The organism is Paraburkholderia sp. SARCC-3016, from assembly GCF_031119615.1.
Classification (GTDB): domain Bacteria; phylum Pseudomonadota; class Gammaproteobacteria; order Burkholderiales; family Burkholderiaceae; genus Paraburkholderia.
The window spans coordinates 1-109,084 of the sequence record NZ_JAVHZD010000030.1; the positions used below are offsets into that span (position 1 = coordinate 1).

Genomic DNA, 109,084 nt, shown 5'->3' on the forward strand with positions numbered 1-109,084 from the left:
TAGCCATGTCGTTCTGTGAGCCAAGGAGTTGGTAGAATGTTTTGTCTTCCTAAGACCGCTTGGCCTCCGACTTGATCAGATCGAACGCCTTGACGACGGCACCGGCCGGCAACACCTCGATCTTCAGGTCGCCGCCGGTCATCGTATTGACCTTGCCGGCGAAGTCGACGGCGTACTCGTGGAAGATGTCTTTTTGCGGCCACGTGCTCTGCCAGCGCATCACGGTCGGGCCTTGTGCTTTCACGATTGCCGGAAAGCCCAGCGATACCGCCCCTGTGGCGCCGGCCGCCGCCCCAGCGGACGCGCGCCGAAGAAATTTCCGGCGCGCCGGTTCACTCTTTCTTTTCCTGTCGGACGTGGCCACGGCTGTCTCCCCAGAACCTGTTTCGCTGCACGATGCCGCCGGACAGCGAGGTATCTATCGCCCGCGACCCGATCGTCCGTTCAGCTGCCACTGCATTCTAGGTAGGCTGCTTTGTAACGCCAATGAAAGGTTAACCATTACGATACCCGGCGCACATGGCGGGTATCGGCATCATTTCCTGACGCTGCCGTCGGCCTCGTCGTTTGCGGTTCCGGCCGGCATCGCCGTCGCGCCGCTCATCACGATCCCGAGCGCCGGCGCATGCATGAAGTCGTCGCCGGACTGCCCGCGCAGCGTCTCGCGTGCAACATCGAGCCACGCGCGCGCGGCGTGCGACAGGTAGCCGTTGCGCCGCCAGCCGATCGCGATTTCCCACAGAATTTCCGGCTCGACGACGGGCCGGCACGTGAACTCCGCCGCATCGAGCCGGCGGCAGTACGGCGCCGGCAGCAACGCGATGCCGACGCCCGCCAGCACCAGCGCAACCATGAAGTCCCAATGCTCGCTGTGGCTCACGATGCCCGGTACAAAGCCGGCGACGCGGCACGCGTGCAGCACGACGTCGTTGAGCGCGAGACTTTCGCCGTAGAACACGAACGGCTCGGCGGCGAGATCGGCGAGCGGCACCTGTTTCATCGCGTCCCAGCGGGAGCCTTTGCGCGCGACGAGCCACAGGCGCTGACGCGTCATCGGCAGCGCGTCGATCCTGTCGGGATCGACCGGCAGCAGCACGCCGCCCAGTTCGAGTTCGCCGTCGATCAGCGCCGCCTCGACGGCGCGCGAGCCTTCCTCGATCAGCTTCAGCTCGACCTTCGGATAGCGCTGGCGGAATGCGGCGATGGCCGGCGTGAAGAGTGCACCGCCCATCGGCGGAATGCCGATGGTCAGCGTGCCGCGGCCGAGCGTGCCGAGGTCGTCGAGTTCTTTCTGTAGCTGCGCCTGCGCGGCGAGTACGTCCTGACCGCGTTGGTAGACGATCCGGCCGGCATCGGTCAGCACCATCTGGCGGCCGTCGCGCAACAGCAGCGGCGAGCCGATTTCGTCTTCGAGCGCCTTCACCATCTTGCTGATGGTCGGCTGCGTCACGTACATCTGCCCGGCAGCGACGGTGAAGCTTTGTTGCCGGACGACCTCGATGAAATAGCGAAGCGCGCGCAGTTCCACGATAAGGCTCCCGTTGTAAATGCCGCCCCGACGCGGCGCCGGTCCGGGCTGATGCGGCACCGTGTCAGTTCAATTCCGCTCAGCGCAGCAGGATTCCATTATGGAATGATTTCAATGTGTGTAAGTCATTATATTTATATCAGGGATAACCCTATACTCGCCTGACCATAAGCGATTTCAGGGAGTGGCCATGAGCGTTTCAGTCACGAAGTTCGCCGCGGGCGCGCGCTCGGCCGCCCTCGAGCCGGTCGTGCGTATTGCACGGATCGTCGCGCAATGCCTCGCGCTCGCGGGCGTCTGGTTCGTCGCCGACTTTGCGGTGAAGCGCATCGGGTTGCCGGTGCCGGGCGGCGTGATCGGCCTGCTCGCGCTGCTCGCCGCGTTGCTGTGCGGCGGCATCGCGCCGCGCTGGGTGAAAGCGGGCGCGGACTGGTTGCTGTCGGAACTGCTGCTGTTCTTCATTCCAGCCGCCGTCGCGGCGGTCCAGTACGGCGGGCTGTTTCGCGAGGACGGCTGGCGGCTTGCGCTCGTGGTCGCGGGCGGCACGCTGATGGTGATGGTCGCGGTGGCGTTCGCGGTCGAGCAGGCATCGCGTTTCGAGCGCCGGCTTGCGCTGCGTCGCGTGCCGGTTGTCGCGGGCCGCGCCGGTCGCGGCTGAAGGTCGCTTCGCGCGTCGAGTTAAACGCTAACGATACGGCCTCGCCATGACCGCATTCTTCACGTCCCCGCTTTTCACGTTCCTTCGCGCCGACGATGCGTCGCGCGCGATTGCTGCCGGGTGTCTCGTGCTGACAGTCGCGCTCTACTTCATGTCGAAGATGCTCTACGCGCGCGTGAAGACGATGTGGTTCACGCCGCTTGTCGCCGTGCCGATCGTGCTCGTGGCGATCGTCGCGCTCGCGCATATTCCGTATCGCGTTTACTTCCAGGACACGCGCTGGCTCATGTGGCTGCTCGGCCCCGCAACCGTCGCGTTCGCCGTGCCGATCTACGAGTATCGCGACTTGATGAAGCGGCACTGGATCTCGCTCGCGGTGGGAGTGGTGGTCGGCATCGTCGTCGCGGTGGGCGGCTCGCTTGCGCTCGCGAAACTGCTGCACCTGTCGCCCGAATTGCAGCGCAGCCTCATGACGCGTTCCATCTCGACACCGTTCGCGCTCGCGGTCAGCGACAAGATTCACGCGCCGAAAGACCTGACCGCGCTGTTCGTGATCGCGACGGGCGTGTGCGGCATGATCTTCGGCGAGCTCGTGCTCGCGCTGCTGCCGCTGCGCTCGCGCCTCGCGCGCGGCGCACTGTTCGGTGCGGCCGCGCACGGCGTCGGCACCGCGAAGGCGCGCGAGCTCGGCAGCGAGGAAGGTGTCGTCGCGAGTCTCACGATGATGATCGCCGGCGTCGTGATGGTGCTGCTTGCGCCATTGCTCGGCATGCTGCCTGTTTAAGGGCGATGCATGCGAGTGATGCATGAGCGGTAACGCGTGAGGCAGCGCGCGGCGCGAACGCTTCGAACATGCGGCCGCGAGGCGCGTTACAGCGCGCGTTCATCGGGCCCCATCACGGTAAATGCGGGTCGCACGCGCCATCCTGATTTGCTACAATCTGCGCTCGCCTTCGAGGAGCGTTGCGACGGGTTCCCGCCCGCCAGGCTCGAAGGTGGTCAATTCGAAGAGTAACTGCATCAAGCGCTTGCTCTTCGTATCGAACGGCGCTCACGTCAATCTTCTAATTTTCTTAGAAAGGAGGGCGTGATGAACGCCGCAGTTTACGATTCCAAAGACTCGAAAGATTTCGTCGTCGCAGACCTCGCGCTCGCAGGCTGGGGCCGCAAGGAACTGAACATCGCCGAAACGGAGATGCCGGGCCTCGTGCAGATCCGCGACGAGTACAAGACGCAGCAACCGTTGAAGGGCGCGCGCATCGCGGGCTCGCTGCACATGACGATCCAGACCGGCGTGCTGATCGAGACGCTGAAGGCGCTCGGCGCCGACGTGCGCTGGGCATCGTGCAACATCTTCTCGACGCAGGACCACGCCGCTGCCGCGATCGCCGAAAGCGGCACGCCGGTGTTCGCATTCAAGGGCGAATCGCTCGACGAATACTGGCAATTCACGCACCGCATCTTCGAATGGCCGAACGGTCAGTTCGCGAACATGATCCTCGATGACGGCGGCGATGCAACGCTGCTGCTCATTCTCGGCTCGAAGGCCGAGAAGGATCGCTCGGTGATCGCCAAGCCGACCAACGAAGAAGAAACCGCGCTGTTCAAGTCGATCGCGCAGCATCTCGACGTGGACGCGACCTGGTATTCGAAGCGCCTCGCGCACATCAAGGGCGTGACCGAAGAAACCACGACCGGCGTGCATCGTCTGTACCAGATGGAGAAGGAAGGCCGTCTGCCGTTCCCCGCGATCAACGTGAACGACTCGGTGACGAAGTCGAAATTCGACAACCTGTACGGCTGCCGCGAGTCGCTCGTGGACGGCATCAAGCGCGCCACCGACGTGATGATCGCGGGCAAGATCGCCGTGGTTGCCGGTTACGGCGACGTGGGCAAGGGTTGCGCGCAATCGCTGCGCGGCCTCGGCGCGACCGTGTGGGTGACCGAAATCGATCCGATCTGCGCGTTGCAGGCGGCGATGGAAGGCTACCGCGTCGTGACGATGGAATACGCGGCCGACAAGGCCGACATTTTCGTGACGGCCACCGGCAACTACCATGTGATCAACCACGATCACATGAAGGCGATGCGCCACAACGCGATCGTCTGCAACATCGGCCACTTCGATTCGGAAATCGATGTCGCTTCGACGCGCCAGTACCAGTGGGAAAACATCAAGCCGCAAGTCGACCACATCATTTTCCCGGACGGCAAGCGCGTGATCCTGCTGGCCGAAGGCCGCCTCGTCAACCTCGGCTGCGCCACGGGCCACCCGTCGTTCGTGATGTCGAACTCGTTCACGAACCAGACGCTCGCGCAGATCGAACTGTTCACGCAAGGCAACAAGTACGAGAACAAGGTCTACGTGCTGCCGAAGCAGCTCGACGAGAAGGTCGCGCGCCTGCACCTCGCGCGTATCGGTGCGAACCTGACCGTGCTGTCGACGGATCAGGCGAGCTATATCGGCGTCGACAGGAACGGTCCGTTCAAGCCGAACCACTACCGTTACTAGGCACGTTGCCGATTGCGCGCGGTGCGCCAGATGCATGGCATGCACCGCGCGCATTCGTGTTCAATGCGGACCGTGAGCACAATGTGAACATAAGGAGCCTTCGATGACCGTGCTGTTGACCTGGCTGATCAATGCGCTCGCATTGTTGATCATCACGTACCTCGTGCCGTCGATCCACATCCGCAGCTTCGGCACGGCGCTGATCGTCGCGCTCGTGCTCGGGCTCATCAACACGGTGTTGCGGCCGGTGCTGATCCTGCTGACGTTGCCGGTCACGATACTCACGCTCGGACTCTTCATTCTCGTCGTCAACGCACTGTGTTTCTGGCTGTGCGCGTCGCTGCTGAAGGGCTTCGAAGTGTCGGGTTTCTGGTCGGCGTTCTTCGGCTCGATTCTGTACAGCATCGTTTCGTGGCTGCTGTCCGCGCTTATTTTCGGCAATCGCAGTTTCGGCTAGCCGTCGCCGCGCGAGGCGCAACTTGCGGCGCGCGGCGGGCATGCTGCCATTGCCTATCGGATTCTGATCCGGACCATGAACCCTATGGAACTTTCATTCGAATTCTTCCCGCCTAAAACGCAGGAAGGCGTCGAGAAGCTGCGCGCGACACGCGAGCAACTGCTTGCGCTCAAGCCGAAGTTTGTGTCGGTCACATTCGGCGCGGGCGGCTCGACGCAGCAAGGCACGCTCGATACCGTCCTCGACATGTCGAAGGGCGGTCTCGAAGCGGCGCCGCATCTGTCGTGCATCGGCTCGTCGAAAGACGACCTGCGGCGCATTCTCGGCGAGTACCGCTCGCATGGCATTCGCCATATCGTCGCGTTGCGCGGCGACCTGCCGTCGGGCATGGGCGCGGTCGGCGAACTGCGCTATGCGTCGGAGCTCGTCAGCTTTATCCGCGCCGAGTCCGGCGACTGGTTTCATATCGAAGTCGCCGCGTATCCGGAATACCATCCGCAGTCGCGCACGCCGCGGCACGATCTCGAGAATTTCGCGCGCAAGGTGAAGGCCGGCGCGGACTCCGCGATCACGCAGTACTTCTTCAATGCGGACGCGTACTTCCAGTTCGTCGACGATGCGCGCAAGCTCGGCGTCGATGTGCCGATCGTGCCCGGCATCATGCCGATCACAAACTACTCGCAGCTGATGCGCTTTTCGGAAATGTGCGGCGCCGAAGTGCCGCGCTGGATCGCGCGGCGGCTCGAGAGTTTCGGCGACGACCGCGAAGCGATTCGCGCGTTCGGACTCGACGTCGTAACGGGGCTGTGTCAGCGGCTCGTCGATGCGGGTGTGCCGGGCCTGCATTTCTATACGCTCAACGCCGCTGCGTCGACCAGGACGATCTGCGAGCGGCTCGGTCTGTAGGCCGGATTCACGGCCAGGGCACACGGCCAGGACGCACGGCCAGGACGCACGGTCACGACTTGCGCGCCGGTTATAACCCGCCGCGCATAGCTCATGCTGCGATCGAAAACGTCTTGCGCGATCTTGCGCAAGACGTTCTGCCGCACAAGGCGGTTGATCGGGCCAATCGAGGGCGCCCGCGCCCGATTCCCATATACATGTTTGAACGTTTGCGCCACCGGATTTTGTCCGCTTGTGAGGGCCGGTAAAGCTCAGTAATATCGCGCTACGCTGGTTTTGACCGGTTACAAATCTGGAGGAAACATGAACCAAAACAGACTGTTGCGCGCGCTCCGGCTCACAATGCTAAGCGCGGCCGCAGCGGTGACGATGGCGGGCACGCAACTGGCGAATGCCGCCGACATCCCGAATAAAACCCTCGTCTACTGCTCAGAAGGCAGCCCCGCGGGTTTCGATCCAGCGCAATACACGACGGGCGTGGACTTCACCGCCAATACGTTCACCGTTTATAACCGTCTTGTCGAATTCGAACGCGGCGGCACGAAGGTCGAACCGGGCCTCGCCGAAAAGTGGGACGTGTCGCCGGACGGCAAAACGTATACGTTCCATCTGCGTCACGGCGTCAAATTCCAGACCACTTCGTTTTTCAAGCCGACGCGCGAGTTCAACGCGGACGACGTGATCTTCACGTTCCAGCGCATGCTCGATCCGAATCAGCCGTTCCGCAAGGCCTACCCGGTGCAGTTCCCGTACTTTAGCGACATGGGTCTCGACAAGCTGATCACGAAGGTCGAAAAGGTCGACCCGTACACGGTGAAATTCACGCTCGCCGAAGTGAACGCGCCGTTCATCCAGAATCTCGCAATGGAATACGCGTCGATCCTGTCGGCTGAATACGCGGACCAGCTGTTGAAGGAAGGCAAGGCCGCCGACATCAACCAGAAGCCGGTCGGCACGGGCCCGTTCATCTTCAAGAGCTACACGAAGGATGCGACGATCCGCTTCGACGGCAATCCTGATTACTGGAAGCCGAACACGGTCAAGGTCTCGAAGCTGATCTTCTCGATCACGCCCGATGCGGGCGTGCGCGTGCAGAAGCTGAAGGCCGGCGAATGTCAGGTGATGAGCTACCCGCGTCCTGCCGATATCGCGCCGCTGAAGGCCGACAACAACATCGCGATGCCGTCGCAAGCGGGCTTCAACCTTGGCTACCTTGCGTATAACGTCACGCACAAGCCGCTCGACAAGCTCGAAGTGCGCGAAGCGCTCGACATGGCGATCAACAAGAAAGCGATCGTCGATTCCGTGTATCAGGGCGCGGGCCAGCTCGCGACGAACCCGATGCCGCCGACGCAATGGTCGTACGACAAATCGCTGAAGGCAGCTTCGTACGATCCGGACAAGGCGAAGGCGTTGCTCGCGAAGGCCGGTTTCCCGAACGGCTTCGAGATCACGCTCTGGGCCATGCCGGTGCAGCGTCCGTACAACCCGAACGGCAAGCTGATGGCCGAGATGATTCAGGCCGACTGGGCGAAGATCGGCGTGAAGGCGAAGATCGTCACGTACGAGTGGGGCGAGTACATCAAGCGCGCGCACGCGGGCGAAGACGATACGATGCTGATCGGCTGGACCGGCGACAACGGCGATCCGGACAACTGGCTCGGCACGCTGCTCGGCTGCGACGCAGTGAATGGCAATAACTTCTCGAAATGGTGTTACAAGCCTTTCGACGACCTCGTGAAGAAGGGCCGCGAAACCAACGGTCAGGACGCGCGCACGAAGTTTTATGTGCAGGCGCAGCAGATCTTTGCGGAACAACTGCCGTTCTCGCCGATCGCACACTCGACTGTCTATCAGCCGATGAGCAAGAAGGTCACCGACATGCGCATCGAATCGCTCGGTTACCTGCGTTTCGACGGCGTCGGCATGCAGTAAGGCGGCACGTCGTGGCACGCGGCGGCGGGCGATATGCCTCGCGCCCCGCGGTAAGTTTTTCGCACGGTTAAGAAGACTGGTCGAAACTGTCCGGCGACGGGGTCACGAGCCCTTGTCGCCGGTTGCATTTTTCCCCATCCATACCATAGGGACGATCCATGTTCCGATTCGTTTTGCGCCGCATCGGGATGGTGATACCGACTTTCATCGGAATTACGATCCTTGCGTTCGCGCTCATCCACCTGATTCCAGGCGACCCGATCGAAGTGATGATGGGCGAGCGCGGCGTCGACCCGGCGCTGCATGCGGCGGCGCTTCACCGCCTCGGGCTCGACGAGCCGTTGCCGCTTCAATATCTGCACTACGTCGGACGCGCGCTGTCCGGCAATCTCGGTACCTCGATCATCACGAACACAAGCGTGATGGACGAGTTTCTGGCGCGCTTTCCAGCGACGGTCGAACTGTCGATCTGCGCGATGCTGTTCGCGCTCGTGGTCGGTTTGCCGGCCGGCGTGTTCGCCGCGCTCAAGCGCGGCACCGCCGTCGATCATGGCGTGATGGGCACCGCGCTGGCCGGTTACTCGATGCCGATCTTCTGGTGGGGCTTGATCCTCATCATGGTGTTTTCGTCGAAGCTCGGATGGACGCCCGTGTCGGGCCGCATCGCGGTCGAATACGACATTCCGCACGTAACGGGTTTCCTGCTGATCGACTCGCTGCTGCCGGGCACCGACGAGGGCTCGTTCCGCTCGGCGGTCAGCCATCTGATTCTGCCCGCGATCGTGCTCGGCACGATTCCGCTTGCGGTGGTCGCGCGCATGACGCGCTCGTCGATGCTCGAAGTGCTGCGCGAAGATTACATCCGTACCGCGCGCGCGAAGGGTTTATCGCCGGTGCGCGTGGTCGTCGTGCACGCATTGCGTAACGCGCTGATTCCGGTCGTCACCGTGATCGGCCTGCAGGTCGGCACGCTGCTCGCCGGCGCGGTGCTGACCGAAACGCTGTTCTCGTGGCCCGGCATCGGCAAGTGGCTGATCGATGCGATCAGCCGGCGCGACTATCCGGTCGTGCAGGGCGGGATTCTGATGATCGCCACGCTCGTTATCGTGGTGAACCTCGTCGTCGATCTGCTGTACGGCGTGTTGAATCCGCGCATTCGCCATACGAGGTAAAAGCAAGATGGCAGACCTTCAAAATGCAGTCCCGCAGGCGGTGACGCCGCCGAGCGGCCGCGCGCTCGCCGCCCGCGAATTCTGGGCCAACTTCTCGCGCAATCGCGGCGCGGTCGGCGCCGGCATCGTCGTGCTCGTGATGGTGTTCATCGCGATTTTCGCGCCGCTGATCGCTCCGCATAGTCCGATCGAGCAATACCGCGATTTTGTGAAGATTCCGCCCGCGTGGCTCGACGGCGGCAACTGGAAGTTCATTCTCGGCACCGACGAAGCGGGCCGCGACATTCTCTCGCGGCTCATGTACGGCGCGCGGCTGTCGTTCTGGATCGGTTGCGTGTCGGTCGTGCTCGCGCTGATTCCCGGCATCGTGCTCGGCCTGATCGCCGCGTTCTTCGACAAGTGGGCCGACACGCCGATCATGCGCGTGATGGACGTGCTGCTCGCGTTGCCGTCGCTGCTGCTTGCAGTTGCCGTGGTCGCGATCATCGGCCCGGGCCTGTTCAACACGATGTTCGCGATTGCGATCGTCGCGCTGCCGGGCTACGTGCGTTTGACGCGCGCCTCGGCGCTCGGCGAACTGCACAAGGAATATGTGATGGCGTCGCGCGTCGCGGGGGCCGGCACGCTGCGGCTCATGTTCTCGCAAGTGCTGCCGAACTGCACCGCGCCGCTGATCGTGCAGGCCACGCTCGGCTTTTCGTCGGCGATTCTCGATGCGGCCGCGCTCGGCTTCCTCGGTCTCGGCGTACAGCCGCCGTCGGCCGAGTGGGGCGCGATGCTCGCCTCCGCGCGCGACTATATCGACAGCGCATGGTGGATCGTCACGATGCCCGGTCTTTCGATTCTGATCTCGGTGCTCGCAATCAACCTGCTCGGCGACGGGCTGCGCGACGCGCTCGATCCCAAACTGAAACGGATGGCCTGACATGAGCGATTTATTGACCATCCGCAATCTCGCCGTCGACTTCGGCGGCCTCGCCGCGGTCGACCGCGTCAATCTCAATGTCGCGCCCGGGGAAGTGGTCGGCGTGGTCGGAGAATCGGGCTCGGGCAAGAGCGTGACGATGATGGCGCTGATGGGCCTGATCGACGCGCCGGGCAAGGTGACGGCCGACGAAATCACCTTCGACGGCAAGAACCTGCTGACCGCCCCGCCGAAAGAACGCCGCAAAATTATCGGCAAAGACATCGCGATGGTGTTTCAGGACGCGCTGACGAGCCTGAACCCGAGCTACACGGTCGGCTATCAGATCAAGGAAGTGCTGAAGCTGCACGAAGGGCTGCGCGGCGACGCGCTGAACCGCCGCGCGCTCGAACTGCTCGACCAGGTCGGCATTCCCGATGCGAAGAACCGCATCGGTTCGTTTCCGCACCAGATGTCGGGCGGCATGAACCAGCGCGTGATGATCGCGATGGCCGTCGCATGCAATCCGAAACTGCTGATCGCCGACGAACCGACTACCGCGCTCGACGTGACGATCCAGGCGCAGATCATGCAACTGCTCGTGCAGTTGCAGAAAGAGCGCGGCATGGCGCTCGTGCTGATTTCGCACGACCTGGCCGTGGTCTCGGAAGTCGCGCAACGCGTGGCCGTGATGTACGCGGGCGAGATCATCGAGACGAACCGCGTGCCCGATATCTTCGCGGCGCCTCATCATCCGTACACCGAAGCGCTGCTGGCGGCGATTCCCGAGCATAACGTCGGCGCCGTGCGGCTGGCGGCGCTGCCGGGCCTCGTGCCGGGCCGCGATGACCGGCCGAAGGGCTGCCTCTTCGCGCCGCGCTGCAAGTACGTCGTCGACGATTGCAGGAAAGCGCGGCCGCCGCTCGGCGGCTTGCCCAATCACGACAATACGGTTCGCGCGCGCTGCATCAAGCCGCTGAACCTGGCTACCGATGCGATTCGACCGGGAGGCGCACGATGAACGCAGTTCCTGAAACGGGCCATTCGGGCGCCGCGGCCGGCGGCGACCACGTGCTCGTCGCCGAGCAACTGGCAAAGCACTACGACGTGAAGCGCGGCATGTTCGGCCACGGCACGGTGAAGGCGTTGAACGGCGTGTCGTTTGCGCTGACGCGCGGGCGCACGCTCGCAGTCGTCGGCGAATCCGGCTGCGGCAAATCGACGCTCGCGCGCCAGTTGACGATGATCGAATCGCCGACTGCGGGACGCCTCCTGATCGACGGCGAAGATGTGGCCGGCGCCGATCACGCGAAGATCGCGGCGCTGCGCCGGCGCGTGCAGATGGTGTTCCAGAATCCGTTTGCGTCGCTGAACCCGCGCAAGACCGTCGAGCAGACGCTTGGCGAGCCGCTCGCGATCAACACGCCGCTTACCGCGAACGAGCGCGCCGAACGCATCGCGCACATGATGCGCATCGTCGGGCTGCGGCCCGAACACGCGAAGCGTTACCCGCATATGTTCTCGGGCGGGCAGCGTCAGCGGGTGGCGATTGCGCGGGCGATGATCCTCGATCCGCAGATCGTCGTCGCCGACGAACCGGTGTCCGCACTCGACGTCTCGATCCAGGCGCAGATTCTTAATTTGTTTATGGATCTGCAAGATGAGTTTAAGACCAGCTACGTCTTCATCTCGCACAATCTGGCCGTGGTTGAGCACATCGCCGACGACGTGATGGTGATGTATTTCGGCGGCATCGCCGAACTCGGCGACAATAAGACGATCTTCGAGAGGCCGCGTCATCCGTACACGCGGGCGCTGATGTCTGCGACGCCGTCGATCTTCGAAGCGGACCGGCGGATCCGGATCCGGCTGCAAGGCGAAATGCCGTCGCCGCTGAATCCGCCGTCGGGATGTACTTTCCATCAGCGTTGCCCGTATGCGATCGACCGGTGCCGTCAGGAGGAACCGAAGCTGCGTGAAGTGGATGGCCGTCAGGTTTCGTGTCACCGCGCCGAGGAGGTGGGGGACGCGGATGCCTGAAACGGCGGCGGCGCGCTGCGCGGTGCGCCGCTGCGTCGATGGCGTGCGGCACCGGGCGCACCTGCTGCGTGGGTTGCATGCGTTACGTTGGCTGCGCAGGGCGCCGCGCATGTTCATCGCGCTATGTTGCGGTCTGATGCTGGTGGCCGCCGCGTTTGCGGCGGTGGCCGGGTCCGCGCCGATGCCGCCGTGGCTCGCGGCGTGGGCGCCGGTCGCGTCGGCGTACGCGGCCGGCGAGGCGCCGGCGAACACGGCCGCGCAGGGGACGGCGCGGCCGACCTTGCCGCTGCCGCATCCGCCGGCCGCGCCGCCGCGCGTCGGTGCGCCGTCTACCAGTGCGTCGCCGCCGCCGGCGCCGGCGTCCTCGGGCACGACCACGGGCGGCCCGGTTCGCCCCGAGCCGGCCCGCATGCCGTTCTATGTCGCGACGCGCGGCGCGACGACCATCTATATTCTCGGCACGTTGCACGTCGGCGATCCGGTCGACTATCCGCCCGGGCAGCCGTTCCGGCGGCCGATTCTCGCCGCGCTCGCCGCCTCGCCGACGCTTGCGCTCGAACTGTCTCCGGACGATCTGCTCGTTTCACAGGACGATGTGTCGAAGTACGGCATCTGCCGGTATCCATGCCTGCCGAAGCTGTAAGTCGGAGGCCAAGCGGTCTTAGGAAGACAAAACATTCTACCAACTCCTTGGCTCACAGAACGACATGGCTACGATCCGACTTGCCGTGGCTCGCTTCGCTGCTCGTCGAGACCTACGATTCGCTGAGCGCCGGGCTGCAGACCGAGTACGGTACCGAGGCCCAGTTGCAGAATGTCTATTTGCGGCAACGCGGCCGGATCGTCGGGCTCGAGACGCTGGCCGAGCAGATGCGCGCCTTTACGAGCCTCAATCTCGCGCAGCAGCGCGAAATGCTCGCGCAGGATCTCGTGCAGACGCCGGCGGAGAACGTGAACGACGTGAAGGCGCTGCATCGGCTGTGGCGCGTCGGCGATGCCGACGCGCTTGCCGCATGGGAGGCCGCCAAGTCGGAGAAGCTCGCGCGCGACAAGCGCGTGTCGGCCTCGATCGACAACAAGATTCTTTATGAACGCAATCGCCGCTTCGTCACGCGGATGATCGCGATTTCCGCGCCGAACAGGCCCGTGTTCGTCGCCATCGGTGCGCTGCACCTCGGCGGCCGCAATGGCGTGCTGCAGTTGTTGCGGCAGCGCGGCTTCGTGGTCGAGCCGAGCTGATCATTCGCCGCGCACCAGCGCGTCGCGCATGCTTTCCACCACCGGCGCCCAGTCGCCGAGCGTCGTTTGCCGAAACAGCCGCGCAGTCGGATACCACGGCGAGTCGCTGCGGTGCTCGAGCCAGCGCCAGTCCGAGTTGGCGGGCAGCATGACCCACAGCGGCTTGCCCAGCGCGCCGGTCAGATGCGCGACGGCGGTATCGACGGTAATCACGAGATCGAGGTTGGCGATCAGTGCGGCGGTGTCCGAGAAGTCAGTCAGGTCCGCCGTGAAGTCGAGCGGGCGGATCGCTTCGGGCAGCGCGGCCAGTTGCGCGTGCGCCGCGCCTTTTTGCAGGTTGAGCCACGCCACCCCGGTCAGTTCGGTCAGCGGTGCGAGCGCCGCAAGCGGCATCGAACGATAACGGTCGTTGCCGAAGGTCGGACTGCCCGCCCAGACGAGGCCGATTTTCGGCTGCGCACCGACGGCTTCATGCAGACGCTCGCGCCAGTGCGCGATTTTCGCGGCATCGGCAAACAGGTACGGCACCGCGGCCGGGATGGTGTGCACTTCGGTGCCGACGACCGACGGCACGCTCATCAGCGAGATCCAGAAGTCGTAGTCGCCGCCCGGCGTGCCGGTCCACGCGCGGCGCACGCCGGGCACGCGTTGCGCGATGGCGAGCAACGGCGCGCGCACGCAGACGTCGACGATCGCGCCGCGTTCCGCGAGCACGCGCGCGTAACGCAAGAACTGGAACTGGTCGCCGAAACCCTGCTCGCGCACGAGCAGAATGCGCTTGCCGGCGATCGGCTCGCCGTGCCATTCGGGAATGCCTTCGACGGCGATCGCTTCATAGTCGCTTGCGCGCCAGCGTCGTGCGTATTCGGCCCAGCCGCGGCCGTAGTCGCCGCGCTTCAGATAGAGCCAGGCGAGATTCTGATGCGCGTCGGGCTGCCCGGGTTCGAGCGCGAGCGCCGCGCGATAGAACTGCTCTTCTTCGTCGTGGCGGCCCTGGGCGCCGAGCGAGGCGCCGAGACAGACAAGGTTCGTCGCGTTACCGTTCAGCGCGACGCCCTGCCGGTAGTGTTGTTCCGCGTCGCGGTATTCGCCGAGTTTGCCGAGCGCGGTGCCGAGATTCACATGTGCGTCGGCGAAATCCGGTTTCGCAGCGATTGCATGCCGGAAGTGAGCGGCGGCCGCGGCGAATTCGCCGCGCGCCTGCTGCGCGTTGCCCGCGTTGAAGTGCGCCTGCGCCGAATTCGGATCGAGCGACAGCGCGATCTGATATTGCGCGTAGGCGTCTTCATGACGGCCGAGCTTGTTCAACGACGAGCCAAGATTCACGTGGACGTCGACCAGTGTCGCGTCGATCGCGAGCGCGTGGCGATAGTGCGCGATCGCTTCTTCGAGCGCGCCTTGCGCCTGCAACGCGACCGCGAGGTTGTTATGCGCGTCGGCGAAGTCCGGCTTCAGCAGCAGCGCGTTGCGATAGCACTGCAGCGAGAACGCATGCTGGCCGCACGCCGCCGCGACGAGCCCGCGATTGCTCCAGCATTCGGCATTCGAGGCATCGAGCGCCAACGCGCGATCGAGCAGCGTGGCCGCGGCCGGATGTTCGCCAAGCTGATGTTGCAGTACGCCGTAGTAATGCAGCGCCTCGGGATGCTCAGGTATGCTTGCGAGCGTTTCGCGATAGAGCGCCTGGGCTTCGTCGAAACGGCCCCCGCGATGGGCCTCGAGCGCGAATGCGAGAGCAGTGGGGTAGGTTTGAGCAGCGGGTTGAGCAGCGGATCGGCCGACCCGATCGGGCTGAGCCGACGAAGAAGCAGACGAAGAAGACGAAGCAGACGTGCCGTCGGCACGAACAGGCGTGGCGGAATTGGACATCGCGGATCTCGGCGGAACGCCGGCGCGCGTTGCAGCGTGCACGCGCCGGACTGTGGATTTCGGATGCCCACAAGCTTAGGTCCGGGGTGCGCCAAGTTGCATCAGACGTATCCTAAATAGCGGCGACACGCCTGTTTTGCGGCTTGCACGGCGTGATCGCTTATCTCGAAAACGCGCAGAAACGAGACAGGGATACGACACGGATACGACAGGAAAGCGCGAACGGAACGCAGGCGCGTGCTTTCAGGCTCGCGCGCCCGCCGCCGCATGCACGCCGATTCCCGCGCCTTCGAGCGCGCCGCGAATGCGCCGCGCGAACGCGAGCGCATGTGGTCCGTCGCCGTGCAGGCAGATCGTCTGCGCGTTGATCGGCACCCACCGGCCATCGACAGCCTGCACGCGTCGCTCGCGCACCATCGTCAGCGTGCGTTCGAGCACGGCGTCTTCGTCGTCGAGCAGCGCGCCCGGTTCCTTGCGCGGCACGAGCGACCCGTCGGAACGGTAGCCGCGGTCGGCAAACACTTCCTCGATCGCGACGAGCCCCGCCTCGCGCGCGGCCGTGACGAGGCCGCTATTCGCGAGCCCGAATACGGCGACCGACGGATCGAAATCGTGCACGGCGCACGCGATCGCGTCGGCGATGCGCGCGTCGCGCGCCGCCTGGTTATAGAGCGCGCCATGCGGCTTCACATGCGCGATGCGTCCGCCTTCGGCCTGCGCGATCGCGGACAGCGCGCCGAGCTGATACAGCACGCCCGCGTAGATGTCGCCGGTCGGCAGGTCCATCTCCTTGCGGCCGAAATTTTCCGGATCGTTGAAGCTCGGATGCGCGCCGATCGACACGCCCTTCTGCACGGCCCAGCGCACGCAGTCGCGCATCGCATTGGCGCCGCCCGCATGCCAGCCGCACGCGATATTTGCCGAACTGACGAGATCGAGCAATGCTTCGTCGGAGCCGCAGCCTTCGCCGAGATCGGCGTTCAGATCGATTTCCATGATGTTCCTCAACTCTTCATTCACGCGATGCGCCCTGGCGACGCGCCGCGTGACTTCCTGCTGTTTGCCGCTGCTTCGCCCGCTCGGCCATCAAGGCTCAGGGACCGGCATCTCGCGCGCACGACGTTCTTCATGCAGCGCGATCGCGGCATCGATCTGCTGTAGATACTGCCGTTCTTCGAGCAGCGCAACGCGCGCTTCATGCGGCGTCGTCGGGACGAACCGCACGGCGCCGTTGAGCCGGATCTGCGCGAGCTTCCACAGATCAGCGTAGATCACCGAGCCGATCTTCGGGTAGCCGCCCGTGGTCTGCGCATCGCTCATCAGGACGATCGGCTGGCCATTCGGCGGCACCTGTATCGTGCCCGGCATGACAGCGTGGGACAGGAGATCGATCGTTTCGTTGCGCTCGAGCGCGCTGCCGGCAAGCCGATAGCCCATCCGGTTGCTGTTCGGCGTCACGCGCCATTCGTCGGACCAGAACGCGCGGTGCGCGGCGTCGCTGAAGCGGTCGTAGTCGGGCCCGGGCAGCACGCGGACCGGCATCTCCGATGCGGCGCCCGACGCGTGACGGCCGCGCCGCACCGGCTCGTCGACGAGGACGAACTTGCACCACGCCGGCGACTTCACGCCGAATGCAGGCGCATCGAGGCTCAAGCCGCGCGGACGGGTGGCCGGCGCGCCGGTTGTCTCACCGGTTGTTTCACCGGTCCTTACGCCGGTCGTTCCGTTGGCCGTTACTTCTCGTGGAGCGCCCGCGGCGACCCCGATCGGCAGCCTGTCGCCGTCGCGCAGCGCGCGGCCGCCGAGGCCGCCGAAGCACGCGCCGAGATCGGTGCTGCGCGAACCGAGCACCGGCACCACATCGATGCCGCCCGCGACGCACACATAGCAGCGCATTCCTCGCTTCGCCGCATTGAGCGCGAGCAGCTGGCCCGCCTGCACGGGCACGCTCCACCACGAATAAACGGGCGTGCCGTCGAGCGTCGCGCCGAATTCGCCGCCCGTGATCGCCACGCGCGTCGCACGCGGAAAGCGCAACACGGTCGGGCCGAATGTGATTTCGAGGCCGGCCGCATCGGGCCGGTTGCCGACGAGCCGGTTGCCGACTTCGAGCGCGAGCCGGTCGAGCGCGCCGCCCATCGCGATGCCGAGATGCCGGTAGCCGTGGCGGCCGAGGTCCTGTACCGAGGTCAAACGACCCGCGCGGATCACGTCGATCATGTCCGTCGTTCCGGCCATCCGTGTTGCTCCGCGACCGTAAAGCGCACGCGGTCGCCCGGTTGCAGCAAAGTGGGCGGCGTGCGGGCCGGGTCGAATAGCGGCACCGTCGTGCGGCCGATCAACTGCCAGCCGCCTGGCGACGCGGCCGGATAGATACCGGTCTGCGATCCGCCGATGCCGACCGAGCCCGCGGGCACTTCAACGCGCGGCTCGGCGCGGCGCGGCGTGTGCAGCGCCTGATCGAGTCCGCCGAGATACGCGAAGCCCGGCTGGAAGCCTAGAAAGAACACGACGTATTCGGCCTGCGCGTGGCGCTCCACGACCTCTTGCGCGGAAAGGCCCGTATGCGCGGCGACTGCGTCGAGATCGGGTCCGCACGTGCCGCCGTATCGAACCGGTATTTCGATTTCGCGACCGGGCGTCGACCGATCGCCGGCTGCGTCCCAGGCGGCGCGCAACTGTTCGGCGAGGCCCTTGCGATCGGCCGCGAGCGGATCGAACACGAGCGTCAGGTTGTTCATGCCGGGCACGACTTCGAGCACGTGCGGCCACGTGCGCGCGGCCTCTGCAGCGGCCCAGACGCGTTGCTGACAGTCGAGCGTGGCGGGCGGCGGCGACTCGCAGACGAGTGCCGTATCGCCGAACGCATAGATGCGGGGGTGACGGGAAGTGGGGCGCGTCGATGGGCTCATGGGTCGCGTCGAAGGGTCGATGTGCGGATACGCAATCTCCAGTCCCGACGCGTTTTTCATCGGGATCGGCTCGCGTATATTCTCATTAAATTCTCAATAACTTCTCCATAAGCGTTTTCGCCAGGCTTTCACCCCAATCCGTGCGTCGTACACTTGGGACCCTTCCTGCCGCATTCCGGGACCCTATTCATGGCGCGTCATCCCACCAAGATAGTCTCGTCGGAGCATCTCGTTTCTGACGAAAGCGCGGAACTTTCAGAACTCGAATACGCGCTGATCATGGCGAGCAACGCCTTCAACCGGTGGATGGTTCGCTGCATGTCGGCGGCGGGCGAAAAGGACATGACCGCGATCGAGGTGTCGCTGCTGCACCATGTGAGTCATCGCGAACGCCGCAAGAAACTCGCGGACATCTGCTTCGTGCTCAATATCGAAGACACGCACGTTGCGACCTACGCGCTGAAGAAACTCGTGGCGCGAGGCTATGTGCATAGCGAAAAGAGCGGCAAGGAAGTGTTCTTCTCGGCGACCGACGCCGGGCGCGAACTCTGCGTCAGGTATCGCGAGGTGCGTGAAAGCTGTCTTATTTCAACGCTGCGCGAAAGCGGTCTCACGAACCAGCAGATCGGCGAAGCCGCGCAACTGATGCGCAACGCGTCCGGCCTCTACGATACGGCCGCGCGCGCGGCCGCTTCGCTGTAGCGGGAAGCTGTACCCGCTTGGGAGCAGGGACGTTTTCAGCTGCACGCCACGGCGGGCGTCCGCCCGTCGCCATCGCGATTGTCAGTGCCGTTGTTCGTCACTGCCGTTGTCATTGCCGCGCGGGTAGCCGCGGGTAGCAAGCGGCATCGGTGATGATCGCGTCGAGCGGCAGATCGTGCGGCTCGCGCGGCAGCGCGTTCGTCTTGCACGCTTCGTACGCGATGCCGATCGCGAGCGGAGCCGCGCCGGCCACGCGCCATCCGGCGAGCGTGCGATCGTAATAGCCGCCGCCGTAGCCGAGCCGGTAACCATGCTCGTCGAAGCCAACACACGGCACGAAGACCAGATCGGGCATGACCTCGCGCACCGTGGCAGGCACGGGAATGCGATGCGCGCCGATTTCCATCGGCATAGCGGGCGTCCACGCGTGAAACGCGAGCGGCGCATCGCGTTGCATGACGACCGGAACACACGCTTCGCGCGCGGCATCGAGCGCAAGCCATGTTGCGATCGCGGCGCGCGCATCGAACTCGCTTTCGAGCGGCCAATAGAAGCCGACGCGCCGCGGCGCATGCTTCTGCAACATTTCGAGAAGGCGCCGGTTCAACGCGGCGTTCACGCCCGGGTCGCGGCTCGCATGCAGCCGAGCTTCGAACAACATGCGCCGCAGTCCCTTTTTCGATGATTTGGCGTCAGGGTTGCATGCTATCCTTTCGTTCAATTCGCGCTCCAGAAACAACGATGTCCACACGCCTTTTCCGAGTATATCGCGCGGTCGGTCTAGCACTTGCCGCGGCGGCCCTCGTCGCATGCAGCACGGCGTCCGCCGTGAAGCCCATCCCGCTTTCCCAGCTTACCAACGACGACCAGATCTTCGTCCAGTTGCGCGAAGCCGCGCGCAATAACGATCCGGTGCGCGCCGCGCAACTGGCCGCGATGATTCCGGATTATCCGGCGCCGTCGTATCTCGAGTACTTCCAGCTGAAGCCGCAACTGTTCGATTCGTCGGGACATGCGCGCATCGATGCACCCGATGCGCCGGTGCTCGCCTTCCTGCAGAAGTACGACGGCCAGGCGATTGCGGACCGCATGCGCAACGACTACCTGACGGTGCTCGGTGCCCGCCACGACTGGCGCAACTTCGACGAACAATACGCGCGCTTCGTGCTCAACGACGATACGCAGGTGAAGTGCTACGCGCTCGAATCGCGTGCGGCGCACGGCGAGAATGTCGCCGACGCGGCGCGCGCGCTGCTCGTCGAGCCGCGCTACTACGGCGACGGCTGCGTCGATCTGATCACCGCGCTCGCGATCAACCAGCAGTTCACGAGCGATGACGTCTGGCAGCAGATCCGCCTCGCGTACGAGCAGAACCAGACGAATACCGGCGCGAAGCTCGTCGATGCGCTCGGCAACCAGCGGCCCGACCCGGACCTCTTCAATCAGGCCGCCACCACGCCGCCGCTTCTGATCGCGCGCGGCGTCGGCGCCGATCCGCAGTCGCATCAGCTCGCGCTGCTCGCGATCACGCGAATGGCGCGCAACGATCCGGCCATGACGGCAGCCACGTTCACCTCGATCGCACAGTCGCTGACCACGCCGGAGCGCGCGATCGGCTGGGGCACGATCGCGTATCAGGCGGCCTTGAAGCAGATGCCGGGCGCGGTGGACTGGTACCGGCTGTCGGCGAACGCGCCGCTGTCGAATCCTGCTTACGAATGGCGCACGCGCTCGGCGCTGCTCGCCGGCGACTGGACGATGGTGCGCTGGTCGATCGAGCAGATGCCTGCCGCGCTGCGCAGCCAGCCGTCGTGGGTGTACTGGCATGCGCGCGCGCTGAAGGAGGCCGGCGACACGGCGCAGGCGAACGACGAATTCGCGCAGATCGCCTCGGGCTTCAACTTCTACGGGCAGCTCGCAAGCGAAGAACTGGGCCGCAAGATCACGGTGCCGCCGAAAACGACGGTCACGGACGCCGAAGTGCAGCAAGCGGCAAACACGCCTGGCTTTGCGCTGGCGCAACGTTTCTACCAGCTGAATCTGCGGCTCGAAGGCAACCGCGAATGGAACTGGCCGCTGCGCACGATGAGCGACGTGCAACTGCTGGCAGCGGCCGAGTACGCGCGCCGCATCGAGCTTTACGATCGCACGGTGAATACCGCGGACCGCACGAAGACCGAGCACGACTTCTCGCTGCGTTACCTGTCGCCGTTCCGCGATATCGTCGAGCGCGACGCGCAGTCGAACGGGCTCGATGTCGAGTGGGCTTACGGGCTGATTCGCCAGGAGTCGCGTTTTATCCTGAACGCACGCTCCGAAGTCGGCGCAAGCGGGCTCATGCAATTGATGCCCGGTACCGCTCAGCTGGTGGCAAGGAAGATCGGCCTCGGCCCGATTTCTCGCGAGCAGATGAACGACCTCAACACCAATATCCTGCTCGGCACGAACTATCTGTCGATGATCTACAATCAATTCGACGGGTCGGCCGTGCTCGCCACCGCCGGCTACAATGCGGGTCCCGGCCGCCCGCGCAACTGGCGTCAGTCGCTGCAGCACCCTGTCGAAGGGGCGATTTTCGCGGAAGCGATTCCCTTTCAGGAAACCCGCGACTATGTGAAGAACGTGTTGTCCAACACGGTCTACTATGCGGCGTTGTTCGAAGGCCGTCCGCAATCGCTGAAGGCGCGTTTGGGTTACATCGCACCGTAACAGCGCCGTATCCGCCGCGCCGCATGCCGTGCATGCGCACGGCGCGGCTTCAGTTTCAGCCATTGCCGCGGCTTCCCTGCTGAATGCGAGCCACCAGCTTGCAGGACAACTGGAGGTCGGAAATGCGACATCAAACCATTGCGGTGATCGGCGGTTCCGGTTTTATCGGCAGCCATCTCATCAACGCGCTCGTCGAGCTCGGCAAGACGGTGCGCCTTGCGACACGCCGACGCTATAACGCGCGACATCTAACGCTGTTGCCGATCGACGTGCTCGAAGTCGATGTGTTCGATCCCGTGCAACTCGCGCGCTTCGTCGAGAATGCCGATGCGGTGATCAATCTGGTCGGCACGCTGCACGGGCATCGCGGTCATCCGTACGGCCCGGAGTTCGCAAAGCTCCATGTCGAACTGCCGACGAAAATCGTGGCCGCCTGCGAAGGCAAGGGCGTGCACCGGCTGATTCAGATGAGCGCGCTGGGCTCCGATCCAAACGGACCGAGCATGTATATGCGTTCGAAAGGCGATGGCGAAAAAGCGGTGCGCGCGTCGTCGATGCTCGCGACGACCATCTTCCGACCGTCGGTCGTGTTCGGTCCCGAGGACGCGTTTCTAAACAAGTTTGCGTTTTTGCAGCGTGTGTTTCCGGTCATTCCGCTCGCGATGCCCGATGCGAAGTTCCAGCCGGTGTTCGTCGGCGACGTCGCGAAGGCGATCGTCAATGTGCTCGATCTCGACGCCGCCAACGGCCGCGTCTACGAACTCGGCGGACCGGCTGTCTATACGCTCGAGCAGCTCGTCGAATATTGCGGCACGGTGATCGGCAGGCAGGCGCGCATTGTCCGGCTGCCCGATGCTTTCGCGCGGCTGCAGGCGCTGACCTTCGAAATGGCGCCCGGCGAACCTGTCATTTCGCGCGACAATCTCGATTCGATGAAAGTCGACAGCGTGCTGACGGGGCCGCTCGCGCCGGAGCTCGACATCGAACCGGCGAGCATCGAGACCATTGCGCCCGTGTATCTGACAGGCGCGTCGCTGCGTTCGCGCTTCAATACGTTTCGCGCGAACGCGGGACGTTGATGGCGGTGATGATGTTCGAGGCGAGCCTGAGAAGCGCCTGAGAAGCGCCTGAGAAGCGCCAACCCATAACTTAACCGGCCTTTTTCCGGGGACAACGCATGAAACTCGTGATTGGTGACAAGAACTATTCGTCGTGGTCGATGCGCCCGTGGGTGCTGATGAAGCATTTCGGCATTCCGTTCGAAGAAGTCGCGGTCCGGCTCGGAGAGCCGGACACGCGCGCGTCGATTCTCGAACATTCGCCGTCGGGCAAAGTGCCGTGCCTCGTCATGGACAACGGCGCATCGGTATGGGAATCCGTTGCGATTCTCGAGACGCTCGCCGAGCATTTCCCCGACGTGCCGATGTGGCCGCGGGATGCGGCCGCGCGCGCGCATGCGCGCAGCGTCAGCGCGGAAATGCACGCGGGCTTCGCCGAGCTGCGCACGAACATGTGGATGAACATCCACGCGTCGTTTCCAGGCAAGGGCGCGACGCCCGGCGCGCTTGCCGACATCGCGCGCATCGAGGCGTTGTGGAGCGCGTGTCTCGACCAGTACGGCGGCCCGTTCCTGTTCGGCGAGTTCACCATTGCCGATGCGATGTATGCGCCCGTCGTGATGCGCTTCAACACATGGCGGCCGGCGTTGTCCGAAGCGGCCGCCGCCTACGCGCGGCGTCTGACCGATGCACCCGCCGTGCAGGCCTGGATTGCCGACGCGATGCGCGAGACGCACACGATCGATTACTACGAAACTCCTGCATGAAAATCTATGCAGTCGGCGGCGCGATTCGCGACAAGCTGCTCGGCCTGCCCGTGCAGGACCGCGATTATGTGGTGGTCGGCGCGACGCCCGAGCAGATGGCCGCGCAAGGCTACAGACCGGTCGGCAAGGACTTTCCGGTGTTTCTGCATCCGGTCACGCACGAGGAGTACGCGCTTGCGCGGACCGAGCGCAAGACCGCGGCCGGCTATCACGGCTTCCAGTTCTTCTATTCGCCGGACGTCACGCTCGAAGAAGACCTCGAGCGCCGCGACCTGACGGTCAACGCGATGGCACAGGAGGTGAGCCCGGACGGCGAACTGACGGGGCCGGTCGTCGATCCGTTCAACGGGCAGGCGGATCTGAAGGCGCGCGTGTTTCGCCATGTCGGTCATGCATTTGTCGAAGACCCGGTGCGCATTCTGCGCGTCGCGCGCTTCGCCGCGCGCTTCGCCGATTTCACGCTCGCGCCCGAAACGCTCGAGCTGATTCGCAAGATGGTCGAGGCCGGCGAAGTCGATGCGCTCGTGCCCGAGCGCGTCTGGCAGGAAGTCTCGCGCGGGTTGATGGAGAACAGGCCGTCGCGGATGTTCGACCTGTTGCGCACAGGCGGCGCGCTCGCGCGCGTGCTGCCCGAAATCGACGCGCTGTACGGCGTGCCGCAGCGTGCCGACTATCATCCTGAAGTCGACACCGGCGTGCACGTGATGATGGTCGTCGACTATGCGGCAAAGCGCGGGTACTCGTTGCCCGTGCGGTTCGCGGCGCTGACGCACGATCTTGGCAAGGCGACGACGCCCGACCATGTGCTGCCGCGCCATATCGGTCACGAAGGCCGCAGCGTCGATCTGTTGAAGCCGCTATGCGAACGGCTGCGCGTGCCGAACGAGTGCCGCGATCTCGCGGTGCTCGTCGCACGCGAGCACGGCAATATCCATCGTGTGATGGAGATGGGGGCGGCCGCGCTGGTGCGCCTCTTCGAGCGCAGCGACGCGTTGCGCAAGCCTGCGCGTTTTGCAGAGGCGCTGCAGGCGTGCGAGGCCGACGCGCGCGGGCGGCTCGGTTTCGAGACGCGCGATTACCCGCAGGCCGACCGGCTGCGCGAGGCGCTGGTGGCGGCGCGCGGCGTCGATGCGGGCGCGATTGCCGGTGCGCTTGGCGATATACGCGCGAATAAGCCCACGGCAATCAAGGATGCGGTGCATCGGGCGCGCGTGCGAGCGGTCGCGCAGGCGATTGGCGAGAAGGATCCGGAGAAAACCCCGGAGAAAGACGGCGACTGAAGTCCCATCGCGCGACGAAGGCGTCGCCTAAAGCCACCGCGCAATCAACGACAACAGCATCGACAGCACGAGCGTCGACATGAACGGAAACGGGTACTCGCGCCCAAAGATCCGCAACGTGACGTCGCCGGGCATGCGCCCGATGCCGATCTTGCGCAGCCACGGCCAGCATGCCGACAGCACCGCAACGGCGACGAACGTAGTGAGCAGCCAGCGGATCATCGTGTGGGTCCTTGGGTCGGAGCGTGTCAGAGCCTGTCAGAGCGTATGAGAGCGGTCGCCGCTCGCAAATGCATCGAGCGTGTCGTCGATGCCGCGCGAGAACGCGATCACCTTGAAGAGTTCGCCCATCTCAGCTTCCGATAACAGTTTCTGCACCGCGTTCGCGGCGGGCAGGAAGCGCGCGGCATCGGACGGGTCCAGTTCCGAGAGCGCTTCGGTAATGCCCGCGTTCATCAGAAAGCGCGCCTGCGACGTATAGCCGAGCAGATCGGCGCCCGTATCGGTGCCCGCTTCCGCGATGCCGCTGAATTCGACATGCGCGGTGATGTCCTGCAAGCCCGGATACAGAAACGGATCGCCATGCGCGCGATGCCGATAGTGGCACATCAGCGTGCCCTGTGCGCGCTGCGCATGGTAGTACTCGTGGCGCGGAAAACCGTAGTCGATAAAGAACGCGGCGCCGCGCGCGAGCATCCGGCAGATCGTGCGCGTGAACGCGCAGGCCGCTTCGTGCGTTTCGGTCACATAGTCGCCGTCGGCTTCGATTTCGTCGAGGAAGGCGGCATCGTGGGTGGACTGCAGCGCGCGGTCTTCGAAGGCGAATGTGTGGTCGCGGCAGACCACGCCGCGTTCGCGCCACTGGCCGTTTGCGTGCGCGAAAAGGCGCACCGGCATCGCGTCGAGCACTTCGTTGCCGATCACGACGCCGGCAAATTCATCGGGCAATGCGTCGAGCCACCGCACGCGCGCGGCAAGCGCGGGCGCCTGTGCTTCGAGCATCGTCTGCTGGCGCTCGCGCAATTCGCCGGACAGATCGACGATCGAGTAGGTATCGGGCGGCGCGCCGAGCGCGTCGAGCGCATTGAGCAGACCGGCCGCGAGCCGCCCCGTGCCCGCGCCGAATTCGATCACGTCGCGCGTGCCGCTTGCTTCGAGCGCCTCGGCGACGGGCCGCGCGAGCGTCGCCGCAAACAGCGGCGACAACTCGGGCGCGGTGACGAAGTCGCTGCCGTCTTCGGCGCGCCGGCCGAATTTGATTGCGCCGCCGCTGTAGTAGCCGAGACGCGGCGCATAAAGCGCGCGGTCCATGTAGCGGTCGAACGGCAGCCAGCCGCCGGCCGCGTCGATGTCGGCGCGAATCAGCTCGACGAGCGCGGTCGATTGGGCGAGCGCTGCGGCGTCGGGAGCGGGTAAACTATCGGGTTCGTGAGGCTTCGGATTCATTCCCGCATTGTAAATGAGCGACCGTTCCGTCCATTCGTCAGCCGGGGAAGCCGGCAGCGGCGAGGCTGGCCCTCGCCACGCGGCGCCGCCGGCGCGTGTCGTGCTGATCACCGGCGCCGCGCGGCGCATCGGGCGCGCGCTGGCGCTGGGCTTCGCCGCGCACGGTTGGGATGTGGCCGTGCACTACGGCGCATCGCGTGCGGAAGCCGGTGAACTGGTCGCCGAAATCGAAGCGCTGGGCCGCCGCACGATCGCCTTGCATGCGGATCTGGCGAACGAACCGGAAGTCGCGCGCCTGATCCCCGATTGCACGGCGGCGCTCGGACGTCCCGTATGCATCGTCAACAACGCCTCGCGCTTCGACGAAGACACGGCACGCGACGTCGCGTACGACAAGCTGCTGCATATGATGTCGATCAACGTCGGCGCGCCGCTCGTGCTCGCGCGCATGCTGCACGACGCGACGCCCGAGATCGCGCGGGAAGACGAAACGCAGCGCAGTGTGGTGATCAATCTGCTCGACCAGAAGCTGCAGAACATGAATCCGGACTACCTGTCGTACACGCTGTCGAAAGCGGCGCTCGAAGCCGCGACCGTCGCGCTCGCGCAGGCGCTCGCGCCGAAGCTGAGGGTCGTCGGGCTCTCGCCGGGCCTGACGCTGCAGTCCGCGGAGCAGACGCCGGCGAGCTTCGCGGCCGCGCACCGGATGACGCCGCTTGGCCGCGCGTCGCGTCCGGAAGACCTCGTTGCCGCCGCGCTGTATCTGGCCGATGCCGCGGGCGTGACGGGCACGACGCTCGTCGTCGACGGCGGCCAGCATCTCGTTCCGCTGCCGCGCGACGTGATGTTCCTGGCCGGCAGCTAACGAGCCCAGCGCCCTGTGCGGCGCTTATCCAGCGTGCTTGCCGCACGCTTACCCATCAGATCGGGGACGACCATGCACGCCTTCTTTCATCCGAATCTCGCCGATTGCCGCCGGCTTTTCCTGCGCAACTACGAGGTCTTTATCAACATCGGTGTGCACGATTTCGAAAAGCGTGGCGAGCAACGCGTCGTGATCAACGTCGATCTGTTCGTGCCGCTCGCGCTGTCGACGCCGCTCGAAGACAAACTGCGCGAAGTGGTCGACTACGATTTCATGCGCGCGACGATTGCACGCCGCGTCGAGCAGGGGCACATCCATCTGCAGGAAACGCTGTGCGACGACCTCGTGAAGATCATGCTCGCGCATCCGCACGTGCGTGCGGCGCGCGTGTCGACGGAAAAGCCCGATGTCTATCCGGACTGCGACGCGGTCGGCGTCGAGGTATTCCGCATCAAGGACGCGTGACGGCGGCTTCGGCTTGCGCATGAGCGCTCGCGGTTCTGCGCGCGGGCAGACTGGCGCGCGACGGCTGCGCGCCGTTGTCGAGGGCTTTCCTGACGGCGGCGTGCGCGCGCACGAGGCGCCGCTCGAGTTCGTCGGTCGTGAGGCCCCAGGCCCACGCCGCCTCGCCCGGCGTCAGGCGCTCCGCTTCGATCAGGATGATCGCAATGCGCTGTTCGTCGGGCAGCATCGCGACGACCTGCAGCAGGCGGCGGTTCGTTTCCGAATTCGCCTCGATGCGTGGCACGGCGCGCGCCGCGCAGGCTTCCGGGCGGCGCGCTTTCTGTTGCCAGCGCCGCAGCATCGTCGACATCAGGTTGACGCGCAACGACATATAGGGCGCGCAGTCGCACGTGCCGTCGTGTACGCCGCGACACACGTTGTCGAGCAGTTTCTCCGCGTCTTCCGGTGTCGAGGCAAGACGCAATGCGAATTTCCATAACTCGGGCAGTAATGCCTGCAATGCCGTAATCGTTCGGCCGCTTCCCATGTTGCAAATCCTTTGACGCTATCGAGCGACTAGAAGCGGCGCGACCTGATCAGGGTAAGAGCGTTCGCGCCGGTATATGCTCGCGTCAAGGTTGCCCGGGTGGGGCAGAGAAGGCCTGGCTATTCGATGGTGGACTGAAAGCAGTCAGGACGGCGCGAGTGCATCGCCTGTTACTGTATTCAGTGAATACAGCAAAGTGAACCGATTTTTTTCAATGCCGCCGATCAACAATAACAATGGTTCCATCAGGCGCAAGCCAAACCCGCGAAATGCGTCGTAGGGTCATGCCGCGGACCAGCAAAGTACGAATGGCTGTTCAAAATTTGCATGCGATGCAAGGAACAGCTGCGCGAAGAGACAGACGATTACGCGAGGACGGGTGGGCCGGAAATCTGTCATCGAGATGACACAAGTTGAATATAGGCGGACGCGGTTCGTATCCGTGACCGGAACGAACACGCCTCGCATGCGCACCACAGGCGCTTTCAAGCAGATTGAAAGAAGTTTAAAAGCCGCTTGAAAGCAGCAATCAGGCGCCGGTTCGAATGCCGGGTCAGGCGCTTGCCGCGCGCTCCGACGGACGGACGAACTCGATGCGGTTTTCGCTCGAATGCGAGAAGACGAGTGCCGCCTGCGTGTAGGACGAATCGCCGAACAGCGACTCCTCGTCGACCTTCGCGAGACCCGTGGCTAGCCCGCGGAAGTCGAACAGGTTCGTGTCCATCAGATGCGAGGGCACGACATCCGAGAGCGCGCGGAACACGTTGTCGACGCGGCCCGGCGTTTCGCGCTCCCACTGGCGCAGCATGTCCTTCACCTTCTTGCGCTGCAGGTTTTCCTGCGAACCGCACAGGTCGCACGGGATGATCGGGTATTCCATGTCGCGCGCGTAGCTCGCGATATCGCTTTCCTTGCAGTACGCGAGCGGCCGGATCACGACGTGCGCGCCGTCGTCGGTGGCGAGCTTCGGCGGCATCGCTTTCATCTTGCCGCCGAAGAACAGGTTCAGGAAAAACGTTTCGACAATGTCGTCGCGGTGGTGGCCGAGCGCGATCTTGTTCGCGCCCAGTTCCTTCGCGGTGCGATAGATGACGCCGCGGCGCAGCCGTGAACACAGCGAACACGTGGTCTTGCCCTCGGGCACCTTCTCCTTGACGATCGAATGCGTGTCCGCTTCGACGATGCGGTAGTCGACGCCGACCGATTCGAGGTAGCGCGGCAGCACTTCTTCAGGGAAACCGGGGTGCTTCTGGTCGAGATTCATCGCGATGATCTCGAACTTGACCGGGGCGCGCTTTTGCAGCGCCATCAGCACGGAAAGCATCGTGTACGAATCTTTTCCGCCGCTCATGCATGCGAGGATTCTGTCGCCCTCCTCGATCATGTTGAAGTCGTGAATAGCCTTGCCGACTTGCGACTGCAGACGGGTTTCGAGGCGGAAAAAGTTGTTTGACGCTTTCATGGCGGGGCTGATACGGAAATCGAATGGCGCGCCGCCTGCGGTAAGAAAGGCAAATTGCGCGGCGGTTCGTGGGATCAAGGCACGATGATACAACCAAACGCGCGGCGGCCCGGCGCCACGGGCGTCGCGCAAAACCGCGCCGGCCGCGTGCCGGACGGCGCCGGTGGGCGCCTGCGGCACGCCGTGCGACGGCGACGCTGTGCCGCGCTCGCCGCTCAACGCTCAGCGCTTGCGCGCCTTCATCCGGAACATGACGGGCCGGTCGGGCAGCGTCGTCGCGCGGCCGATCGGCCGCACCGGCTCGCCGCTTGCGAGCTGCGCGTCGAATGCCTGCACGAGACGCGCGAGCGCGAGCGTCGTTTCCGCGAGCGTGAACTGCGCGCCGACGCACACGCGCGGCCCGGTGCCGAACGGCAGATACGTGAAGCGCTGCGGAGCCGGCGCACCCGGTAGAAAGCGCGTCGGATCGAATGTGTCGGGGTTCTGCCAGAAGCCGCGATGGTGATGAAGCACCCACGGGCTGATCATCATCTGCGTGCCGCGTGTGACGGTTAGGCCTTCGAACGCATCGGGCGCGACGCAGTGGCGCAGGATCACCCATGCGGGTGGATAGATGCGCAAAGTCTCGTCGATCACCGCGCGCGTGTAAGGCAGCGCTTTGAGCACGTCGCCGGCACGCTCGGGGCTCAGATCGACGTCGCGTACCTCGTCGGCGAGCGCGGCCTGCGCGTCGGGCGCGTTCGCCAGCAGATACAGCGCCCAGAGCAGCGTGAGACCGCTCGGCTCGTGGCCCGCGACGATCATCGTGCCGACCTGGTCGGCGAGTTCGACGCGGCTGAAGGCGGCGCCCGTCTCCGGATCGCGCGCGGCCAGCAGCGCATCGAACAGATCGCGCGGGCCGTCGGCGGCGGGCTGGCGTTCGCGTGCGTCGATGATGCGCTCGACGAGCGCGTGCCAGCGCCGCCGAAAGCCGTTGCGCGGAATGTCGCGCGGCGTCGGCACCCAGTACGGCAGCACGAGTTCGGCGAGGCTCGCACGCGTGTGACGCAGCATGAACTCCTGCACGGCGGCGCGCACGGCCGGCCCGAATTCGTGGATTTCGAGCGAGAACATCGAACGCGCGGCAATCTTCAGCGCAAGCACGCGCATGACCGGCAGCAGATCGACGGGCGCGCCGTCGAGCGCGGCCAGCGCGTGCACCTCGTCTTCGGTGCACGCGGCGACATGGCGCGCCAGCACGGGCAGCATCTTCGGCGCGAGCGTCGGCGTAATCGTGCGGCGCTGATGCTTCCATTGCTCGCCGGTCGCGAGCATGACGCTATAGCGTCCGATCGGGCGAATCAATCGAACCGCATAGTCGGTGCGTGGGTAATTGCCGTGGTTTTCCACCAGCACGCGATGAATCATTTCGGGCTTGTTGAGGAGCACGCGCTTCTGATGGAACAGGCGTTCTTCGACGTAATCGGCCTCGTAGGCATCGCGGGTCCAGAGCCGAAGGCCGTCGTTGCGCATTGCATGAACGAAGCCCGCGGCCGATACCGGTTTGGCCGGCAACTGAGGCATCGGCGGGTTGAATAATGGGGCGGGGCGCGAGACGGAGCGGGTCGGGAAAGTGAGCGTGCTATGCGATGGCGCTTGCAAGGGAATCTCTCCGTCGGGGTTCGGTCAATCGGGTGGGAGGGGCGGCAGCGGGCGCGGGTACAACCCGAAAGAACGCTCGGAGCGAACGGTTATTCCCGCCTGCTCAATGGAGTTCCGCGAGAACGCGTGCATTGACGTGTTCGGCGATATGCGTGGCGATAAGCGGGATCACCTGTTTAACGTTTGCGATATCTGTTTTCGCATCGGAAAGGCGCTGACGTGTGCTTGCGAACGCATCGAAACCGCGTGTTTGCACACGTCGTTCGTGGTCGGAAGGCCCACATAAAAGCACTGTTTTGCCGTTGTCAGCCGCGCTTTTGCCGCGAGGCAGCATGTTAGAATTGCGCACCTCAAACTCGACCAACGCCCACGACATGAACATCGTGATTCTGGCGGCAGGCATGGGCAAGCGCATGCGTTCCGCGCTGCCGAAAGTGCTTCATCCACTGGCCGGTCGGCCGCTTCTCTCGCATGTCATCAGCACGGCGCGCACGCTGAATCCGACGCGACTCGTCGTCGTGATCGGTCATGGCGGCGAGTCGGTGCGCGAGGCGGTCGCGGCGCCCGACGTGCAGTTCGCCGTGCAGGAGCAGCAGCTCGGCACGGGCCATGCCGTGCAGCAGGCGCTGCCGCTGCTCGATCCGTCGGTGCCGACGCTCGTGCTGTACGGCGATGTGCCGCTCACGCGCGCAAGCACGCTGCAGCGCCTGTGCGAAGGCGCCGGGCAAAACGGCTACGGTGTCCTGACGGTTACGCTCGACGATCCGCAAGGCTACGGCCGCATGGTGCGCAACGCGGCGGGCAAGGTCGAGCGCATTGTCGAACAGAAAGACGCGACGCCCGAGCAGCAGAAAATCCGCGAGATCAACACGGGCATCGTCGTGATGCCCACCGCGCGTTTGCAAGCGTGGCTCGGCGCGCTGAAGAACGACAACTCGCAAGGCGAGTTCTATCTGACCGACGTCGTCGAACTCGCGATCGAAGCAGGCCTCGAAATCGTCACCGCGCAGCCCGACGAAGAATGGGAGACGCTCGGCGTCAACAGCAAGCAGCAACTCGCGGAGCTCGAGCGCATTCATCAGCGCAACGTGGCCGATGCGCTGCTGGTCGCGGGCGTCACGCTGACGGATCCGGCGCGCCTCGATGTGCGCGGTTCGCTCGACTGCGGGCGCGACGTGTCGATCGACGTCAACTGCGTATTCGAAGGACGGGTGACGCTGGCGGACAACGTATCGATCGGCCCGAACTGCGTGATCCGCAACGCGACGATCGGCGCGGGCACGCGTGTCGACGCGTTCACGCATATCGAAGGCGCGGAAATCGGCGCGCACGCGGTCGTAGGACCCTATGCGCGGCTGCGGCCCGGCGCGGCGCTTGCTGACGAAGTGCACATCGGCAACTTCGTCGAAGTGAAGAACGCGGCGATCGGCCGCGGTTCGAAGGCGAATCATCTGAGCTATGTCGGCGATTCCGATGTCGGCACGCGCGTCAATATCGGCGCCGGCACGATCACCTGTAATTACGATGGCGCGAACAAGCTGCGCACCGTGATCGAAGACGACGTGTTCGTCGGCTCCGATACGCAACTCGTGGCGCCGGTGCGGGTCGGCCGCGGCGCGACGATCGCGGCCGGCACGACGGTGTGGAAGGACGTCGAGGAAGGCGTTCTCGTGCTCAACGACAAGACGCAAACGGGCAAGCGCGGGTACGTGCGCCCGACCAAAAAGAAAAGCTGACCCGAAGGCGGCGTATCGAAGCGATGCGTCGCGCGAAATGCGTCGGCTGGTGCCTTTCGCTGACGGCGCAGCGTTCAGCACGCTGCGCCGCTGAACTCGGCAACCCAACTCTGCAAAAAGGATCATCGCTATGTGCGGCATTGTCGGCGCGGTTGCGCAACGAAACATCGTCCCGGTTCTGATCGAAGGGCTGCGACGGCTCGAGTACCGCGGCTACGATTCATGCGGTGTCGCCGTGCTGGCGAATGGCGAACCGCGCCGTGCGCGCAGCGTCGCGCGCGTCGCCGATCTCGACGATCAGGTGCGCGACACGAAGCTCGGCGGCGAAACGGGTATTGCGCATACGCGCTGGGCGACGCATGGCGCGCCGGTCACGGACAATGCGCACCCGATCTTCTCGCGCGACACGCTCGCGATCGTGCACAACGGCATCATCGAAAACTACGAGACGCTGCGCGAGATGCTGCGCGGCAAGGGTTACGAGTTCGTCTCGCAGACCGACACCGAAGTGATCGCGCATCTGATCCACAGCCTGTATCGCGGCGACCTGTTCGCGGCGGTTCGCGAAACGGTGCAGCAACTGCACGGCGCGTATGCGATCGCGGTGCTGCACAAGGATCAGCCGCATACGGTGGTCGGCGCACGGCAAGGTTCGCCGCTCGTCGTCGGTCTCGGCGAAGGCGAAAACTTCCTCGCGTCCGACGCGCTTGCGCTTTCGGGCAGCACCGATCGTTTCATCTTCCTCGAAGAAGGCGACGTCTGCGAGCTGCGTCTGGACGGCGTGCGCATTGCCGATCGCGACGGCCAGGCGGCGCAGCGCGAGGCGCGGCAAGTCGCGGCATATGGCGGCGCGGTCGAGCTCGGCCCGTATCGCCACTTCATGCAGAAGGAAATTTTCGAGCAGCCGCGCGCGATCAGCGACACGATTCCAGTGGCCGATTCGATCGAGGCGTCGCTGTTCGGCGAGAACGCGCCGCAGGTGTTCAAAAAGATCGACAGCCTGCTGATTCTCGCTTGCGGCACGAGCTATTACTCAGGGCTTACTGCGAAATACTGGCTCGAATCGATCGCCAAGATTCCGACGCAGGTCGAGATTGCGAGCGAGTACCGCTATCGCGACTCGGTGCCGAATCCGAACGCCCTGGTCGTGGTGATCTCGCAGTCGGGCGAAACGGCCGATACGCTTGCGGCGCTCAAGCACGCGCAGTCGCTTGGCCACCACCATACGCTTGCGATCTGCAACGTCGGCACGAGCGCGATGGTGCGACAGACCGAATTCGCGTTTCTCACGCATGCGGGGCGCGAGATCGGCGTCGCGTCGACGAAGGCGTTCACGACGCAGCTCGTCGCGCTGTTTGTGCTCGCGGTGGCGTTGGGCAAGCTGCGCGGACATCTCGATGCGTCGCAGGAAAGCAGCTATGTCAAGCAACTGCGTCACCTGCCGGCTGCGTTGAACAGCGTGCTCGCGCTCGAGCCGCAGATCATCGCGTGGTCGGAAGAGTTTTCGCGCAAGGAAAATGCGCTGTTTCTCGGCCGCGGGCTCCACTATCCGATCGCGCTCGAGGGCGCGCTGAAGCTGAAGGAAATCTCGTATATCCACGCGGAGGCTTACCCGGCTGGTGAGCTGAAGCACGGGCCGCTTGCGCTCGTGACCGAAGCGATGCCGGTCGTGACGGTTGCGCCGAACGATGCGCTGCTCGAAAAGCTCAAGTCGAACATTCAGGAAGTGCGCGCGCGCGGCGGCCAGCTTTATGTATTCGCCGATTCGGATACGCGCATCGTCAATGCCGAAGGACTGCATGTGATCCGGATGCCTGAACACTACGGCGTGCTTTCGCCGATTCTGCACGTCGTGCCGCTGCAGTTGCTTGCGTATCACACGGCGTGTGCGCGCGGGACCGATGTGGATAAGCCGAGGAATCTGGCGAAGTCGGTGACGGTGGAGTGAGGGGGGCGTGGGGGCTTGGGAGAAGAACAAAAACACGCCACTCCCTCACCCGTTCCGCAACTCCCGCCGAATCAGCTTCCCAGTCGAAGTCATCGGAAGCGACTGCCTATATTCAATAACCCGTGGATACTCATGCGCCGCGAGACGCGTGCGCACATGGTCCTGCAGTTCCCTCGTCAGCGCATCATTAGCCGAGAACCCGTCCGCAAGCACGACAAACGCTTTCACGATCTCCGTGCGTTCCGCATCCGGCACCCCGACCACAGCCACGAGTCGCACGGCCGGGTGCCCAAGCAGACAGTCCTCGATAGGCCCCGGCCCGATACGGTAGCCGGCGCTCGTAATGACGTCGTCGTTGCGGCCGACGTAGTTGATGAATCCATCCGCGTCCATGCGGCCCAGGTCCCCCGTCAGCAGGAAGTCTCCCGCGAATTTACCGGCGGTGGCCGACGGGTTGTTCCAATAGCCGAGAAACATGACCGGATCGGGCGGCCGGATCGCGATATTGCCGATCTGATCAACCGGAACCACGGCGCCGTGGTCGTCCACGATCTGCACGTCGTGGCCCGGCGCGGCGCGTCCGATCGCTCCGGGACGAGGCTCGAACCAGTTGCCGCAGGACGACACAACCATGTTGCATTCGGTCTGGCCGTAAAACTCGTTGATGGTCGCGTTGAGCGCTGTCTTCCCCCAGTTGAGCAGTTCGGCACCCAACGATTCCCCGCCGCTCGCGATCGACCGAAGCCGCAAGTCCCATCGCTCGCGCGGCGATTTCTCCACGCGCAGCATCTTGAGCGCGGTCGGCGGCAAAAACACATGCGTGACCCGGTGACGGCTCATCAAGTCGAATGCCGCCGCGGCATTGAACTTCTCGAACCGGTGTGACACAACGGTGGCCCCGTGATGAAGCGCCGGCAGCAGCAAATCCAGCAGACCGCCAATCCACGCCCAATCGGCGGGGGTCCAGAAGATGTCGCCCCGGCTCACCGTGCCGCCGTGTGACATCTCCACGCCGGGAAGATGGCCCAGCAACACGCGATGCGCATGTAACGCGCCCTTTGGCTTGCCGGTGGTGCCCGACGTATAGATGATGGTGGCCGGGTCTTCCGCGAGTGTCGCGACCGGTTCATAGAAGTCCGGCTCGGCATCGAGCGCCGAGTCGAAATCCTCGATTTCGATAATCGAGTCTTCAACTGGCTCGGTAACGAGTATCGACCGTAAATCGGGTAGCCGGTCCCGGATGGCCGCGATCTTTTTCACGCCAGCGGCATCCGTTACAAGCACGCTTGCGCCGCTGTCTTTCAGCCGATATTCGAGCGCCTCCTCTCCAAACAGCGAGAACAGCGGGACCGAGATGGCGCCGACCTTGAAAGCCGCAATGTGCGCGATGGCAGTGTGTGGAGACTGTGCAAGGAGGATCGCGACGCGGCTTCCTCTCGCCACGCCACGCGCTTTCAGGCAGTTCGCCGCCTGATTACTGCGCCGGCGCAGTTCCCCGAAAGTCACGTGCACGACGCTTGCGTCTCTGTGTTCGTGAACGAGGGCGATTCGCTGCGGCTCCACGTCGGCCCACTTGTCGCAGACGTCGACGCCTATGTTGTAGCGCTCCGGGATCTCCCAACGGAAATGACGAATCTCGTCTTCGTAGCTGGGGCTTCCGCGCAACATATTCACACTCCTAGATACTGTCGTTGCAAGTCGGCGTCGTTCATGATTCGTTCAGGCTCGCATTCGAATACGATACGCCCTTTGTCGACGAGTCGACAATGCGCGCCCATCCGCGAGACGAATTCGAGATTCTGCTCGACGACGATGACGGCAATGCCGTCCCGCCGGTTGATGTCGCGCACCGTCTCGGCTATCTGGTCGACGATCGACGGTTGTATGCCTTCGGAGGGCTCGTCGAGCAGCAGCAGCGAAGGGCGCGTGATCAGCGCCCGCGCGAGGGCGAGGATCTGTTGTTGTCCGCCGCTGAGCGAGTCGCCGCGCGCATCGGCTTTCTCGCGAAGCATGGGAAACCAGGCGAACAAGCCGTCGATGGCCTCGCGCCAGTCCGGCCGCTTCGTGCCAAAGGCCGCGGCCTTCAGGTTGTCGATAACGGACAGCGAAGGAAAGATGTCGCGGCCCTGCGGCACGTAGGCGATGCCTTTACGCGCGCGCCGATGCATCTCCATGTCTTTCAGCGAACTCCCGTCGAACGATATGTCACCCTGCTGCACTGCAATTGCACCCGCTATCGCGCGCAGGAGGGTAGTCTTGCCGACGCCGTTGCGGCCGAGAATGGAAACCATCTGTCCCGGTTCCAACTTCAGGTCCAAACCGTGCAGAACCGAAGTTTTCCCATAGCCGGCGTGGAGGTTCGATATTTCAAGCAGCATGCTCTTGTCCATGTCGACCCAGATATATGTCCAGGATTCGTTCGTCACGGCGCAATTCATCGAGCGACCCCGAAGCAAAGACCTGCCCCTGATGAAACACCGTCACGGGAACATCGAGCGCGCGCACGAATTCCATGTCGTGCTCGACCACGATGACCGAGACCGAACGCCCCAGCAGGCGCACCATCGCGGCCATGCGTGAAGTCTCTTCTCTCGTCATGCCCGCTGTCGGTTCATCGAGCAGGACAACCGACGGTTCCGTCGCGACGACCATGGCAATTTCCAGCCATTGCTTCTGACCATGCGACAGCAATCCGGCGCTGTCGTCAGCACGTTCGTTGAGTCCCAGCCAGTCGATCAGCTCCTGAGTCCGGCGGTCTGCGGACCTCGCATGCCTCAGACGTCCGAACGCTGCCAGCCAGAGGTTTTCGCGTACGGACAGGTCGTTGAAAATGCTGGCCACCTGAAGCTTGATGCCGAGCCCGCTGCGCACTCTGTCGTGCGACTTCATGTGAGTGATGGGGCGGCCTTCGAGCTCGATTGCGCCGCGACTGGGCGGAAAACGACCGACAAGCAGATTGAAGAAGGTGCTTTTGCCGGCGCCGTTTGGCCCGATCAGGCAATGAACGCCGCGCTGCCCGAACTCGATGGTCGCTTCCTGTACCGCTTTTACGCCACCGAAGCGCTTCTCGAGTCCGTTCGCGGTAAGCGCGGCGCCGCGCGATCCGCTCAGGAACGGCAATTCGCCGAGCCGCGGCTCGCGCGATTCGGCTTGCGCGGCGAGGCTCGTTTTTCGAGCAAGCTTTTTTTCATGTCTCGACGCGAAGTCATTCGCGAGGGTGGGAACGACACCCATCGGCAAAAACAGAACCACTGCGATCAGCACGGCGCCGAGCACGATCGGCGTCGCGTCTCCGGCGCCGCCGCCCAATGCGAACGATGCCGACTGCACCAGCAGCGCGCCGACGAACGCTCCCGCAAACGAAACGCGGCCGCCGACGAGCACCCAGATCACGACCTGAGCGGCAAGCGATAGTCCGAACACGCCCGGGCTGATGAACATGGCCCATGACGCGTACAGCGCGCCGGCAACGCCGGCGATTGCTCCGCCCGCGGTGAACACGATCAGCTTTCGCAGACGAACGTCGTAGGCGAGCAGCTGGGTACGCAACTCGTTCTGGCACAACGCGGTAAGAACCCGGCCAAAGGGGCGCCTCAGAAGCACGTAAAGCAGCGCGACGATCAACGCGCACACCACGACAACGAGCGCATACGACTGCACCACCGTCAGCGCCGTTCCGCCGTCGCCGAACGGCAGTGTGAGCGGAGGGACCGCCGAGATGCCGTTATAGCCTCCGAGTTGCGCTGCGCCGATGTGGTACTTGGGGTCGGCCGTGCTCGACAGCACGGTGAAGAAAACGAGCGTCATCGCCAACGTGATGATGCCGACGTAGACGTCGCCGACGTTGCCATAGAAGATGAAGTAACCGACGATAGCCGCCACGGCTGCCGCGGCCACGATGGCGACCGCCACCGCGCAGAAAGTCTCGTTCGTGACGGGCAGGAAGTTGATGGCAGCAAGGCTGTAAGCGTACGCGCCGATGCCGAAGAACGCGCCTTGCCCGAAGCTGAATATTCCGCCATGGCCCCAAACGAGTGTCAGGCTGACCGCGAGCAGGCCATAAAGCACCCAGCTTGTCGCCTGCATGACCGCGAACTCGGGCATGACCACGCCGAGAACGAGGCAAATCACCGCGACTGCGGCACACGCGACGAGCCGTAGCCTCAAATTGCCGTTCAATAGTTTCATGGGTCGGCGTCCGCTCAGAGCTTGCGTCGCAAGCGACCGGAGATGCCGGTTGGCATCACGCGTACCAGGCAAATAGCCAGGATGAGCAAAGCCGCTTGCCCGAAGAAGGGAGTCGAGAGATACGAAATGACGTTCTCGATGCCGCCCAGCAGCACCGACGCTGCCGCCGCGCCCGTGAGAACCCCGGAACCACCCACGACCACGGTCATGAAAGCGCGGGCGATGTAAGCCTCGCCCATGGTCGGCATCACGCCGACCATGGGCGCCAGCAGCGCGCCGGCGGCACCGGCGAGGCCGGCGCCGAACATGAAAGTCAATGCGTTGATACGCCGCGGGTCGATGCCGATGGCCGAAGCCATCTGTGGCCGCTGAACCGCTGCTCGCGCCATCACGCCATACTTCGTTCGCGTGAAGACCGCATAGACGATCGCAAGCAGCGCGACAGCCGCAACAACAAGCACGATCGAATAAACGGAGACCGAGTATCCGCCTACCCGGAGGCTGCCGCCGGGAGTCGGAATGCCTTGCGTCGTCGGACCGAATACGTAGACCGCGACCTGAGACATGATCAGGCTCAGACCCCACGTCGCAAGCATGCTGTCCGCGAGGCGCCCGTACAGGTGGCGGATCAGCACGCGTTCCACGACCCATCCGTACGCGGCGACGACCGCAGTCGCGAGGATCATCGCAAGCGGCAGCGGGAGACCGCTCCTGACACCTGCCAGCGTCGCAAAAGCGCCGAACATCAGGAACTCGCCGTGGGCCAGATTGATGATTCCCATCATCCCGAACAGCACGGATAGACCTAGGGAGACCAGCACGAGAATCGCGATGCTGAGTCCGACGGACACAGCCATATTGACTATCCAGCCCAAGGTTGAGGCTTCCATCTTCAGGTTCGTCCGAGGCGTTCAGTCATTTAATTCGCGCCGGCGGAAGGCGTGAACTGGCGGGCCGTGCTGGGACGGGCTTTCAGGTCGCATACGCTGCGCTCGTAGCTCGGGGCGACCGCCTGTTGCTCGCCGATTACCGTGAAGCCGTGAGTTTCGTTTGCACGGGCGATATGCACGTTCTGCACGAGATGGTGCGTGCCGGCGTCCATCGACACCTTGCCCGAAGGGCTGTCGAACGCGATGCCGCTCTCGAGCGCGCCGACGACCTTGTCGCGGTCCGTACTGCCCGCCTTTGCGACGGCCATGGCCCACAAATGCCAGCCGTTCCACACCGCGACCGCGCTGTCCGTGATGTACGGGTAGTGATCGCCGTACGCCTTCTTCCAGGTCGCGCGAAACGTGTCGTTGTCCGCGCCGCCGAGTTCCTGGAAGTACGGAAACGCGACGACGATGCCGCTCGCTTCCTTAGGGCTGAGAACGACCTGCTCGTTTCCGAGGCCGAACGTCGCGGAGACGATCTGCATGCGGCTGGGCAATCCCGCCGCTGCGAACTGTCGATAGAAGGCGATGTGATTGCCGCCCACGAGCAGCGAAAAGACGACGTCGGGCTTCGCCTCCTGAAGCTTCGAGATGACCGAACCGAACTCGCTCACGTCGAGCGGGATAAAGTCGGTTCCGATCACGGTGCCGCCGGCCTTCGTGACGTACTGCTTGACCCATTCGGCGGAGATATGACCGTAGTTGTAGTCAGCCGCCAGAACGTAGAACTTTTTCTTGCCGTTCCTGATGGCCCAGTCGACCAGCGGCGCGATCTGCTGGGAAGGCACGATGCCCGTCAGGTAAGCATTCTTGTCGCACACGCCGCCTTCATATTGCTCGTTGTAGAAGTAGAGCGTTTTGTAGCGGTCTGCAACAGGCCGGATCGCTTCCCGCGACGCGCTCGTGATGCCGCCCATGATGACCGATACCTTATCGCGAAGAACAAGCTGATTCGCGTAGGTCGTGTATTTGGCGTTATCGGACTGCGCGTCGTACATGACGAGCTTCAGGGGGCGGCCGAGCACGCCGCCCGATTCGTTGATGGACTGAATGGCAAGCTTCGTGGCGTCCGCCATCGATTTGCCATAGACGTTGAGCCCTCCCGTTTCATCGAGAATGCTTCCGACCGTGATGGGCTCCTTGTCCGCCGCTGTCGCTGGAGTTTGCGCGAGGGACAGCAGGCAAATAACTGCCAGCCAGGAAAGTATTCGACTCATGGAAGCTCCGCTGGTTTGTTGAACGGTTTGCTATCGCCGGCTTGTCAACCTCGCCCGGCGAAGTCGCATGAATGCGCAAGTGCGAGCGAAAGCGGGCACCGACGGAAGTGATGCTGCGAAATTAACAGGGCGTCGTGTAGCCCGCTTGCATATCCAAGACAACGCAATAGTCCCCATCCGCCACACCAGGGTCATTGCTGATGCCGCGCGTTGACCCTGCTGTTCCACGCGCATGGCACGCATGCACAAGCGCGGGGAATTGACGCGCGCTACGCTCGTCTCGTCGCCAATGAAGGAGAACGCAGTGTCCAATTCGAGTGTGGATCAACTGGTCAAGACAATTGCGCAAGCGTCGGATTTGCCTCTCGACGGGAGCCGGACCGCCGCCATCAGCCAGATTCTTGGTGTCTGGTTGAAGGACGCCAACGCGTTGTCGGCAAAAATGAGTGCGCCGGAGTTCGCGCATGTGACGCCGATTACGGGCATTCTGCAGACGGTCAACCACGGCGAGGTGCCACATGGCGAGTGAACTGCCGGGGTTGTCCATCGCGGCCGCCGCGAAGCTCATCCGTCGTGGCGAGGTGAGTCCAGCCGAACTTCTCGAATCGTCGCTTCAGGCAATCGGGCAGCACAACAGTACGCTGCGCGCTTTCATTTCCGTCAACGAAGAATCGGCAAAAAAGGCGGCGGCTGCCGCGGAGCTGATGTTGTCGGCCGGTTACGACCTCGGTCCGCTGCACGGCATTCCTTTGGGCATCAAGGACAACATCGGAATTCGCGGCGAGCGCACGACGGCCGGAAGCAAGATTCTTGAAAACTGGCACCCTGACAAGGACGCCACTGTCATTGCGAAGCTCAAACAGGCCGGCGCCGTATTCGTTGGCAAGACGAACATGCACGAGTTCGCCTGGGGCGGCACCTCCGCGAATCCGCACTACGGACGCGTGCGCAATCCATGGGACACAGCCAGGTTTCCGGCCGGATCGAGCGGCGGGTCGGGCGCCGCCGTTGCCGCCGGTCTTTGCTATGGCGCGCTCGGCACCGACACAGGCGGGTCGATCCGCCTTCCTTCGGCGATCAACGGCGTGGTGGGGCTGCGGCCCACGTATGGACGCGTCAGCAATTCCGGAATCGTGCCTCTTGCCTGGACGATGGATACGGCAGGGCCCATGACGCGGACCGTGGAGGATTGCGCGCTGGTTTTCAACGCGATTGCCGGTGCTGATCCGACCGACCCCGCCACGGCTTCGGTACCGGTCGACGATTACTTATCGAGAATGAGCGTGGGTGTCAGAGGGCTGCGCATCGGTATCGTCCCCCGCTATTTCTTCAGTCACATCCAGTCCGACGTGAAACGTGCGGTCGAGCAGGCGCTGAAGACATTCGAAGAACTAGGCGCTCATCTCGTTGAAGTCGACGTCAAGCACATCGAAGGCAACATCTCCGCGCAACTGACGATCGAATCGGCCGAGCCCAGCACGTATCACCAGAAGTCGCTGCGCGAAAGGCCCGGCGATTTTGGCGAGGACGTTCGCACCTTGCTCGAGGTTGGCGAGATGCTGCTTGCCACTCATTATCTGCAGGCGCAGCGGTACCGGTCCGTGCTGCGCAACGAATTCCTCGAAGCCTTCAAGCGCGTGGACGTCTTCATTTGTCCGACGCTGCCGTTTACCGCGACGGCGCTCGGTGAAACGTCGGTTGTCATCGAAAACGGCGTGGAAGAAGACATGCTTTCCGCCATCATGCAATTTACGGGCGTGGCGAGCCTGACGGGTCTACCTTCGCTCAACGTTCCGTGCGGGTTCGATTCCGGCGGGCTGCCGGTCGGCATGCAGATTATCGGCGCGCCTTTCACTGAGTCGCACCTGTTTTCAGTGGGTCACGCGTTTCAGTGCGCGACCGATTTCCACACTCGACGTCCCGACCTGCGGTGAGAGCATGGCGACGACCGCGCTGCGCATCGCATCTTCGGATGCGCGGCGCAGCGGTTGTGCTGCCGCTCGAACCACGGCTACTCGTCGTCGGTCGACACTGAAGCGGGCCTTTGCGTCCGGAACAGGACGCTTTGCGGCGTCACACCGTAGCTCTTTTTAAACGAGCGGCTGAAGTGAGAAACGTCGCAGAATCCGTAGGTCATCGCAGCTTCCGTGACGTTCTTGACCGTCCCTCCGCGCAGCGCGCAATAGCTGGCCTCCAGCCGCTTCTGCCAGATCGATTTCATCGGGGTGGTCGCCTGTCCCGCGAAAGCACGCGCTAACGTACGCGTCGACACATGCATCGAAGTCGCGATGTGGTCCACGTCGAGGCCGACGTATTCGATGTTCTCCTCGATGAATGCGATTGCCTTGTGGTACAGCGCTGCTTGAGAAGACGCGGCGGGCACGTCGCCTTGATGGATTTCGATGATTGCGCTGACGAGATCGAGGATCGCGCTCGCCACGCGCGACTCGGCATGAGCGGACTGATTCAGCTCTTTCGATTCGCACGCTTCCTTGACCATGGCGCCGAGCACGGCCCGAAAGCCGGTGCCGGGTCCAAGCGACGTAGCGACCACGTGTTCCGCGCGGGCCGTGCGACGAAGCAGGAGGTCCCGCGGAATCCGCAGGATGAAGAACGATTCCGGCGCGATCGTATAGCTGAACGGACGCGCGGCGTCGTAGAGCAAAACGTCACCCGCTTGCTGCACCACTCTTCGGCCGTTCTGTTCGAGGTAGGCGACGCCATGCTCGAGATACGAAAGCCAAAGGTTCGTTTCCGGTCCGGTTCGAATGTTGTTGAAATCCCGCACCCATTGATGCTCGGGGCCGCTCATCTTCGCGACGTGCAGCGCGCCGATCGACCGTCCGACGATGTCGGCGTCAAACTGGTTTCGATGCGGGGAGTCGCTCGCCGCCGGAATGCAATGGCTGCACACGACGTCTCGCCAGTAATCGAAACGATCGGGCGCCGCGACTGCGGAGGTAGAAAACACGTATCGCATCGCAGCTCCTGAATCAGCCCGTCGACGTCCGAGGCCCTGGTTAAACTGACGAGTAGAGTTATCTGCCTTGGACCAGCGTGACAATGAGGGTTTGCGCCGACACCCGTGATGCCGTGCAGCATTGCGTGGGAGTTGAGCGCGCGAGAGGTCCGGCGCCACCATAGACCGCCAAATTCGCCGGTGCAAGATACGGTGACGGGCGCCAGACGTGCGGCGCGGTGGCGACGGAAAGCTTCGTGAAATCAGCCTGCCGGCGATTGGGAGGGCGGGGTGGACGGCGGTGCGGTGCGCGGGTCCGTCGCCGCGTCGCTGCCTGCGTGGTCGGCTACGGCATGGGTTGGCGGCGGAAATACCAGCGTAAACCGCGTCACGCCCGCCTCGCTCCGAGCGAGCCAGCTGCCGCCATGCAATTGCATGATGCTGCGCACGATCGAAAGTCCCAGCCCGCTCGATTCCGAAGACCGCTGCCGCGATGCGTCGGCGCGATAAAACCGGTCGAAGAGCCGCTCGAGATGATGCGGTGGAATTGTCGGGCCGCGGTTCTCCACGTGTAGCGCGACGCCGTCCCCGCGTGCTTCGGCCGTCATTGAAATCGCCGAGCCGGGCTCCGCGTAGCGAACCGCGTTGGCGAGCAGATTGCCGAGCGCGCGCCGCAGCAGCAGCGGATCGGCGAACACCGTGCCGTTCCCGTGCGATTCGATGCGCACGCCGCGGTCGTCGGCAAGGTCTTCGAAGTATTCGACGATGCGCGTGAACTCTTCGGTGACCGGCAGCGCCTTGCGTTCGATTGCATGATCGGCATGTTCGGCGCGTGCGAGGAACAGCATGTTGTCGATCATCTTCGACATCCGTTGCAGTTCCTCGAAGTTCGAGCCGAGCAGCCGCTGGTAGTAGGCGATGTCGCGCGTCTGGCTCAATCCCACTTCGGTTTGCCCGAGCAGGTTGCCGATCGGCGTGCGCAGGTCGTGCGCCATATCGGCGGACACCTGCTTCAACTGCGTGAAACCGCGTTCGAGCCGGTCGAGCATTGCGTTGAACGCACCGATCAGCGCGTCGAGTTCGGGCGGCGCGTCGCGCTGTTCGATGCGTGTCGACAGATTGCCCATGCCGATCGAGGCGGTCTGAGTTGCGAGGCGCCGCAGCGGATTCATGCCGCGGCGCGCGAAGCCGTACGCGAGCAGCGCGGCCAGCAGCGCCGCGAGCGACGCGAAGAGCAGAATCTGATCGCGATAGTCGGCCAGCATTTTCGTGCGCTCGGCCATGAGCCGCCCCGAGATGATCTGCAGATCGCGCTGCCCGGCCGCGCCCTGCGCGGCGGCCGCGACATAGATGAACGGCGTGCCGTCGTCCTGCGTCGTGTGGTGCACGGCCGACAGCGACAGTGCGGCGCCGGCCGGCACCGGCTTGACATCGGGCACGGCCGCGTGACCCGGATTGACCGTGATGAGCGGCGTGCCGTCCTGCATGCGCACGACGAGCAGCGACTCGGTATTGCCGAGCATATTCGCGAAGAGCTGCGGCTTTTCGCGGATCAGATCGCGTACGTCGACGTCGTGCATCAGCGTGCGGATCTGGTCGACACGCGTGACGAGCGCGCCGTCGTCGCGCACCACGAGTTGCGCTTCGAGTTGCCGGTACAGCACGAAACCGACGATCGCCATCGCGCCGAACGCAATCAGCGCAAACAGCAGCGCGAGCCGTGTGGTCAGCGAGATGCGTTTCACGATTCGTCCTCGCAGCGATAGCCGACCCCGTGCACCGTATGAATGAGGCGCCGCTCGAACGGCTCGTCGATCTTTTGCCGAAGCCGGCGCACGGCGACGTCGACGACGTTGGTATCGCTGTCGAAGTTCATGTCCCACACGCGCGAGGCGATCAGCGCGCGCGACAGCACCTGCCCCTGGTTCTGCATGAAGAATTGCAGCAGATTGAATTCCTTGTTGGTGAGCGAGATGCGCGTGCCGTTGCGCTCGACGCGGCGCTTCGGCACATCGACGCGCAGGTCGCCGAGCGTCAGCAACTCTTCCTGCTTTTGCGGCTGCCCGCGCCGCAAGATGATGCGGATGCGCGCGAGCAGTTCGGCAAACGAAAACGGCTTGACGAGGTAATCGTCGGCGCCGAGATCGAGGCCCTTCAACCGGTCTTCGAGCGTGCCGCGCGCGCTGAGGAACAGCACCGGTGTGTCGGTGCGTGCGCCGAGCTTCTTCATGACGGTCCAGCCGTCCATCTCCGGCATCATCACGTCGAGCAGGATCAGGTCGTAGCGCATTTCCTGCGCGAGGTGCAGGCCGTCGATGCCGTTGTTCGCCACGTCGACCACATACCCGGCTTCGGTGAGCCCGTTCTGCAGATAGTCGCCGGTTTTTGCTTCGTCTTCGATGACCAGAATTCGCATTTCGTCTACCGTCGATGTTTCCGCGTGAATCTTGAGCTTGTGCCGGCGCGCGTCGTGCCGGAGATTTCAACGGTGTGCGCAGGCGCGCTGCCGCATCCATCCGCTCGAGGTCCGGGTTGATGATGTTGTCCGCCTTCGCGACCATATACCAGACCGGCGTGTTCTTCCATGCCGGATCGGGGCTCTGCGCGGTGAAAACGGCGGCCGAGGCCGGCATCTGTGCGTGCGCTTCGAACTCCGCTTGCACGCGCGGCAGGTCGGCTGCGCCGACAGCGACCGGGCTGAACGAAGGTATACGCATGGCTGGTCGCTATGCGCCGGATCACGTTACTGAAAAGGGGTGAAACGTGATGCCAGTGTAGGGAAGGGCCTCGGACCGAGCCGTTACCCGGTCATTACAAAAAAATGACAAGGCTGTTGGGGCGGGCCGGTAAACGCGGGCAAAGTCGCGGCAAAGACGCGGGCGAGAGCGGACGAGAACGACCGAGGGCGCCCATGTAAAGGCGCCCCCGTGGCCTCCGGGCCGTGTTCCGGCCCGTCAGCCTGAACCAACTTGCTTTAGTGCTTGCGCTTCTGGGAATCCTTGACGGCTTCCTTCATGTCGCCGACGTCCTTGCGGGTCTGACCGACCTCCTGTTGAACGTCGCCCTTCAACTCCCGGGCCGGATTGTCCGTCGCGCGGCCGATTGCCTCGTTGGCCTTGCCCTTTACCTTCTCAACAGTGCCCTTCACCTGATCCTTATTCATGATGAACCCTCCTTTGAGACGACAAGGCGTCGCCAGCGATAGAAGAGCATGAAGCGAGCCTGCCACGCGCCGCGCATGCGAGTACGGCATTGTGCATGGCAGCAAAAATAAACTGCCGCGTTTTTTCAATCAGGCTGTACGCGATGCCGCGCAGCGACGCATAAAAACTGTCGCGATTGGAATGGCGCTTGCTAAAATCGGAAAAGAGGACGGAGGGCAATATGGCAGACATCCTTATTGTCGATGCCGATGCGAGCGTGCTGAGTACCCTCGGCCTGCTGATCGCTGCGGAGGGCTATGTGGTCCGCACGGCAACCAACGGCAGCGACGCGCTCGATCTCGCGCGCGCGAGCCGTCCCGATGTCCTGATCTCCGATACGCGCACACCTGGACTTTCCGGTCCCGCGCTCGTGCGCGAAATGCGCAAAGACCCTGTACTTGCTTCCGTGCCGGTCATCCTCGCTTTCAACGGCGCATTGCCGCCGCGCATTCGCGTCTTCAGTTTTTTGCGCAAGCCATTACGGTATGCCAGGCTTCTGAAAGTGCTGCACCGCGCCGAGCGCGCATGCGCAAAACGCGACGCGCGCCATTCGCCGACGAACTGGAGAGTCGCCCGGCGCCATCTGAAGGGCGAGCCGAAACCGGGCTGACGGTTCGAGCGCACAGTTTGCGCTCACGCGCACTCGAGGGCACTCGCGCGCGCTCGGGGTCATTCAAGCGTACTCGATCAGTGTCGCGTGTCCGGCAACGACAGCAGCAAGGCCGGCACGCTCATATCTTCGTCGAGTTCAGGCCAGTACAACTGCTGCCGGTCCAGTGAAATCGCGAAGTGCTCGCGCTCGTCGGAAGTCGCAGCTTCCAGCACCGGAAACCAGCGCAGCGGAAACTCGATATCCCGTCCGTCCGACAGCCGCAGAAACAAGTGCGCGCTATCGAAGCTCACATCGACTGCATCGGCATACATGGCTCGCTCCTGAAGAAGACTCTCTACACGCCCTTTACACGACCTCTACACGATAGGTGGCGCGGCAGTCGCGTTCAAGTGAGCCTGGCGCCGCATCTGTGCGGATCGTTGCGTAGTCGTTGCGTGCGTCGCTGCGCGAGGCGTGCGCCGCGCATTCGTTTGCGCAATCGTTTTCCGGGCATACATGCAACATGCGCGCGTCGCATGGCGACGGTTTGCCGGATTCCGGGTCCCGTCGTGACAGTTCCCGATACAATCCCCTGACGAATCGCCAGAGCCCGCATGCGTTGCGGGTTTGCTGCTTCGACTCGTTCATGCTGTGCGCAGCTATCAAGGAAGTCGTTCGTCGCGCCGTAAACGAAAAGATCGGCGTCGCGTTTTAACCGCATCGATCGGGACGTTCGACCCACTGCAGGCAGCGGATGCAGGGACAGCGCGGTCACTTCATGCCAGCCAGGCCGTCTATGTTCAATTTTCTTCTCGATACACCGGCATCGGGCAACGGTCAGGTAACAGCGTCGATACGCGCGTCGCTGCTGTCTACGCTATTCGAGAACACGCGCCCGCTTCTGATGTCGGGACTCTCGAGCGCGTTCGTCGCCGTGGTGGCGTGCTTTCGCTTGCATCATGCGTGGGCGCCGCTGTGGCTCGCGGCCGAGATCGTGCTTCTCGCCGCGCGCATGCTCATCGCGCACCGCTATGTCGCGCGCAACCGCGTGAGTCCGCTTCATCCGGAACGGTCGGCCGCGCGCTATGCGCCGGTATCGCTGCTCGCGTGTCTGACCTTCGGTCTCGGCACGATGGCGTCGATCATCTCGGGCGACATGCAGCTCGCGTCGCTCGCGATCATGGTGACGGCCGGCATTCTCGGCGGCATCGCGTCGCGCAACGCCGCGTTGCCGCGTCTCGCGATCATGCAGATCTTCTGCGGCACGATTCCGATCGGCGTCGGCGCGCTGCTCGCGCCGCGCAGCGCGTCGTGGATTCTCGTGCCGCCGCTGTTCGCCTATCTCGTCGCGATGGTGTCGGTCGTGCGACGCCACTACGAAGGCCTCGTCGCGCTGATGACCGCCGAGCAGCGGCACGCCGAACTCGCGGCCCGCTTCGATGCGGCGCTGACGCATATGCCGCACGGACTGTGCACGATCGACGGCAACGGCCGCGTGATCGTCGCGAACCGGCGTGCGGCGGAACTGTTCGGCGCGACCGTCGAGATGCTGCGCCTTAACGTGCCGCTGCCCGAATTCATCGGGTATGTGGGCGTCGCGAAGTTCGGCGAAACCTTGCGCCAGCAACTGGTCGAGCGCTGCACCGCGTGGCTCTCGGGCGAGCGCCGGCCGCTCGATCTCGAACTCGGCGACGGGCGCCAGCTCGAAATGACGCGCAATCCGGTGCCCGACGGCAGCGCGGTGATCATCATCGAAGACGTCACGGAGCGCCGCCAGTCCGAAGCGAAAATCCTGCATCTCGCGCGGCACGATCCGTTGACCGGCCTGCCGAACCGGCGCGATCTGTACGAGCGGCTCGAAAGGATTCTCGCGAGGCAGTTGAGCGGCCGCGAGCCCGAAGTCGCGCTCATGTATCTCGATCTGGACGGCTTCAAGCAGGTCAACGACCGGCTCGGCCATCATGCCGGCGATGAAGTGCTGACGACGGTCGCCGGCCGCCTGAAGGACTTGTTGTGGACCGGCGAATTCGTCGCGCGTCTGGGCGGCGACGAATTCGCGGTCGTCGTCGAAAACAGCACGTGCGCGGCGAGCGAAGCACTCGCGCCGCGCATCATCCGCGAGATCGCCAAGCCCTACGTGCTGTCGACGGGCGAGGCGATCAGCATCGGCACGAGTATCGGCATTGCGTTCGCTGCGCACGGCGAATCGATCGAACAGCTGCTCAAGCGAGCGGACGTCGCGCTGTACGACGCGAAGGAAGCGGGCAAAGGCACATTCCGCTTCTCGGTGCCGGACGGCACGCGCAAAGAGGGCGCCGTCAGCGCGCCGCGCTGGCCGGCTTCGTAGCGGCAGCGGCGGTTGCGACCGGGGCCGTTGAGGCGAGCGCGGTGGCGGGGGCGGCGACATGCAGCGCCGCTTGCGCGGCCTGCGGCTCGATGCGGTCCGTCAATCGATAGCCGCGGCCGCGCACGGTTTCGATCACCGCATCGTGGCCGAGCGCGCGCAGCGCCTTGCGCAAGTGGAACACATGATGGTCGACGCGGCGGTCGTCGTGATGGGCGGCCTGCGCGCCGTGCAGTTCACCGATGATTTCCCTGCGGCTGTAGACGCGGTGGCCGTGAGTCAGGAAGAAGTGCAGCAACTGGCATTCGAACGGGCTCAGCGGCAATGCCGATTCGCGGCAGTCCGCGTCGCTCTCGACGCGCATCGCGGCAAGATCGAGCGTCAGGCCCTTCACCGAGATTCGCGTGGACGTTTGCGCGCGCGGTATGGGCCGCAGCAGCACGCGCAAGCGCGACAGCAGTTCGCGCGGCGAGAACGGCTTGCGCATGAAGTCGTCGGCGCCGGCGTCGAGCGCGCGAATGCAGTCGTCCACGTCGTCGCGCGCGCTCAGCATGATCGCGGGCAGCCGTTCGGTGCGCGGCTCCGCCCGCACATCGAGCAGAAACGACAACCCCGAGCGGTCGGGCAGCGACCAGTCGACGATCAGCGCAAGCGGCACGCGCGATGCGATCAGCGCGGCTGCGTCGTGTGCGGTGGGCGCGACGCAGGGCCGGTAGCCCGCGTTTTGCAACAGCGCCCACAGTATTTCGCAGACGCGCAGGTCCGCATCGACAATCACGATGTCGCTTGCGCCGCCTGGTGCGTTTTCGCCCGATGCGTGGCTGCGTGCGATCGGGTTGCTCATTGCGATGCGGCGGTGCGCGCCCTTGACGCGGCGGCGGCCGGTGGCGGGTCCGCTTGCTCACCCGCTTTTGCGCCCACCGGGCCGTCCGGCCGGTAGCCGTCGGTCAACGTATTCAAAAACGCGATCACATCGGCGATTTCCGCATCGTTCAACGCGGGCGCCTGTCCCGGTTTGCGATCGAGCGGCGCATCGACGACATCGATATTCGCGCGGTATTGCGGCGGCAGATCGTCGTACTTGTGCACCGCGCCGTAGCGCTCTGCCGGATACCACTTGCGCGGGTCCGTGTCGCGTTCGACGTACCAGTGCAGCACGTCGGTGAGCGTATGAAACACGCCGTTGTGAAAGAACACACGACGCGTCGCGACGTTGCGCAGCGTCGGCGTCTTGAAGAGGCCGCAGTAGTTCTTCTGGTTCCGGTAGTCGGCGCGCGCCGGGCCGCAAAGTCCGAGGTCGAAGTGATGCGGATCGCGATTCTGCGCGAGCGCGCGGTTGCGTGGCACGCCGAGCGCTTCGAACTGGTAGTCGGTGAACGCGGCGGGAAAGATGCCGTCGCGCGACGGCCTGTCGATATGGCACGCGGCGCAGTTGCCTTTGGCCGGGTCCTCGAACAGCTTGAGGCCATGCATTTCCTGCGCGCTCAACTGCGCCTTGCCCGCGAGATACCAGTCGTATTTGCTGTCGTACGGATGGAAAGACACGTCTTCGGCCTGATAGCGGCCGAGCGCGAACAGCGCCTCGCCGATTAACTGCCCGGGGTTGTTCATCACGTTGGGGCCGAACAGATCGATGAAGCGCTTCGCGTAACCCGCGTGGCGCAGCTTGTCCGTCACCACGTCGAGATTGCGGTTCGCCATTTCGTGCGGATCGAGAAGCGGGCCGACGGCCTGCTCCTGCAGCGAGTTTGCGCGGCCGTCCCAGTCGAAGCCGCCTTGCGGGACCGGTGCCGGCGGCGCGCCCGGGGCGGTTTGCGGCGCGCCGCTTTTCGCGATTGCCGCGACAGCGCCGCTGACTGCGGCGGGCGACACGGCGGGCGAGTCGGTGTCGGGCATGATGTTCGGCGCGCCGATCGTAAACGTCGGGTTGTGATCGAGATAGCGCAGCGACGGCACCGCACGCGCGCCTTCGAGGTTCATCGCGATGCCGCCGAATTGCGCGGGGCGGCCATCGGGCGGACCGTACGCATGGTCGGGGCTATGGCATGACGCGCACGAGATGCGGCCCGATCCGGACAGGCTTCGATCGAAGAAGATGTCCTTGCCGAGCTGCGCCATTGCCGAGAGCGGCCGATGGGGGTGAGCGGCCGGGTCGGTGATCGCGAGCGGTCTCGCGGCGGCGAGCGGCGGCGCCGGCAACGCGCGTGGGATGGCGGCACGAGGGCCGTATGTGCCGGAGCCGGACGCGCCTGAGTCTGTGCCTGAAGCTGGGCTCGAACCCGCATTGAAGTCCGCATGCAAGCCGCCGCGCGAGAGTTCGACGTCCGGCCATCGCCAGGCGCCGAAGCATTGCTTGCCATGACTGAACCATGCGAGCGCGCCAAAAGCGGCGGCCGTTACGACCGCGATCGTCGCGCATAGTCTGAAGTCGGACCTCGAACCCAATACCTTCATGTCTTTTGCCAAACAGGTTGCTCCGGCGGCATCGGCCGCGCTCGTTACTCGCAAGCAGGTGAGCGCGCGGGCGCCTGGCTTCGCGCCCGGCGCCCGCGCGCCGCAACCGCATTCAGCCGCGCTCGTCCGGCTGGCTCCGCCCTAGTTGCCCTCGAGCGCGGCCTGCGCGCCGGGCAACGCGCCGGAGTTCGGATCGAGAACCAGCGACGGCGTGTTCAGCGAGAAATTGAACAGGTTCGTGAGCGGCCCCGATAGCGCGTCGAACGAGCCCTGACCGATCCGTTGTCCGTCGAGCCAGTTGTCTTCGATGAAATGAATCAGCGACGTCTGGTCGGTCACGGTGTGATCGACGAAGTTCTGCTTCGCGAACGGCGAGATCGCGATCAGCGGCAGGCGCGGGCCATAGCCGCAGCGCCCGTTCGCGGGCAGGCCGCTGACGCCCGGCAGCGGCGTCGTCGCGCCGCCCGCGACCGTCGTCAGGCACGAGCCAGTGCCGCTCAACGCGTCGTCACCCGACGTCGACGGATTGATCACATGCGACATGTGGTCGTACCAGCCGTCCGAGTCGTCGTAGGTGATGAACACCGCGGTGTTCTTCCAGTCCGGCTGCTGTTCGAGGAAGTTCACGGTGTTGACGAGGAAGATCTGTTCGCTCAGCGGATCGGACGTTGAGGAGTGGCCGCTTTGCCACGACGGCGCCTTCAGGAAGCTGACCGACGGGAAGTTGCCTGCCGTGACGGCCGCGAAGAAGTCGCTCGTGTCGTACTGGTGATTGGCGCCGCCGTCGTTGTTCGTGCCGATCGCCATCACCGACGACGGCCGCGTGTGCTGCGGGTTGCGCGTCGACGCGTAGTACTGGAACGGATTGTGTTCGGCGTCGTAGTCGGGAATATAGCCGCCGACCACTTCCGAGAAGCTCGAGCGCAGGCAGCCGGTCGTGCCGTTCGGGTTCGTCTGCGTCAGATCGAAGCCGCCCTGGAACCAGCCCCACGTCACACCGGCCGCGTTCAGCAGGTCGCCGATGTTTTTACTCGTCATCGAGCCTGTCGTGCCGGTCGGTGAGCAGGCGTCGCCGGTCGGGAAGACGTCGCTCATCAGCGTGAAGGTGCCGGTGCCCGTGCCGTCATCCATGGCGGCGCCGGTCGATGCAGTCGTCACGACGCCGTTCGTTTGTCCGGACACGAGGTTGATCGCGCCCTGCGTCGACGATCCGAAGGTCGTGCCGTAAAAGTTGTCGCTCATCGCGAAGCTTTGCGCGTAGTTCCACAGCGCGGTCACCGTGTTTCCATCGAAGTAGCCCATCACGAGGCCGGTCGTGAAGAACGGTCCGCTGCCGGTCGAAAGCGTGACGCCCTTACCCGTGAATTTGGGAAACAGGTCCATGGCCGGCGCGAGCGGATTGGCGAGTGCATCGAATGCACTCTGCTCGTTCTTGTAGCCGTGGCTCTGGTCGGCGGTCAGCACCTGCGTGCGGTCCAGACGGAACGGATTGGTCGCGCCCGTGCCGTTTTGCGTATTGAGCGAATTCGGATTCGCCGTCAGCAACGGGCTGGTCTTGATGTTGAAGCCCGCGCCTGTTTCCAGCAGGTTATTGATGTCCGTCGGCGTATTCTTCGCGGCAAAGAACGGCAATTCGGCCGGATTGGTCGGATTGCCCGCAACCGGATAAGTGCCGAAATAGTGATCGAACGAATTGTTTTCCTGGTAAATAATGACGATATGCTTGATCGGCGTCGCGGTTGCGATTGTGTCCTGCGCGCTGGTCGTGGAGGTGGTGGGCGGCGCTGCGGGAGGCGTATTTCCCGACGCCGATGAATCGCCCGAAGAGTCGGACCCGCCGCAGCCGCATAGAAGCAGGGTCGCGCCGACGATCGCGCCGGCGAGCAGGTTGCGTGTCATTTAAACCGATCCTTTTATTTCGAATACCGAACTGGAGAGCAGCTTTGAATGCTGCAGGGGGAGGCAAGCGGCGAGAATGCCAGTCGGATATTCATTATGAATGACAGTTATTTTTTTTGAAATCCGCTCGATGCTTTCGGATATATAAAAAGATGGATTCAGTTATTTAATCGAGACAAGCCGGAAATAAAAAATTAGATCGTGGATTAGAAATTGATGAAGATGCGCTGATAGAAATGTTCGGCGCACCTGTCGAATTCATCGATCGTGTCGAATCGGCAAGACAAAAGCAAAGCGGCGGCCCCAGGGCCGCCGCTTTGCGCGACTACGTTACGCGATGCATCACCTGATGCGTCCCATCGAACGTAGCGTTCAACTACGCACTGCGTGCAATCACATCTGCGCGCCGATCATCCAGGGCACGAACTCTTCGTTGCCGATCCCGAGCGCTTCGCTCTTCGACTGCTCGCCCGAAGCGACGCGCACGATCGCGCGGAAAATCTCCTCGCCCTTCTGCTCGACGGTCGCGGTGCCGTCCATGATCTCGCCGCAGTTGATGTCCATGTCGTCGCGCATGCGGTGGTACATCTTCGAGTTAGTCGCGACCTTGATCGACGGCGCGGGCTTCGCGCCGAAGCACGAACCGCGGCCCGTCGTGAACACCACGAGGTTCGCGCCGCTCGCGATCTGGCCCGTCGCCCCCATCGGGTCGTAGCCGGGCGCATCCATAAACACGAGACCGTGCTTGTCGATCGGCTCCGCGTACTTGTAGACATCGACGAGCGGCGTCGAACCGCTTTTCGCGACGGCGCCGAGCGACTTCTCGAGAATCGTCGTCAGGCCGCCGGCCTTGTTGCCGGGCGTCGGGTTGTTGTCGATGCTGCCCTTTTCGCGCTCCGCATAGCCTTCCCACCAGCGGATCCGTTCGACCACTTTTTCGCCGACTTCACGCGAGACCGCCCGGCGCGTCAGCAGGTGTTCGGCGCCGTAGATTTCCGGCGTTTCGGTCAGGATCGCGGTGCCGCCGTGCTTGACGAGCAGGTCGACGGCCGCGCCGAGCGCCGGGTTCGCGGTAATGCCCGAGTGACCGTCGGAGCCGCCGCATTGCAGCGCGACGCACAGGTGCGAGACCGGCGCAGGCTCGCGCTTCACGTCGTTCGCAACCGGCAGCATCTTCTCGATCGCCGCAATCACGGCCTCGACGGTTTTCTGCGTGCCGCCGAGTTCCTGCATGACGAACGGCACGACCATCGGGCCCGGCGCCACGCCTTCGGCGACGAACAGCGCGCCCATCTGATTCGCTTCGCAGCCGAGACCGACCACGACGATGCCCGCGAAATTCGCGTGGCGCGCATAGCCGCCGATCGTGCGGCGCAATTGCTGGATGCCTTCGCCGTTGTGGTCGATGCAGCAGCCGAAGCTGTGCGACAGCGGCACGATGCCGTCGACGTTCGGGTACGCGTCGAGCGCGCCGGGCTGCGAGAAATGCTGCGCGGCCATTTTCGTCACGCTCGCCGAGCAGTTCACCGTGCTGACGATGCCGATGTAGTTGCGCGTCGCCACGCGGCCGTCGGCGCGCTTGATGCCCATGAAAGTCAGCGGTTCGGCCGCGTTTTGCACGGGCTTCACTTCGCTGCTGAACGCGTAGTCGCGTTCGAAATCGCCCATCGCGACGTTGTGCACGTGCACGTGTTCGCCGGGCGCGATCGGCTGCGTCGCGAAGCCGATGATCTGACCGTAGCGGCGCACGGGGCTGCCCTGCGCGACCGCGCGGATCGCTACCTTGTGTGCCTCGGGAATGTCGGCGAGCACGGTGAGCCCGTTCAGTTCGTCGAGGGTCGTACCGCTCGGAATCGCTTGCCGCGCGATCGCGACATCGTCGTCGGCGTGCAGTTTGATGACCGCAGAAGCGGCAATGACATCGGCCATGTTGATATCTCCAGATATGGGTTCGTTCGTGCACGCGTTCGCCGCGTCGTGCATCATGTGGGGTGCATGCAGTATGCGAAGCCGTTCCTGCAGCCGCAAATTGGTCGGACCACATCGCCCGAGGAGACATCAGATGGGACAGCACAGCGAGCGAAACAGCGCGCTGGGTCATGTCATCAGGCAAATTGAAAGCCGGTTGCTCGACCCGGAACTGAGGCCGGGCACGCGGCTGCCGTCCGAGCGCGCAATGGCCGAATCGTTCGGCACCTCGCGCTCGACCGTTCGCGAAGCCGTCGCAAGGCTCGTCGCGCGCGGCACGCTCGAAACGCGGCGCGGCGCCGGCGTGTTCGTCAGCGCCGCCCCGCAGGCCATGCCCGATTCGCTATGGCTGCAGCGCAGCGGCGAAGGCTCGCCGCAGCGCCGCGAGACGCTCGAATTCCGTGCGATTTTCGAATGCTGTGTTGCGCGCTTCGCGGCGGAGCGCGCCAGCGCCGACGAACGCCGGCGTCTCGCCACCGTGCTGCACGACATGACGCGCGCGGTCTCGGCCGGCGACGTCGAAGCCGAAGCGCGCGGCGACGCGAATTTTCATCTGACGCTAGCGGCGATGGCGCACAACTTCATGCTGACGCGTTTCTATACGACGGTCGTCGACCAGTTGCGCGATCACATAACGCGCAATACGTATGCGGCGATGCTCGATCTGCCGCACGCGAAAGAGCGCTCGATGGCGCGGCTTGCGCAACATGAGAGCATCTATCAGGCGATCTGCGCGCATGCGCCCGACGGCGCCGCGCAGGCGATGGCGCAGCATCTTGCGTTTGTCGGCGAGCAGTTCAATGCCGCCGCATAGGCGCGCCGCGTAAAAGCGGCGCAGCATGAACCGTTTGCGGCGGCCTTCGATCAGCCCTGGTCAGCCTTGCCGCCGCAACTGCAGCGCGTAGGTGAACCGGTTTGCCGGGAACACGCTGACCGTGACCTCGAACACGGCGCCATGCTGGTCGACATAGTGCCGCGTGATTTCAAGCGCATGACCGTCCGCTTCGACCGCAAGCGCCTTCGCAAGCCGCGCGGGCACGCCGACCGCGCGAATCTCCTGGCGCACTTCGCGCACGCTGCGCCCGAAGCGTTCTTCGACCATCGCGCAGACCAAACCCGAACTCTTGCGCAACTCGCGCCGGATGCCGGCGCCGACCGTCGGCTCGAGATAGACGTCGGTCCAGCAGATCGGCTCGTCGGGCTTCGCGGGATCGACGCGCAGCAGTTCGACGCGCAGCCACCGCGAGCCCGTTTCGACGCCTAGCTGAGCGGCGAGCGTCGGGCTCGCCGACACTTCGCCGATAGCCTGCACGTGCCGCTCGGTGACCACCGCGAACTGGGTCAGATCCTCGACGCTCGATAACGACTGCTCGTACGCGACGCGCGGCTTGCTTGCTTCGACGCGAATGCCCGCGCGCTTGCGCCGCGAGATGAGTCCGAGCTGCTGGACCCTTTCGAGCGCAGAGCGCACGGTCGCGCGGCTCACGCCGAATTGCGCGGAAAGATCGAGTTCGCTCGGCAGCGCCGCGCCGACTTCGAACGTGCCGTTGCCGATCGCCTCAATCAGTTGCTCCGCCAGTTCGGCATATCGGGGTTTCATGACAACGGTCCTTATCGGTTGAAGCCGGGTTCGCAGCACCTGCCCGGCGCGCGGGCGGGGGGCGGGGGCGCCGGGCGCGCTAATGCTAGCCCGCGTGCGGCGCGCTGCCAAGTCAGGTGGGGGGCGGCGTTTCGTGACCGCGAAGCATACAGGTAAACCCGAGGTTGACCCATCCCACATGCTGACAATATAGTCCGGACTTATTTTAAATGTACGGACTTATTTTCGACGTGATCCGCAGCAATGCGTCGTCGAGCGGTCCGGCGCGTGCGGTGGTATTGCAGGCAAACGGGCGAAGCGCGCACGCAAAAGCGCGGCAAACGCGCGGCAAACGCGTAGCAGGCAACACCACGAACGGCATGGCAAACGGAGACGACATGGCATTTCATACGGACACCGCGAATGCGCGCAGCCCCGAAGCACAAAGCGCGACAGCGCGCAGGAAGCAGCCGGTCTATGCGCGGCTCGGCGTGCAGATTGTCGTAGGCATCGTCGCCGGCATTGCGCTCGGCTTTATCGCGCCGAAGCTCGCGGTCGATATGAAGATTCTTGGCGACATCTTTCTGCGCCTGATCAAGATGATCGTCGCGCCGCTCGTGTTCCTGAACGTCGTGCTCGGCATCGCCGCGGCGGGCGACCTGAAGAACGTCGGCCGCATCGGACTGCGCGCGCTGATCTACTTCGAGATCGTCTCGACCATCGCGCTCGCGTTCAGCATGGTCGTGGCGAATCTGTCCGGCGTCGGCGCCGGCATGCATCTGACGCAGAACGCGGCCGACGCGGCGGCCGCTCACGCGCAGTACGGCAAGGCCGCGCCCGTGTCGCTCGAGCATTTCATGCTGACGCTCTTTCCCGACAACTTCGTCGGCGCATTCGCGAACGGCTCGCTGCTGCAGGTGCTCGTGATTTCGATCGGCTTCGGCGCCGCCGTGCTGATGCTCGGGCACGACACGCGCGGCAGCGTCGAACATGCATTGACGCGCATGTCCGAAGTGTTCTTCAAGTTCGTCGACGTGATCATGAAGTTCGCGCCGCTCGGCGCATTCGGCTCGATTGCATTCGCGATCGGCAGCAGCGGCATGAATGCGGTGATTTCGCTCGGCTATCTGCTGGTCGTGATGTATCTGTCGCTGGCGTTCTTCGTGGTCGTGGTGCTTGGCGTCGTGTTGCGGCTCTACGGCTTCAATGTGTTCCGCTTTCTGCGCTACTTCAAGGACGAAATCTTTCTGCTGTTCGCCACCGCGTCGTCGGAAAGCGCCTTGCCGCGTCTGTTCGAAAAGCTCGAGCGGCTTGGCTGCTCGCGGCAGTCCACGGGACTCGTGCTGCCGACCGGCTATGCGTTCAACCTCGACGGCACGGCCGTTTATATGTCGCTGTGCGTGATGTTCGTCGCGAACGCGTATGGCGTGCCGCTCAGCCTGCATCAGCAGCTCGGGCTGCTTTTGCTGATGCTCGTCACGTCGAAGGGCGCGGCAACGGTTTCCGGCGGCACGTTCATCGTGTTCGCGGCGACCGTCACCGCGTCGGGCATGCTGCCGATCGAAGCACTGCCGATTCTGTTCGGCATCAACCGCTTCACGTCGCAGGCGGTCGCGATCTGCAACTCGATAGGCAATAGCGTCGCGACGCTCGTGATTGCGAAGTCGTCGGGCGAGTTCGATCCGAATGCCGCACGCGACGAGTACCAGCGCGTGTTCGGCACGCGGCCGGGCAAGGTCATCTGATCATCGGATTCTGGTTCGTTCGTTCAAGGAAGGGTTATGCGTATCACTGCGGTCAGGGAAATCTCGGTTCCGCTCGAAGGCAATGTCGCGAATGCGCTCGTCAGTTTTGCGGAGCACGACGTGTCGCTCGTCGCGCTGCATACCGATGTGATTCGCAACGGCAAGCCGGTCATCGGCTATGCGTTCGATTCGATCGGGCGCTTCGCGCAAGGCGGCATTCTGCGCGACCGCATGATTCCCCGGCTGCTTGCCGCGCCGCCGGAAAGCCTGCTCGACGCAAGCGGCGCATGCTTCGACCCGCACAAAGTGCTGCAAACGATCCTGCGCAACGAGAAGCCCGGAGGCCATGGCGACCGCGCGGCGGCTGCAGGAGCGCTCGAGCTCGCCGTCTGGGACCTGAACGCGAAGCTCTTCGACGAACCCGCGCATGTGACGATCGCGCGCCGTTACGGGCGGCGCGGCAAGACCGAAGGCGTCGACGTGTACGCGGCGGGCGGCTATTACTACGCGCAAGACAGCACGCAGCGCCTTGCCGACGAATTCAACGCGTATCGCGAGCAGGGCTTCGACGCGTTCAAGATGAAGATCGGCGGCGCGAGCCTCGAGCAGGATCTTGCGCGCATCGAAGCGGCGCTCGGCGTGGCGGGCGCCGGTCAGCGGCTCGCCGTCGATGCGAATGGCCGCTTCGATCTCGACACGGCGCTTGCCTACGCCAACGCGATCGCACGGTACGACCTGCGCTGGTACGAGGAGATCGGCGACCCGCTCGACTTCGATCTGAACCGGCAGGTCGCCGAGGCCTACGCGGGCCGTATCGCGACCGGCGAGAACCTGTTCTCGCTGCCCGACGTGAAGAATCTGACGCGCTTCGGCGGCATGCGTGCGGGCCTCGACGTGTTCCAGATGGACGCGGGCCTCGCCTACGGGCTCACTGAATACGCCCGCATGATCGAGCTGATCGAAAGCCATGGCTTCGATCGCGCGCAGGCCTATCCGCATGGCGGACATCTGATCAACCTGCATATCGCGGTGGGCCTCGAACTCGGCGGCTGCGAAGCGTATCCGGGCGTGTTCCAGCCGTTCGGCGGCTATGCGGCCGGCTGCGGCGTCGGCGGCGGGCTCGTGCGTCCGACGCAAGCGGCGGGATTCGGACTCGAAGAAAAAGACGGGCTGCGCCCGTGGCTCGCACGTCTCGCTGCGTGATGCGAGCCGATGCGGCCTGATGAAGCCGACGCAATGAAGCCGACGCAATGAAGCCGAGGCAATGAAGCCGACGCAATGAAGCCGAGGCAATGAAGCCGAGGCAATGAAGCATTAAGGATTCAAGGAACCTGACGACAATGGCAACCACTGTTTTCGACTCCGCGCTGTTTCGCGACATGTTCGGCACGCCCGAGATGCGCGACGTGTTTTCCGACACCGCCTATCTCGCGCGCTGCGTCGACGCCGAGACCGCGCTTGCGCGCGCCCAGGCGAAGGCCGGCCTGATTCCCGGGCAGGCCGCGCGCGAAATCACCGAACGCGCCGACTTCGCGAAGCTCGATCTGGAGCAGTTGCGGCACGAAACGGAGATCGTCGGCTATCCGATCCTGCCGCTCGTCAAACAGTTGAGCGAGATGTGCGGCGAAGCGGGCCGCTATGTGCATTGGGGCGCGACGACACAGGACATCATGGATACCGCGACGATGCTGCAATGCATGCGCGGTGTCGCGATCGTCGAGCGGCAGCTCGACGAAGTGCGCGACGCGCTGCGCGGCCTCGCTGCCCAATATGCCGACACGGTCACGGCCGGCCGCACGCATCTGCAGCATGCGCTGCCGGTCACGTTCGGGTTCCGCGCGGCCGTGTGGCTGTCGTCGCTGAATCGGCATGCGGAGCGTCTGCAGCAGGCGAAGGCACGCGTGCTGATGGCGCAGTTCGGCGGCGCGGCCGGCACGCTCGCGTCGCTCGGGGACCCGGTGCGCGCGCTCGAGACGCGGCGTCTGTTCGCGCAGGAACTCGGCCTGCGTAACCCGGAGATCACATGGCATGTCGCGCGCGACGGCCTCTGCGAACTCGTGTCGTTGCTCGCGAGCATCGGCGGCTCGCTCGGCAAGGTCAGCGTCGACGTCATGATGATGGCCGCCTCGGAATTCGGCGAAGTCGCGGAGCCGTTCGTGCCGGGCCGCGGCGCAAGCTCGACGATGCCGCAGAAGCGCAATCCGATTTCGAGCGAACTGATGTTCGCCGCCGCGAAGATGCTGCGCGAGCGCGCCGCGCTGATGCTCGACGGCATGATGCACGACTTCGAACGTGCGACCGGCCCGTGGCATCTCGAATGGAGTGCGGTGCCGGAAAGCTTCTTGCTCGTATCGAGCGCGCTGCATCAGGCGAACTTCATGCTGCGCGGCCTCCATGTCGACGCGGCGAGGATGCGCAAAAACCTCGATCTGACAGGCGGTCTGATCGTCGCCGAAGCGGTGATGATGGGGCTCGCGCCTGCGCTCGGCCGTCAGCATGCGCACGACGTGGTGTATGACGCGTGCCGCGTCGCGATCGAAGAGAGCCGCACGCTCTACGACGTGCTGTCGAACAACGCATCGATCCGCGAGCGCTTCGACGATGCGCAACTGCGCACATTGACCGATCCGTCGAAATATCTCGGCGCCGCATCGTTGATGGCACGTCATGTTGCGCATGTACAGGGAGGCTCGCACTGAACCGGTCGCTAACGCTTCACTAACGGATCGCTAACTTCCTGTTACGAATGTGCGAGCGATGTAGCACCTGTGTCAAACATCGACTTCTACACTGCGAATCGGGTTCACAGTCATGCACTCCACGTGCAAGGAGTCACAAAATGAACAAGAAGGTGCTTGGCGCGATGGTTCTCGGTTTTGCGGCATTGGGCGTGTCGACGGCGGCGTCGGCGCACGTCGATGTGGCGGTCGGACTCGGCATTCCTGTGGCGCCTGTCTATGAAGCGCCGCCGCCGCCGGTGGTCGTCGCACCGGCGCCGGTCGTGGTTGGCTATGGCGGATATGGTCCCGACTGGCGTGAGCGCCGTGAGTGGCGCGAGCGCGAATGGCGTCGTCGTGAATGGCGCGAGCATGAGTGGCGCGAACATCACGATCGCGGCTGGCACTAACGCGGTATCAGGCGGCATCAGGGGATATCGCGCGGTATTAGCCGTACCCGGGGGCATTAGCCGGCGCTGCGCCGCGATGAAGCGGACCGGCCGCGCCGGGAGGGCGCGGCCGGTGTGGCTTCGGCGGGCGTGGCTGCGGCGGATTCGGGCGCGGCAGCAGCGCCCCGGTTCTTCTCGCGCGCCGTGACCCTCACCTGCACGCTCGACAGATGCTCGCGCATCCGCTGTTCGGCGAGTTCGCTGTCGCGCGCGATCATCGCGGTCACGATCGCCTGATGTTGTTCCGCGAAATGTTTTCGCGTTTCCTGATCGGCGGTTTTTTCGCGCAGCGCGGGTTTTACGCGCACGCCGTTGATCGCTTCGAGCAGCGCGATGATCGCGGGATTGCGCGTCGCCTGTGCAAGCAGCAGATGGAAGCGGTGGTCCCACTGTTGCCATTCGTAATCGTCCTTCGTCGACGCGTTTTTCCTTGCGACTTTTTCGAGTTCCGCGAGATCGGCAGGGCTTGCCTTCATCGTCGCAAGCGCAACGAGTGCGGGTTCGATCATGAGCCGCATTTCCGCGACGTCCGACGGGCTCGTGCCGACGGAGAGGCCATTCAATGTCTGCGCAAACCTGAGCGGACGCGCGCCGAGATACGTGCCGCGGCCGACGCCGCGCCAGATGCGCCCCGCCGCTTCGAGCGATGCGAGTGCGTTGCGCAATTCGCGCCGGCTGACCGATAGATCTTCGGCGAGCTTGCGTTCCGCGGGGAGCAAGTCCCCGTCGCGCAGCTCGTGCTGCGCGATATAGCTCGCGATGCGATCCAGCACCGAAATTTCAGTCATGGTTTGACCCCGAACCATTTGTTAATTGGTTCGATGTTAGCACCAGTGGAAGCGTTTTCAATGTTTTTCTTGACTCGGATATATTGGCTGTAAATCATTAGATAAAAGCAGAATGCAAGTGCCGCCGAGGAATGAATTGTTCGCCGAACCAATCGTCATTGGTTCCGCCTGCAGCCCTTGCAAAGCGCTCATCGCGAGATCGATTCAATGGCATTCACGACCCGTCCCGAGCTGATCGGCACCTTCGGCATGGCCGCGTCCACGCATTGGCTGGCCACTGCGTCCGCGATGGCAGTGCTCGAAAGGGGCGGCAACGCATTCGATGCGGCCGCGGCGGCGGGTTTCGTGCTGCAGATCGTGGAGCCGCATCTGAATGGGCCCGGCGGCGAGTTGCCCGTGGTGTTCTACAGCGCGCGCGAAAAGCGCGTCCGCGTGCTGTGCGGTCAGGGCGTGAGCCCGGCCACGATGACGATCGAGCGGATGCGTGGCATGGGCCTCGAAGTGGTGCCCGGCACCGGCTTGCTGCCGGCGGTCGTGCCCGGTGCGTTCGGCGCATGGATGACGCTGCTGCGCGATTACGGCGAGTTGCCGCTTTCCGATGTGCTCGGCTATGCGATCGGTTACGCGCAGCACGGCTATCCGGTGGTGCCGCGCATGGCGGCGTCGATTCTCGCGATTCGGGATTTCTTCACGAGCGAATGGACGACGTCGGCGCAGCAGTGGTTGCGCGATGGCGAAGCGCCGCGGCCGAACCAGTTGTTCAGCAATCCGTCGATCGCCGCGACCTATCGGCGCATTCTCGAAGAAGCAGGCAGCGGCGATCGCGCCGCGCAATGCGAACGCGCGCGGCACGCGTTCTATGCGGGCTTCGTCGCGGACGCCATCGATCGTTACTTCCGCACAACCGCCGTGCTCGATACGTCTGGCCAGCGCAATCGCGGCCTGTTGACCGGTGACGACCTCGCGCGCTGGACGCCGTCGTACGAAGATCCGGTGTCGTACGACTATGCGGGCTTCACGGTGCACAAGACCGGCCCTTGGGGTCAAGGGCCGGTGTTCCTGCAGCAGCTCGCGCTATTGAAGGGTTTCGATCTCGCGAGCCTCGACCCGCTTGGGCCCGACTTCGTGCATACGGTCATCGAATGCGCAAAGCTCGCGTTCGCGGACCGTGAAGTGTTTTATGGCGATCCTTTGCATGCCGATGTACCGCTCGATACGCTGCTGTCGGACCGCTATAACGATGCGCGCCGCAAGCTCGTCGATCCCGCGCGCGCCTCGTTCGAATTCCGGCCCGGCGAACTCGCTGACTCACACGGCAAGATTCGCGGCGACAGCCTGCTGCGCGCGCAAAAAATCATCGCGAATGCGGGGCGTCAACAGCCGGGCGGCTTCGGCCAGGGTGAGCCGACGTTCGCGCCGCTGCCGGAATTGCGCGGCGATACCGTGCACCTCGATGTCGTGGACCGCTGGGGCAACATGGTGTCGGCAACGCCGTCGGGCGGCTGGCTGCAGGCGTCGCCCGCGGTGCCGGGTCTCGGCTTCAACGTGACGACGCGCGCGCAGATGTTCTGGATGGAAGCGGGCCTGCCGTCGTCGCTCGGCCCGGGCCGCCGGCCGCGCACGACGCTATCGCCGACGCTCGTCACGCGCGACGGCGCGCCGTATGCGGCGTTCGGTTCGCCGGGCGGCGACCAGCAGGACCAGTGGTCGCTGCAACTGTTCTTGCGGCATGTGCATGCGGGCATGGACCTGCAGGCCGCGATCGATGCGCCGTCGTTTCAGACCGCGCATTTTCCGGGATCGTTCTATCCGCGCGCGATGCAGCTCGGCAAGATGTCCGCCGAAGCGCGTTTTCCGGCGCGTACGCTCGCCGAACTGCAAGCGCGGGGGCACGACCTCACCGTTGCAGACCCGTGGGCGCTGGGGCGCGTGTGCGCGGTGAGCCTGCGCGATGGCCTGATGCGCGGCGCGGCGACGCCGCGGCAGATGCAGGCATATGCGATTGGGCGCTGAGCATGCGAGCGTGGGTTTTATCGGAGGCGGCTGCGCCGGTTTTTGCGCTGGTTTTTGCACGATGGTGCGCGGATGTTGCGTGCGTCGTCATGGTCCGTCGTGACGTTCGCGGGTCACGGCGGGATGCGAGGATCGGACGCCTCGCGCGCGTCATGTGACTCAGGCGTTGCGTTTTCAGGGGGAAGTTCATGTCTACCGTTGCGGCTCGACTCGAACGCTTGCCGTTATCGGGCTTTCATCGAAAACTGTTGATGATCGGCGGGCTCGGCTATCTGTTCGACGGCCTCGACTCGTCGTCGCTGGCATTTCTGCTGCCGATCGTCGGCAAGCTCTGGCATTTGAGCAGCGCACAGACCGGGCTCGTCGCGAGCAGCACGTATATCGGCTATTTCTTCGGCGCGTTCGTGTCCGGTGTGACCGCGGACGTAATCGGACGGCGCCGCATCATGATGAGCGCGCTGTCGATCTATTGCGTCGCGTCGTTCGCCAGCGGTCTTGTCGGCGACTGGCACGCGTTCTTCGTGCTGCGGATGATCGCGGGCTTCGGCTCGGGCGCCGAGGCGGTCGTGATCGCGCCGTTTCTCGCCGAATTCGTGCCGCGCCGCTATCGCGGCGTGTTTTGCGGCGCGCTCGTCGGCTTCATGTCGTTCGGCTATCTGACGTCGTCGGTGCTCGGCTTTTCGATCGTCCGCAATTTCGCCGACGGCTGGCGCTATGTTGCGATGCTGACCGCGGTGCCGGTCGTGATGCTGCTGTGGTGGCGGCGCTCGCTGCCCGAGTCGCCGCGCTGGCTCGAAAGCTGCGGGCGCCTGCGCGAAGCCGACGAAATCGTGACGAGCGTCGAAGACCGTTTCATCAAGCGCGGAATGACGCTCGCACCGGTGCGCCGGGTCGTGCTCGACGGTCCGCCGTCGCCGCGGCGCAACGTGCGCGGCGGCGCCTGGCGCAATATCGCCGCGCTCTGGTCGACGCGGCTCGCGGGCGTGACCGCGATCAGCTGGGCGATGTGGTTCTCCGTCGCATTCGCGTACTACTCGTTCTTCGCGTGGATTCCGAGCCTGCTCGTGAAGCAGGGCTTCACGATTACGCAAAGCTTCGGCTATTCGATTGCGATCTACGCGTCGCAGATTCCCGGCTATTTCTCGGCCGCGTTTCTGAACGAGCGGATCGGGCGTAAGGCGGTGGTGTCGTCGTATATGCTGCTCGGCGCGCTCGCCGCCGTTTGCCTCGCGCTGTCGCAGGCGGAGTTCGAAATCATGGCCGCGGGCATGTGTCTGTCGTTCTTTATGAATGGCGCGTTCGCGGGCGTCTATGCATACACGCCCGAAATCTTTCCGACGGCAGTGCGCACGACGGGCGTTGGCTCGTCGTCGTCGTTCGGGCGCATCGGTTCGGTCAGCGCGCCGATTCTGGTCGGCTTCATCTATCCTGCGTTCGGCTTTGCCGGCGTGTTCGGCATGACGACCGCGGTGCTCGTGGCCGGCGCGTCGATCGTGTTCTTTCTTGGCATCGAAACGCGCAACCGCTCGCTCGAGGACATCGAAAAGCATGAACTGGCCGCGAAGCCGGACCTCGATGAATTGCGCGGCTCGCGGCGCATTCACGGTTGACCGGGCAGAGCCGGCGCAATCAGCGGAGCCGGCAACACCCATCATAGGAACCATCGGACCATCGATATGCAACCCGACTCCCGCCCGCTCGATCTGCAGGACGTTGCGCGGCTCGCGCGCGCAATGCGTACCGCGCGCCAGCCCGATGCGATGTTTCGCGAGATCTACGCGGTTGCTTGTGAAACGCTCGGTTGCAGGCTTTTCACGATCATGTCGTTCGATGCCGGGCGTTACGAGGTCGAACGGCTGTACACGAATATGCCGACCGTCTATCCGCTGGGGGGCCGCAAGAAGAAGCGCGGCAGCGCGTGGGCCGAGCACACGCTGCAAAATCTGCTGCCGTTCCGCGCGACCGATGCGGCCGGCATTCGCGCCGCATTCGACGACCATGCGGTGATCACCGGCATGGGGCTCGGCTCGATTCTGAATATTCCGGTTGCGTATGACGGGCGGTGTGTCGGAACGATGAACCTGACGCACGTCGAAGGCTGGTACACGCAGGCGCACGAGGAAGCGGGGCTCGTGATCGCATCGTTTCTTGCCGCGCCGCTCGCGCTGTATCAGTGCTGCGCGAAGCCGAAAACGGCGCAGCGGGCCAGAGCCGGCTGCGCGTGACGGAAAAGCTTGCGCGACGGCCGGTGGCGCCGCGTTGCCGACTCGAATTTCAGACGTAGATATCGACCTGCGAACCGGACGGCTTGTCCGTGCCGCCGGCCGATGTATCCGGCGACGCCGGTTGCTGCGGCTTGTGCCCGCTCGTCGCGCCCGAATGGTGCGGCACATGCGGCGTCTCGTATCCGGACGTCTGGTTCGAGGTCTGCCCGGACTGCGAGTCGGGCCAGAGCACGTCGAACAGCGACTGCTTCGTGCCTTCCTGCGTGGTGACGGTGCCATCGTCCGCGCCGCCTTTGGCCGGGTCTCGGTGCGGGTCGCGCTTCTTCTGCACATCTGCCGCGATGCGCTGCGTTTCATAAACCTGCCGGCCTGCAATTCTCATTGCTGCTCCTTTTTTGGTGCCGGCAAATCGACCGTTCGAACCTCGCCGGGCTTCCATTTCGTTTACGACTCTTTTAAAGGTTTCTTTAATCCTTTGCAAACGAGGGTGGTATGAACCCGCATGGCGGGCTGTCGTTGTGCGGTCAGCGCCAGCACGATTCGTTTCCGGCTGGCAGAATTGCGTCTTCCGCCGCGAAGCGAAGGCGCTTCGCATTGCCGCTCCCCCGCAGTCAAATCCCTACACGTCAAATGGCCGAATCGCGCAATTCCGGACGTGCGCTCGTCATTGCATCGGTCATGGCCTCGACGGCCATGATCGCGATCGAAATGACGATCGTCTCCACCGCCATGCCGCAAATCGCGACGCAGTTAGGCGGACTCGATCTCTATAGCTGGGTGTTTTCGTCGTTTCTGCTCGCGCAGACGGCAATGACCGTCGTGTTCGGCAAGCTCGCCGATCTGTTCGGGCGCAAGCCCGTGATGCTCGTCGGCATCGCGATCTTCCTCGCGGGCTCGCTGCTCGCGGGCTTCGCGTGGTCGATGCCGGCCATGATCGCGTTCCGGCTGATCCAGGGCATCGGCGCCGGGGCGATCCAGCCGGTTGCGATGACGATCGTCGGCGACCTCTATCCGGCCCACGAGCGCGGCAAGGTGCAGGGTTATCTGGCGAGCGTCTGGGCGGTCTCGGCCGTGGTCGGACCCGTGGTCGGCGGCTTCATCATCCACGCGCTGTCGTGGGCGTGGATCTTCTGGATGAACGTGCCGATCGGGCTTGCGGCGACGGCGGGCTTTATCGCGTTCCTGCACGAAAAGCCCGGGCATCAGCGGCCGTCGATCGATATTGCCGGTGCGGCGCTGTTCACGGTCGCGGTTGCGGCGCTGATGATCGCGCTCACCGATGCAGGCGCGTCCGCAGGTCGGCATGCGCTCTACGCGTGCGCCGTGTGCGCGATTGCTTCCGTGCTGTTCGTGATCCAGGAGCGGCGCGCCGCCGAGCCGATGATTTCGTTTGCATTGTGGAGTCGCCGACCTATCGCCGCGACCAATGCGTCCACGCTGCTCTCGGGCATGGTGCTGATGGGCGTGACGACGTTCCTGCCGATCTACGTGCAAGGCGTGCTGCAGCGCTCGCCGGTGGTGGCGGGCATGGCGCTGACGGTGATGATGGTCGGCTGGCCGGTCGGCGCGACGATTTCGGCGCGGCTGTTTCGCCGTTACAACCTGCGCTCGATTCTGGTGGTCGGCAGCGTGTTCATTCCGGCGGGCGGCGTGGTGTTTGCGCTGATGGGCGTCGATAGCGCGCCGCTCACGGCGGCGCTCGGCTCGCTCGTGATGGGCTTCGGCATGGGCTTGTCGGCCACGGCGGCGCTCGTGCTGATTCAGGAGCTCGTCGAGGCCAACCAGCGCGGCAGCGCGACGGCGTCGAATCTGTTTTCGCGCAATCTGGGTAGCACGCTCGGCGCGACGGTCTTTGGCGCCGTGTTCAACTTCGGGCTTTCGCATGCGAACCAGATCGGCGCGGTGACGCCCGAACAGCTGCGCGCCGCACTCGATGCATCGGCGCAGAAGCTCGGCGCCGCTGCCGATGCAGGCGTGCGGGTCGCATTGCAGCAGTCGTTGCATCTGACGTTTGCGGGCGTGCTCGGTGTCTCGATTGCGCTGTTCCTGCTTGCGATGCTCGTGCCCTCGGTGGTGATTCGCCACAAGCGCGAGGTGACGACGCCGGTCGCGCATTGAAAGGTTGATCGGAGCGCCGCGCTTTACCCATGCAGCGTATCGATGATCGCCTGCGTAATGCCCGGCCGGTCATACGACGCACGCTGAATCATCCCGACCGTGCGCAGCATCGGCGGATTGGAAATAGACAGCACGCGCAGCGAGGGATCGTTGCGCCAGTTGCCGCGATGCAGCAGCGGCAGCACGGCGACGCCGACGTTCTCCCGCACGAGCGCGACGATCGTCTCGATCGAGTTGAGTTCGAGATATTCGTTGACGGTAAGCCCCGCTTCGCGCAGCGCCTGCTCGACGACACGCCCGGTGCGCACGCGCCGGTCGAAGCGCAGAAAGCCGTGACCGCGCAGAATGCGCTGCGGGTCGGTGTCGGCTATCTGGCTGCTCGTGACCAGTACGAGCGGCTCGCTATACAGGGTGGTCCACTTCAGCGTGTCGGGCAGCGTCGCATCGGCGCGTGCCACCACGGCCGCGATATCGACGTCGCCTGCTTCGACGAGCGCCGCGAGTTCGTCGGAGCGCGCCGACAGCAGCCGCACGTCGAGCTGCGGATGCGCGGTTTTCAGACGCGCGACGACGAGCGACAGCGCGCCGATCACCGACACCACCGCGCCGATCGTCAGCGGCCCGATCATCGAATCGGCCGGGTCCGCGTCAAGCTCGTCGAGCAGATCGAGAATCTGCTCGACCTTCGGCCAGATCTGCTGCCCATCGCGCGTCAGCACGATTTGCCGTCCGCTGCGTGCGAACAGTTGCCGCCCGAGCGCCTGCTCGAGCCCACGCATCTGAAGGCTGACGGCGGCCTGCGTCAACGCGACTTTTTCCGAGGCGGCAGCGAACGATCCGGTTCGCGCGACGGCCCGAAAGGTTTTCAACATCCGCAGCGTGGGCATGCTTGATCGTCAAGAAAAATTTAAGTGTCGGCAAGAAATATTAATATTTTCTGTCGGATGCCGCACTCATAATCGTCGTTTCAAATGACGCTTGAAAGCGTCTCCGAGGACGACCAGCCCGTGGGGAGTATCACAGCATGAGCGATGGCGAGCGCCGACCGGTACTCGAGGTCAGCGGCTTTTCGTTGAAGTTTTCGCGCTCGGCCGCGATGCCGAATCTTGTCGACAACGTGTCGTTTGCGGTTGGCACCGGGGAAACGCTGTGCATCGTCGGCGAATCGGGCTGCGGCAAAAGCGTGACGTCGCTGGCGCTGATGGGGTTGCTGCCGAGCCCGCCCGCGCAACGCGTGGCCGGCACCGCGCGCTTCGACGGCCGGGACCTCTTTACGCTTTCCGAGCGCGAGTTGGCCGATATTCGCGGCAACCGGCTCTCGATGATCTTTCAGGAGCCGATGACGTCGCTGAATCCGGCGTTTACGGTCGGCGAGCAGATCGGCGAAAGCATCCGGCGGCATCGCGGTTTGAGCCGCGCCGAAGCGCGCGAAGCGGCGCTCGAGATGCTGCGGCTCGTGCGCATTCCCGCGCCGGAAACGCGCCTCGATGCGTATCCGCACCAGTTGTCGGGCGGCATGCGCCAGCGCGTGATGATCGCGATGGCGCTCGCGAACCGGCCGCGTCTGTTAATCGCCGATGAGCCGACCACCGCGCTCGACGTGACGATTCAGGCGCAGGTTCTGTCGCTGATCCGCAATCTGCAGGCTGAAACCGGTACCGCGATGGTGCTGATCACGCATGACCTCGGCGTCGTCGCGGAAGTCGCGGACCATGTCGCGGTGATGTACGCGGGCCGTATCGTCGAATACGGCACGGTCGCCGATCTGTTCGACGATCCGCAGCATCCATACACGATCGGCCTGATGGGCGCGATTCCGTCGACGGGCAAGCGCGAAGGCTCGCTCGCGACGATTCGCGGCTCGGTGCCGTCGCCGGAACAGATGCCGAACGGCTGCCGTTTTGCGCCGCGCTGCCCGTTTGCCGAGCAGCGCTGTGTCGATGCGGTGCCGCCCGACCAGTTCGTTACGGGCGTGCATCGGGTGGCGTGCTGGCTCGCGCCGGTCGAGCAGACCGCTGCTGCCGCGGGCGGACAACGTCAGGGCGCGCCGATGCGCAGGGAGCTCGCATGACGGCGCCCGCTATCCAGACCCTCGTCGCGGCTTCCGACGCCGCGGCACCCGCAGCGCACGCGCCGATCATCGAAGCGCGCGCATTGACGAAACATTTCGGCGGCGAGCGCCATCTGTTCACGCGCACGCCCGTCGTCCATGCGGTCAACGATGTGTCGTTTTCGGTCGGCGCGGGCGAGACCTTCGCGATCGTCGGCGAATCGGGATGCGGCAAGTCGACGCTCGGCCGCCTGCTGCTGCGGCTGATCGAATCGACGCAGGGCCGCGTGCTGTACCAGGGGCAAGACATCACGCATCTGCATGGCGCGCCGATGCGGCGGCTGCGGCGCGAAATGCAGCTGATCTTTCAGGATCCGTTCGCGTCGTTGAACCCGGGCATGACGGTCGGACAGATCGTCGGCGAGCCGGTCGCGTTGCATGGGCTTGCGCGCAATGGCGCCGAGCGCCGCGAGCGCGTCGCGCAGTTGCTGCGCACGGTCGGGTTGCAGCCGGCCTACGCGGACCGCTATCCGCACGAATTTTCGGGCGGCCAGCGGCAGCGTATCGGCATTGCGCGCGCGCTCGCCGGCGAACCGAAGCTGATCGTCGGCGACGAGCCCGTGTCGGCGCTCGATGTGTCCGTGCAGGCGCAGGTGATCAATCTGCTCGAAACGCTCAAGCAGGATCTCGGCCTCACGCTGATCATGGTCGCGCACGATCTCGCGGTGATCCGCCATATGAGCGACCGCGTCGCCGTGATGTATCTCGGCGAAATCGTCGAACTTGCGGACGTCGATGCGTTGTTCGACACGCCGCTGCATCCGTACACGCAGGCGCTGCTCGGTGCGATTCCGGTCAGCAGCCCGCACGAGCGTCGCGCGCGCGTCGCCTTGACCGGCGACCTGCCGAGCCCGACCGCGCCGCCGCCCGGCTGCCGTTTCCATCCGCGCTGCCCGCATGCGAAGCCGCTGTGTTCGCAGGAGCGGCCGCCAGCCGAAACCCTTGCCGACGGACGGCGCGTGGCGTGCCATTTCTGGCGCGAGATACAGAACGCGGGCGGTGGGGCGCCTCTCGCCGCGCCTGTCGGCACGAAGCTCGCCGAACGGCTTGCGATCTATCGCGAGCGGCAGGCGGCGCAAGCCGCGCAAGCCGCGCAGGCCGCGTCATAGAACAACCTGCATCACACCGCTTTATTGAACCGGGAAAAAAGAGGAAAGACCGCATGCGAAGAATCTTGATGGCCGTGGCGCTCGCGCTCAGCGCATCCGCCGCGATGGCGCAGACGAGCCAGATCCGGATCGGCCTGCAGGACGACATCGGTACGCTCGACCCTGCGCGCAGCGTGCAGTTCGTCGACCGCATCGTGTTCGCGTCGCTGTGCAATTCGCTCGTCGATATCACGCCGGACCTGAAGATCGTGCCGATGCTCGCGACGTCGTGGACCACGAGTGCCGACGGCAAGACGGTCACGTTCAAACTGCGGCAGGGCGTGAAGTTCCAGGACGCCGAGCCGTTCAACGCGGCGGCTGTGAAGGCGAATATCGAGCGCGACATGACGTTGCCGACGAGCAATCGCAAGAGCGAACTCGCGTCGATCGACCATGTCGATGCGATCGACGCCAATACGGTCGCCTTCGTGCTCAAGCAGCCGGATGCCGCGCTGCTCGCCACGCTGTCGGATCGCGCCGGCATGATGCTGTCGCCGAAGACGTTTGCGGACGCGGCCGGCGTCGCGACGCATCCGGTCTGCTCGGGTCCGTACAAGTTGGTGCAGCGCGTGCAGAACGATCGTGTCGTACTCGAAAAATTCGACGGCTACTGGGACGCTGCGAAGTATCCGATCCAGCGCATCACGTTCCTGCCGATTCCCGATGCGACCGTGCGTCTCGCGAACCTGCGCTCGGGCTCGCTCGATATGCTCGAGCGCGTCGCGCCGTCGGACGTGAATGCAGTCAAGAGCGACGCGAACCTGAAGCTCGTGACCACGCCGGGCCTTGGCTATTACTACGTCACGTTCAACATCAACAACGGCTCGCGCGGCAACCCCGTGCTGCGCGACAAGCGCGTGCGCGAGGCATTCGATCTGTCGATCGATCGCGATGCGATCAACCAGGTGATCGGCGCCGGCATCTTCGCGCCGGCGAACCAGGCGCTGCCCAAATCGAGCCCGTACTTCGACGCCGCTCTGCCCGCGCCGCATCGCGACGTCGCGAAGGCGAAGGCGCTGCTGAAGGCGGCCGGTCACGAACATGTCGACATCGAGTTCACGTATCCGAACAACACGGTGTCGAGCCAGATCGTGCAGATGCTGCAGGCGATGGTCGGCGAAGCCGGCTTCAACCTGAAGCTGCGGCCGACCGACTACGCCGCGCAACTGAGCGCAGCGCATAGCGGCGACTTCGAGGCGATGTACCTCGGCTGGTCGGGCCGCGTCGATCCGGACGGCAACCTGCATCAGTTCAATACGTGTGCGGGCAACCTCAACTACGGCAAGTACTGCAATGCGGAAGTGGACAAGCTGCTCGACGCCGCGCGCGTGAAGCTGACCGTCGCGGACCGCAAGGCGCAGTACGACGCGGCCGCGAAAGTGCTGGCCGACGAAGACCCGAACGTCTACATCTACATACAGCCGTGGCCGTACGTGCTGTCGAAGAAAGTGCAGGGCTTCACGCCGTATCCGGACGGGCTGATTCGCTTGCGCGGCGTCGGCATCAAGGGCTAGACGCCATGCTCAGGATCATCGCCAATCGCCTGCTCGTCGCGGTGCCGACACTGATTCTCGTGTCGATGCTGATCTTCGGCCTGCAGAAGCTGTTGCCCGGCGACCCGGTGATGGCGATGGCCGGCGAGGATCAGGACCCGCAGCTGATCGCGTCGCTGCGCGCCAAGTATCACCTCGACGAGCCGGTGCCGACGCAGTACGTGCTGTGGGTCAAGGACGTGCTGCACGGCAATCTCGGCGCGTCGCTGCGCACCGACGTGCCGGTCGCGTCGCTGATCGCGCAGAAGCTGCCCGTGACGATCCAGCTCGCGGTGATGGCGATGATCTTCGCGATCGGCATCGGCATTCCGGCCGGTGTGATTTCCGCGTCGAGCCGCGGCGGGCCGCTCGATTACGGCGCGAATATTCTTGCGCTGTCGGGCATGTCGATTCCGAATTTCTGGCTCGGCATCATGCTGATTTTTCTCGTGTCGGTGCGCTGGCATTTGCTGCCGTCGTCTGGCTATGTGCCGCCCGGGGAAGACTTCTGGCTCAGCATGAAAACCATGCTGATGCCCGCTTTCGTGCTCGGCGCCGCGCTCGGCGCGCAACTGATGCGGCATACGCGCAGCGCGATGCTGTCCGTGCTGCGCACCGATTACATTCGCACCGCCCGCGCGAAGGGGCTGCTGCGTATGGCCGTCGTAGTCAAGCATGGCTTTCGCAATGCGCTGATTCCGATCGTCACCGTGCTCGCGCTGCTGTTCGGCGAACTGCTCGCGGGCGCCGTGCTGACCGAGCAGGTGTTTACGATTCCTGGCTTCGGCAAGCTGATTGTCGATGCCGTGTTCAATCGCGACTATGCGGTCGTGCAGGGTGTCGTGCTCGTGACCGCGCTGTCGTTTATCGTCGTGAACCTGTTTGCCGATGTGCTTTATATCGTGCTCAATCCTCGTATGAGGCGCAGCTGATGGCTACTCCCGCGTCTCCCGTGCGTGCGCCTTCGTCCGCTGCCGCGGCCGGTGTCGCCGCCGGTGCTTCCGACACGCTGCCGCGCCGCAAGCGCCGCGGCCTCACGAAGTTCATGCGCAATCGCGCCGCCGTGTTCGGCGCGGTGCTCGTGCTGCTGGTCGTGGTCATGGCGCTGTTCGCGCCGTGGCTGTCGCATTACGACCCGGTGCAGGCGAGCTTCCTCACCGTGCGCCAGCCGCCGTCGGCCGCGCACTGGTTCGGCACCGACGAGCTCGGCCGCGATGTGTTCGCGCGGCTGCTCTATGGCGCGCGTGCGTCGTTGCTTGCCGGTGTCGTTTCGGTGTGTATCGCGGTCGTGATCGGTTTGCCGCTCGGCTTGCTGGCCGGTTACTTCGGCAAGCTTGTCGACGGCGTGATTTCGCGTGTCGCCGATGCGCTGCTGTCGATTCCGTTTCTGATTCTCGCGATCGCGCTCGCCGCGTTTCTCGGCCCGAGCCTCACGAATGCGATGGCCGCGATCGGCATATCGGCGATGCCGCGCTTCGTGCGTCTGACGCGCGGCCAGGCGCTCGCGGTGAAGGCGGAGGAATATGTCGAAGGCGCGCGCGCCATCGGTCTCGGTCACGTGCGGATCATCGTGCGCTATATCCTGCCGAATGTGCTGCCGCCGATCATCGTGCAGGCGAGCCTCACGATCGCGACCGCGATCATCGCCGAAGCGAGCCTGTCGTTTCTCGGGCTCGGGCAATTGCCGCCGGCGCCGTCGTGGGGTTCGATGCTGAACACCGCGAAGGATTTCGTGAGCCAGGCGCCGTGGATGTCCGTGTTTCCGGGCGTCGCGATTTTCCTCGCTGTGCTAGGTTTCAATCTGCTCGGCGATGGCTTGCGCGACGCGCTCGATCCACGCGAATCGTAGCGTGCACGGCGTGAGCATTTCAGTCGCTGCCCGGCTCGCTTCTTTCAACACTTCATCCGTTTGAGTTTCACATGACACGTTTCAACTGGCAAAACCCCTATCCGACGCAGCGCCTGCCTGTGTTCGCGCGCAACATCGTTTCGACGTCGCATCCGCTGGCCGCGCAGGCCGGCCTGCGAATGCTGTGGAAAGGCGGCAATGCCGTCGATGCGGCGATCGCCGCGGCCGCGATGCTGACCGCAGTCGAGCCCGTGTCGTGCGGACTCGGCGGCGATGCGTTCGCGCTCGTCTGGGACGGCAACAAGCTGCATGGCCTCAATGCATCGGGTACGGCGCCCGCCGCGTGGAATGTCGACTACTTCAAGGGTAAGTACGGCGAAGAAAACGGCATTGCGATCCAACCGAAGCGCGGCTGGGATTCGGTTACGGTGCCGGGCGTGATCGCAGGCTGGGAAGCGCTGCACAAGAAGTTCGGCAAGCTGCCGTTCGGCGATCTGATGGAACCCGCCATCGAGGTTTGCGAGCGCGGTCATGCCGTGGCGAGCGTCGTGGCGCACAAATGGGCGGCCGCGGTGCCGGAACTCAAGGACGTGCCCGGCTATGCGCAAACCTTCATGCCGCACGGCCGCGCGCCGGAAGTGAGCGAGCTGATCCGTTATCCGGGGCATGCGAAGACGCTGCGTCTGCTTGCCGAGAAAGGTCCGCGCGTCTTTTACGAAGGCGAGATCGCCGAGCGCATCGATGCATTCGCGCGCGAGCACGGCGGCGCGATGACGGCGGCCGACCTGCGCAACTACCGCGCGGACTGGGTCGAGCCGATCTCGAAGGAATATCGCGGTCATAAGGTGCACGAGATTCCGCCGAACGGGCAGGGCATCGCGGCGCTGATTGCGCTCGGTATTCTCGAGCAGTTCGACGTGAAGTCGCTGACCGTCGACAACGTCGAATCGCAGCACTTGCAGATCGAAGCGATGAAGCTTGCATTCGCCGATGTCTATCGCTATGTGGCGGACCCGCGCTCGATGGATGTGACGCCCGAGCAGATGCTCGACGACGCGTATCTGAAGTCGCGCGCGAAGCTGATCGACCCGAAGCGCGCCACGCATTTCGATTTCGGCATGCCGAAGTCGGGCGGCACGATCTATATGTCGGCGGCCGACGAAAACGGCATGATGGTCAGCTTCATCCAGTCGAACTATATGGGGTTCGGCTCGGGCATCGTCGTGCCGGGCTACGGCATCTCGATGCAGAACCGCGGCTGCGGTTTTTCGATGGACAAGAAGTCGCCGAACGTCGTGGAAGGCGGCAAGCGGCCGTTCCACACGATCATCCCGGCGTTCCTCACGCAGGAAGTGAATGGCCGCGACGAAGCGGTGATGAGCTTCGGCGTGATGGGCGGCGATATGCAGCCGCAAGGCCATCTGCAGTCGATCGTGCGTATGCTCGACTACGGCCAGCAGCCGCAGGCCGCGTGCGATGCGCCGCGCTGGAAGGTCAACCGCGACTTCACGATCGACGTCGAGTCGACGCTCGATGCGCAGTGCGTGCGCGGGCTCGAGGAACGCGGCCACCAGATCAAGTCGTTCGTCGATCCGTATATGGACTTCGGCTCGGGCCAGTACATCTGGAGGCTCGATCGCAACGATCCGGACCGCGGCTATGTCGCGGCGAGCGACAGCCGCCGCGACGGACTGGCAGCCGGATTCTGATTACACGCGGCCTCGTGCCGCGACCCATGCCTGAATGCTTCATCTGCCGGGCAGGCGCTGGATCGCCTGCCCGCGTATCTTTCCCCTCCCGTTCGTCCTGTTGCTCAGGCAACCATCGCGCAACCATTGCGCGAACATCTCGCGACCGCCACGCCGCTTCGCGTTGACGTCGATCGCTTCGTCCCGGTCCATCGCATTCCACGCGCATCCGCAGCGGCACGCCTGTGCCGGGTTTAGGCACGCCTTATGCACCAAAGGGTTAGCCAACATGCATGCATCCACTGCGCATCGGCGCTAAACTTTTTGACAATTTCATTAAGAAGAATTTACCGGAGCTATCATGCGCTGGATCGTTCTGGCATGGTTCCTTTCGAGCGCCGCATACGTATTCAACCGCGGAACGCAGCGCTTTAAATTCTGGCGGCAGTTGTCCGATCATTCGACCTTTCTCGCACCCATCAATATCTGGTGTTATCTGCTTTCGTCGATCAAGCCGGGGCCGTATATCGCCTCGTCGTCGTTTCCCGAACTCGCGCCGCTGCGCGCGAACTGGCAGCGGATTCGCGACGAGGCGCTCGCGGTCGATGCTGAGCAGAAGATCGCGGCCGCGGCCAATTACACCGATATCGGTTTCAACTCGTTCTTCAAGACCGGCTGGCGTCGTTTTTATCTGAAGTGGTACGACGCGCCGCATCCGTCGGCCGAGTCGCTGTGCCCGTACACGACCAGGCTGCTGCAGAGCATTCCGTCGGTGAAGGCCGCGATGTTCGCGCAATTGCCGCCGGGCGCGAGCCTCGTGCGGCATCGCGATCCGTACGCGGGGTCCGTGCGCTATCACCTTGGGCTCGTCACGCCGGCGGACCCGAAGTGCTATATCGACGTCGACGGCCAGCAGTACTACTGGCGCGACGGCGAGGAGGTGATCTTCGACGAAACGTATATCCACTACGCGAAGAACGATACGAATGTGTCGCGCATCGTGCTCTTCTGCGACATCGAACGGCCGATGCGTTTTCGCTGGGCGTCGGCAATCAACCGGCTCGTCTCGGATACGCTGATGCGCGCGGCCGCGTCGCCGAACGAGGTCGGCGACCGCACCGGCGTGCTGAACCGCATGTTCAAGTATGTCTATGCGATCCGTCGCGCGGGCAAGAAGATCAAGGCGTGGCATCGGCCCACTTACTATCTCGTCAAATGGACGCTGTTCGGCTCGATCATTGCCGGCATGTTTTATCTGATGTGAACGCTTTGCCGCTGTCGAGACACTTGCGGAACGGATGGAAGCCGGCGATAAAACGCGGCGCGTTAAAGTACATGCGTTAGATTAGACGCGTCAAGAGAGTCAAGACGTATGGAAAGGCAATTGTGCAGCCGCCGCTGCACCGTTGCCTTTTTTGCTTTGTGAAGTCTTCGCGGCAGCGGTGTGTTTGTGCAAAGTCGTTTTTTCGTCGCAAAGTTTTGCGTTCAGAAATTGTTATATTATAACATTTGTGGATCGGTATCCCGGCCGTGTCCGGTTAACGCACTCTTAACGCACTCTTAACGCACTCTTTGCACGAGCGATCCATGACCAAGCTTCCCGTAACCGTCTTGTCCGGCTTTCTCGGCGCCGGCAAGACCACGCTGCTCAATCACGTTCTGAACAACCGCGAGGGCAAGCGCGTTGCCGTTATCGTCAACGACATGTCCGAAGTCAATATCGACGCGCAACTCGTGCGCGACGGCAGTCAGTTGTCGCATGTCGACGAGAAGCTGGTCGAGATGAGCAACGGCTGTATCTGCTGCACCTTGCGCGAAGATCTGCTCGTCGAGATCCAGCGTCTTGCGAGGGAGCAGCGCTTCGATTACCTGCTGATCGAGTCGACAGGTATTTCGGAGCCGCTGCCGGTCGCCGAGACGTTCACGTTTCGCGATGAGGAAGGCCGCAGTCTTTCCGATATCGCGCAGCTCGACACGATGGTCACCGTCGTCGACGCATATCACTTCGCGCGCGACTACGGTTCGCATGATTTCCTTGCCGACCGCGGCGAGACGATGGGCGATGAGGATCGACGCACGGTCGTCGATCTGTTGACCGAACAGGTCGAATTCTGCGACGTGATCGTGCTGAACAAAACGGATATGGTCAGTGCAAGCGAGCTCGAGCGGCTCAAGGGGGTGCTGCGCGCGCTCAATGGTCGCGCACAGATCGTCGAAAGCAGCTTCGGGCGTGTGCCGGTCGATCGCATTCTGAACACCGGGCTCTTCGATTTCGAAGCGGCTGCGCAAGCGGCGGGCTGGCTCAAGGAAATGCGCGGAGAGCATATTCCGGAGAGCGAGCAGTATGGGATCGTGAGCTTCGTTTATCGCGCGCGTCGTCCGTTTCATCCGCAGCGGTTCTTCGACTGGATCCGGCAGGAGTGGCCGGGGGTCGTGCGCTCGAAAGGATATTTCTGGCTCGCCTCGCGTCACGATCTGGTCGGCGAATGGTCGCAGGCGGGCGCGATTTCACGTCACCATCGCGCGGGCACATGGTGGGCGGCGGTGCCGAAAGCGTCGTGGCCGCAAAGCCCCGAAGCGTTGGAAATCATTCAGCGTCGCTCGCAGCCGCCATATGGCGACCGTCAGCAGGAACTCGTGCTGATTGGCACGGGGATGAATGAGGCGACGTTACGCGCCGCATTCGATGCATGTCTGCTCGACGATGACGAGCTCGCACTCGGCGCAAAGGAATGGCTCCGGTTCGAAGATCCGTTTCCTTCGTGGGCGGTGCCGCAGTAGCGGATAGAACGCGTGCAGGCTTCGATGCGGAATCGAACGTGAAATCCGGGCGATTCCGCGCTCAAACTCGAGCAATTGGTTGCGCGGACAACCGATACCGCATCCAACGAAGCAGCAAACCCTCCCTCCACCGCCTCCTTTGACCGCATGCGCGGCAACTTCCGCCGCGCACTGCATATCCTGCGCCAGCGGCTCGGTTTCTCGTCTGAACTTGTTCAGCGGTTGCGGTCGTCAGCGCACAGACCCGCGAGGTTGGACTCGCGCACAGTGAAGGCGTGGGACACAAGATCGATTAATTGAAATTCGACTGTTGCTATTTCGTCAAAAACAATACAGCGACGCGTGATCAGGCATAAAGTTAAAGTGCTTTATCAAGTCTCTTGTGCAGTGCGGGGGTGCTATGAAACGCAGAACAACGCGACAGATGGTGAGGGTGCTTTCCGATATCCGTCGTTCAGCCAATTGCAGGGCTTTGCGCGCGGCTGCCGTAATTCGCGAGATGGAACTCGCGGAGATCGAAGCCGAAGAGGAAGAGCGCGAGAGCCGCGAAACCGCTCGCGAAGAGGCGCGCGACGAGCCGAGCTGGAGAACGTCGTGAAAGCCGCAGGTGATCGTTCGCTACGCCTGCTGGTCGAGAAGTGGCTCGCACCGCTCGCGGCGACGCCGCTGCACGTCACGCACTTCGGCCGCACGCGCAACGACGGGACGCGTTACGTGCGGGTCGAGGCGCAGTCGGTGGATGGGCCGCGTGCACTGTTCTTTTTCAGGCATGACGACGGGTGCTGGTGCGTGTTTCCGCCGACGGTCGACAGGGCGAAGCGAAGCGGCGAGCAGGTCGCTGTCGAGGCTGCGTAGCCCGAGTAACGCGGCAAGCAATGCGGCAATTAACGCGCAAGTAAGGTGGCAAGTAAGGCGGCAAGTAAGGTGGTGAGCAGCGCAGTACCGCGGTGTGTGCGACGCCTATCCCACCGACGCAGATCGCCTGCGCGCATGCCATATCGGCATCGCCTGGCAGACGATCAGCCCGATCGACATCAGCACGCAGCCGAACACCGCGCGCGCTGTCAGCGTCTCGCCGAGCACGAGCCAGCCGGCGAGCGCCGCAAACACGCCTTCCATGCTAAAGATGACGGCCGCGTGCGCGGGCGCTGCGTGTTTCTGCGCGACGACCTGAATCGTGTACGCAACGCCGACCGACAGCGCGCCGCCATACAAAATGGTCGGCGCCGCGCGCACGATGTCGGCGGCGCGAACCGGCTCGTACGCAAGCGCAATCGCGCTGCAAACCACACCGCACGCAACGAACTGCACGAGCGCGAGCACGAGCGGATCGTGCCGCCGCGCGAAGCGCCCGACGAGCACGACCTGCGCGGAAATCACGAGCGCGCCGGCGAGTTGGTACCAATCGCCGTACAGCATCGAAAAGTGCTCGTCGACGCTGAGGAAATACATGCCGGCTGCTGCGAGCGCGGCGCCAAGCCAGGTGCCGAGCGCCGTCTGATGGCGCAGCACGACGCCCATCAGCGGCACGATCACGACGTATAGCGAACTGATAAAACCGGCATTCGCGACCTTCGTGTATTGCAAACCGATTTGCTGCAGCGAAATGGCCACGGCGAGCAGCAGGCCGAGCCACGTACCGTCGCGTAGCAGCGTGAAGCGGATCAGCGGCAAGTGTGCGGGCAGTGGTAGTGGCGCTCTCGCCCGCGCGTGCAAGGGTTCCTCGATGCGCGGCTTCCCGGCGGCCGTCAATGGCCGCAGGCATGCGAGCAGCAGCACGACGCAGGCGCCAAGCAGAAAGCGCAATCCGGTAAATAGAAACGGCCCGATCGTGTCGAGGCTTAGGCGTTGCGCCACGAAGGCGGAGCCCCAGATCATCGCGGCGACCAGCATCAGCAGGTTCGCGCGCAGGTGTTGTCGAGTCGTGGTTTTCAAGCGGACGGGTTCTCACATTCAAGTCGCACATGATAACGGACCGCGCAACGGCAAAATCGCGCGCGCTCTACGTCGTCTTGCTGTGCGTCACGCTATCCATCAGCGCGCGCATCCGCTGCCAGTGGGAACCTTCCCAGAACACGCGCCGGCACACGTCGCAGGTGACGAATTGCGAATGCCGCTCGAGCACGCCGTCGGGCGCGCGGCCCACCGCTTCGTCTTTTGAAATGCGGCGCAGCGGCGCATTGCAGGTGAGGCACAGACGGAACGGTTGCGCGCTGCCGTTGAGGTCGAGGCGTCTGAAGATTTCGCGCAGCTGCGCTTCGGGCTTGAGCGCGCGCACATAGCAGCCGTGCGTGATCGTGCGACGCTTGAGCAGTTCGCGGTCGCGCGTGAGCACGGTGCGGTTTTCATCGAGCGCGAGCGCTTCGATGCGTGCGTCCTCGTAGTGGTTGTCGTAAAGCGTATCGAAACCTGCGAGACGCAGCAGTTGCGCGAGACCGCCCAGATGCGCGTCGGCGATAAAGCGCACCACACGCAGCGGCCGCTCGCGCACGCGCAATAGCGGCCGGATATCGAGTGCTTCGAATTTCGGATAGACGGCGACGCGGTCGCCATCCTTCAACGGATGATCGAAACCGACCGATTCTCCGTTCACCAGAATGAGCTCGACTTCGGTATGCGGCACGCCGAGTGCTTCGATCATGTGTTTCGCGGTCGCATCGCGTGCGCAGGCGCAGCTGAACGACTGCCGCCGCAGGGGCCGGGCCAGAAAGTCGTTGAGCTCCTCGTAGAAGCGGAAAGTCGCGGTGACCATGCGCCAGTATCGCATTTGCCCCGGCGCCGCCGTCGGCACATCGTCGAATTGCCAAACGAATCTGCACAGGTCGTTGGCTTGTGCTTTACTTCCGGTTCTGTCGAAGAGGAGCCACAGATGGACATCGGTTTTATCGGTCTCGGCGAGATGGGCGCCGCGATGGTCGAAAACATTCTGAAAGCCGGGCACCAGGTTCGTGTCTGGAACCGCTCGCCCGAGCGTGCGCAACGCCTCGCGCAAGCGGGTGCGCAAGTCGTCGGTTCGGTCGCCGAGGCCTTCACTGGCGACGCGGTGTTCTCGATGCTCGCCGACGACGCGGCCGTGCGCGAAGTGATCAACGCAGGTGTGCTCGAACAGGCGCCGCGCGGGCAGATCCACGTGAACATGGCGACGATCTCGGTCACGCTCGCCGGCGAACTCGCGCACGAGCATGCACAACGCGGCCTCAATTACGTCGCGGCGCCCGTGATGGGGCGGCCGGACGTCGCCGCAGCCGGCAAGCTGACAATCGTCGCGGCCGGCCCCGCCGAAGCGATCGATCGCGTGCAGCCGGTGCTCGACGCGGTCGGCCAGAAAACGTGGCGCATCGGTTCGCTCGCGCAGCAGGCGAATGTGATGAAGCTTGCTACGAACTTTCTGATCGGATCGGCCATCGAGTCGCTCGGCGAGGCGTCGGCGATGCTGGCCGGCCACGGCGTCGGGATGCAGGATTTTCTCGACGTGATCACGAGCAATCTGTTTCAGGGCGTCGTCTATCAGGGCTACGGCAAGATGATCGCCGAGCAGCGCTATGAGCCCGCGCTCTTCAAGGCGCGCCTCGGCATGAAAGACGTGCGGCTCGTGCTCGCCGCGGCCGAATCGGTGAATGCGCCTTTGCCGATCGCGAGCGTCGTGCGCGACAGCCTGATCGAAGCGATGGCGCATGGGGACGGCGAAAAGGATTTTGCGGTGCTCGGGCAGGTCGCTGCGCGCCGGGCGGGACGGTAGGAGGCGTCGAGGTGCGTGCGCTTTGCCGGCGGGAATCGCCGCGTATCTGCGTCATATGCGAACGAGGATTCGCGCATGACGCAGAGCACAAAAAACGCGGTGTGCGAGCAGCGTGAGGCGGGCTTTGCGACTGCTGTGGCTGATCCGCAACAGAGTAGCAATCGTTTGCATCGGTTGTTGCGTCGCACCAAAGCTTTTGCTATAGTGGTTTCTGTCTCCTCCATGTCTCCTCTGATATGGATTCAGCCCGCCACTTCGGCGGGCTTTTTTTTGCCCGCTTTTGCCATTTTCCGCAGCAAGCCGGTCCGCTGGGCTGGAAAAGCGCCGCTATGCGCGAATCTATGCGCGAACGCCAGAAAAGAAAAAGGCCGGCGATTATCGCCAGCCTTCAATTTTGCCCAAACCAGACAAGCCGATGCGCGACGCATCCGGCCTGTGCGAATCACGCGCTCAAGGTTTCAACCCGGCTCCCTCATCAGCACCGATGGCGAGGTTCATGCATTGAATCGCCGCGCCCGACGCACCCTTGCCGAGATTGTCGAGACGCGCGACCGTGACGAAACGCTCGTCGTTGCCGAACACGAACAGATCGACGCGATTCGTGTCGTTGTTCGCCTGGACGTCGAAGAACCCGCTGTCGAGGTTGGCGTCGGCGTTGAACGGCGCGACGCGCACGAACGCTTCGCCCTGGTAGTACTCGGCGAACAGCGTTTGCACGTCTTGCGGCGTCACGCGCTTCGCCAGTTGCGACGGCGAAAAGTAGCTCGTAACCGCGAGCCCCTTATAGAAGCTGCCGACGATCGGCGTGAACACCGGCGGCGATTTCAGGCCTGTATGCGCGGCCATTTCCGGCAGATGCTTATGCGTGAGACCGAGCGCGTACGGACGGGGGCTGTCGAGCTTCGCGTTACCGCCCGCTTCGTACTCGGCAATCATCTTCTTGCCGCCGCCGCTGTAGCCGGTCAGCGAATAGCTGTGCACGGCGAGATCCGGCGCGACGACGCCGGCCTCGACGAGCGGCCGCATCGCGAGTACGAAGGCCGATGCGTGGCAGCCGGGCACCGCAATGCGCTTCGCGTGACGTACGCGCTCGCGCTGCGCGCGGGTCAGTTCGGGCAGGCCGTACGCCCAGTCGGCGTGCGTGCGAAACGCGGTGCTCGCGTCGATCAGCACCGTACGGTCGTTGTCGACGAGCGACGCCGATTCGCGCGATGCGGCATCGGGCAGGCACAGAAACGTGACGTCCGACGCGTTGATGAGGCGGCGGCGCTCGTCGAGGTCCTTGCGCTTCGCTTCATCGATGCGCATTACTTCGACGTCGCCGCGTTGCGACAGATATTCGAAGATTTTCAGGCCGGTCGTGCCTTCCTGTCCGTCGACAAAAACTTTCGTGCTCATCTCGATCTCGCTTGGGTGAACCGGAGCGCCTTGAAAACTGTTGCGGTGTTGCGGCGCCGGACCGACATTTTAAGACCGGATGGCGCCGCGTGCGTGGCGCGTCGGGAAAAACGTGTAAGCAAACGTCGCGCAGGCCTGTCGCGTTCACGCGGCTGTCATCAACGGCCGTACGTGACGGTCATGCGGGCGAAACCGATCGTCGCCGTATTGATTTCGTGGTCGAACATCAGCGCGGGGCGGCCCGGTCCGAAGCGCAGGTCGGCCGTGTCGAGCGCGTAGACGGTGATCACATAGCGATGTGGCTTGCCCGGCGGCGGGCATGGTCCGCCATAGCCGTCGACGTCGAAGTCGTTGCGCGCTTCGACCGCGCCGATCTTGTTGAGGTAACCGGACGCGCTCGCGTTTTCCGGCACGCGGTCGACGTTGGCCGGAATCCCGACGACGGCCCAATGCCACCAGCCGCGGCCAGGTGCATCGATGTCAAACATCGTGATGGCGAAGCCGCGCGTGCCGGCCGGCGCATCGCGCCACGACAATTGCGGCGATCGATTGCCGCCCTTGCAATCGTCCTGGTCGAAGACTTGCGCCTGGCCGACCGCGCCGCCCGATTTGACGCTCGTGCTCGAAACGGTGAACGCGAGCGCGGGCTGTGCGGTTTGCGCGACCTGTGCCGCTTGTGCGTACGCGGCGGACGGCATGACGGTCGGCGCGAGACTCGCCGCAACGGCCATTAACAAGTCAGCAAACAAAAATGCGTGAAAGTTTGCAAAGAATCGAAACGCAGAAAGGCGAACGTTCGAGCAACGCATGCGCATGTGCCGATTCTCCTGTGCGACTGGCCCAATGGAGCGGACGGCTGCAGCGCTTACCCCGGTGCCATGTGACCACGATGATATTGTCCCTGTTTTGTACCGTGAAGCCGAATCGAGTCTAACATTACGTCTGTACGCAGCTGTTCTTTGTCGCTGTTGTTCCTGATGGAGACGGCCCGCGACCGGTGAAATCGGCTATAGTCGGACACCCGCTGCTGGCGGGTAACAGCAGGCCCGAGAAATTTAGAACTAAAGAATAGTTGCATGACGGAAGTTTCGGAGCGTGGGTTATCAGGCGAAGGGAGCGCGATGCAAAATCCAATCAAGGTCGTCGTGGCCGACGACCATCCGGTGATTTTGTTTGGCGCCGAGCAGGCGTTGCTCAAATTCCCGGGCATTCAGGTCGTGGCGCGTGCGCGTCAATCGACAGAACTCGTGAAAGTGCTGCAGACCGTTCCATGCGACGTGCTCGTGACGGATCTCGCCATGCCGGGCGGTCAATACGGCGATGGTTTGCCGCTGATCGGCTACTTGCGGCGCAATTTTCCGGACTTGCCGATCGTCGTACTAACCATGCTCGAAAATGCGGCGTTATTGAAACGCCTCTCCGAGCTCGGCGTGATCTCGGTCGTCAACAAGGCCGACGACCTCAGTCATATCGGCCTCGCGGTTCAGCACGTGGGGCGCAATATCGAATACATGAGCCCGTCCGTGAAAGCAGCATTGGAAACCTTGCGCATGAACGCGGGCGGCAAAAACGATGAAGTGATTCTGTCGAAACGCGAGCTCGAGGTCGTGCGGCTCTTTGTGTCGGGCATGACGATCAAGGAAATTTCTGAGCAGCTCAGTCGCAGCATTAAGACGATCAGCACGCAGAAGAACACGGCAATGCGCAAGCTCGGTCTCGAGCGCGACTCGGAGTTGTTCCAGTATGCGCAGAGCAACGGCTTGATGAATCTGTCGTCCTACGCCCCCGGCGAGGCGGGCGAGGCAGGCAAGCCAGGCGAGGCGGGCGCAGCGGGAGCGGCCGACGAACCATGACGGTCGTCGACGCGTGCTGCGTCGGCGACAGCGCGTTAGCAAAGCAAAAAAGCCGCACATCGTGTGACGACGATGTGCGGCTTTTCTTTGTGCGCCCAGCATGGGCGCAATCTTGTGGGTGCAAGTCCCACCATGAGTTGACCACAGCGAATGAAGCGAAGCGCAACTGCGGGAGGGCGACCGATCGTGGGGAGGAAGCGCGGAGCGAAACCGCGAGCCGATGGACAAGAACCGTATAGAAGGCGGAGCCGATCAGGGCGAGCAGGCAAAGAACTGCGAAGCTCTCGTGGTCAAGGATCAGGCGACGTAGATGCGGCGGTTGTGCGGTGATGGATTGCGTTCTTGCCTGGCGAGATCTCGCCTCATGCCTGAAAGGGCGACGGTGGTGAACCGGAGCGAGAAGTCAGCAGAGGCCATAGTAGTCACAGGACAGACCGGTGAGGTTGAGGCTGGTGATGAAGGGCTAAACGGAAAGGAGTGTCCAGCGACATGTCGATGCATAAGGCCAGGCGTCAGAAGTCCACGCAGGTGGAGCGGGCGGGAAGGATGCGCGGTGAAGCCGTGCAGGTAGCTGCCAGCGACGAAGCCGGGTGCCCGCGGCATGAGAACGGGGACACAGGGTCAGCGCTGCTGGAAGCAGCGCTGACGAGAGAGAACCTGCAACAGGCGCTCAAACGGGTGCGGGCGAACAAGGGTGCTGCGGGTGTGGATGGTCTGGATATAGACCAGAGCGTGCGTCACCTGGTGCACGCGTGGGCAGCGATACGTGAGCAACTGTTGTCGGGGAAGTACCGGCCGATGCCGGTGCGGCGGGTGACGATCCCGAAACCGGACGGAGGCGAGCGCGAGCTCGGTATCCCGACGGTAACGGACCGGCTGATCCAGCAGGCGCTGCTGCAGGTACTGCAACCGGTTCTGGACCCCACCTTCAGCGAGCACAGCTACGGCTTCCGGCCTGGGCGGCGTGCGCACGATGCGGTGTTAGCCGCGCAATCGTACGTGCAGTCGGGACGGCGGATCGTGGTGGACGTTGATCTCGAGAAATTCTTCGACCGGGTCAATCACGACATCCTCATCGAACGCCTGAAGAGACGTATCGGCGATGCCGGTGTAATCCGGCTGGTCCGGGCGTATCTGAACAGCGGGATCATGAGCGATGGCGTGGCGCTGGAGCGCAGCGAGGGCACGCCGCAAGGCGGACCGCTCTCGCCGCTGCTGGCCAACGTGCTGCTCGACGAGGTGGACCAGGAACTGGAGCGACGAGGTCATTGCTTCGTGCGCTACGCCGACGATGCGAATGTGTACGTTCGTAGCCGCCGGGCGGGCGAGCGGGTGATGGCGCTATTGCGCCGGTTGTATGGAGGGCTGCGGCTGAAGGTCAACGAGGCCAAAAGCGCGGTGGCCAGCGTGTTCGGACGCAAGTTTCTGGGCTACAGCTTCTGGGTAGCCCAGGGGGCGTGGTCAAACGCAAGGTGGCGGCAAAGCCACTGAAGACGTTCAGGCAACGTATCCGGGAACTGACGGGCCGCTCGGGCGGGCGCAGCATGCAGGACGTGGTGCAGCGGTTACGTGCGTATCTGCTGGGCTGAAGGCGTACTACCGGCTGGCGCAGACACCGCGCGTCTGGCGAGTGCTGGACGAATGGTTGCGTCACCGGTTGCGTGCCATACAGCTTAAGCAGTGGAAGCGTGGCACGACGATGTACCGCGAACCTCTCGCGTTGGGTGCGGTACCGGGCGTGGCGCAACAGGTGGCGGCCAACAGCCGCTGCTGGTGGCGTAACAGCGGCGCCCGGCATCTGAATCATGTGTTCACCATCGCATGGTTCGATCGGCTGGGTCTACCCCGCCTCTCATAACCTCAACTTCCCGAACCGCCCGGTGCGGACCCGCATGCCGGGTGGTGTGGCAGGGGTACGGCCTTATGGCCGTCCCCTATGCCGATCGCCTCGCGCGGCGATATTCGACCTAATGCGTCGGCTAATCGTGCCGACTTACTGCGGTGCCGCTGTCGCCCCGCCATGCGCGGCCGACCACTCAGCCGGCGCATGCAGAAACTTTTCGACTTCGTCGAGCGTCTTCGATTCGAAGTAGCCGGAATTTTTGGCGACGCGCAGCACATCCCACCACGTTGCGAGCGCGTGCAGATCGACGTCGATGTCTTTGAGCACCGACACGCTTTCCTTGAAGATGTTGTAGTGGAACACGACGAAGCAGTGGTTCACCGTCGCGCCCGCGGTGCGCAGCGCATTGATGAAGTTGAGCTTGCTGCGGCTATCCGTGGTCAGGTCTTCGACGAGCAGGACGCGTTGGCCTTCGGTGAGCAAGCCCTCGATCTGCGCGTTGCGGCCAAAGCCCTTCGGCTTTTTGCGCACGTATTGCATCGGCACCATCAGGCGATCCGCGATCCACGCGGCGAACGGAATACCGGCGGTTTCGCCGCCCGCCACCGCATCGATCTGCTCGTAGCCGACGTCGCGCAAAATGGTCGATTCAGCCATTTCCATCAGGCCGCGGCGCAGGCGCGGATACGAAATCAGCTTGCGGCAGTCGATGTACACCGGGCTCGCCCAGCCGGACGTGAAGATATAGGGTTTCTCAGCGTTGAAATGCACGGCCTGAACTTCGAGCAGCATTCGGGCGGTCGTGTCGGAGATCGTCTGGCGATCGAAGCCTGTCATGGGCGGTCCTTCGGTGTGGTGCACGCTACGCGTGCACGTAAATTGTGACGTAACCAAGCGGGAGGGACGGCGCGATGCTTACACGCGTCGCGATGACTGCGAAGCCTCTGCGGGCCGAACTGCGGCGAAACAGCGGCGATCCGGGCTGCTGCGCGTAGCCCGCGATTTTACCCGATTCGGACCCGGCCGACGAGACCTGCGGGCGCCTGTGGCCCTGTTGCGGCGGCCAGTGCAGACGTTTTTGTCCACGCTTGTGGCGTGCCCGCATGGCTATTACACTCACGCGGCTTTCGCGACCGGCGCACAAACACGCCTTACCCACGCCCCAATGAATCTTGCCCCTTCCGACACCGCCGGCTCCGGCTCCGGCTACCCCGCGCGAGCGCTGATCGCGTCCGCGCTCGGCTACGCGATGGACGGTTTCGACCTGCTGATCCTCGGTTTCATGTTGCCGGCCATTGCGGCCGAGTTGCATCTGTCGTCGGCGCAGGCGGGCGCGCTCGTCACGTGGACGCTGATCGGCGCGGTCGCGGGCGGCCTGATCTTCGGCGTGTTGAGCGACTACTTCGGCCGCGTGCGGATGCTCACGTGGACGATCCTGCTGTTCGCCGTATTTACCGGCTTGTGCGCGCTCGCGCAGGGGTATGCGGACCTGCTCGTGTACCGGACGATTGCCGGCATCGGACTCGGCGGCGAATTCGGCATCGGCATGACACTGGTCGCCGAAGCATGGCCCGCCGCGCAGCGTGCGCGCGTGTCGTCGTATGTCGGGCTCGGCTGGCAAACCGGCGTGCTCGCGGCTGCGTTGCTCACGCCGCTTCTGTTGCCTCTCGTCGGCTGGCGCGGCATGTTCGCCATCGGGCTGCTGCCGGCGGTCCTGTCGTTTTTCGTGCGGCGGCGTGTCGAAGAACCGGCGCTTTTCAGCGAACGGGCCGCGCGCGGCATGCGCAAGCCGCCGCTCAAGCTGCTCGTGGCCGATGCTCATGCAATACGCACGAGCATCGGTGTCGCGATTCTCTGTTCGGTGCAGAACTTCGGTTATTACGGCCTCATGATCTGGCTGCCCACCTATCTGACGAAAACGTTCGGCTATTCGTTGACGCGCTCAGGTTTGTGGACCTCGGTGACGGTGCTCGGCATGGCCGCCGGCATCTGGCTGTTCGGCGTCGCCGCGGACCGCTTCGGGCGCAGGCCGGCGTTTCTGTTCTATCAGGCGGGCGCGGTGCTGATGGTGTTCGTCTACGCGCACCTCGGCACGCCGTCTGCGCTGCTCGTCGGCGGCGCGGTGATGGGCCTGTTCGTCAACGGCATGATCGGCGGCTATGGCGCACTGATTTCGGAGCTCTATCCAACCGACGCGCGCGCGACCGCACAGAACGTGCTCTTCAATTTCGGCCGCGCGGTCGGCGGATTCGGGCCGGTCGCCGTCGGCTCGCTCGCGGCGCGTTACTCGTTCGGCGCGGCGCTTGCACTGCTGGCGTCGATCTATCTGCTCGACATCGTCGCGACCTTGCTGCTGATCCCCGAGCGCCGCGGTGCCCCGCTTGAATGACAGTGCCGGACGCGATCGGTTGCGTCCGTATCGCATTGCAGCGTGACAAGCGGCCCGATCTTTCGCGATGCTATCTGTTGTTGCTCCACCGGTTCGTGCCGGGTCTTCATTCGTAAGCGGTACACTAGCCGACCCCAAATCGCTCGCGACTGGCCGGTTCACGCTCGCACCGCCCCTCTCTTCATGCCCGCTGCCGGTTGCCTGAATCTGAGCGAACGGGTTCGAATTCCTAACGTCTCGCAGGTCAAAACATGGACGAACAACTGAAGCAAAGCGCTCTCGCATATCACCAGAATCCCCGCCCAGGCAAGATTTCGGTTACGCCGACCAAGCCGCTGTCGAACCAGCTCGATCTGTCGCTCGCATATTCGCCCGGTGTCGCGGCCGCTTGCATGGCCATTCACGGCGAGCCGCTCGATGCGCAGAAGTACACGTCGCGCGGCAATCTGGTCGGCGTCGTCACGAACGGCACCGCGGTGCTCGGTCTCGGCAATATCGGGCCGCTCGCCGCCAAGCCGGTGATGGAAGGCAAGGGGTGTCTGTTCAAGAAGTTCGCCGGCATCGACGTGTTCGATATCGAGCTCAACGAATCCGATCCCGACAAGCTCGTCGAGGCGATCGCGATGCTCGAGCCGACCCTGGGCGGCATCAACCTCGAAGACATCAAGGCGCCCGAATGCTTCTACATCGAAAAGAAGCTGCGCGAGCGCATGAAGATCCCGGTCTTCCACGACGATCAGCACGGCACGGCGATCATTGCGTCGGCGGCGATTCTCAATGGTCTGAAGGTGGTCGGCAAGGATCTCGCGAGCGTGAAGCTCGTGTGCTCGGGCGCGGGCGCCGCGGCGATCGCGTGTCTCGATCTGCTCGTGAACCTTGGGCTCGCGAAACAGAACGTTCTTGTCACCGACTCGAAGGGCGTGATCTACGAAGGCCGCGACAATCTCGATCCGTCGAAGGCGCGCTATGCCGCGCATACCGATGCGCGCACGCTCGCCGATGCGATCAAGGGCGCGGACGTGTTCCTCGGCTGCTCGAGCGCCGGCGTGCTGAAGCCGGAAATGGTGAAGGACATGGGCACGCAGCCGCTGATTCTCGCGCTCGCGAACCCGGAGCCCGAGATCCAAGTCGGAGGCCAAGCGGTCTTAGGAAGACAAAACATTCTACCAACTCCTTGGCTCACAGAACGACATGGCTACGATCCGACTTTTCCCGTTCATCTTCCGCGGTGCGCTCGACGTCGGCGCGACGACGATCACCGAGGAAATGAAGCTCGCATGCGTGCGCGCGATCGCCGAACTGGCCGAAGAAACGGACCAGGGCGACGAAGTCGCGAAGGCGTACGAAGGGCACTCGCTCGAGTTCGGTCCCGACTATCTGATTCCGAAGCCGTTCGATCCGCGTCTCATCATCAAGATCGCGCCGGCCGTCGCGCAGGCTGCGATGGAGTCGGGCGTCGCCACGCGTCCGATCAAGGATATGGACGCGTATCGCGAAGAACTCGGCGCGACCGTCTATCGCACGGGCCTCGTGATGCGACCGGTGTTTGCCGCCGCGAAGTCGCAGCCGGCGGCGCGTATCGTGTTCGCGGAAGGCGAGGACGAGCGCGTGCTGCGCGCCGCGCAGTTCGTGCTGCTCGAGAAGATCGCGCGGCCGATCATCATCGGGCGTCCGGCGGTCGTCGAAATGCGGCTCAAGAAGATGGGCTCGAAGCTGAAATGCGGCGAAGACTTCGAAATCGTCAATCCGGAAGACGACCCGCGCTACCAGAAGTGCTGGCAGGAATATCACGAGATCGGCGCGCGGGAGGGGGTGACGCCCGAAGTCGCGAAGGCCGCGATGCGCAAGTTCAATACGCTGATCGGTGCGATTCTCGTGCGCCTCGGCGATGCGGACGGGATGATCTGCGGGATGATCGACCAGTACCACACGCATCTGAAGTTTATCGACCAGGTGCTTGGCAAGGCCGAGAACGTGCGCAACTTCGCGGCAATGAACCTGCTGATGCTGCCGGGCCGCAATCTGTTTATCTGCGACACGTATGTCAATGAATGCCCGAGCGCGGAAGAGCTCGCCGACATGACGCTGCTCGCGGCAAGCGAGATCGAGAAGTTCGGCATCGCGCCGAAGGTGGCGCTGCTGTCGAGCTCGAACTTCGGCAGTTCGCCTTCGTCGTCGTCGCAGCGGATGGCGGCGGCGCGCAAGCTGATATCGGCGCGTGCGCCGGACCTCGAAATCGACGGCGAAATGCACGGCGACGCGGCGCTCTCCGAGGCGGTGCGCAAGGCGGCATTCCCCGGCACGACGCTCGCGGGCGAAGCGAACCTGCTGATCATGCCGAACGTCGAAGCGGCGAACATCACGTATAACCTGCTGAAGATGATCGGCGGCGATGGCGTGACGGTCGGGCCGTTCCTGCTTGGCGCCGAGAAGCAGGTCCATATCCTGACGCCGGCCGCCACCGTGCGGCGCATTATCAACATGACGGCGGTGGCCTCGGCGAACGTCGCGGTGCGGCAGGCGGCGGCCGCTGCGGCTGCGAAGTAGGCGGCGCGCGCGGGGGCTGCGTCGGCGATCTGCGGTAGAGCCCGCCGACGCGTGCCTCGCGAATCGAAAAGGGCGTCTCGAACGGATCGAGGCGCCCTTTTTTGTGTCGAGCGGCCGGCTTGCGGTCAGGCCGTCGCTCGAGTCGACTCAGACACCGTGACCGATGTCGAGCCTGTCTTTCGCGGTGGCGCGCTTGCCGTGCGCAGGATGTAGTTTCCCCGCCTTGCCCAAACCGAACGGCGGCATGTTGACGTAAATCGCTTCGTAGTGACCGGGCGTGACCAGATACGTCTCATGCCATATGCCGAATTCACTGCTTGTGTCGCCGGCGCGATTGAACGCTTTCCACGCCGGGATGTGTTCCGCGAACGCATTGATGGCGTAGTCGAGCAGTTTTTCCTTTGACTCCCAGTACTGGAGCAGCAGCGAACCGGGCGCCGGGCCGGGCGCGAGGCATATGATGTTCGCCGCCGTTGCAGCACGCACGGCGGCGATGCATCGGTCAGGCCACGTGCCGGGTCCAGCCTCCCGCGGGCGCACGCCATTTCGCGAGCAGCTGCGACCATTTCGACCGCACGCCTTCGAGGTTGTTTTCCTTCACGTGCCCATAGCCGCGGATGCCATCGGGCAGGTTTGCGAGTTCGATCGCGAGCGCACGCCGTTCTGCCGGGACAGCAGCCGACGCGCTCTGATTGAGCCCGGCGATCAGTTCGCGCACGAGCGCCTCGTACTCGACGATCAACGCGCGTTCGGTGCGGCGCTCTTCCGTTTTGCCGAATATATCGAGCGCCGTGCCGCGCAGAAAGCGCATCTTCGCGAGCACGCGCATTGCGCTGAGCATCCACGGACCGAACTGCTTCTTCACGAGATGACCGTGCGCGTCCTTCTTCGAAAGCGCGGGCGGAGCGAGATGAAATTTGAGCTTCCAGTCGCCTTCGAAGTTTGCCTTCAGCTTCTCGATAAACACCGGGTCTGTATAGAGGCGTGCGACCTCGTACTCGTCTTTGTATGCCATCAGCTTGTGCAGATTCTTCGCGACGGCTTCGGTCAGCGCAAGCTGCGTATCTGACGTATGCGACATATGCGACGCATCGAGCGCCGTCTCGACCGCGCGCACTTCGTCGACAAGCTTCTTGTAGCGCGCCGCATAAGCGTCGTTCTGATACGCGGCCAGATACTTGACGCGCTTGTCGATCAACGTGTCGAGCGCCTTCGGCGTATGCAGCGACACGATCTTGCTGCCGGCCGTGTCGGTGTCGGGCGTGCGGCCCTGCAATCCCGCCAGCGCGCGCACCGCGGCGAGGTCGTGCGCGGCGCGCCGGCCCCATTCGAACGCGGCAAGATTCTTGTCGACCTGCACCGCGTTCAGCTCGATCGCACGGCGCAGCGACTCGTGCGTCAGCGGCAGCCAGCCGTGCTGCCACGCGTAGCCAAGCACGAACGGGTTCGTATAGATCGCATCGCCGAGCAGCGACACCGCGAAACGGTTCGCGTCGACGGCGGACACGTTGTCGCTGCCGGCCGCCGCGCGCACATCGGCGTCGGTGCTGGCACCGGGGAAGCTCCAGTTCGGGTTCTTGATGAATGCGGCGGTCGGCGTCGGAGCGCTGTTGAGCACGACATGCGTGCGGCCGTTTTGCATCCGCGATACGCACTCGTCGCTGGCGGTCACGATCGCGTCGCAGCCGATCACGAGGTCTGCTTCGCCCATTGCAATACGCGTCGCGTGGATATCGTCGGGCCGGTTCGCGATCTGCACGTGGCTCATCACCGCGCCGCCTTTTTGCGCGAGGCCGGTCACATCGAGCACCGTTACGCCCTTGCTTTCGAGGTGCGCAGCCATACCGAGCAAGGCGCCGATCGTGACGACGCCGGTACCGCCGACACCCGTGATGAGCACGCCGTACGGCTGGGCGATGGCGGGCACGTCAGGCTCCGGAACCGGCGGCATCGTATCGGCTGCGACGCCGGTTGCGGCAGGCTTGCGCAATTGACCGCCTTCGACGGTGACGAAGCTCGGGCAGAAGCCCTTCAGGCAGGAATAGTCCTTGTTGCAGGTCGACTGGTTGATCTGCCGCTTCGTGCCGTACTCGGTCTCGAGCGGCTCGACCGACAGACAGTTCGACTGCACCGAGCAGTCGCCGCAGCCTTCGCACACGGCTTCGTTGATCACGACGCGCTTCGCCGGGTCCGGATACGCGCCGCGTTTGCGGCGGCGGCGCTTCTCGGTCGCGCAGGTCTGGTCGTAGATCAGGATCGTCGTGCCTTCGATCTCGCGCAGCTCGCGCTGCACGTCGTCGAGCTGATCGCGGTGATGCACGGTGATGCCGGGCGCGAGGCCGACCTTCGGCGTGTACTTGTCGGGCTCGTCGGTGACGATCACGATGCGCTTCGCGCCTTCGGCGGCGAGCTGATGCGTGATTTGCGGCACCGTCAGCGTGCCGTCGACAGGCTGGCCGCCCGTCATCGCCACCGCATCGTTGTACAGAATCTTGTACGTGATGTTCGCCTTCGACGCGATCGCCGCGCGAATCGCGATCAGCCCCGAGTGGAAGTAGGTGCCGTCGCCGAGATTCGCGAACACGTGCTTGTCGTTCGTGAACGGCGCCTGGCCGATCCACGCGACGCCTTCGCCGCCCATCTGGCTGAACGTGCTGGTGCTGCGGTCCATCCACACGGTCATGTAGTGACAGCCGATGCCGGCCATTGCGCGCGAACCTTCGGGCACATTCGTCGACGTGTTGTGCGGGCAGCCCGAGCAGAACCACGGCTTGCGCTCGACTTCGACGCGCGGCCGCGCGAGCGCTTTTTCCTTCGCGTCGATCACGGCGATGCGGGCCGCGATGCGCGCGCGCACATCGGACGGCAGATCGAACTTGTCGAGTCGCGTGGAAATCGCCTTCGCGATGATCGCCGGCGATAACTCGTAATGCGCGGGCAGCAGCCAGTTGCCCATCGGCACCGACCATTCGCCGCCGGCGCCGTCTTTCTCGTCGAATTTGCCGAACACGCGCGGACGCTGCGCATCGGGCCAGTTGTACAGCTCTTCCTTGATCGCGTATTCGAGAATCTGGCGCTTCTCTTCGACGACGAGAATCTCTTCGAGGCCGCGCGCGAACGCATGCGCGCCTTGCGCTTCGAGCGGCCAGACGCAGCCGACCTTATAGAGCCGGATGCCGATGCGTGCGCAGGTTTCATCGTCGAGACCGAGATCGCACAGCGCCTGGCGCACGTCGAGATACGCCTTGCCGCCGGTGATGATGCCGAAGCGCGCATGCGGCGAGTCGATCTCGATGCGATCGAGTCTGTTCGCGCGTACATAGGCAAGACCCGCGTACCACTTGTAGTCGAGCAGCCGCGCTTCCTGCACGAGCGGCGGATCGGGCCAGCGGATATTGAGTCCGCCTTCGGGCATCGCGAAGTCGGTCGGCAGAATGATCTGCGTGCGGTGCGGATCGATGTCGACCGAGGCCGACGATTCGACGACGTCGGTCACGCACTTCATCGCGACCCAGAGACCCGAATAGCGGCTCATCGCCCAGCCGTGCAGGCCGAAGTCGAGATATTCCTGCACGTTCGACGGGAACAGCACGGGCAGCCCGCAAGCCTTGAAGATGTGCTCGGACTGATGCGCGAGCGTCGACGATTTGGCCGCGTGGTCGTCGCCCGCCAGCACCAGCACGCCGCCATGGCGCGACGAGCCGGCCGAGTTGCCGTGCTTGAAGACGTCGGCCGAACGGTCGACGCCGGGACCTTTGCCGTACCACATCGAAAACACGCCGTCGTGTTTCGCGCTCGGGTACAGGTTGACCTGTTGCGAGCCCCAGACCGCCGTGGCGGCGAGGTCTTCGTTGACGCCCGGTTGAAATACGATCTGATGCGCCGCGAGGTGCTTTTTCGCCTTCCACAGCGAGAGGTCGAGGCCGCCGAGCGGCGAGCCGCGATAGCCGGAGATAAAGCCGGCCGTATCGAGCCCGGCAGCCTTGTCGCGCTCCTGCTGCAGCATCGGCAGCCGCACGAGCGCCTGGATGCCGCTCATATACGCGCGACCGCGTTCGAGCGTGTATTTGTCGTCGAGCGTGACCGACGATAACGCGGCTTCGAGCGAGGCTCGCTGACCTGCGTCCAGTGGGGCATTCATTATGTGTACTCCTCCAGCGACTTTGGGATCACCAAAAACTGCATGGCGCCTCGGCATCTCGTGAATGCGTTGGCACGGCCGTCATGGCCTGGCCGCCATCATGACGGTTTTTCACCGATGGTAGCACCCGGAAAAACCCGCCGCATTGCAACACGGGCGCTGTCACCGCGCGCTTCGAACCCCATCTTCGATGACGCACGTACGGCCTCCGGTATGACGCGCCGTGCGTTGGTGTAACAAGCTGTAAAAGCCTCCGGCGGCAGGAACCGACCGTCGAACGCTTGTCTAACACCCCACCTGCGCTTTCCGGCAACGTTCCACATCGGGTGGAGCTTCGCAGCGCGGGCAATCGGAACAGGAGCAAGCATGAACAGCAAGCACGTTCAGACCTTCCTGATGGTCTCTGCAGCATTTTTCGCAATCAACGCACCGGTGCGCGCGAATAGCGCACAATCCGCATCGAACACGGGCTCGAACGGCATCGTTCGAACGGTGCAAACCGTCACGCGCACATCAGCGGACGCACATCCCGACGGCACTTCGACCAGTATTTCACTGCGCGTACCATCAGGCGAATGACGCCGTTCGTTGCGTCATTCGCCTTGTCGTTCAGCTTTACGTCATGCCTCGTTGATTCGCCGGTTCGTCCCGCACTTCGCCCCCGCCCTCCGATTCAGGCGTTGTCTTTCACCACGCCGCGTCGGATCTGATCGAGTTCGATCGATTCGAACAACGCCTTGAAGTTGCCTTCGCCAAAACCCTGGTTTCCCTTGCGCTGGATGATCTCGAAGAAGATCGGCCCGATCTGGTTTTCCGTGAAGATCTGCAGTAGCAGGTCGTCATGCGCGCCGTCGATCAGGATCTTCCGTTTGCGTAGTTCATCGAGCGGTTCGCCGTGGTTCGGTATGCGTCGCTCGACCAGTTCGTAGTAGGTATCGACCGTGTCGAGCAGCGCAATGTTCGATGCGCGCATGCCGTCGACAGTGCGGTAAATGTCGTTGGTGCCGAGCGCGATGTGCTGGATGCCTTCGCCGTGATACGCGTCGAGATACTCCTGAATCTGGCCGGCGTTTTCCGAACCTTCCTCGTTGATCGGAATGCGGATCTTGCCGCATGGCGATGTCATCGCTTTCGACTTCACGCCGGTGACCTTGCCTTCGATATCGAAGTAGCGGATTTCGCGGAAGTTGAAGAGGCGCTCGTAGAACTCGGCCCATTCGCGCATGCGGCCGCGGTGCACGTTGTGGGTCAGGTGATCGATATAGGTGAGGCCATGGCCGGCAGGCCGGTTGGCGACGCTCGGGTCCGCGCCCGGGATCGGCTCGAAGTCGACGTCGTAGATGCCGATATCGCCGATGCTGCCCGGCTTCGCGCCGTTCTTGCCGCGCCAGCGGTCGACGAAGTAGATCAGCGAATCGCCGACGCCTTTGATGGCCGGAATGGTCAGCTCCATCGGCCCGGTCTTGTTGTCGAAACCCCATGCGCCGAGTTCGAGCGCGCGGCGATACGCATGCGCCGCATCCTGTACGCGAAACGCGATCGCGCAGATCGACGGACCGTGCAGCCGCGCGAAGCGTTGCGCGAACGAATCGGGCTCCGCGTTGATGATGAAGTTGATATCGCCCTGCCGGTACAGCGTGACGTTTTTGTGCCGGTGGCGCGCGATCGCCGCAAAGCCCATCTGCTCGAATACTCTGCCGAGCGCCTTCGGGTCCGGGGCCGCGTATTCGATGAACTCGAAACCGTCGGTGCCGACGGGGTTGTCCCACGTTTGTAGTTTCATGCAAGTCTCCATCCGGAATGCGATGCGTCTGGCCGTCCGGCGCGCGGACGCCATGAAGCGAGTCTATCGGCGTCGCGCGGGTGAAAGCTTGCGAAGTTAATCGTGACTGGCTACATTTTGGCTATTTAATGGCGCATATGCGCGCCAGGACGGCAGAAAATGGCTGCAACAGAACTCGATGCGATCGACCGGCGTATTCTCGCGATTCTTCAGGAGGACGGGAGACTGTCGAACCAGGAGATCGCGGAACGGGTCAATCTGTCGCCGAGCCCGTGTTTGCGGCGCATTCGGCGGCTCGAGGAAAGCGGCGTCATTCGCGGCTATGTCGCGCTGCTCGACGCGCAGCAGCTTGGGCTTCATCTGCTCGCGTTCGTCAACGTGCGGCTCGAAAAGCGCGGGACGCCGACGGGCGGCGGCGCGCGTGGCGACGCCACGCACGCACACGCGGGCAGCACGCATGCGGAGCTGTTTCGCGCGGCTGTGCAGACGTGGCCCGAGGTGGTGGCGTGCCATGCGATGACCGGTGAGATGGATTACCTGCTGCGCGTGCAGGTTGCGGATATGGCGCACTTCTCGCACTTCGTGCAGGACGTGCTGCTGCATCACCCGTCCGTCGTCGATGTGAAGTCGAGTTTTTCGCTCGAGACGTTCAAGGAAACGACGGCGCTGCCGATCAGGTGAAGCCGGGACCCGGGTTCGAACGAATTCAGGCGGGCTCAAGCGCGTTCAAGCGGGGTTCAAGCAGGGTTCAAGCGGAAAATCAGGCCATCAGGCCACGAGTTCCGCCGGCAACAGCGATTCGAGCAGGGTTGAAGTCTGCTGGGCCTGGCGCTTCAGCGCGTAGTCGAACGCGGCCGCCTGCTCTTCGAGCATTTCTTTCAGAATGCTGGACTGATCGGCCGGTGCGAGCGTCAGATACGCGTCGGCTTCGCCGTATGCGCGCTCGATCCGCATGCCGGCCTTCCTGGCGATATGCATCATGGTCCTGTTGCGCGACAGGCAGTGCATATAGAGCGTGGTGACGTGCGTGTTGCGGCTGCGGGTCGCCGCGCGTTCGAAAAGCTTCGTGCCGATACCCTGGCCGCGCGCGCTCTCGAGTACCGATACGCCAAGTTCGGCCGTGCGTTCGCCCGCTTCCGACGGCAGATACGCGAGGTGCGCGACACCGGCGAGCGCGAGTTCGCGGTTAAACACGCCGAATACCCTGTCGCGGTCGAAGTCGAGCGTGCGAACGTAGTTCTCGACGACGTGATCCGGCACGAGCTGGCCGAAGCGCAGCAGGCGGTCGTCTTCGTCCAGGCTCAGGAAGTGGGCGAGCAGGCGTTCGCGGTCTTTCGAACTCAGTTCACGAACCAGCACTGGCGCAAGGCCGGCCGCGCTCGACACGCGATCGGGCAGCGTGATCGGCTCTTTTGCTTGGGCAGTCGTCTTGCTCATGGCGGGTTCTCCTATTCATCTGACGGCATGATGCGCCGCAGCAGTGATTTTAACTGAAAGCTACATTCGTCACTAGGGAAAACCCGTATTTCAGACATGTCTGACTCGTTCGAAGGTTCGCCTGTCCGTATAAATCCTTGATTTTCGGGGTGTTGAGAGTTAGTGAGGGCTCGCATTGCCATCTGCTTTGCGTGGCGAAATAGCCACGTCGCATGTTGCTCTGCAAAATTATTTCATTGTGGAAAGCCCGTGATCGACCATATCGACAACCTGCTCCGCAAACTCGCGGTAGCCCATCCGGCCGCCCGGCTTCAGCCACGTGAAGGTCCAGTTGATCATGCCGAACACCATCATCGTCAGTGCGGTCTGGTTTTCGCGCGCGACGCGCTCGGGGTAGGCGCGCGCAAGCTGGCGCGCGAACGCGGCAACGACATCGCGCTGGCGGTTCAGGATCACGTCGCGTTGCGCTTCGTCGAGGTATTTCACGTCATTGAGCAGCGCGACATGCCGGCTATGCGACGTCTCGTATTCGGCGAGGAACGCGCGGATCAGCTCCGCGAACGTCTCGCGCTCGGTGAGCCCGCGCCGCTGGCTCGAGCCTTCGACCTCGGCGATGATCAGCATCAGCCGCTTCGTGTAGCGATCGAGCAGGTCGAACAGGATCGCCTCCTTGCTCTCGTAGTAATGGTAAAGGCGCGCTTTCGAGGTGCCGCTCGCGGCCGCGAGATCGGACATCGACGTGCTCGGGTAACTGGTCTGCGCGAATTTTTCGGCGGCAAGTTCGAGAATCTGATCGCGTTGCGTTTCGTGGTCGGGGGCTCGGGTGCGGGCCATGGTTCTTGTTTTCTCGAAAGCTGAAAAGGGCCGCTCGTGCGCGGGAATCGGGTGGCCGCGCGCGGGCGGCCTTAGTGTAAGCGGATCGCGACTGCGCGGAGCGGTTTTCCGCTTATCGTTCGTCGTAACTGACGACCACTTTTCCCGTCACCGGATGGCACTGGCAGGTCAGCACGAAGCCGTCGCGAATCTCATGCGCTTCGAGCGTGTAATTCCGGTCCATTTTCACTTCGCCCTCGAGCACCTTCGCGCGGCACGTGCAGCAGACGCCGCCCTTGCACGCATAGGGCAGCGCGAGTCCGGCGCGCAAGCCGACGTCGAGCAGGCTCAAGCCGTCATACGGCAGGCGCAGCTTGCGGCGCTTGCCGTCGAGCACGATCTCGAGATCGGCAGCCGGCGTGTCGTCAGTGATCTCGGCGGGCGGCACGCCTGCTTGAGGCAGCGGCGAACCGAAGCGTTCGACGTGGACTTTCTGCGACGCGAGTCCGGCCGCTTTTAACGCCGCTTCGGCGGCGTCCATCATCGGCGCCGGGCCGCAAATGAATGCTTCGTCGATGGTTGCGGCGGGCACGAGCGTCTCGAGAAACGCCGCGCATTTGCGCTCGTCGAGCACGCCGTTGAAAAGCTCGACGTCCTGCAGATCGTCCGACAGCACGTGATACAGCGCGAAGCGGTTCATGAAGCGGTTCTTCAGGTCCTCGAGCTCTTCGGCGAACATGATCGAGTCGACGCTGCGGTTGCCGTAGATCAGCGTGAACGTGCTGCGCGGCTCGATTTCGAGCGTCGTCTTGATGATCGCGAGGACCGGCGTGATACCGGAGCCGCCGGCGAACGCGACATATCGCTGGCCTTGTGCCGCGTTCAGATGGGTGAAGAAGCGGCCGTCGGGCGTCATCACGTCGACTGTGTGGCCGGCCTTCAGCGTGTCGAACGCGAAGTTCGAGAAGCGGCCGCCGCGCACGCGCTTGATGCCGATACGCAGTTCGCCGTGCCTGTCGTAGTCGGTGACGCCGACGCAGATCGAATACGAGCGGCGCGTTTCCTCGCCGTCGATATGGGCCTTCAGCGTCACGAACTGCCCCTGCGTAAAGCGGTATTGATCGCGCAGCTCCGGCGGCACCTCGAACGCGACCGAGACCGCGTCGGCGGTTTCCGGACGGACTTCGCGAATGCGCAGCGCGTGGAATTGCGGAGTGGGGCTCGCCATATCGGTCGGTTAATCGCTTTAAGCAGGTTAGTAGGGTTTGAAGTAGTCGAACGGCTCGCGGCAATCGACGCAGCGGTACAGCGCCTTGCATGCAGTCGAGCCGAATTGCGCGAGGCGTTCGGTGTGTGGGGACCCGCAGTGGGGACAGGGCGGGGTTGGTGCCGTTCGTGCGGGTGATGCGCTCGTTGCGGCTGATGCCGCGGCCTCGCGCGGCGCGAAGCGGATAACCTTTTCGTCTGCACGCGCGTGCGCGGTGGCGTTGTTGTCTCCTACAGCCGCGCTTTGGCCTATCGGCGGCGCAATGCCGTAGGCACGCAGTTTTTCTCGCGCGTCGGCGTCGATCCAGTCGGTCGTCCAGGCGGGCGCGAGCACGGTCTCGATTCGATACGGCGTGAGGCGTGCAGCGTCGAGCGTATGGCCAATGTCTTCGGCGATCTGCCACATCGCCGGGCAGCCCGAGTAGGTCGGCGTGACGACGACTTCGAGCGCGCCGTCGCACGCGCGGCGCACGGCGCGCAAAATCCCCAGTTCCCGGATCGAGACGACCGGGATCTCGGGATCCGGTACTGCCTCGAGTACTGTCCATGCGCGGGCGACGCCTTCGTCATCGTCTTTGTTGTCGTGGTGGCGCAGGGCGGGTGTCGTCGTCATCGAGGTGCTCCGTTTGGCGCGATCGGCGATTACCAGGTCGCGCCTGGATGCTGCCGCGCAACGCTCTGCATTTCCGCGAGCAGATAGCCCATGTGTTCCGAGTGCTCGCCATGCTTGCCCGCGCTCGCATTCCTGACGGGCTCGGGTAGCGTGAGCGTCGCTTCGTCGAGCGCGGCGCGTACGTCGTCGCACCACGCGGCTTCGAGATCGGCCGTCTTCGGTCCGATGCCGGCCGCCGCGATCGATTGCTCGATCGCATCGGTGCTGAAAAATTCGCGCGTGTACGGCATCAGGTAGTCGAGTGCCGCTTGCGCGCGGCGATGCGATTCGTCGGTGCCGTCGCCGAAACGGATCAGCCACTCGCGCGCGTGGTGCACGTGGTAACGCGCTTCCTTGACCGACTTCGCGGCGATTGCCGCCAGTTGCTCGTCGCACGAGCGCGTCAGCGCGCTCCACAGGTGCGCCATCAATGTCGAATGGAGAAAGTTGCGCACGATCGTTACGGCGTAGTCCCTGTCCGCGCGTGCGCTGCCGGCGAGCGGTCCGTAGTGCGGCAGTTCGGCGAGCGTGTAGTTCGCGAATTCGTGCTCGCCGCGGAAGTACGCGTAGTCGTCTTCGGTGCGGCGTTGGCCGGTGAGCATCGCATCGAGCGATGCCGCGTGCGTGTAGAGCAGGCGCGCCTGACCGATCAGATCGAGGCTCATGTTCGCCAGCGCGATGTCTTCCTCGAGCACGGGACCGTGCCCGCACCACTCGGCATTGCGTTGGCCGAGAATCAACGCGGTGTCGGCAAGGCGCAGCACGTAGGCAAGGTGATGGGGCGTGGCGGTCATATCGTCGGTCCGGCTTTGCGCTTACATGTGGTTGACTTCGTCGGGCAACGTGAAGAACGTCGGGTGGCGATAGATCTTGTCGGCCGCCGGCTCGAACAGCTCGCCCTTTTCTTCCGGCGCCGAAGCCGTGATCGCCGACGACGGCACGACCCAGATGCTCACGCCTTCCTGACGGCGCGTGTAGACGTCGCGCGCCATGCGCAGCGCCATCGACGCGTCCGCTGCGTGCAGGCTGCCGCAATGCTTGTGGTCGAGGCCCTGCTTGCTGCGCACGAAGACTTCCCAGATTGGCCATTCCTTGTTCACGGTCGATCTCCTTGCTTTGATCGGGCTGCCAGCTATGAGGCGCGGTTGGTCTGACCGCGGCGGCTCACGCGGCCTCCTGCTGTGCGCGGCGGCGCTGCTTTTCCGCATGCGCGAGCGCGGCTTCACGTACCCATGCGCCGTCGTCGTGCGCCTTCGCGCGTGTCGCGAGGCGCTCGCGATTGCACGGGCCGTCGCCATTGACGACGCGCCAGAATTCTTCCCAGTCGATCGCACCGAAGTCGTAATGGCCGCGCCCTTCGTTCCACTTCAGCTGGTCGTCCGGCAGCGTGACGCCGAGTACCTTTGCCTGCTCGACGGTCGCATCGACGAATTTCTGCCGCAGGTCGTCGTTCGTGATCCGCTTGATGCCCCATTGCGCGGACTGGTTGCTGTGTACCGAATCCTTGTCGTTCGGGCCGAACATCATCAGCACCGGCCACCACCAGCGGTCGACCGCCTGCTGCACGAGACGCCGCTGCGCGGCGGTGCCCTTCATCATCGTGAGTAGCGCATCGAAACCCTGGCGCTGATGGAACGACTCTTCCTTGCAGATGCGGATCATCGCGCGCGCATAGGGGCCGTATGTGCAGCGGCACAGCGGAATCTGGTTCATGATCGCGGCGCCGTCGACGAGCCAGCCGATCACGCCGACGTCCGCCCAATCCGGCGTCGGGTAGTTGAAAATGCTCGAGTACCTGGCCTTGCCGGCGTGCAGCGCCTCGATCAGCTGATCGCGCGAGACGCCGAGTGTTTCGCACGCACTGTAGAGATAGAGCCCGTGACCGGCTTCGTCCTGCACCTTCGCGAGCAGGATCGCCTTGCGCTTCAGGCTCGGCGCGCGCGAGATCCAGTTGCCTTCGGGCAGCATGCCGACAATCTCCGAGTGCGCATGCTGCGAAATCTGGCGCACGAGCGTCTTGCGGTACGCGTCGGGCATCCAGTCCTGCGGCTCGATTTTTCCGTCGGCGGCGATCACGGCGTCGAAGCGTTGCCGTTCCGGCGACATTGCGCCGGTGTTCTCCGGAGAATCTGGCGGTGATGCGTGGCTCTGGATGTCCAGAGATTGCGTGTACATGGCTGGCGCTCGCTGAATGCGTGGGGCGGGTTTTCTTCGACGCGCTCGGGTCAGGTCTGCGATCTGTTGCGTTGTCGTGTAGTATAAACCAACCGACCGGTCGGTTAGTAGATGTTTGGAACGAGGCTGGATCGCGTGGTGACTGTCTCGGTGGCTACGTGCGTCCTGCGCGAGGCGGGGATGCGAAACCGCTGAGCATGAGCCCATCGATCGTGCACAATGTGCGCTTCATTTTTCCGCCGATCTGATCACGATGCTCGTTCGCTCGCTAGCCGCCGCCGTTTGCAGCGCGGTACTTCTGTTTGCGGCGCCGGCCGCCCCCTTTGCAGCCGAAGCGCCTGGTCAGTGGACCACCGCATGGGCTACGGCGCCCCAGTCCATTCCGCAAGGCGCGGACTTGCCGGCGCTCTACCGCGCGCCGGACGTGGCAGGCCGCACCGTGCGGCAGATCGTTTATCCCACGCTGTCGGGCAGCGCGGTGCGCGTACGTGTCGATAACGCATACGGAAAAGCGCCGCTCGTGATCGAGGAGATGAGCGTTGCGCGGGCGGGGGCGGGAGCAAGAACGCAAGGCGATGCGGTTCGTGTGACGTTTGGCGGCAAGCGCGCGGTGACCGTACCGCCCGGCGGCGCGCTGGACAGCGACGCGGTGCACGCCGAGGTGGTGGCGGGTGCCGCGTATGCCATCAGCACCTATATGGGAGCCGGGCAGTCGATGACCGCGTGGCACCGGGTTTCGAGCCAGGTGAACTATGTGTCGTTGCCCGGCAATCACGTGCAGGAGGCCTCTGCGGACGCCTACCGGCAGCGCTTTACGCAGTACGCGTGGATCACCGGTTTGATGGTTGAAAGGTCTGCGTCGGCGACGGTTGCCGTCGCGGCGGTCGGCGATTCGATCACCGATGGGATGCGCTCGAGTCTCAATGCGAATCGTCGCTGGCCGGATGCTCTTGCCCGCAGACTGTCGCAAGCCGGCGACCGGTCGATCGCGGTGCTCAACCTCGGAGTCAGCGGGAACAGGCTGCTAAGCGATTCGCCTTGTTATGGCGATGCGCTGCAGTCACGCTTTCACCGCGATGTGCTCGAGCAACCCGGCGTGCGGACGGCGATTCTGCTGATCGGCATCAACGACATCAACTTTGCGTCAATGCCGCCGCACGCGGGGCTCGACTGCGATACGCCGCACACCCAGGTGACGGCCGCGAGCCTGATCGAAGGGTATCGGCGGGTGATTGCCGCCGCGCACGCGCGCGGTGTTCGCGTGATCGGGGCGACGCTGACGCCGGCGTCGCTGCCGTCGCAGCGGGAGAGCACGCGGCTGGCGGTGAACCAATGGATCAGAACCGGCCGCGCGTATGACGGCGTCGTCGATTTCGACGCGGCGCTGCGCGACCCGGCGTATCCGTCGCAACTGCGGCGAGCATTCGATAGCGGCGATCACATTCATCCGAACGACGCCGGTTATGCAGCGATGGCGGATGCTATTCCGCTGCAGTTGCTGACGGGCGCCACGCGGTGATTTCAAGGCGTCGGAGGGCGCCAGGGACGACGCGAGAAATATTCTGCGTCATTCACTTGTCATATGGCGTTGGGTCGCCTAATATTCGCGTCTTCGTTCACGAGTGAGGGTGTTGTCGGTGTCGTTGCGGAGGTCTGCGGCGGTAGTCGGCGGTACCGGAAGTTCAAGGCAGTTTTAAGCGTGAGCGAAATAGATGTTGACGAAGCGGGAGATAGGTTGCATAATCTCGCTTCTCTGCTGCAGCGAGCGGCGGACACGAAGAAGGGCGGTGGCGGTTCAGCGGAATGCGCCGGA

94 protein-coding genes, 5 pseudogenes and 1 riboswitch are annotated in these 109,084 nt (G+C 63.9%); of the genes and pseudogenes, 52 read left to right on the forward strand and 47 right to left on the reverse strand.

Annotated elements, in window-relative coordinates:
- Positions 1-58: 58 nt before the first annotated feature.
- A pseudogene (locus QYH69_RS26505) lies at positions 59-364 on the reverse strand (twin-arginine translocation signal domain-containing protein); the annotation flags it as partial.
- A gap of 171 nt (positions 365-535) precedes the next feature.
- Positions 536-1,528, reverse strand: a complete 993-nt coding sequence (locus QYH69_RS26510) for a LysR substrate-binding domain-containing protein (RefSeq protein ID WP_308834697.1) — start codon at positions 1,526-1,528, stop codon at positions 536-538.
- Between the two features lie 190 nt (positions 1,529-1,718).
- Here QYH69_RS26510 and QYH69_RS26515 point away from each other — a divergent pair, with 190 nt between their 5' ends.
- From QYH69_RS26515 to QYH69_RS26565, 11 genes and pseudogenes are all read left to right on the forward strand, one after another.
- Positions 1,719-2,186 (forward strand): CidA/LrgA family protein, encoded by a 468-nt coding sequence (locus QYH69_RS26515; protein WP_308834698.1) that lies wholly within the window; start codon positions 1,719-1,721, stop codon positions 2,184-2,186.
- Between the two features lie 46 nt (positions 2,187-2,232).
- A complete protein-coding gene (locus QYH69_RS26520; RefSeq protein WP_308834699.1) occupies positions 2,233-2,970 on the forward strand; it encodes an LrgB family protein in 738 nt (245 codons plus the stop codon).
- Between the two features lie 165 nt (positions 2,971-3,135).
- A riboswitch (S-adenosyl-L-homocysteine riboswitch) is annotated at positions 3,136-3,246 on the forward strand.
- 30 nt (positions 3,247-3,276) lie between these two features.
- Positions 3,277-4,698, forward strand: a complete 1,422-nt coding sequence (gene ahcY, locus QYH69_RS26525) for an adenosylhomocysteinase (RefSeq protein ID WP_308834700.1) — start codon at positions 3,277-3,279, stop codon at positions 4,696-4,698.
- A gap of 103 nt (positions 4,699-4,801) precedes the next feature.
- On the forward strand, positions 4,802-5,155 hold the full coding sequence (locus QYH69_RS26530; protein ID WP_075158443.1) for a phage holin family protein: 354 nt from the start codon (positions 4,802-4,804) through the stop codon (positions 5,153-5,155).
- A gap of 75 nt (positions 5,156-5,230) precedes the next feature.
- Complete coding sequence (gene metF / locus QYH69_RS26535; protein WP_308834701.1) at positions 5,231-6,061, forward strand: methylenetetrahydrofolate reductase [NAD(P)H]; 831 nt, start codon at positions 5,231-5,233, stop codon at positions 6,059-6,061.
- Between the two features lie 303 nt (positions 6,062-6,364).
- Complete coding sequence (locus QYH69_RS26540) at positions 6,365-7,996, forward strand: ABC transporter substrate-binding protein (protein ID WP_308834702.1); 1,632 nt, start codon at positions 6,365-6,367, stop codon at positions 7,994-7,996.
- Between the two features lie 158 nt (positions 7,997-8,154).
- Positions 8,155-9,168: an ABC transporter permease subunit gene (locus QYH69_RS26545; protein ID WP_308834703.1), complete on the forward strand. Its 1,014-nt coding sequence runs from the start codon at positions 8,155-8,157 to the stop codon at positions 9,166-9,168.
- A gap of 7 nt (positions 9,169-9,175) precedes the next feature.
- Complete coding sequence (locus QYH69_RS26550; RefSeq protein WP_308834704.1) at positions 9,176-10,093, forward strand: ABC transporter permease subunit; 918 nt, start codon at positions 9,176-9,178, stop codon at positions 10,091-10,093.
- 1 nt (position 10,094) lies between these two features.
- Positions 10,095-11,093 (forward strand): ABC transporter ATP-binding protein, encoded by a 999-nt coding sequence (locus QYH69_RS26555; RefSeq protein ID WP_308834705.1) that lies wholly within the window; start codon positions 10,095-10,097, stop codon positions 11,091-11,093.
- Positions 11,090-12,112 (forward strand): peptide ABC transporter ATP-binding protein, encoded by a 1,023-nt coding sequence (locus tag QYH69_RS26560; protein WP_308834706.1) that lies wholly within the window; start codon positions 11,090-11,092, stop codon positions 12,110-12,112. Before QYH69_RS26555 ends, QYH69_RS26560 begins: the two co-directional genes overlap by 4 nt.
- Positions 12,105-13,351, forward strand: a pseudogene (locus QYH69_RS26565) (TraB/GumN family protein). Before QYH69_RS26560 ends, QYH69_RS26565 begins: the two are co-directional and overlap by 8 nt.
- Here the strand turns inward: QYH69_RS26565 and QYH69_RS26570 are convergent.
- The 4 genes from QYH69_RS26570 to pxpB all read right to left on the reverse strand — a co-directional run bounded on the left by QYH69_RS26570 (position 13,352) and on the right by pxpB (position 18,132).
- Positions 13,352-15,220, reverse strand: a complete 1,869-nt coding sequence (locus tag QYH69_RS26570; protein WP_308834707.1) for a tetratricopeptide repeat protein — start codon at positions 15,218-15,220, stop codon at positions 13,352-13,354.
- A 243-nt stretch (positions 15,221-15,463) separates the two neighbouring features.
- Positions 15,464-16,216, reverse strand: coding sequence for a 5-oxoprolinase subunit PxpA (gene pxpA / locus QYH69_RS26575; protein WP_308834708.1), 753 nt, complete (start codon positions 16,214-16,216; stop codon positions 15,464-15,466).
- A gap of 90 nt (positions 16,217-16,306) precedes the next feature.
- A complete protein-coding gene (locus tag QYH69_RS26580; protein WP_308834778.1) occupies positions 16,307-17,440 on the reverse strand; it encodes a biotin-dependent carboxyltransferase family protein in 1,134 nt (377 codons plus the stop codon).
- Positions 17,437-18,132 (reverse strand): 5-oxoprolinase subunit PxpB, encoded by a 696-nt coding sequence (gene pxpB / locus QYH69_RS26585; protein ID WP_308834779.1) that lies wholly within the window; start codon positions 18,130-18,132, stop codon positions 17,437-17,439. The genes QYH69_RS26580 and pxpB overlap by 4 nt, the downstream gene beginning before the upstream one ends.
- 189 nt (positions 18,133-18,321) lie before the next feature.
- Here pxpB and QYH69_RS26590 point away from each other — a divergent pair, with 189 nt between their 5' ends.
- Complete coding sequence (locus QYH69_RS26590; protein WP_075158434.1) at positions 18,322-18,834, forward strand: winged helix DNA-binding protein; 513 nt, start codon at positions 18,322-18,324, stop codon at positions 18,832-18,834.
- Positions 18,835-18,943: 109 nt separating this feature from the next.
- Here QYH69_RS26590 and QYH69_RS26595 read toward each other — a convergent pair whose 3' ends face one another.
- A complete protein-coding gene (locus tag QYH69_RS26595) occupies positions 18,944-19,495 on the reverse strand; it encodes a 5-formyltetrahydrofolate cyclo-ligase (protein ID WP_308834709.1) in 552 nt (183 codons plus the stop codon).
- Between the two features lie 80 nt (positions 19,496-19,575).
- Between QYH69_RS26595 and QYH69_RS26600 the strand changes: the two genes are divergently transcribed.
- From QYH69_RS26600 to QYH69_RS26615, 4 genes are all read left to right on the forward strand, one after another.
- Positions 19,576-21,543, forward strand: coding sequence for a transglycosylase SLT domain-containing protein (locus QYH69_RS26600; RefSeq protein ID WP_308834710.1), 1,968 nt, complete (start codon positions 19,576-19,578; stop codon positions 21,541-21,543).
- A 122-nt stretch (positions 21,544-21,665) separates the two neighbouring features.
- Positions 21,666-22,622 (forward strand): complex I NDUFA9 subunit family protein, encoded by a 957-nt coding sequence (locus tag QYH69_RS26605; RefSeq protein WP_308834711.1) that lies wholly within the window; start codon positions 21,666-21,668, stop codon positions 22,620-22,622.
- Positions 22,623-22,720: 98 nt separating this feature from the next.
- Positions 22,721-23,368 (forward strand): glutathione S-transferase family protein, encoded by a 648-nt coding sequence (locus tag QYH69_RS26610; RefSeq protein WP_308834712.1) that lies wholly within the window; start codon positions 22,721-22,723, stop codon positions 23,366-23,368.
- Positions 23,365-24,648, forward strand: a complete 1,284-nt coding sequence (locus tag QYH69_RS26615; protein ID WP_308834713.1) for a multifunctional CCA addition/repair protein — start codon at positions 23,365-23,367, stop codon at positions 24,646-24,648. Before QYH69_RS26610 ends, QYH69_RS26615 begins: the two co-directional genes overlap by 4 nt.
- A 27-nt stretch (positions 24,649-24,675) precedes the next feature.
- Here the strand turns inward: QYH69_RS26615 and QYH69_RS26620 are convergent, their stop codons facing one another.
- Complete coding sequence (locus QYH69_RS26620) at positions 24,676-24,870, reverse strand: DUF2905 domain-containing protein (protein WP_075158429.1); 195 nt, start codon at positions 24,868-24,870, stop codon at positions 24,676-24,678.
- Positions 24,871-24,906: 36 nt separating this feature from the next.
- Positions 24,907-26,094: a class I SAM-dependent methyltransferase gene (locus tag QYH69_RS26625; protein ID WP_308834714.1), complete on the reverse strand. Its 1,188-nt coding sequence runs from the start codon at positions 26,092-26,094 to the stop codon at positions 24,907-24,909.
- Positions 26,095-26,107: 13 nt separating this feature from the next.
- Between QYH69_RS26625 and QYH69_RS26630 the strand changes: the two genes are divergently transcribed.
- Both QYH69_RS26630 and QYH69_RS26635 read left to right on the forward strand, forming a co-directional pair.
- Positions 26,108-26,959, forward strand: coding sequence for an SDR family oxidoreductase (locus QYH69_RS26630; protein ID WP_308834715.1), 852 nt, complete (start codon positions 26,108-26,110; stop codon positions 26,957-26,959).
- A gap of 72 nt (positions 26,960-27,031) precedes the next feature.
- Positions 27,032-27,424 carry a dihydroneopterin aldolase gene (locus tag QYH69_RS26635; RefSeq protein WP_075158427.1) on the forward strand — a complete coding sequence of 131 codons (393 nt, stop codon included), beginning with the start codon at positions 27,032-27,034 and terminating at the stop codon, positions 27,422-27,424.
- On the opposite strand, the gene QYH69_RS26640 is transcribed toward QYH69_RS26635, so the two are convergent.
- The 4 genes from QYH69_RS26640 to QYH69_RS26655 form a co-directional block, all read right to left on the reverse strand.
- Positions 27,411-27,950, reverse strand: a complete 540-nt coding sequence (locus QYH69_RS26640; protein WP_308834716.1) for a hypothetical protein — start codon at positions 27,948-27,950, stop codon at positions 27,411-27,413. The genes QYH69_RS26635 and QYH69_RS26640 overlap by 14 nt on opposite strands.
- Before the next feature lie 553 nt (positions 27,951-28,503).
- Complete coding sequence (gene ttcA / locus QYH69_RS26645; RefSeq protein WP_308834717.1) at positions 28,504-29,412, reverse strand: tRNA 2-thiocytidine(32) synthetase TtcA; 909 nt, start codon at positions 29,410-29,412, stop codon at positions 28,504-28,506.
- Between the two features lie 222 nt (positions 29,413-29,634).
- A complete protein-coding gene (locus QYH69_RS26650) occupies positions 29,635-31,053 on the reverse strand; it encodes a cytochrome P450 (RefSeq protein ID WP_308834718.1) in 1,419 nt (472 codons plus the stop codon).
- 103 nt (positions 31,054-31,156) lie between these two features.
- Positions 31,157-31,435: a hypothetical protein gene (locus QYH69_RS26655; RefSeq protein ID WP_308834719.1), complete on the reverse strand. Its 279-nt coding sequence runs from the start codon at positions 31,433-31,435 to the stop codon at positions 31,157-31,159.
- On the opposite strand from QYH69_RS26655, the gene glmU reads away from it, so the two are divergent.
- Both glmU and glmS read left to right on the forward strand, forming a co-directional pair.
- Positions 31,428-32,789 carry a bifunctional UDP-N-acetylglucosamine diphosphorylase/glucosamine-1-phosphate N-acetyltransferase GlmU gene (gene glmU, locus QYH69_RS26660; protein WP_308834720.1) on the forward strand — a complete coding sequence of 454 codons (1,362 nt, stop codon included), beginning with the start codon at positions 31,428-31,430 and terminating at the stop codon, positions 32,787-32,789. The two genes, QYH69_RS26655 and glmU, sit on opposite strands and share 8 nt — an antisense overlap.
- 130 nt (positions 32,790-32,919) lie before the next feature.
- Complete coding sequence (gene glmS / locus QYH69_RS26665; protein WP_308834721.1) at positions 32,920-34,737, forward strand: glutamine--fructose-6-phosphate transaminase (isomerizing); 1,818 nt, start codon at positions 32,920-32,922, stop codon at positions 34,735-34,737.
- 45 nt (positions 34,738-34,782) lie between these two features.
- Here glmS and QYH69_RS26670 read toward each other — a convergent pair whose 3' ends face one another.
- Genes QYH69_RS26670 through QYH69_RS26690 form a run of 5 tightly spaced genes read right to left on the reverse strand, consistent with a single transcriptional unit; the run spans position 34,783 to position 41,074 of the window.
- Positions 34,783-36,405, reverse strand: a complete 1,623-nt coding sequence (locus QYH69_RS26670; protein WP_308834722.1) for an acyl-CoA synthetase — start codon at positions 36,403-36,405, stop codon at positions 34,783-34,785.
- Between the two features lie 2 nt (positions 36,406-36,407).
- The gene (locus tag QYH69_RS26675; RefSeq protein ID WP_308834723.1) at positions 36,408-37,115 is read right to left on the reverse strand and encodes an ABC transporter ATP-binding protein; all 708 of its coding nucleotides are present in this window, start codon (positions 37,113-37,115) and stop codon (positions 36,408-36,410) included.
- Entirely contained in the window at positions 37,105-38,925 is a 1,821-nt protein-coding gene (locus QYH69_RS26680; RefSeq protein WP_308834724.1) for an ATP-binding cassette domain-containing protein, read from the reverse strand. The genes QYH69_RS26675 and QYH69_RS26680 overlap by 11 nt, the downstream gene beginning before the upstream one ends.
- Positions 38,926-38,939: 14 nt before the next feature.
- Positions 38,940-39,815: a branched-chain amino acid ABC transporter permease gene (locus tag QYH69_RS26685; protein WP_308834725.1), complete on the reverse strand. Its 876-nt coding sequence runs from the start codon at positions 39,813-39,815 to the stop codon at positions 38,940-38,942.
- A 29-nt stretch (positions 39,816-39,844) separates the two neighbouring features.
- Complete coding sequence (locus QYH69_RS26690; RefSeq protein ID WP_308834726.1) at positions 39,845-41,074, reverse strand: transporter substrate-binding protein; 1,230 nt, start codon at positions 41,072-41,074, stop codon at positions 39,845-39,847.
- Positions 41,075-41,378: 304 nt separating this feature from the next.
- On the opposite strand from QYH69_RS26690, the gene QYH69_RS26695 reads away from it, so the two are divergent.
- Entirely contained in the window at positions 41,379-41,603 is a 225-nt protein-coding gene (locus QYH69_RS26695) for a hypothetical protein (RefSeq protein ID WP_308834727.1), read from the forward strand.
- On the forward strand, positions 41,593-43,008 hold the full coding sequence (locus tag QYH69_RS26700) for an amidase (RefSeq protein WP_308834728.1): 1,416 nt from the start codon (positions 41,593-41,595) through the stop codon (positions 43,006-43,008). The genes QYH69_RS26695 and QYH69_RS26700 overlap by 11 nt, the downstream gene beginning before the upstream one ends.
- Before the next feature lie 77 nt (positions 43,009-43,085).
- Here the strand turns inward: QYH69_RS26700 and QYH69_RS26705 are convergent, their stop codons facing one another.
- The 5 genes from QYH69_RS26705 to QYH69_RS26725 all read right to left on the reverse strand — a co-directional run bounded on the left by QYH69_RS26705 (position 43,086) and on the right by QYH69_RS26725 (position 47,428).
- A complete protein-coding gene (locus QYH69_RS26705) occupies positions 43,086-44,216 on the reverse strand; it encodes a helix-turn-helix domain-containing protein (protein ID WP_308834729.1) in 1,131 nt (376 codons plus the stop codon).
- An 80-nt stretch (positions 44,217-44,296) separates the two neighbouring features.
- Positions 44,297-45,778 carry a heavy metal sensor histidine kinase gene (locus QYH69_RS26710; RefSeq protein ID WP_308834730.1) on the reverse strand — a complete coding sequence of 494 codons (1,482 nt, stop codon included), beginning with the start codon at positions 45,776-45,778 and terminating at the stop codon, positions 44,297-44,299.
- Positions 45,775-46,449: a heavy metal response regulator transcription factor gene (locus tag QYH69_RS26715; protein ID WP_308834731.1), complete on the reverse strand. Its 675-nt coding sequence runs from the start codon at positions 46,447-46,449 to the stop codon at positions 45,775-45,777. The genes QYH69_RS26710 and QYH69_RS26715 overlap by 4 nt, the downstream gene beginning before the upstream one ends.
- Before the next feature lie 558 nt (positions 46,450-47,007).
- Positions 47,008-47,196 (reverse strand): CsbD family protein, encoded by a 189-nt coding sequence (locus QYH69_RS26720; protein WP_075158409.1) that lies wholly within the window; start codon positions 47,194-47,196, stop codon positions 47,008-47,010.
- On the reverse strand, positions 47,189-47,428 hold the full coding sequence (locus tag QYH69_RS26725) for a hypothetical protein (protein ID WP_308834732.1): 240 nt from the start codon (positions 47,426-47,428) through the stop codon (positions 47,189-47,191). Before QYH69_RS26725 ends, QYH69_RS26720 begins: the two co-directional genes overlap by 8 nt.
- Between QYH69_RS26725 and QYH69_RS26730 the strand changes: the two genes are divergently transcribed.
- Complete coding sequence (locus QYH69_RS26730; RefSeq protein ID WP_075158408.1) at positions 47,418-47,846, forward strand: response regulator; 429 nt, start codon at positions 47,418-47,420, stop codon at positions 47,844-47,846. The genes QYH69_RS26725 and QYH69_RS26730 overlap by 11 nt on opposite strands.
- 77 nt (positions 47,847-47,923) lie before the next feature.
- On the opposite strand, the gene QYH69_RS26735 is transcribed toward QYH69_RS26730, so the two are convergent.
- Positions 47,924-48,160 carry a DUF2442 domain-containing protein gene (locus tag QYH69_RS26735; protein WP_075158407.1) on the reverse strand — a complete coding sequence of 79 codons (237 nt, stop codon included), beginning with the start codon at positions 48,158-48,160 and terminating at the stop codon, positions 47,924-47,926.
- Between the two features lie 446 nt (positions 48,161-48,606).
- Here QYH69_RS26735 and QYH69_RS26740 point away from each other — a divergent pair, with 446 nt between their 5' ends.
- Positions 48,607-50,175, forward strand: coding sequence for a diguanylate cyclase domain-containing protein (locus tag QYH69_RS26740; protein ID WP_374992505.1), 1,569 nt, complete (start codon positions 48,607-48,609; stop codon positions 50,173-50,175).
- Here the strand turns inward: QYH69_RS26740 and QYH69_RS26745 are convergent.
- The 4 genes from QYH69_RS26745 to QYH69_RS26760 form a co-directional block, all read right to left on the reverse strand.
- Positions 50,147-51,016 (reverse strand): response regulator, encoded by an 870-nt coding sequence (locus QYH69_RS26745; RefSeq protein WP_308834734.1) that lies wholly within the window; start codon positions 51,014-51,016, stop codon positions 50,147-50,149. The two genes, QYH69_RS26740 and QYH69_RS26745, sit on opposite strands and share 29 nt — an antisense overlap.
- Positions 51,013-52,638 carry a cytochrome c peroxidase gene (locus QYH69_RS26750; protein ID WP_308834735.1) on the reverse strand — a complete coding sequence of 542 codons (1,626 nt, stop codon included), beginning with the start codon at positions 52,636-52,638 and terminating at the stop codon, positions 51,013-51,015. Before QYH69_RS26750 ends, QYH69_RS26745 begins: the two co-directional genes overlap by 4 nt.
- Positions 52,639-52,767: 129 nt before the next feature.
- Positions 52,768-54,525, reverse strand: a complete 1,758-nt coding sequence (locus QYH69_RS26755) for an alkaline phosphatase family protein (protein ID WP_308834736.1) — start codon at positions 54,523-54,525, stop codon at positions 52,768-52,770.
- Between the two features lie 393 nt (positions 54,526-54,918).
- Entirely contained in the window at positions 54,919-56,454 is a 1,536-nt protein-coding gene (locus tag QYH69_RS26760; RefSeq protein ID WP_308834737.1) for an altronate dehydratase family protein, read from the reverse strand.
- A 133-nt stretch (positions 56,455-56,587) separates the two neighbouring features.
- Between QYH69_RS26760 and QYH69_RS26765 the strand changes: the two genes are divergently transcribed.
- Complete coding sequence (locus QYH69_RS26765) at positions 56,588-57,307, forward strand: FadR/GntR family transcriptional regulator (RefSeq protein WP_308834738.1); 720 nt, start codon at positions 56,588-56,590, stop codon at positions 57,305-57,307.
- 60 nt (positions 57,308-57,367) lie between these two features.
- Here the strand turns inward: QYH69_RS26765 and QYH69_RS26770 are convergent, their stop codons facing one another.
- Complete coding sequence (locus tag QYH69_RS26770) at positions 57,368-58,093, reverse strand: GntR family transcriptional regulator (protein ID WP_308834739.1); 726 nt, start codon at positions 58,091-58,093, stop codon at positions 57,368-57,370.
- A 209-nt stretch (positions 58,094-58,302) separates the two neighbouring features.
- Here QYH69_RS26770 and QYH69_RS26775 point away from each other — a divergent pair, with 209 nt between their 5' ends.
- From QYH69_RS26775 to QYH69_RS26790, 4 genes are all read left to right on the forward strand, one after another.
- A complete protein-coding gene (locus QYH69_RS26775) occupies positions 58,303-59,817 on the forward strand; it encodes a cation:dicarboxylate symporter family transporter (protein WP_308834740.1) in 1,515 nt (504 codons plus the stop codon).
- A gap of 36 nt (positions 59,818-59,853) precedes the next feature.
- Entirely contained in the window at positions 59,854-61,020 is a 1,167-nt protein-coding gene (locus tag QYH69_RS26780; RefSeq protein ID WP_308834741.1) for an enolase C-terminal domain-like protein, read from the forward strand.
- Positions 61,021-61,157: 137 nt separating this feature from the next.
- Entirely contained in the window at positions 61,158-62,516 is a 1,359-nt protein-coding gene (locus QYH69_RS26785) for an adenylosuccinate lyase family protein (protein ID WP_308834742.1), read from the forward strand.
- 140 nt (positions 62,517-62,656) lie between these two features.
- Complete coding sequence (locus QYH69_RS26790; protein WP_075158400.1) at positions 62,657-62,944, forward strand: hypothetical protein; 288 nt, start codon at positions 62,657-62,659, stop codon at positions 62,942-62,944.
- Between the two features lie 56 nt (positions 62,945-63,000).
- On the opposite strand, the gene QYH69_RS26795 is transcribed toward QYH69_RS26790, so the two are convergent.
- On the reverse strand, positions 63,001-63,771 hold the full coding sequence (locus QYH69_RS26795; RefSeq protein ID WP_308834743.1) for an FCD domain-containing protein: 771 nt from the start codon (positions 63,769-63,771) through the stop codon (positions 63,001-63,003).
- A 207-nt stretch (positions 63,772-63,978) separates the two neighbouring features.
- Between QYH69_RS26795 and QYH69_RS26800 the strand changes: the two genes are divergently transcribed.
- The 3 genes from QYH69_RS26800 (at position 63,979) to QYH69_RS26810 (ending at position 68,009) form a co-directional block, all read left to right on the forward strand.
- Positions 63,979-65,784 carry a gamma-glutamyltransferase family protein gene (locus QYH69_RS26800; protein WP_308834744.1) on the forward strand — a complete coding sequence of 602 codons (1,806 nt, stop codon included), beginning with the start codon at positions 63,979-63,981 and terminating at the stop codon, positions 65,782-65,784.
- A 188-nt stretch (positions 65,785-65,972) separates the two neighbouring features.
- A complete protein-coding gene (locus QYH69_RS26805) occupies positions 65,973-67,394 on the forward strand; it encodes an MFS transporter (RefSeq protein ID WP_308834745.1) in 1,422 nt (473 codons plus the stop codon).
- Between the two features lie 66 nt (positions 67,395-67,460).
- Positions 67,461-68,009 (forward strand): GAF domain-containing protein, encoded by a 549-nt coding sequence (locus QYH69_RS26810; protein ID WP_308834746.1) that lies wholly within the window; start codon positions 67,461-67,463, stop codon positions 68,007-68,009.
- A gap of 49 nt (positions 68,010-68,058) precedes the next feature.
- On the opposite strand, the gene QYH69_RS26815 is transcribed toward QYH69_RS26810, so the two are convergent.
- On the reverse strand, positions 68,059-68,391 hold the full coding sequence (locus tag QYH69_RS26815; RefSeq protein ID WP_308834747.1) for a hypothetical protein: 333 nt from the start codon (positions 68,389-68,391) through the stop codon (positions 68,059-68,061).
- Positions 68,392-68,639: 248 nt separating this feature from the next.
- Here QYH69_RS26815 and QYH69_RS26820 point away from each other — a divergent pair, with 248 nt between their 5' ends.
- Positions 68,640-70,127 (forward strand): MDR family MFS transporter, encoded by a 1,488-nt coding sequence (locus QYH69_RS26820; protein WP_308834748.1) that lies wholly within the window; start codon positions 68,640-68,642, stop codon positions 70,125-70,127.
- 23 nt (positions 70,128-70,150) lie between these two features.
- Here QYH69_RS26820 and QYH69_RS26825 read toward each other — a convergent pair whose 3' ends face one another.
- Positions 70,151-71,014, reverse strand: a complete 864-nt coding sequence (locus QYH69_RS26825; RefSeq protein WP_308834749.1) for a LysR substrate-binding domain-containing protein — start codon at positions 71,012-71,014, stop codon at positions 70,151-70,153.
- A gap of 137 nt (positions 71,015-71,151) precedes the next feature.
- On the opposite strand from QYH69_RS26825, the gene QYH69_RS26830 reads away from it, so the two are divergent.
- From QYH69_RS26830 to QYH69_RS26875, 10 genes are all read left to right on the forward strand, one after another.
- The gene (locus tag QYH69_RS26830) at positions 71,152-72,198 is read left to right on the forward strand and encodes an ABC transporter ATP-binding protein (protein WP_308834750.1); all 1,047 of its coding nucleotides are present in this window, start codon (positions 71,152-71,154) and stop codon (positions 72,196-72,198) included.
- Positions 72,195-73,346 (forward strand): oligopeptide/dipeptide ABC transporter ATP-binding protein, encoded by a 1,152-nt coding sequence (locus QYH69_RS26835; RefSeq protein WP_308834751.1) that lies wholly within the window; start codon positions 72,195-72,197, stop codon positions 73,344-73,346. Before QYH69_RS26830 ends, QYH69_RS26835 begins: the two co-directional genes overlap by 4 nt.
- Positions 73,347-73,399: 53 nt before the next feature.
- The gene (locus tag QYH69_RS26840; RefSeq protein ID WP_308834752.1) at positions 73,400-74,899 is read left to right on the forward strand and encodes an ABC transporter substrate-binding protein; all 1,500 of its coding nucleotides are present in this window, start codon (positions 73,400-73,402) and stop codon (positions 74,897-74,899) included.
- Between the two features lie 5 nt (positions 74,900-74,904).
- Positions 74,905-75,849: an ABC transporter permease gene (locus tag QYH69_RS26845; RefSeq protein WP_308834753.1), complete on the forward strand. Its 945-nt coding sequence runs from the start codon at positions 74,905-74,907 to the stop codon at positions 75,847-75,849.
- Entirely contained in the window at positions 75,849-76,766 is a 918-nt protein-coding gene (locus QYH69_RS26850) for an ABC transporter permease (protein ID WP_083615180.1), read from the forward strand. Before QYH69_RS26845 ends, QYH69_RS26850 begins: the two co-directional genes overlap by 1 nt.
- A 71-nt stretch (positions 76,767-76,837) precedes the next feature.
- Positions 76,838-78,475, forward strand: a complete 1,638-nt coding sequence (locus QYH69_RS26855) for a gamma-glutamyltransferase family protein (protein WP_308834754.1) — start codon at positions 76,838-76,840, stop codon at positions 78,473-78,475.
- Positions 78,476-78,815: 340 nt separating this feature from the next.
- On the forward strand, positions 78,816-79,718 hold the full coding sequence (locus tag QYH69_RS26860) for an aspartyl/asparaginyl beta-hydroxylase domain-containing protein (protein WP_308834755.1): 903 nt from the start codon (positions 78,816-78,818) through the stop codon (positions 79,716-79,718).
- A gap of 323 nt (positions 79,719-80,041) precedes the next feature.
- Complete coding sequence (gene zigA, locus QYH69_RS26865; RefSeq protein WP_308834756.1) at positions 80,042-81,235, forward strand: zinc metallochaperone GTPase ZigA; 1,194 nt, start codon at positions 80,042-80,044, stop codon at positions 81,233-81,235.
- Positions 81,236-81,635: 400 nt separating this feature from the next.
- Positions 81,636-81,833 (forward strand): hypothetical protein, encoded by a 198-nt coding sequence (locus tag QYH69_RS26870; protein ID WP_308834757.1) that lies wholly within the window; start codon positions 81,636-81,638, stop codon positions 81,831-81,833.
- Positions 81,830-82,090, forward strand: a complete 261-nt coding sequence (locus tag QYH69_RS26875; RefSeq protein ID WP_308834758.1) for a hypothetical protein — start codon at positions 81,830-81,832, stop codon at positions 82,088-82,090. Before QYH69_RS26870 ends, QYH69_RS26875 begins: the two co-directional genes overlap by 4 nt.
- Before the next feature lie 105 nt (positions 82,091-82,195).
- On the opposite strand, the gene QYH69_RS26880 is transcribed toward QYH69_RS26875, so the two are convergent.
- The gene (locus QYH69_RS26880; RefSeq protein ID WP_308834759.1) at positions 82,196-83,170 is read right to left on the reverse strand and encodes a DMT family transporter; all 975 of its coding nucleotides are present in this window, start codon (positions 83,168-83,170) and stop codon (positions 82,196-82,198) included.
- A 67-nt stretch (positions 83,171-83,237) separates the two neighbouring features.
- A complete protein-coding gene (locus QYH69_RS26885; protein WP_308834760.1) occupies positions 83,238-83,987 on the reverse strand; it encodes a Mut7-C RNAse domain-containing protein in 750 nt (249 codons plus the stop codon).
- Positions 83,988-84,104: 117 nt separating this feature from the next.
- Between QYH69_RS26885 and QYH69_RS26890 the strand changes: the two genes are divergently transcribed.
- Entirely contained in the window at positions 84,105-84,974 is an 870-nt protein-coding gene (locus QYH69_RS26890; RefSeq protein ID WP_308834761.1) for an NAD(P)-dependent oxidoreductase, read from the forward strand.
- Between the two features lie 450 nt (positions 84,975-85,424).
- On the opposite strand, the gene argC is transcribed toward QYH69_RS26890, so the two are convergent.
- Together argC and QYH69_RS26900 are read right to left on the reverse strand one after the other, a co-directional pair.
- On the reverse strand, positions 85,425-86,372 hold the full coding sequence (argC, locus tag QYH69_RS26895; RefSeq protein ID WP_308834762.1) for an N-acetyl-gamma-glutamyl-phosphate reductase: 948 nt from the start codon (positions 86,370-86,372) through the stop codon (positions 85,425-85,427).
- A gap of 158 nt (positions 86,373-86,530) precedes the next feature.
- Entirely contained in the window at positions 86,531-87,187 is a 657-nt protein-coding gene (locus QYH69_RS26900) for a YbhB/YbcL family Raf kinase inhibitor-like protein (RefSeq protein WP_374992506.1), read from the reverse strand.
- 306 nt (positions 87,188-87,493) lie between these two features.
- On the opposite strand from QYH69_RS26900, the gene QYH69_RS26905 reads away from it, so the two are divergent.
- Both QYH69_RS26905 and ltrA read left to right on the forward strand, forming a co-directional pair.
- Positions 87,494-88,225, forward strand: coding sequence for a response regulator (locus tag QYH69_RS26905; RefSeq protein ID WP_308834763.1), 732 nt, complete (start codon positions 87,494-87,496; stop codon positions 88,223-88,225).
- A 489-nt stretch (positions 88,226-88,714) separates the two neighbouring features.
- Positions 88,715-90,083, forward strand: a pseudogene (gene ltrA, locus QYH69_RS26910) (group II intron reverse transcriptase/maturase).
- Between the two features lie 135 nt (positions 90,084-90,218).
- Here ltrA and QYH69_RS26915 read toward each other — a convergent pair.
- The gene (locus QYH69_RS26915) at positions 90,219-90,905 is read right to left on the reverse strand and encodes an orotate phosphoribosyltransferase (RefSeq protein ID WP_308834764.1); all 687 of its coding nucleotides are present in this window, start codon (positions 90,903-90,905) and stop codon (positions 90,219-90,221) included.
- A gap of 328 nt (positions 90,906-91,233) precedes the next feature.
- On the opposite strand from QYH69_RS26915, the gene QYH69_RS26920 reads away from it, so the two are divergent.
- From QYH69_RS26920 to QYH69_RS36145, 3 genes and pseudogenes are all read left to right on the forward strand, one after another.
- The gene (locus tag QYH69_RS26920; protein ID WP_308834765.1) at positions 91,234-92,457 is read left to right on the forward strand and encodes an MFS transporter; all 1,224 of its coding nucleotides are present in this window, start codon (positions 91,234-91,236) and stop codon (positions 92,455-92,457) included.
- A 251-nt stretch (positions 92,458-92,708) separates the two neighbouring features.
- A pseudogene (locus QYH69_RS36140) lies at positions 92,709-93,585 on the forward strand (malic enzyme-like NAD(P)-binding protein); the annotation flags it as partial.
- A 78-nt stretch (positions 93,586-93,663) separates the two neighbouring features.
- A pseudogene (locus tag QYH69_RS36145) lies at positions 93,664-95,004 on the forward strand (phosphate acyltransferase); the annotation flags it as partial.
- A gap of 147 nt (positions 95,005-95,151) precedes the next feature.
- On the opposite strand, the gene QYH69_RS26930 reads toward QYH69_RS36145, so the two are convergent.
- Positions 95,152-95,490 carry a monooxygenase family protein gene (locus QYH69_RS26930; RefSeq protein ID WP_308834766.1) on the reverse strand — a complete coding sequence of 113 codons (339 nt, stop codon included), beginning with the start codon at positions 95,488-95,490 and terminating at the stop codon, positions 95,152-95,154.
- Between the two features lie 16 nt (positions 95,491-95,506).
- Positions 95,507-99,145: an indolepyruvate ferredoxin oxidoreductase family protein gene (locus QYH69_RS26935; RefSeq protein ID WP_308834767.1), complete on the reverse strand. Its 3,639-nt coding sequence runs from the start codon at positions 99,143-99,145 to the stop codon at positions 95,507-95,509.
- A 366-nt stretch (positions 99,146-99,511) separates the two neighbouring features.
- Between QYH69_RS26935 and QYH69_RS26940 the strand changes: the two genes are divergently transcribed.
- On the forward strand, positions 99,512-99,724 hold the full coding sequence (locus QYH69_RS26940; protein WP_308834768.1) for a hypothetical protein: 213 nt from the start codon (positions 99,512-99,514) through the stop codon (positions 99,722-99,724).
- Between the two features lie 94 nt (positions 99,725-99,818).
- Here the strand turns inward: QYH69_RS26940 and hppD are convergent, their stop codons facing one another.
- Positions 99,819-100,928, reverse strand: coding sequence for a 4-hydroxyphenylpyruvate dioxygenase (gene hppD, locus QYH69_RS26945; RefSeq protein WP_308834769.1), 1,110 nt, complete (start codon positions 100,926-100,928; stop codon positions 99,819-99,821).
- Positions 100,929-101,087: 159 nt separating this feature from the next.
- Here hppD and QYH69_RS26950 point away from each other — a divergent pair, with 159 nt between their 5' ends.
- Positions 101,088-101,609: an Lrp/AsnC family transcriptional regulator gene (locus QYH69_RS26950; RefSeq protein ID WP_308834770.1), complete on the forward strand. Its 522-nt coding sequence runs from the start codon at positions 101,088-101,090 to the stop codon at positions 101,607-101,609.
- An 87-nt stretch (positions 101,610-101,696) separates the two neighbouring features.
- Here QYH69_RS26950 and QYH69_RS26955 read toward each other — a convergent pair whose 3' ends face one another.
- The 7 genes from QYH69_RS26955 to paaA form a co-directional block, all read right to left on the reverse strand.
- On the reverse strand, positions 101,697-102,365 hold the full coding sequence (locus QYH69_RS26955; RefSeq protein ID WP_308834771.1) for a GNAT family protein: 669 nt from the start codon (positions 102,363-102,365) through the stop codon (positions 101,697-101,699).
- Between the two features lie 228 nt (positions 102,366-102,593).
- The gene (locus tag QYH69_RS26960; protein WP_308834772.1) at positions 102,594-103,199 is read right to left on the reverse strand and encodes a TetR/AcrR family transcriptional regulator; all 606 of its coding nucleotides are present in this window, start codon (positions 103,197-103,199) and stop codon (positions 102,594-102,596) included.
- Between the two features lie 112 nt (positions 103,200-103,311).
- Positions 103,312-104,406: a 1,2-phenylacetyl-CoA epoxidase subunit PaaE gene (paaE, locus tag QYH69_RS26965; protein ID WP_308834773.1), complete on the reverse strand. Its 1,095-nt coding sequence runs from the start codon at positions 104,404-104,406 to the stop codon at positions 103,312-103,314.
- Between the two features lie 27 nt (positions 104,407-104,433).
- Positions 104,434-105,057: a 1,2-phenylacetyl-CoA epoxidase subunit PaaD gene (paaD, locus tag QYH69_RS26970; RefSeq protein WP_308834774.1), complete on the reverse strand. Its 624-nt coding sequence runs from the start codon at positions 105,055-105,057 to the stop codon at positions 104,434-104,436.
- A 29-nt stretch (positions 105,058-105,086) separates the two neighbouring features.
- The gene (gene paaC / locus QYH69_RS26975) at positions 105,087-105,890 is read right to left on the reverse strand and encodes a 1,2-phenylacetyl-CoA epoxidase subunit PaaC (protein ID WP_308834775.1); all 804 of its coding nucleotides are present in this window, start codon (positions 105,888-105,890) and stop codon (positions 105,087-105,089) included.
- Between the two features lie 21 nt (positions 105,891-105,911).
- The gene (paaB, locus tag QYH69_RS26980) at positions 105,912-106,196 is read right to left on the reverse strand and encodes a 1,2-phenylacetyl-CoA epoxidase subunit PaaB (RefSeq protein WP_075158366.1); all 285 of its coding nucleotides are present in this window, start codon (positions 106,194-106,196) and stop codon (positions 105,912-105,914) included.
- A gap of 64 nt (positions 106,197-106,260) precedes the next feature.
- Complete coding sequence (gene paaA, locus QYH69_RS26985; RefSeq protein ID WP_308834776.1) at positions 106,261-107,271, reverse strand: 1,2-phenylacetyl-CoA epoxidase subunit PaaA; 1,011 nt, start codon at positions 107,269-107,271, stop codon at positions 106,261-106,263.
- 253 nt (positions 107,272-107,524) lie between these two features.
- Between paaA and QYH69_RS26990 the strand changes: the two genes are divergently transcribed.
- Positions 107,525-108,790: an SGNH/GDSL hydrolase family protein gene (locus tag QYH69_RS26990; RefSeq protein ID WP_308834777.1), complete on the forward strand. Its 1,266-nt coding sequence runs from the start codon at positions 107,525-107,527 to the stop codon at positions 108,788-108,790.
- The last annotated feature ends 294 nt before the right edge of the window (positions 108,791-109,084 follow it).

What these genes read in the sequence shown, in the direction of transcription:
- QYH69_RS26515 (WP_308834698.1), top strand. Translation starts at nt 1,719, where the DNA reads ATGAGCGTTTCAGTCACGAAGTTCGCCGCGGGCGCGCGCTCGGCCGCC.
- QYH69_RS26520 (WP_308834699.1), top strand. Translation starts at nt 2,233, where the DNA reads ATGACCGCATTCTTCACGTCCCCGCTTTTCACGTTCCTTCGCGCCGAC.
- ahcY (WP_308834700.1), top strand. Translation starts at nt 3,277, where the DNA reads ATGAACGCCGCAGTTTACGATTCCAAAGACTCGAAAGATTTCGTCGTC.
- QYH69_RS26530 (WP_075158443.1), top strand. Translation starts at nt 4,802, where the DNA reads ATGACCGTGCTGTTGACCTGGCTGATCAATGCGCTCGCATTGTTGATC.
- metF (WP_308834701.1), top strand. Translation starts at nt 5,231, where the DNA reads ATGAACCCTATGGAACTTTCATTCGAATTCTTCCCGCCTAAAACGCAG.
- QYH69_RS26540 (WP_308834702.1), top strand. Translation starts at nt 6,365, where the DNA reads ATGAACCAAAACAGACTGTTGCGCGCGCTCCGGCTCACAATGCTAAGC.
- QYH69_RS26545 (WP_308834703.1), top strand. Translation starts at nt 8,155, where the DNA reads ATGTTCCGATTCGTTTTGCGCCGCATCGGGATGGTGATACCGACTTTC.
- QYH69_RS26550 (WP_308834704.1), top strand. Translation starts at nt 9,176, where the DNA reads ATGGCAGACCTTCAAAATGCAGTCCCGCAGGCGGTGACGCCGCCGAGC.
- QYH69_RS26555 (WP_308834705.1), top strand. Translation starts at nt 10,095, where the DNA reads ATGAGCGATTTATTGACCATCCGCAATCTCGCCGTCGACTTCGGCGGC.
- QYH69_RS26560 (WP_308834706.1), top strand. Translation starts at nt 11,090, where the DNA reads ATGAACGCAGTTCCTGAAACGGGCCATTCGGGCGCCGCGGCCGGCGGC.
- QYH69_RS26570 (WP_308834707.1), bottom strand. Translation starts at nt 15,220, where the DNA reads ATGTCCAATTCCGCCACGCCTGTTCGTGCCGACGGCACGTCTGCTTCG.
- pxpA (WP_308834708.1), bottom strand. Translation starts at nt 16,216, where the DNA reads ATGGAAATCGATCTGAACGCCGATCTCGGCGAAGGCTGCGGCTCCGAC.
- QYH69_RS26580 (WP_308834778.1), bottom strand. Translation starts at nt 17,440, where the DNA reads ATGATCGACGTGATCCGCGCGGGTCGTTTGACCTCGGTACAGGACCTC.
- pxpB (WP_308834779.1), bottom strand. Translation starts at nt 18,132, where the DNA reads ATGAGCCCATCGACGCGCCCCACTTCCCGTCACCCCCGCATCTATGCG.
- QYH69_RS26590 (WP_075158434.1), top strand. Translation starts at nt 18,322, where the DNA reads ATGGCGCGTCATCCCACCAAGATAGTCTCGTCGGAGCATCTCGTTTCT.
- QYH69_RS26595 (WP_308834709.1), bottom strand. Translation starts at nt 19,495, where the DNA reads ATGTTGTTCGAAGCTCGGCTGCATGCGAGCCGCGACCCGGGCGTGAAC.
- QYH69_RS26600 (WP_308834710.1), top strand. Translation starts at nt 19,576, where the DNA reads ATGTCCACACGCCTTTTCCGAGTATATCGCGCGGTCGGTCTAGCACTT.
- QYH69_RS26605 (WP_308834711.1), top strand. Translation starts at nt 21,666, where the DNA reads ATGCGACATCAAACCATTGCGGTGATCGGCGGTTCCGGTTTTATCGGC.
- QYH69_RS26610 (WP_308834712.1), top strand. Translation starts at nt 22,721, where the DNA reads ATGAAACTCGTGATTGGTGACAAGAACTATTCGTCGTGGTCGATGCGC.
- QYH69_RS26615 (WP_308834713.1), top strand. Translation starts at nt 23,365, where the DNA reads ATGAAAATCTATGCAGTCGGCGGCGCGATTCGCGACAAGCTGCTCGGC.
- QYH69_RS26620 (WP_075158429.1), bottom strand. Translation starts at nt 24,870, where the DNA reads ATGATCCGCTGGCTGCTCACTACGTTCGTCGCCGTTGCGGTGCTGTCG.
- QYH69_RS26625 (WP_308834714.1), bottom strand. Translation starts at nt 26,094, where the DNA reads ATGAATCCGAAGCCTCACGAACCCGATAGTTTACCCGCTCCCGACGCC.
- QYH69_RS26630 (WP_308834715.1), top strand. Translation starts at nt 26,108, where the DNA reads ATGAGCGACCGTTCCGTCCATTCGTCAGCCGGGGAAGCCGGCAGCGGC.
- QYH69_RS26635 (WP_075158427.1), top strand. Translation starts at nt 27,032, where the DNA reads ATGCACGCCTTCTTTCATCCGAATCTCGCCGATTGCCGCCGGCTTTTC.
- QYH69_RS26640 (WP_308834716.1), bottom strand. Translation starts at nt 27,950, where the DNA reads ATGGGAAGCGGCCGAACGATTACGGCATTGCAGGCATTACTGCCCGAG.
- ttcA (WP_308834717.1), bottom strand. Translation starts at nt 29,412, where the DNA reads ATGAAAGCGTCAAACAACTTTTTCCGCCTCGAAACCCGTCTGCAGTCG.
- glmU (WP_308834720.1), top strand. Translation starts at nt 31,428, where the DNA reads ATGAACATCGTGATTCTGGCGGCAGGCATGGGCAAGCGCATGCGTTCC.
- QYH69_RS26655 (WP_308834719.1), bottom strand. Translation starts at nt 31,435, where the DNA reads ATGTTCATGTCGTGGGCGTTGGTCGAGTTTGAGGTGCGCAATTCTAAC.
- glmS (WP_308834721.1), top strand. Translation starts at nt 32,920, where the DNA reads ATGTGCGGCATTGTCGGCGCGGTTGCGCAACGAAACATCGTCCCGGTT.
- QYH69_RS26670 (WP_308834722.1), bottom strand. Translation starts at nt 36,405, where the DNA reads ATGTTGCGCGGAAGCCCCAGCTACGAAGACGAGATTCGTCATTTCCGT.
- QYH69_RS26675 (WP_308834723.1), bottom strand. Translation starts at nt 37,115, where the DNA reads ATGCTGCTTGAAATATCGAACCTCCACGCCGGCTATGGGAAAACTTCG.
- QYH69_RS26680 (WP_308834724.1), bottom strand. Translation starts at nt 38,925, where the DNA reads ATGAAACTATTGAACGGCAATTTGAGGCTACGGCTCGTCGCGTGTGCC.
- QYH69_RS26685 (WP_308834725.1), bottom strand. Translation starts at nt 39,815, where the DNA reads ATGGAAGCCTCAACCTTGGGCTGGATAGTCAATATGGCTGTGTCCGTC.
- QYH69_RS26690 (WP_308834726.1), bottom strand. Translation starts at nt 41,074, where the DNA reads ATGAGTCGAATACTTTCCTGGCTGGCAGTTATTTGCCTGCTGTCCCTC.
- QYH69_RS26700 (WP_308834728.1), top strand. Translation starts at nt 41,593, where the DNA reads ATGGCGAGTGAACTGCCGGGGTTGTCCATCGCGGCCGCCGCGAAGCTC.
- QYH69_RS26705 (WP_308834729.1), bottom strand. Translation starts at nt 44,216, where the DNA reads ATGGTGGCGCCGGACCTCTCGCGCGCTCAACTCCCACGCAATGCTGCA.
- QYH69_RS26715 (WP_308834731.1), bottom strand. Translation starts at nt 46,449, where the DNA reads ATGCGAATTCTGGTCATCGAAGACGAAGCAAAAACCGGCGACTATCTG.
- QYH69_RS26720 (WP_075158409.1), bottom strand. Translation starts at nt 47,196, where the DNA reads ATGAATAAGGATCAGGTGAAGGGCACTGTTGAGAAGGTAAAGGGCAAG.
- QYH69_RS26730 (WP_075158408.1), top strand. Translation starts at nt 47,418, where the DNA reads ATGGCAGACATCCTTATTGTCGATGCCGATGCGAGCGTGCTGAGTACC.
- QYH69_RS26725 (WP_308834732.1), bottom strand. Translation starts at nt 47,428, where the DNA reads ATGTCTGCCATATTGCCCTCCGTCCTCTTTTCCGATTTTAGCAAGCGC.
- QYH69_RS26735 (WP_075158407.1), bottom strand. Translation starts at nt 48,160, where the DNA reads ATGTATGCCGATGCAGTCGATGTGAGCTTCGATAGCGCGCACTTGTTT.
- QYH69_RS26740 (WP_374992505.1), top strand. Translation starts at nt 48,607, where the DNA reads ATGCCAGCCAGGCCGTCTATGTTCAATTTTCTTCTCGATACACCGGCA.
- QYH69_RS26745 (WP_308834734.1), bottom strand. Translation starts at nt 51,016, where the DNA reads ATGAGCAACCCGATCGCACGCAGCCACGCATCGGGCGAAAACGCACCA.
- QYH69_RS26755 (WP_308834736.1), bottom strand. Translation starts at nt 54,525, where the DNA reads ATGACACGCAACCTGCTCGCCGGCGCGATCGTCGGCGCGACCCTGCTT.
- QYH69_RS26760 (WP_308834737.1), bottom strand. Translation starts at nt 56,454, where the DNA reads ATGGCCGATGTCATTGCCGCTTCTGCGGTCATCAAACTGCACGCCGAC.
- QYH69_RS26765 (WP_308834738.1), top strand. Translation starts at nt 56,588, where the DNA reads ATGGGACAGCACAGCGAGCGAAACAGCGCGCTGGGTCATGTCATCAGG.
- QYH69_RS26770 (WP_308834739.1), bottom strand. Translation starts at nt 58,093, where the DNA reads ATGAAACCCCGATATGCCGAACTGGCGGAGCAACTGATTGAGGCGATC.
- QYH69_RS26775 (WP_308834740.1), top strand. Translation starts at nt 58,303, where the DNA reads ATGTACGGACTTATTTTCGACGTGATCCGCAGCAATGCGTCGTCGAGC.
- QYH69_RS26780 (WP_308834741.1), top strand. Translation starts at nt 59,854, where the DNA reads ATGCGTATCACTGCGGTCAGGGAAATCTCGGTTCCGCTCGAAGGCAAT.
- QYH69_RS26785 (WP_308834742.1), top strand. Translation starts at nt 61,158, where the DNA reads ATGGCAACCACTGTTTTCGACTCCGCGCTGTTTCGCGACATGTTCGGC.
- QYH69_RS26790 (WP_075158400.1), top strand. Translation starts at nt 62,657, where the DNA reads ATGAACAAGAAGGTGCTTGGCGCGATGGTTCTCGGTTTTGCGGCATTG.
- QYH69_RS26795 (WP_308834743.1), bottom strand. Translation starts at nt 63,771, where the DNA reads ATGACTGAAATTTCGGTGCTGGATCGCATCGCGAGCTATATCGCGCAG.
- QYH69_RS26800 (WP_308834744.1), top strand. Translation starts at nt 63,979, where the DNA reads ATGGCATTCACGACCCGTCCCGAGCTGATCGGCACCTTCGGCATGGCC.
- QYH69_RS26805 (WP_308834745.1), top strand. Translation starts at nt 65,973, where the DNA reads ATGTCTACCGTTGCGGCTCGACTCGAACGCTTGCCGTTATCGGGCTTT.
- QYH69_RS26810 (WP_308834746.1), top strand. Translation starts at nt 67,461, where the DNA reads ATGCAACCCGACTCCCGCCCGCTCGATCTGCAGGACGTTGCGCGGCTC.
- QYH69_RS26815 (WP_308834747.1), bottom strand. Translation starts at nt 68,391, where the DNA reads ATGAGAATTGCAGGCCGGCAGGTTTATGAAACGCAGCGCATCGCGGCA.
- QYH69_RS26820 (WP_308834748.1), top strand. Translation starts at nt 68,640, where the DNA reads ATGGCCGAATCGCGCAATTCCGGACGTGCGCTCGTCATTGCATCGGTC.
- QYH69_RS26825 (WP_308834749.1), bottom strand. Translation starts at nt 71,014, where the DNA reads ATGCCCACGCTGCGGATGTTGAAAACCTTTCGGGCCGTCGCGCGAACC.
- QYH69_RS26830 (WP_308834750.1), top strand. Translation starts at nt 71,152, where the DNA reads ATGAGCGATGGCGAGCGCCGACCGGTACTCGAGGTCAGCGGCTTTTCG.
- QYH69_RS26835 (WP_308834751.1), top strand. Translation starts at nt 72,195, where the DNA reads ATGACGGCGCCCGCTATCCAGACCCTCGTCGCGGCTTCCGACGCCGCG.
- QYH69_RS26840 (WP_308834752.1), top strand. Translation starts at nt 73,400, where the DNA reads ATGCGAAGAATCTTGATGGCCGTGGCGCTCGCGCTCAGCGCATCCGCC.
- QYH69_RS26845 (WP_308834753.1), top strand. Translation starts at nt 74,905, where the DNA reads ATGCTCAGGATCATCGCCAATCGCCTGCTCGTCGCGGTGCCGACACTG.
- QYH69_RS26850 (WP_083615180.1), top strand. Translation starts at nt 75,849, where the DNA reads ATGGCTACTCCCGCGTCTCCCGTGCGTGCGCCTTCGTCCGCTGCCGCG.
- QYH69_RS26855 (WP_308834754.1), top strand. Translation starts at nt 76,838, where the DNA reads ATGACACGTTTCAACTGGCAAAACCCCTATCCGACGCAGCGCCTGCCT.
- QYH69_RS26860 (WP_308834755.1), top strand. Translation starts at nt 78,816, where the DNA reads ATGCGCTGGATCGTTCTGGCATGGTTCCTTTCGAGCGCCGCATACGTA.
- zigA (WP_308834756.1), top strand. Translation starts at nt 80,042, where the DNA reads ATGACCAAGCTTCCCGTAACCGTCTTGTCCGGCTTTCTCGGCGCCGGC.
- QYH69_RS26870 (WP_308834757.1), top strand. Translation starts at nt 81,636, where the DNA reads ATGAAACGCAGAACAACGCGACAGATGGTGAGGGTGCTTTCCGATATC.
- QYH69_RS26885 (WP_308834760.1), bottom strand. Translation starts at nt 83,987, where the DNA reads ATGGTCACCGCGACTTTCCGCTTCTACGAGGAGCTCAACGACTTTCTG.
- QYH69_RS26890 (WP_308834761.1), top strand. Translation starts at nt 84,105, where the DNA reads ATGGACATCGGTTTTATCGGTCTCGGCGAGATGGGCGCCGCGATGGTC.
- argC (WP_308834762.1), bottom strand. Translation starts at nt 86,372, where the DNA reads ATGAGCACGAAAGTTTTTGTCGACGGACAGGAAGGCACGACCGGCCTG.
- QYH69_RS26900 (WP_374992506.1), bottom strand. Translation starts at nt 87,187, where the DNA reads ATGCGCATGCGTTGCTCGAACGTTCGCCTTTCTGCGTTTCGATTCTTT.
- QYH69_RS26905 (WP_308834763.1), top strand. Translation starts at nt 87,494, where the DNA reads ATGCAAAATCCAATCAAGGTCGTCGTGGCCGACGACCATCCGGTGATT.
- QYH69_RS26915 (WP_308834764.1), bottom strand. Translation starts at nt 90,905, where the DNA reads ATGACAGGCTTCGATCGCCAGACGATCTCCGACACGACCGCCCGAATG.
- QYH69_RS26920 (WP_308834765.1), top strand. Translation starts at nt 91,234, where the DNA reads ATGAATCTTGCCCCTTCCGACACCGCCGGCTCCGGCTCCGGCTACCCC.
- QYH69_RS26935 (WP_308834767.1), bottom strand. Translation starts at nt 99,145, where the DNA reads ATGAATGCCCCACTGGACGCAGGTCAGCGAGCCTCGCTCGAAGCCGCG.
- QYH69_RS26940 (WP_308834768.1), top strand. Translation starts at nt 99,512, where the DNA reads ATGAACAGCAAGCACGTTCAGACCTTCCTGATGGTCTCTGCAGCATTT.
- hppD (WP_308834769.1), bottom strand. Translation starts at nt 100,928, where the DNA reads ATGAAACTACAAACGTGGGACAACCCCGTCGGCACCGACGGTTTCGAG.
- QYH69_RS26950 (WP_308834770.1), top strand. Translation starts at nt 101,088, where the DNA reads ATGGCTGCAACAGAACTCGATGCGATCGACCGGCGTATTCTCGCGATT.
- QYH69_RS26955 (WP_308834771.1), bottom strand. Translation starts at nt 102,365, where the DNA reads ATGAGCAAGACGACTGCCCAAGCAAAAGAGCCGATCACGCTGCCCGAT.
- QYH69_RS26960 (WP_308834772.1), bottom strand. Translation starts at nt 103,199, where the DNA reads ATGGCCCGCACCCGAGCCCCCGACCACGAAACGCAACGCGATCAGATT.
- paaE (WP_308834773.1), bottom strand. Translation starts at nt 104,406, where the DNA reads ATGGCGAGCCCCACTCCGCAATTCCACGCGCTGCGCATTCGCGAAGTC.
- paaD (WP_308834774.1), bottom strand. Translation starts at nt 105,057, where the DNA reads ATGACGACGACACCCGCCCTGCGCCACCACGACAACAAAGACGATGAC.
- paaC (WP_308834775.1), bottom strand. Translation starts at nt 105,890, where the DNA reads ATGACCGCCACGCCCCATCACCTTGCCTACGTGCTGCGCCTTGCCGAC.
- paaA (WP_308834776.1), bottom strand. Translation starts at nt 107,271, where the DNA reads ATGTACACGCAATCTCTGGACATCCAGAGCCACGCATCACCGCCAGAT.
- QYH69_RS26990 (WP_308834777.1), top strand. Translation starts at nt 107,525, where the DNA reads ATGCTCGTTCGCTCGCTAGCCGCCGCCGTTTGCAGCGCGGTACTTCTG.